Below are 112,491 nucleotides of genomic sequence, written 5' to 3' on the forward strand. Positions count from 1 at the left end.
AGGGGATGGGCGCGCGGCGGCTCACGCTGAGCGTCTACCGCACCGACGGGGAGGTACGGGATCTGTCGGTCGCGACCGCCGCGCCATCGCGGGATGCACCGCATCTGGAGCGACTCTGGGGGGACCAGCTGGAGCGGATCGATCCGGGCTTCGGCTTTGATCTGGTGACGCTGGGCGCCCCTTGGGTGGAACCCTTGGCCGAACGGCAAGGCCGTCTGTCGGGAGCATCGGGGGACGGCTTGGAACTGGCCCGGCTCGTCGATCGGCTGACCAACCGGCTGGGCGCCCGGGCGGTGACCGTGCCTGCGCCGAAGGACAGCCACATGCCGGAACGGCGCGAGGATTGGCATCCCGCCCTGGGCCAGCCGCCCGCCCCGGCCCCGCCCGATCCGTTGCGGGCGCCGCGGCCGCTCCGGCTGCTCGACACGCCGGAGGAGGTGCATGTGGTCTATGCAGTGCCGGAAGGGCCGCCCGCGCAGATCGTCTGGCGCAAGCAGCCCCTGAGGGTGGTGCGCTTTGCGGGGCCCGAACGGATCGCGCCCGAATGGTGGGCGGATCGGCCCTCGGCCCGGCTGAGGGATTACTATCGCGTGGAAATCCAGACCGGGCAGCGTTTCTGGCTCTTTCGCGAGGGGGTGCATGGAGAGGAAAGGCGCGATCCGCCGCGCTGGTGCATTCACGGGATCTTTGCATGAGGAAGATTTTTCTAGAAAAATCTTGGGAGCCAAAATCTTCTAGAAGATTTTGCCTTGGCAGAATTTTCTAGAAAATTCTGGTTAGGGCATGCCGCAGAACGATCATCAGGCGCCCAAGCGCACGCTCAGCCCGTCAGGCGAGATGGAGCCGAACCCGCCCGCGGCATTCGTGGAACTGGGGCTGGCCACCTGTTTTTCCTTCCTGCGTGGCGCGTCGGATGCGGTCGACCTGACACTGGCCGCCTGGACGCAAGGCTACGACCGGATCGGCGTGGCCGACTGGAACTCTTTGGCCGGGGTGGTGCGGATGCATCTGGAATGCCGCACGACCAAGATGCGGGCGCTGATTGGCGCCCGCATCGTTCTGACGACGGGAGAGGCGTTCCTCGCCTATCCGGAGGACCGCGACGCTTACGGGCGTCTTTCGGCGCTTCTGACCAAGGGGATGCGCTATGGGTTGCAGGGGGATTGGCAGGAGAAGGGGGTGTGCGATCTGAGCCTGGGGGATCTTGCGGACCATGCCGAGGGGCTTCAGCTGATCGCCCTGCCCGGCCCGGATCTGGAGGCGTTCGCGCGCGCCCTGCCCCGGCTGATCCGGCGGCTACCGACGCTCAGGCATGTGGCGGCGAGTTACCTCTATCGCGGGGATGATCGGGCACGGATCAACCGGCTGGACCGGATCGCGCGGGAGAACGGGCTGTCGATCCTGGCCACGAATGACGTGCTTTATCACGCGCCTGAGCGGCGGCCGTTGCAGGACGTGATGACCTGCATCCGCGAGAAGGTGAAGATCACGGAGGCCGGATCATTGCTGCACCCCAATGCCGAGCGGCATCTGAAGAGCCCGCAGGAGATGGTACGGCTGTTCGCGGACTGGCCGCACGCGATCGACGCGACGCTGGAGGTTGCCGATCGCTGCAAGTTCTCGCTCGACGAGTTGAAATACGAATACCCGCACGAGACCCAGCCGGAGGGGCGCACGCCGATCGAGCAGTTGCGTTATGACACGGCACAAGGTGCGGCGGAGCGGTATCCGGAGGGTGTACCCAAGAAAGTTCAGGCGGTGCTCGATAAAGAGCTGGACCTGATCGAAACAATGGATGTCGCGCGCTACATCCTCACGATCAAGAGCATCGTCGATTTCGCCCGCTACGAGGCCAAGCCGCCGATCCTGTGCCAGGGGCGCGGATCCGCCGCCAACTCTGCCGTCTGTTTCTGCCTTGGCATCACCGCCGTCGATCCCGACGAGCATGAAGTCCTGTTCGAGCGCTTCATCAGCGAGGAGCGCGACGAGCCCCCCGATATCGACGTCGATTTCGAGCACGAGCGGCGCGAGGAGGTGATCCAGCACATCTATGAGAAATATGGCCGCCACCGGGCGGGTTTGTGCGCCACGGTCATCCATTACCGCCCGCGGTCGGCCATCCGGGAGGTCGGCAAGGTGATGGGGCTGAGCGAGGACGTCACCAGTGCGCTCGCCAAGACGATCTGGGGATCCTGGGGCCGCGAGATCGGGGAGAAGAACGCACAAGAGGCGGGGATCGACCTGACCGAGCCGCTGATCTCGCGCACGATGAAGGTCGCGCAGATGATGATCGGGATGCCGCGCCATCTGGGCCAGCATGTGGGCGGCTTCATCCTGACGGAACGACCGTTGCACGAGACCGTGCCGATCGGCAACGGCGCCATGCCCGACCGGTCGTTCATCGAGTGGGACAAGGACGATATCGACGCGCTGGGCATCTTCAAGGTCGATGTGCTGGCGCTGGGGATGCTGACCTGCATCCGCAAGGCCTTTGACCTGATCGAGGCGCATTACGGGCTGCGATACGATCTGGCCACGATCCCGCAAGAGGACCCGGCAACCTACGACATGCTGTGCAAGGGGGACTCGCTGGGTGTTTTCCAGGTGGAGAGCCGGGCGCAGATGAACATGCTGCCGCGGCTGAAACCGCGGGAATTCTACGATCTGGTGATCGAGGTCGCGATCGTCCGGCCCGGGCCGATCCAGGGCGATATGGTCCACCCGTTTCTGAAGCGGCGGCGGGGTGAGGAAGAGGTCGAGTATCCGCAGCCGGGGCCGGAGCATGATCCCAACGAATTGAAGAACATCCTTGGCCGGACGCTGGGCGTGCCGATCTTTCAGGAGCAGGCGATGAAGATCGCGCTGGAGGCGGCGCGGTTCACGCCTGCTGAGGCGAACGAGCTGCGCCGGGCCATGGCGACCTTCCGGTCGCGCGGGACGATCGAGACCCTGCAGGAAAAGATGGTCGGGCGGATGATCGAGCGGGGCTATGACCCGGACTTTGCACAGCGCTGCTTTGACCAGATCAAGGGGTTCGGCGAATACGGCTTTCCGGAAAGCCACGCGGCGAGCTTTGCCAAGCTCGTCTATGTGTCCAGCTGGCTGAAATGCCATTACCCCGACATCTTCTGCGCCGCGCTGCTGAATTCACAGCCGATGGGCTTTTACGCCCCGGCCCAGATCGTGCGCGATGCAGCCAATCATTGCGTGACGATCCGGGACGTGGACGTGAACTTTTCCGACTGGGATTGCACGCTGGAGCCGGTGGCGAGCAAGACAACGCTCACTGGCCCGCCGGATGACCAGGGCACGGGCTATGCCGTTCGCCTGGGGATGCGGCAGGTTGGCGGGATGAGCGAAGAGGCGGCGAATGCCATCTCTGCCGGGCGCGAGGCGCCTTATCAGGACATGCCCGACCTGCGGGCACGGTCGGGCATACGGATCACGACGGTGCGCCAGCTGGCAGCGGCGGATGCGTTCCGATCGATGGGCCTGCCCCGCCGGCAGGCCCTGTGGGAGACGCGTGCGCTGAACGACACCCCTGCCCTGCCCCTGTTCGAGGCCGCCGAGACCCGGCCCGACGCGCCCGGCCCCGAGGTACAATTGCCCGCCATGCCGCAAAGCGAGGAGGTCGTGGCCGATTACCAGACCTTGCGCCTGTCGCTGAAGGCGCATCCCATGGCCTTCTTGCGGAAATCCATGGCGCGCCAGGGCTATCTGACCGCCGAAGGGTTGAAACACAGCAACAATTTCCAGCGGGTCAAGATGGCGGGGATCGTCCTGATCCGCCAACGGCCCGGCAGCGCCAAAGGCGTCTGCTTTATCACCATGGAAGACGAGACCGGGGTCGCCAACCTCGTCATCTGGCCCAAGGTGATGGAGGCATTCCGGCCCGTCATCATGACCTCGCGCCTGCTGAAGGTAGACGGCTACGTGCAGCGTGACAGCGAGCTGATCCACGTGGTCGCCCAGCATATGGAGGACCGGTCGGACGCGCTGCTGCGGCTGAGCGACATGATCGTGAAGCCCGACATGGCCCGCGCGGACCATGTCAAAAACCCGTTGCGTGCGCCGCCGCAACGGCACCCGCGCGATGTCCGGGTCATGCCAAATTCACGTGACTTCCACTGAGGGTTATTGCGTCCGCGCGTACCGTTCGATCAGCAGCCGGACATCTCCGCGACCGCCTGCAGCCGGAGAGATGGCCAGCGTATAGGTGCCGGGCATGACCCGGACGGCGATCAGGCTGTCGTAGGACTCTGGGCGGGCATCGTCGTTTTCGGCAAGGACGCGGCCCAGATCGTCGAACATGATGAGCTTGGGATCAGCCGCGCCGGCCCCCACGGCTTCGGCCAGGATCAGCCCGGGCGTGTCAACCTCAAGACTGTACCAGATCGCCTCCTCCTGGAGGGTCACCTCAAACACGCTGCGGCCCGGTGGCGTACCAAGCGCCGTCACGGGATAGCTGCCGTCAAGCGGAGGTGCCACCTCGCCACGGGCATACTGACCAAGCCGCACGGCTGCCGGATCATAGCTCGTCACGGCGACTGTGACCGGTACGTTTTCATCGCTCAGCGCTTCGAGCCCCAGGCAGTAGGAGCCGGGCTCGAGCCCATCGACCATGTCGATGCGGGAATTGAGGCTCGATTCGTCGTCGTCGTTTTCGGCAAGCACAGTTCCGTTGTAATCGTAGAGCGTCAGCACCGGATCGGCATCCTCGCCCACCGCGCTGAGGGTGACCGCCTGCGCTGTGTCGAGCGCGAAGCGGTAGAACATCGTCTCGGCGATCGGTGCCGTCTGCGAGACGCCTTCGGCGAGGCTCGCATCAATCGCCCCATCGGTCAGCGGCACGGCCTCGGTCTCTGGAATGCAGGTCCGATCACCGCCTGTGACGAGGCCCTCTGTCAGCGCCTCCTGCTCGGTCCGGCTGATGCGGATCTGGGTCATCATCATGGCGCCGTCGAAGCTGCCGGCAGCGAGGCAGTAGGTGCCGGGATCGAGCGACAGCTCGGCGCGGGCGGCGCGGTTGCCGCCGCTGTCGTCGTCCTGGGCGAGAACCGTGCCGGCGGCATCGCGCAGCTCGATCAGGGGGTCACCATCGCCTTGGGCTGCGGCTTCGACCCGTATCTCGGCGGGGGTCGTCAGAGTGAACTGGCTGACCGCCTGGCTGTTCAGGGGAACGAGGGTCAGCGTGTCAAAGGGGGCCTCGACGGTGGCGATATCGGATGCCTCTTCGGACCCGCCGGCCCATTGGCCGACCCCTTCAAGTCCGGGACAAACGGCGCCCTGCGCAGCGGCACTCGTGGTCAAGAACAGCCCTGCCAGGGCCGGGCGCAAAACGGTCATCGAGAAGTCCTTCCAGTCGGTCACACACATGTCGCGCGGACCCTAACCCGGTGCTGTCCCGTTCTGCCAGTGCTTTCCTGAGAGGGATTAAGGTCTGAGGAAGCGCACCCCATCCATCGTCGCGATCTCCTCGAGATCGGCCTCGTAGCGATGGGTTAGATCGCGCACGGTCGCCTCGGTCCAGCCGGGGACGTCGACCACTTCCTCAACCTCGGCGGTCAGGGCATGGTGTTCGAGCGTATCGGCGATGGCGGCCCGCCGTTCGGTCACCGCCTCTGCCGGAAGGCGCGCCAACTGCGCTTGCAGCGGCGGGATGGCTTCCGGCGGCAGAAGCCGCACGACCAGGTCGAGCGTACCGTCAAGCGCGTCCGTCGGGCGGAGGCCCGCCATGCCGCGCAGGATCTCCTCCCACAGATAAGGCGTGTCTTCGTTGCACCAGACCGTCAGGGTTGCCTTTGGCGCCGCCGCACGGATCTCGGCCACCACGTCCGACCAGAGGATATCCTGCGGATCGACCCCTTTCAGGAACTCGTCGAACGGCACCCTCTCGGCCGCGGCATAGATCGCCGGAATGAAGGTCGCCGGATTGCGCAGGGCGAAGAAGAGATGCAGCCGGTCCTCCGGAAAGAGCGCGGCGAGCCCGCTGACCTTCGGTGTCGCGAGACGGTAGAGGCCGCCGCGGACGAAGGCGAGGTTCGGCATGGAGATGAAGCGCCAGTTGCTCATCACCAGCCGCTCCACCCTGTCGGGTTCGGGCCGTTCGCCGAGGATCGCGTCAATCAGCACATCGCGCGTTCCCGGAGGGGCCGGCGCACCGGCCAGGTTCCGGATCGCTTCGCGGATCAGAGGCCTGTAGCGGCTCGGGCCGGGTACGACGACGCCACGGGCCAGAAGCGCCTCGTTATTCTTCAGGAGCGATTTCAGCAGCCGGTCTTCATCGGTGCAGCCTGCGCCGATATGATAGACGATATCCATGCTCTGCCCTGTTATCCCCATGCCTCTCTGTCCCGGTGGGGTACTCAGCCGTATCGCGACAGTCTAGCCGCATCTGTGAAAGCCGGGCTTGCACCGTGGCGCCGTGGCGCGTAAATCCGCTGTCGGAGCCCCTATAGCTCAGCTGGTAGAGCAACTGATTTGTAATCAGTAGGTCCGCGGTTCGAGTCCGTGTGGGGGCACCACCTTACTTTCCCCGAAGACCACCCAAGAACTCAGAAATTACAGATGCTCTTGGAGTTCGAAATCCTCTTTTTTGGCCATAACCCGAAGAGCTTTTTTATATATTCCAAGGACTTGACAGGAAGTCGCGCGGGAATCTGAAGATCTCACTCATGGAACGCGCTGGATGGGCGTCTTGAGCGAGTTTGTCACCTAGGCGCAGCATACCCTCTTCCAACGCGACAAACTTCGCTTCGGAAGCCAAGATAATCCTTGAGCCCCAGTCGCCCGGTGGATGGACGACCCGTTCATGTCAGCTCCTCGTGTCGTTAGACTGACCCTTTCACGAACGCTCAAACACCTCTAGGCATTACCATGCGGTTATTTTCGAGACTGGTTGACATCAATCTGAAGGAAATCAGGCGCCTAAGGCATACACTTGATGCGATGACCGGTTCGTCAGGGAGGCGTTCAATGCAAACGTGATCCCGCGCTGTCGAAGTGATACGTTCTCTGAGGTTCGAAGCCAAAGCGCAGGTCCTGGCCCTCCTCCAGAGCGTGCTGACCGAAGAGGCGCGCAGTAATCTGGTGATCGTTCAGATGGGCAATGACATTCGTATCGCCGCCAAGATTTTCGACGTGGCTGACCCGTGCGGCCAACGCGCCGTTGTCGTCGAGAAAGAGGTCCTCGGGGCGAATGCCCAGGATGCGATCGTCACCTTCCTGAACCAGCTCCGCCGGGAGGAAGTTCATCGACGGCGAGCCGAGGAAGCCGGCGACAAACTGATTGGCGGGGTCGTTGTACAGGTCCATCGGGCTGCCGATCTGTTCGACACGCCCCTCGCGAAGCACGACGATCTTGTCGGCGAGCGTCATCGCCTCGGTTTGATCGTGGGTGACGTAGACCATGGAAGCGCCGAGCTGGCGGTGTAGGTTCGCGATCTCGATCCGGGTATTCATGCGCAGCGCCGCATCGAGATTCGAGAGCGGTTCGTCGAAGAGAAACAGCTTGGGTTCCCTGACAATGGCCCTGCCGATGGCGACGCGCTGGCGCTGGCCACCCGACAGCTCGGACGGGAAACGGTCCAGATAGGGGTCGAGGTCCAGCATCTTTGACGCCTTCTGCACTCGTTCTTCGATGACCGGCTTCGACTGGCCCTCTTGTTTGAGTGCCAGCGTCATGTTGCCCCGCACACTCAGGTGAGGGTAAAGCGCATAGCTTTGAAACACCATGGCAATCCCGCGTTTGGACGGCGGCGTGAGATTGACGACATCCCCGCCGATCCTGACCTCGCCCGACGTCGCGTCCTCCAACCCCGCGATCACTCGTAGAAGGGTGGACTTGCCGCAGCCCGAAGGCCCGACGAAAACGACGAACTCACCGTCCTCGACGTCGAGGTTGATGTCTTTCAGGACATGCACCTCGCCAAAGGACTTGTTCACGTTTCTCAGGGACAACGCGGTCATTTCAGGGTCTCCTTGAGCGAGACGGACTGGCCGGTGCGGATGCTTTGATCGGCAGCCAGACAGATGGCGAGCGAACTGACGGCGTCGCTCATGTGGCGGGTGAGGTCGATATCCTCAGCGATCGCACGCAGCATATAGGCCTGTTCGGCGTCGCACAGTGCCTGGTGCCCCGGTTCATCGGGCATCTCAACGGTTCGGTCGCCGTCGGGGGTGTGCATGAGGATGCCACCGACCCGGGTGTGCCCGTCGATGTCGGAGGAGGCGCCTGTATTGCCTTCAGTGATCGATACAGATCCGTTGGGCGACACGATGTCTTTCACGAAAAAAGCCGTTTCGGACATCATCGGGCCCCAGCCCGCCTCGTACCAGCCGACGGATCCATCGGCAAAAAACACCTGAAACTGGCCGTAATTATACATATCGGCGGCGATTTCGTCAGACAGCCGCAGCCCCATCCCATGCACGCGCACCGGTGCGGCATCGGTAATCTGGCACATCACGTCGACATAGTGCACGCCGCAATCCACGATGGGCGAGGTGGTCTGCATGAGCGCCTTGTGCGTGTCCCATTCCGCGCCCTGTGACTGCTGGTTGAGGTTCAGCCGGAACACGTAGGGGCCGCCAAGCGCGCGTGCCTCTTGGATCAGCCGGACCCAGGACGGGTGATGCCGCAGGATGTAACCGATCACCAGCTTGCGCCTTGTCCGTGTCGCGGTGTCGACCACGCGCTTTGCATCGGCCACGGTCGTGGCCAGGGGTTTTTCGACAAACACGTGTGCGCCCGCCTCCATCGCCGCACAGGCCAGATTGGCATGGCTGTCGGAGTAGGTGGCGATCACCACCAGATCGGGGTCTTGCTCCATCCCTACCGAGAGGGTGTCGAACCGCGGATAGGCGGCCAGATCGGGGGGCAGCACGATCTCGGATCGGTTGACCAGTCCGACAATCTGCGAGTCCGGATGATGGTGATGCGCCAGCGCGTGGCTCATCCCCATGTTGCCCAGTCCGATGATCAGCACCCTGGTCATTTCACTGCTCCTGAAGTGATGCCGCGGATCAGTTGCCGGGAAAAGATGACATAGAGCACGAGCACTGGCAGGATCGCCATGGACAGGGCCGACAGGACCGCGTTCCAGTCTGTCACGAACTGGCCGATGAACACCTGGCTGCCCAGCGTCAGGGTCTTGGTTTCCTCGGCTGGAGCGAGGATCAGCGGGAACCATAAGTCGTTCCAGATCGGGATCATGTTGAACACCGCCACCGTCGCCATCGCGGGTCGCACGAGAGGCAGAACGAGCCGAAAGAAGATCGTGTATTCGCTCAGACCGTCGATCCGGCCCGCATTCTTGAGGTCGTCGGACACCTGGCGCATGAACTCGGACAGGATAAACACGGCTAGCGGCAGGCCTTGGGCCGTGTAGACCAGGATCAACGCCCAAAGCGTGTTGACGAGCCCGGTGGCCACCATCATCTCGAGGATTGCGACGGTGCCGATGCGGATCGGGATCATGATTCCAAGCGCCAGATAGAGCCCCATCAGCATGTTGCCGCGAAACCGGTACTCGGACAGCGCATAGGCGGCCATCGCCCCGAATAGCAGGATAAAGAAGAGCGAGCCCACCGTGACGATCATCGAGTTCTGGAAATAGCCGAAGAAATCCCCCTGCTGCATCACCGTCTCGTAGCCGATGGTGGAAAAACTGTCGGCGTTGGGCAGTGCGAGAGGTTCACGAAAGATCGACCGGCGCTCCTTGAAGCTATTGATGATGATAACGAAGACCGGGAAGAGCGCGATCAGCGTGTAAAGGATCAGCGCCCCGTGCATCATCACGGTGTTGACGGGGTTGGAGCGAGCCTGATTCATCGATCAACCCTCAGTGCTGGTAGCGGCGCATCCGGGTCTGGATGCCGAAAAGATAGATGCAGACCCCCACGAGGATGATCGCGAACATGGCCCCCGCGATGGCTGACCCCATGTGAGGATCACCCAGTTGCAGCTGAAAGCCGAAGAAGGTTCGATACATGAAGGTGCCGAGGATATCGGTCGAGAAATCCGGCCCCGCCAGCGCCCCTTGGGCCGCATAGATCAGATCGAAGGCGTTGAAATTGCCCACAAAGGTCAGGATCGAGATGATCCCGATCGAGGGCAAGATCAGCGGCAGCTTGATCTTCCAGAACGCCGCCATGCCGGTGATGCCATCCACCTCTCCGGCTTCGAGGATCTCTTCGGGGATCGTGAGAAGGGCGGCATAGATCAGCATCATCGGGATGCCGACGAATTGCCAGACCGACACCAGCGCCAACGTCGTCAGCGCGTATTCCTCCCTGCCGAGCCAGGGGGCGTACAGCGCCTTGAGGCCCACGAAGTCCAGCATCGAGGGCGCAATCCCCCAGATCGGCGACAGGATCAGTTTCCAGGCAAAGCCTACGATGACGAAGCTCAGGATCGTCGGGATGAAGATAGCCGAGCGATAGAGCGCCGCGAAGCGCAGGCGCGGGTGGCTCAGCAGCGCGGCGAGTGCGATGCCGATCGGGTTTTGGACCAACATGTGGATCAGGAAGAACCAGAAATTGTTGCCAAGTGCGTTCCAGAACTGATCGGCCCATATCGGATCGAAAAACAGGGTGCGGAAGTTCTCGAGCCCAACATAGATCCGTTCCTGATCCACCCGCGAATAGAGAGCCAGCCGCAACGTGTTGAAAAGGGGGAAGATCATCACGGCCGAATAGACGATGACGGCGGGCGCAAGAAAAACGGGAATGTGCCAGCGGATACGCGCGGGTTTCATGACTCTCTCCGGATTAGGATGGGAGGTCTTTGGGGCGGACCCGGGCGGGTGGTTGATCCCGCCCGGATGCGTCGTCAGTCATTCAGCAGCGGCATCTCACTGATGTGGCTCGTACCAGCTGGCCAGACCTTCCTGAAGCTTGGCGCCGAGCTCTTCAGGCGTTTCGGCTCCCTTGATGGCGGCGACCGATGCGCCCCAGGTTTCGTTTTCCAGGTTGGGCGTGCCGCGAGACAGGATCTGGTAGGTGGAGCGGATGGTGGATTCACACTCGCTGCGCCAGCTCACGAACTCGGCCGCAAGCGGGTCTTCGATCTCGACCGGCGCCGAGGACAGCGGGAAGAACCCCGGCAGCGCGTTGGCAAAGATTTCCGCGAATTCCGGGCTGGCGACCCAGGCCAGGAACGTGCGCGCCGCTTCGGGATTGTCGGTCGCAGCGTTCATGCCGATGCCGATGTCGGTGTGATCCGAGATGTAGCATGTGTCGCCCGCAGCCTGAACCGGTGGCTTGAACGCGCCCATCTCGAAATCAGCGAGGTTGTTGAAACCGGACACTTCCCAAGAGCCAGCGGGATAGATCGCCGCGCGGCCCAGGGTAAAGATGTTCTGGCTGTCGGGATAGGTCTGTGCCTCGTAGCCGTCGCCCAGATACGCGCCCCAACGGGCCAGTGTCGCATATGGTGCGGTCCAAGCCTCGTCAGTCAGCTTTTGTTCACCAGCGATCAGCGCCTGGCGCCCCTCTTCGCCCTTCCAGTAGTTCGGGCCGATATTGTTGTAGCCCATGGTGGCGGCTTCCCACTGGTCGTTGGTGCCCATCGCCATCGGGATATAGGTGCCGTCTTCCTTGATGGTCTCGAGCGCAGCGAAGAATTCTTCTTCGGTCTCGGGCACGTCGATGCCCAGTTCCGCAAAGGCGTCCCTGTTGTAAATGAAGCCATGGATGACCGATGCCATCGGCACGCAGAACGTCGCGCTGCCGTCATCGGTCTGCCAGGCCGACTTGGCCACGTCTGAGAAGTTGCTCATCGCATCGAGATCGCTGAGGTCCGTCAGATGACCCGCGTCGTAAAGCGCCAGAGATGCGTCGAAGGGGCGGCAGGTGATCAGATCGCCCGCCGACCCGGCGTCGAGCTTGGAGTTCAGCACGGCGTTGTATTCGGCGGGGGCTGATGGAGTGAATTCGACCTTGATGCCGGGATGTTCGGCTTCGAATGCGGGGATGATCTGGTCTTGCCACAGCCTGAGGTCGTCGTTGCGCCAGCTTTCAATGGTCAGAGTGGCGTCCTGAGCATAGGCGCCCGTCGCCACAAGCGCCGTGGTGGCGAGAGCGAGTTTCAGAGTGTTGCGTGTCATAACTGACCTCCCAGATTGAATTCAGTGTCAGGCGTGTTGCGCCAGAGCGGCGCGCAGATTTCCTCCGGTTTGCCGAAGCATCTCGCTGGCGCGGTCCTGCGACACCGCTTTGGCAGCGATCAGGATCGCGGGTTTGACCTCGTTTTGCGCGGCATCCAACGCGGCCGCCGCCACGCTCTGCTCGACCCGGGCGATCTGGCACACGATGGATAGGGCCCGCGCGCGTAATTTCATGTTGTCGGCCCGCAGGTTGACCATCATTCCGTCATGTACGTGGCCAAGCCGGACCGCCATCAGCGTGGAGAGCATGTTAAGAGCGATCTTTTGAGCCGTCCCCGCCCCCATACGCGTGGAACCCGATAGGACTTCGGGCGGAGTGGTCAGGCAAACCGGGTGATCGGCCACGGTCAAGAGCGGTGTTCCCGGGTTGTTCGCAATCGCGACAATCGTCGCGCCATATGCCTTGCCCCGCCTGGCGGCGGCGAGGGTGTAGGGTGTCGTTCCGCTGGCCGATACAGTGATCAGCGTGTCGCGGTTCGTCACCCCGGCAAGTGCGGCTTCGAGCCCTTCGACGTCGTCCTCGGTATCGCCGGACATCTCTACCCCGGTCGGCAACCCGCCTGCCATGTGGATGCGCAACTGGGTGGCTGGGATCGAAAACGTGCCGCCCAGTTCCTGAGCGTCCGCGGCAGCCATGAGCCCGGACGAGCCGGCGGCAACGTAGTGCAGCGTGCCGCCGTTCGAGATGCTGCGCGCCATCGCGGCGGCAGCTACAGCAATCTGGGCGGTGGCTGCGCGCACGGCAGTGGCCGCCGCAATCTGCCCTTCGACCAACACGCTTGCGATGTCGACCGGCGCATCCGCGTCCAACCCCTTGGCCGTATCGTGCAGCGCTTCGGTCTGTGGCGTGGTCACGTGATTCCTCCAGGCGTTCTGATAACAATACCTTTATAATACCTTTTGTCTAGCATCTTTTGATCGACCGTCTATTGCCCGATCTGTGGGCGCATCTCTCCAAATTGGCCTTACTTAGGTCTTTCTTTTGCAAGAAGGGTATTATAATGGTATTTTATGATGAGAGCAGACCACACCCTTGTCGTTGCGGTTGATGGCGGTGGAACACGCTGCCGTATCGCCGCGTCGGATGGAGATCGAATGTGGATGGTCGAAGCCGGATCCGCGAATGCCTCAACCGATTTCGAGGAGGCACTCCATGAGATCAACACAGGACTCGAAGGCCTTGCCGAGCAGATGGGTTGCCCGGTCTCAGCGCTGCATGCTGCTCGCGCCTTTGTCGGTCTTGCCGGGGTAACCGGCCCTGCCATCGAAGGCCGCCTGCGCAGCGCCCTTCCCTTTGAACACATGCGCGTCTCGGATGACCGAGAGGCTGCAGTCCGCGGCGTTCTGGGAACGCGCGATGGCGTTGTCGGCCATTGCGGCACAGGGTCGTTCTACGCCCGGCAGCTTGGCGGTGCCGTGACGCTTGCGGGCGGTTGGGGTCCAGTGCTGGGGGATGAAGCCTCTGCGCAATGGGCAGGGCGATACGCATTGCGCCTGACACTTGAGACGGTGGACGGACGCCTTCGGCCTTCACCGTTGTCGGCACGTCTGCTTGACGATTTCGAGGGCGCGGCGGGCATCGTTGGCTTTGCCGCCAAGGCGCGCCCATCGGATTTTGGCGAGCTGGCGCCCCTGGTCACTGAGTATGCCGCCCGACAGGATGCCATCGCCTGTCAGATTATGCAGCGCGGCGCAGACGAGATTTCACGCGCATTGCGTCATGTCGGCTGGCGCCCCGGGCTTGCCGTCTGCCTGACTGGCGGCATCGGGCCCCATTACGCCCCCTTCCTTGCGCGGGACTTGCGCACCGATCTGGCGCAGGCCGAGATGGAACCGCTGGACGGTGCCATCGCGCTGGCGCGGGACCTTGCGCAGGAGATCGCAAATGACCGCAATTGAGTTTCTTCGCCCCGATGCCTGGCTGTCCGACAATGGCGGACCGCGCTATGCCCAGCTGCGCCGTCGCCTCGAAGAAGGCATCACCTCGGGAATTCTGCCGCCGAATTCGTCGCTGCCGCCCGAGCGCGAACTGGCGGAGATCACGGATGTATCACGGGTGACCGTGCGCAAGGCGATCCAGGAATTGGTGCGTGACGGATTGATCGAACAGCGCCAGGGGTCAGGCACCTTCATACGCGAGCCCGTCGCACGGCTGGAGCAATCGCTTTCGCACCTGACCTCGTTCACTGAAGACATGGCGCAGCGCGGAATGGAGACGACCTCCAAATGGCTCGAACGCGGCGTGTTCGCCCCGACTGAGCAGGAGGCACAGGCCCTTGGCCTGAGCGAAACGGATGAGGTCGCTCGGATCTATCGCCTGCGTGAAACGGGCGGGCGGCCAATGGCGCTTGAGCGTGCCTCTCTGCCGCTGGATATCCTGCCCAATCCGCTTGAGGTCAAAACCTCACTTTACGAGGTGCTGTCACAGCGCGGCCTGCGTCCCGTTCGCGCCGTTCAGAAGATCTCCGCCATCAATATCGAGGCGCGCGAGGCCGATCTTCTGAGCGTCGTCGAAGGCGCGGCAGGGCTTAGCATTGAACGCACCTCGTATCTCGACAGTGGGCGGGTCGCCGAACTTACGCGCTCTCTTTATCGTGGTGACGCCTACGATTTCGTGGCTGAACTGCGCCTTTGACACGCAAAAGGCATTCCGACATGAGCACTGAAACCACAAAGATGCGCGTCGAGATCCTTGAGATACCCGACGCCATAAGTCGGCTGTTGACGAAAGGTGGTGACGCGATCGCCGCCGCCGCAAAAAGGGCGCGGGAGGCCGATCCGAGATACCTGATCTCTGTCGCGCGCGGGTCATCCGACCACGCCTGCACCTACCTCAAATATGCCAGCGAACTGATCCTTCGGCGGCCGATGGCCTCTGTAGGTCCCTCAGTCAATTCGATCTACGGGGTCGACTTGGACGCGCCCGACGCGCTTTGCCTTTCGGTGTCTCAATCGGGGCAAAGCCCGGACATCGTGCGCATGACCGAAAGCCTGCGGCGCAGCGGTGCCCTGACCGTGGCGATCACGAATAATGACGGCTCTCGACTTGCCAAGATCGCAGGCGCCACCCTTCCGATCCACGCCGGACCCGAGTTGAGCGTTGCGGCAACCAAGACCTTCGTGACATCCGTCGTGGCGGGGCTTTGGCTGATCGCGGAGATCAAGGGCGACGCAGACCTCGCCGCCGCGATCCGCGCCCTTCCCGAGAACCTGTCCGCCGCAACCCGGTGCGACTGGTCCGACGCGGCCGCTGCAATCGACGGCTCCTCCCTTTTCACACTGGGGCGCGGGCCGTCCTGGGCGATGTCGAACGAGGCCGCCCTGAAGTTCAAGGAAACCTGCATGATCCATGCAGAAAGCTATTCCTCGGCCGAGGTCCTGCACGGTCCCGTTTCCATCGTCGGGCAAAGCTTTCCGGTCATCGCCTTCGCCGCTGCCGATCCGGCAGAGGCTAGCGTGGCCGAGATCTCGGACGTGTTGGCACACAAGGGCGCGCGTGTCTTCACGACCGCCCGCGGCGCCAAAAAGGCCCATGAACTGCCCTGCATCCGCACTGGGCATTGGCTGACGGACCCGATCACCGCCATCGTGTCCTTCTACGGCATGGTAGAGGCAGTCGCGACCGGTCGCGGCATCAATCCCGATGCGCCCCGTCACCTCAAGAAAGTGACCGAAACGATATGACCCAGGCTGTAGCAGTCTATCGAAATGGTCTCATCTTCGATGGTCGTTGCCTGCGCGAAGGCCATGCGATCCGCTTTGAAAACGGCGTCCTCACCGCCTTCGGGCCGGCCGCGGACGTGCCGCAAGACGGCGAGGTGGTCGATCTTGCCGGTGATATCATCAGCGCGGGCTACGTCGACTTGCAGGTCAATGGTGGCGACGGCGTCATGTTCAATGAGGATCCGTCCCAAGGCGCGCTGCACCGGATCGCGGCGGCGCACCGTCAGCTTGGCGTCACCGTCCTCTTGCCGACACTCATCACGGACACCGCTGACAAGTCGCAGGCCGCGATCGCCGCAGCCATCGATGCGGTCCGCGCGGGCACGCCCGGCATTGCCGGTCTACACCTCGAGGGACCCCATCTGTCGATCTCACGGAAAGGCGCCCACGATCCGGCGCTCATTCGTCCAATGGAGAAGGAAGATCTCGATGCCTTGCTGGCTGCGGCCGAAGCGCTGCCGGTTCTCAAGGTCACGGTTGCCCCCGAGAATGTGACAGAAGCCCAAGTCGCCGCCCTCTCAAAAGCTGGCGTGCTGGTCTCCTTAGGCCACACGGACGCCGACTTTGGCACCTGCTGTCGTTACTTCGCCGCCGGCGCGCGCTGCGTGACCCACCTGTTCAACGCGATGAGCCAGCTTGGCAATCGCGAACCCGGGCTGGTTGGTGCAACCCTGGCAACGCGGGCGATTTCATCCGGTTTGATCGCCGATGGGGTGCATGTGCACCCCGAGAGCATGCGCACGGCTTGGGCCGCGAAGGCGGGGCCGGGTCGCATCTTCCTTGTCAGCGATGCAATGGCCGTTGCAGGAACGGATCGCACGACCTTTGAACTTGGAGGACGGGAGATTTCGCGCAAAAACGGGACGCTGACCCTCGCCGATGGCACGCTGGCCGGAGCGGACCTCGACCTGACGACGGCAATTCGTGTGTCGGTCGAGAAGGTAGGACTCCGATTGCACGATGCCCTTCAGGCAGCGACCAGCACCCCGGCAGACTTGATTGGCAGGCCAATTGTCGATCTTAGTCCGGGAGCAGCAGCGCTTTCAGACTTCATCCGTATCTCTCAAGACTTACGCGGAGTGTCAGTTTTGAGCTGAGTGTGACGCGGGAAGGCTGCTCTCACATGTGCCAGATGACAAGATAATTGAAGACTTCGAATGGTTGGACTCACGGCTGAAGCGAATTGTGCTTCAACAAGCTGAAAAAATCTGCCGTGCCGCCACAAGCTACGACATACTCGCAGAGAGCTTTCCGGCCCTCATCGACATCACATCAGCCCAGCTTCGGTTACGCCGTTTATCAATGAGGCTGAGGTACAGATAGCCACGCCAAAGACCTCAATGCGTACCAATACGGGTGTTGCTGGGTGGTAGACTTGTTTTGGGCGGGTATCTTTGGGGACGACCGTATCCCGGTGGAGCCCGCCAAGTAATCGTTGTCATTCCCTGCAAAAAGACCCACGCGGTGCGGTCTTCCTGTCATCCAATACAAGTAAGCGTCTGGAACGACCGCTACGCATATTTGGGCATATTCGAAGACCGACCTTTACAGCGCAGTGATGATCCAACGGATCGTCTGCTCCAGCACGTCGGCTGATGTCTGTTCGAAACCAGCGATGATGGCGGGGGTTGATGTATCGGGGATGGGGACGGAACTGGCGAAGGTTTGGGTTGCCAAGATCCGGGCGTCACGTTCACGGACCAGCCGGACCGTCAGGCGGATCTGGACCGAATTGGTGCCGGTTTCAGGGGCGATGCGTGTCTCGAAGCCGGTGAGATCACTGACGAGGGCGACGTCGCCGGACGGGCCGAGCGGACGGCGGCCGACGAAGCGGAACGCATTGGTGGCAAGGAGCGCCTCGACAAGCGCGGTCTGAAGCATGACCGGAGCCGGCTCGCTCCACCTTGCATCTGGAAGATAGGCGATCTGGCTGGGTGTGGGACGGATCAGGATCCGGTCGGTTCCGACGGCCCCGCTGGCGGTGGGGACTTCGATGATCAGTTGCGTCGACCGGGTGGCGCGGGCAACGGGGATGTCGTCGGGCGGGCGCAGTTCATAGACGTTTTGGGGTTCCGCTGCCCGGTCGAGGGCGGCGATGGCTGTGCAGCTGGCAAGACCGGCCAGCACAAGGCTGAGAAAGAGGGATCGGGCGAGCACGGTCATCTTCTGTAGGTAGGCTCCTGACGGCCAAGGAAGTAGCGCGCCGGGTCGCGTTCGATCCGGCGGACAAGGGTTTCGAGGTTCGCGACAAGCGTGCGCGTTTCAAGCGCCAGACGAGAGTATTGCGGCAGACCTTCGGCCGCGAAGGTCCGCAGGGGCGGCCCGAGCTGTGCGGTGGTGCTTTCCAGCTGGGCAAAGGCGGAGTTCGCGCGTTCGGTTGTCTGACGAAGTTCGCCGGTGATCGCGGGGATATCGTCACTGACGGAGCCGATGGCCTCTTCCAGACGCGCGAAGGTGGCCTGGAGGCTGGTCACCATCTCGCCGATCTCGTCGTTCAGGACGCGGTCGGCGGAGGTAAAGGCGCCTTCGGCCGCCGAGAGCGCTGCATCGCCCGTTTCGAGCGCGCTGTTGATCCGGCCAAGCGTGTCGTTCGCGTTCTCGAACGTGGTCGAGACCATCTGCAGGGTCGAGGAGAGGTTTTCCGTGATCTCATCCGCCCGTCCGGCCGCGGCGGAGAGATCTGTGCTGACCGTGTCGATTGCCTGCGCAGCTCGTTCTGTCGCGGAGCGGATATCGGTCAGGATCGCCGGCAGATCCTCCTCGGCGACGGTCGCTGCCGCGTCCACGACCCTACCGGCATTCGTGATGAGCTGGCGTGTCTCCTGAACGAGGGCGGTCCCGTCGCCTGCGATGAGCGTATCGATCTCGGTTGCTGCCGACAGCACAGCCGACGACGCCGCTGAGACGTCGGCAAGCATCTGATCGGTCGTCACGATCGTTTCTTCGATCTGCCTCAGGCGTTCGGTCGCGACCTGGCCGGTCTGGCGGAATTCGTTCAGGGTTGCACTTGCATCATCGCCGATCCGCGTCGTCTGCTCCCGCAGGGCAATCATGGTCTGATCAAAGTCCTCAACGGCACGGGAGAGATCTTCGTCGACAAACACAGCGACCCGATCAAGGGCCTGGCGCCCGCTTTCTAGGGCTGCATCGCCAACATCAAGCGTCGTTTCGGCACGCATTGCGAGATCTCCGATCTCGGCAAGCGTCCGGTCGGCCGCAGTCAAAGTGTCTGTCACCGTCTCTGAGATTGACGCGAGCCGGTCCGTAAAAACCCTGATGTCGCTTGTTGCTGTCGCGATCGTCTCGCTCACCGTCGAAAAGTCCTGCATCGCCTGTTCGAAACTGGCGGAGGACGCTTCGACATTGGCAAGGATCGCGGTCACCCGCTCCTGGTTTACGGGGCCGAAGACTTCGGACAGGCTGCGCGTGAGGTCGAGAACATCGTTGAGGATCTCGGGCGCGTCTTCGGTGAGGACCTGAATGGTCGAACGCCCCGCCTCGATCGTCGGGATCGGGTCATCCGAGGCATCGGCCAGAAGCGGGTCGCGTGGATCCCCCGACGAGATCCCGACAAAGGAAACGCCGGTCACACCAAGCGTTTCGATCGTGGCAATGCTGGAGGTGCGGACGGGTGTCGTCGCGTCGACCTCGAGCCGGACGAGGATGCCCCCGCTTTGCTCGGGGTCCAGAGTGACATCGACGACCTGACCGACGGGCAGACCGCTGAAGCGGATTTCTGACGCGTCAGAGAGACCCGAAACGGATGTGAAGAGGACGTCGTAATAGGCAAATTGCCGGTCCAGCTCGACCCGTGCAAACCAGAGGAAGAAGCCGAGAAGGCCCAGGAAGCCCGCCAGAGTGAAGATGCCGATCAGCAGATAGTTGGCACGGGTTTCCATGAATTAGCTGTCTTCCGCTGATTGATCCGGGGCCGGTTTGGTGCTGACGGCCCGCGCCCGAGGGCCATTAAAGTATTCCTGGATCCAAGGGTGCCCGATTTCGCGCATATCCTCCAGTGTGCCTGTCGCGTAGACATGCCGCTCGGCAAGAACAGCCACCCGATCGCAGACAGAATAGAGCGTATCGAGATCGTGGGTGACCAGAAATGTCGTGAGCCCAAGGGATCGAGAGAGGTCGAAGATCAGATCGTCGAAGGCAGCCGCACCAATGGGATCGAGACCAGCGGTCGGTTCGTCCAGAAAGACGATTTCGGGGTCGCGGGCGAGCGCGCGGGCAAGACCTGCCCGTTTGCGCATCCCGCCCGATAGAGAGGACGGATACTTGTCGCCTGCGTTCCAGGGCAGGCCGGAGAGCGAGACCTTCAGCCGGGCGAGCGCCTCTTTCGTCTCGGCCGTCAGCCCCTCGATGGCATGGAGGGGAACCTCGACATTTTCCACGACGGTGAGGGAGGAAAAAAGCGCGCCGTCCTGGAACATGACGCCGACGCGGTCGGAGAGTGCTTGTCGTTCGGCTTCGCTGGCGCTTTGCATATCGAGCCCGAGCATCCGCACGGACCCCGCCGCGGGGGTCAGGAGCCCCGCAATCGATCGCAGGAGGACGGACTTTCCAGTGCCGGAGCCGCCCACAACGCCAAGGATCTCGCCACGATAAACATCCAGATTGAGGTTCTCGTACACAACGTGGCTGCCGAATTGCGCCTTGAGGTCCCGCACCTCGATCACCGCTTCGCTCATGATCAGATCCCCATCTGCTGAAAGAAGATGGAGAAGAGCGCGTCGGCCAGGATCACCGCGAAAATGGCGGCGACGACGGCTGCTGACGTTTTGCGCCCGAGCGATTCCGTGGTGCCGCCCACGGCCAGCCCCGCCTCACATCCGATGACGCCGATCAGGATCGCAAACACTGGTGCTTTCACGACGCCAACGAAAACGTGGGAGATATCGGTTCCCTCGATCAGGCGGGTCGTGAACATGGCCGGGGATATTCCGAGCTCGATCCAGGACATGAGTGCGCCACCGAAGAGGCCCGCAGCGTTGGCCACGAGCGTCAGGATGGGCAGCATCAGGATGAGGGCGAGGATGCGCGGGACCACCAGCGCATGGGCCGGATCGATGCCAAGCGTCTGCATCGCGTCGATCTCTTCCCGCATCTTCATGGATCCGATTGCCGCCGTGAAGGATGAGGCGGTTCGTCCCGCGACAATGATCGCCGTGAGAAGAACCCCGAGCTCGCGCAAGACCGAGATTGCGATCAGGTCGACGACAAAAACCTCTGCCCCGAACTGGCGCAACTGGGACGAGCCCTGGAACGCGAGGACGACGCCGATCAGGAAGGCCATCAGAGCCACGATGGGAACAGCGCGGAGACCCACATCCTCGCAATGGTGCACGAGGGCTGTGAGACGGAAGTTCCGGGGCCGGATGACCGACTGCCCGAGCCGCGCAATAAAGAGGCCCAAAAGACCCAGGATCGAGGCAAGGGTTTCACCGCGCTGCGCGACCTTCTCGCCCAACCGCGTCAGGAACATGCGGAGCCCGTGGGGCTTCACCGGGCGTGGATCGGCCTGAGGGCGCCCCTTGCGGATCAGATCCAGCACTTGCGCGGTTTCCGGATTTGCGCCTGCGATGTCGATTTTATCCGGCAGTCGATGTTCCGTCTCGAGGATGGCCCAAGCGATACTCGTGTCGATGCGATCGGTTCGCGACAGGTCAAAGGTGACGGGGTCGTCGGCCGCGAGCGTGGCGAGGTGCGCCTGAACCTCAGGCAGTTGCTCGATGCCGAAACGGCCGATCAGTGCAGCCTGCGTCCTATCGCCCAGCGCGGTGATCTCGACGGTGCCCGCGCCGTGATTGGCGAGCCGATCCATCCCGATCCCTGTTGCATCGCTGCTGATCGCCTGTCCCCCCACTACCCTGCCGACGGCGCGGTCGCAGAACCCGTCTGTTCGGATTGAGCCAAAGCAGCACGAAAGCGCAATGGGGGAAAGAGCGGTAGGACTTCAAGACTTTCAAGTCCGGGTTTTCCCTGACCGGGATTCTCCCGACTTCCCGGTTTCCATGGAAAACGGTCTTCTTCCCGCTGCAGCGTCATCGGCCAAGGGGGGTTAGCGATGTCTGTAGACCTGATGTTGAATGATCAATCGCGGTGTCAGCCAGCCCTGCCCGGCAAGGCATCTGTGGCGAGCTTGCCTGCCCTCGATGCCCTGTTTGCAGCTGCTGCGTCTTTGAAGAGCCTTTGTGGGGGCGACACGCTCGCCCGACAAGGGGAAACCGCTCAATCACTCCACAAAGTGGTGCGGGGGTTGGTGCGGGTCTGCATCTACACGGAGGATGGAGATCGCAAGATCGTCCGTTTTGCCGCTCCCGGCGCGATCCTCGGCCTGACAGATCACGGAGAGTGGTCCTACACGCTTGAGGCGGTGGGACCTGCAGCAGTCAGTGTCTTAGCCCGGACGCGTTTCGAGCAGGAACTGCGCCGAAACTCCGCACTGCGAGAGGATGTTTGGGCCGGTCTGACAGAGGAGATCGCCGCCCGCGATGCGCTGCTCATTCTGGTGACATGCACTCATGCGGCTGAGCGTGTGCTGGCCTTCCTCCACTACTTTGCGGAAGGACGGGATGCAGCCGGTTTCGTCGAACTGCCGATGGGGCGTCACGATATCGCCGACTACCTCGGCCTGTCGATGGAGACCGTGAGCCGCGCTTTCTCCTCTCTTCGTGATTGCGGTGCGATCGAGCTGAAGGGGCCGTCTCTCTACAGGGTCTTGCACCATGCCGCCCGAACCGAGCAGCACGCGGCCTGAAGGCTGCAGACCCAGACCGATGGAGTTGTGACCAGGCGTTCTCTCGCGATCAGGTGCGGCGTGATGATGACCAGCTCAGGCATGGAAGAGACGACCGACACCGAATGCAATCAATGCCGCGCAGCCACCGATTAGAAGCGTCTCGATCGCGGTGCGCCACCATGGCCTGACCGACCAGCGGCTTCTGAGTGCGCCGATGGCGAAGAACACGGCAAACGTTGCGACGATCGATACCTGGAATGCGTTGGTCAGGCCAACGAGAAACGGCAGGAGCGGCACAAAACCGGCGAGGATGAAAGCGCCGAAGGTGGCGAGCGCAGCCTTCAGCGGTGCGGGCGGCGTTGGCGAGACGCCGTATTCGTCGACCAGCATCAGGTCGATCCAGGCTCGTCTGCGGCTGGCGATGGCGGAGGTTGCAAGCTGAAGGTTTTCGCCCGAGAGGCCCTTGGCCTCGAGGATCTGGCGAAGCTCTTCCCTCTCGCCGTCCGGGGCTTCCGCGATGTGGCGCTGTTCGATGGCGCGCAGACGCTCAACATCTTCGGCTTCGGCCTGGGTTCCTGTGAAGTTGCCGGCAGCCATCGAGAAGCCGTCGGCCAGGACGTTGGCGATACCAAGCGCGATGATGACGTTGGTGGAAAGGCCCGCCCCCTGAACTCCCGCGACGATGGCAAGCGTGGTGACGGCGCCATCAACACCGCCATAGATGACGTCACGAAGATGGCTTGGTGATTTGACGCTGGCCAAGCGTGCGGCGATCTCGTCTGGGCTGTGTCCGTGTTCTAGTTGTTTTGGCTGGCGTTTTGCTGACTCGGTCTTGGGCATCAGGGTGTGGTCCTCCTTTCTCGAGTTTGCTGTTGCAGAGTTTTGAATAGCTCCGGCCCAACAATGAGCGGCAGGGCGAGCAGTAGGATGGGCGCCCATTCGTTCCAGCCAAGCGGAACCGTCCTGAGAAGCGTCTGGAGCGGCGCCCAGTAGACTGCGAGCATCTGCAGCCCGAGGCTGATCGAGAAGGCCGCAATCAGGATCGGATTAGAAAGCCAGCCGATCGACCAGTTGGGCTGAGTCAGTGAGCGGAAAGCAAAGACGCTCACCTTCTCGAAAATGACCATGCCGGTGAAAGCGGCTGTGCGGGCGATATCGGTTCCGAGCGGCAGGAAGGTGTAGAAGATCCAGAGGCTCGCCGCGCCGGTGTAGAGGCCGAAACTGGCGATGAGGAACGCGCCTTTTCGGCCGAGGATCGGCTCTTCCGGCTTTCGTGGCGGACGCTGCATCTGGTCGCGTTCGGATTTCTCTAGCCCAAGCGCAACGGCGGTCACGCTATCGGTGATCAGGTTCATCCAGAGAATCTGGGTGGCGAGAAAGATAAGCGGGCCACCGAGGAGCAGGTTGGTTACGATTGCGATGACTTCCCCCGCGTTGGAGGACAAAAGGTAGCGGACGAATTTGCGCAGGTTGTCGAACTGACGTCGCCCCTCGGCGATGGCGTTGACGATAGTCGCGAAGTTGTCGTCGAGAAGGACGAGATCTGCTGCGTTCTTCGAGACATCGGTCCCGCGGATGCCCATCGCGATGCCGATATCAGCTCGCTTGAGCGCCGGTGCGTCGTTGACGCCGTCACCCGTCATCGCGACAATCTGATCATTTGCCTGAAGGGCCGAAACGATGCGCAGTTTGTGCTCGGGCCGGGTTCTGGCGAAGAGCACGTCGTCGAGAAGCCGCTCCTGAAGTTCGTCATCGCTGAGCGCGTCCAGGTCGGTGCCTTCGATCGCGTAGGGCGTGCCGAGGCCGATCTTGGCGGCGATTGCCTGGGCTGTGAGCTTGCTGTCGCCGGTGATCATGATGACCCGGATGCCTGCACCCTTGGCTCCGCGGATGGCCGCCGAGATTTCCGCCCGCGGGGGATCGATCATTCCGACGAGGCCGAGGAAAGTCAGGCGCCGCTCGTCCAGATCATCCGTTTTCGCGTCTCGGGCGGCCAGTGCCAGGACCCTCTGACCGCCAGCGGCCATGTCGGCATATGCCTTTTCGATGGCCGCCCTGCCCTCCTCGGTCAACGGCTGCGACCCGGTCTGCGTCGCAACCGCATCGCACCGTTCGAGCAGGACCTCGGGCGCCCCTTTGACATGAAGTCGAAGCCCCTCGTCCGATCGCGCCAGAACGCTCATCCGCTTGCGCTCGCTCGTGAATGGCTTTTCGCCAACGCGGCTTTCGGGCGGCGGTGCCTCGGTCCATCCCTTATAGGCGAGTGTGACAAGGGCCCCTTCCGTTGGGGCGCCGATCATCGTCCAGCGCGGTCCATCGCGGTCGAGTTTTGCGTGGGTACAGGTCAGGGCGGTGTCGAGGAGTTGCCCGAGGACGGGGTCGTCTGCCGCGCAGATATGGCGGCCCTCCCTTTCGATATGGCCAGCCGGATCATATCCGGTGCCTGTGACTGCATAATCCCCTTCAAGCGTCCAGATGCGTGTCACCGTCATCTGGTTTTCCGTGAGCGTTCCAGTCTTGTCCGAGCAGATCACGGATGCAGCGCCCAGCGTTTCAACCGCCTGAAGGCGGCGTGCGAGGGCCTTCTTTCGGGCCATTGCGGACGCCCCGAGCGCGAGGGTGATGGTGACCACGGCAGGCAGCCCTTCCGGAACCATCGCGACAGCAAGCGAAAGACCGGTCATGAACATCTCGAACAGGTCGCGTCCGACCAGAAGACCAATGGCGATGACCCCGCCTGCAATGATCAGCGCCGCGATCCCGAGTTGCCCTGCGAGCTGGCCCAGGCGCTTCTGGAGATTGGTCTTCTTCTCGCCGATGGCACCGGTCATTTCGGCGACCTTGCCAAAGCGGGTCGTTGTCGCGATCGCCGTCACCACGCCCTCAGCCCGGCCCGAAACGACGGGTGTACCGGCAAAAAGCGCTCCGTTCTCATCAGGCCCATCCGGTATCTTGTCGACGGGCACGGATTCCCCTGTCAGAACGCTCTCGTCCGCGGCAACATCGATCCCGACGACGAGCCTTAGATCTGCGGGAACGGTTTCGCCGGTGGACACGATGACGAGGTCACCAGGAACAAGCTCGCGCGCGGGGATCATCACCTCCTTGCCGTCGCGAACGGCAACGGCCTGGGGCGACAGCATCGACCGAAGCGCGTCGAGTGCCGTTTCGGCCCGCCATTCCTGGACGAAGCCCAAAATGGCGTTGAGGATCAGGACGAGCGCGATAGCAAGCGCATCGATCTCTTCTCCGAGTGCGAGGGCGATGACGGCGGCGGCAGCGAGAATGAGGACGAGCGCACCGCGGAACTGCCGCAGGATAATGATCACAGGCGATGGCGGTTTGACTCGCGGCAGCTCGTTCCAGCCGTGGACTTCGCGGGCCGCTGCGACCTCGGCTGCGGACAGGCCGACGGGGCGTTGGAGGTCTCGGTTATCCGCATCCATGTGGGTGATGTCCTGACCCGGCTTTGTGATCGGCTAACGGATCGAACCGCGTCTGTATTTGCCGTGGGTCAATACCGTCCGGGAAAGGTTACCCTATGATACCGTAAAATCACTGGAGGGAGGCGATAATGTCCACGAAGGAAGTGAAGGCTGCTCCGGCATCTGCCGCTGCGGCGCAGAGCGTTGGCGATCAGGGGACAGAAGATGCGGTGACGCTTCGGACGATGGGGTTTGGGGCCATGGCCGGCGTGGGAACAACCTGGGTCGAAGTGTTGAGCGACATGGGTAGCGAAGTGCTGTCTTTCGTCGCAGACCGCATCAAGGAGGATGTGAAGACGCAGCATGAGATCCTTCACTGCAAGGATGTCGGGGAGCTGCAGCGCATCCAAGCGGAGTTCATCCAGACCGCCATGGATCAATACGCGACCGAGACCGGCAAGCTGGTCGAGATGAGCCAGAAGCTGCTGCGTGCTCCTGCGACGGGCAAGGATGGATCCCAGTAGATCGGGATCCTAGCCGAAGACGTAGGTGCCCGGTGCGGCGGCGTATGATTTGGGCGGGTCGATTGCAACCGACCGCTTCGCGCCGCTGCTTTCCGTGAGCCATGCAGACCAGGCGGGCCACCAAGATCCGTCAATTTCTTCCGTCTCAGAGAGCCATCGCTCGGCACTTCGGTAAGGCTTCCCCTCTTTCTTCTCGCTCAGCCTGTAGTGACGCCTTGGATGTCCCGGTTCGGACAGGACACCGCCGTTATGTCCGCTTGCCGTGAGGCAGAAGGTGACATCCGTGTCGGTCAGGAGATTGATCTTGTAGACGGATTCCCAGGGCGAGACGTGGTCGGTTTCAGTGGCGAGTGAAAAGATCGGTGCACGGATATCGGTCAGCGCGACGGGGCCGTCAGCCACTTCGAACTGGCCGCGGGCGAGCCGGTTGTCGAGGAACATTTCCCGCAGGTACTCGGAATGCATCTGCGCGGGCATGCGGGTGGTGTCGGCGTTCCATGCCATGAGGTCGTTCATCGCCGTCCGCTCTCCGAGAAGGTAATGGCGGATCACGCGGCTCCAGATCAGGTCGTTGGAACGCAGCATCTGGAAGGCGCCGGACATCTGATCAGCGCGCAGATAACCCTGCATCGCCATGATATCCTCAAGGAAGGCGACCTGGCTTTCGTTGATGAAGAGCGACAGTTCACCGGCCTCGGTGAAATCGACCTGCGCGGCGAGGAGTGACAGCGTTTTGAGACGGGCATCGTCGTCGCGGGCCATGGCGGCAGCCCCGGCCGCAAGGAGCGTTCCACCGAGGCAGTAACCGACCGCATGCAGGCGGTCATCGGGCGTGGGTGCGATGGTATCGATTGCGGCGGCGAGCCCAAGATCGAGGTAGTCCTGAAGTCCAAGATCGGCATCTTCCCTGCCCGGGTTCTTCCAGGAAATGACGTAGACCTCGAACCCTTGATAGAGAAGGAACGCGACAAGGGAATTGTGGGGCGAGAGATCGAGGATGTAGTACTTCATGATCCAGGCCGGGACGAGGAGGATCGGTTCGGCGTGAACCGACGCCTTCGCCGGTTTGTAGCGGATCAACTCGATCAGGCGATTTCGGAAGACGACATCGCCTGGTGTGGTCGCGATGGTTTCGCCGACGCGATAGTCGGGATGCGGGCGATGGGCTCCGGCAACGACCTGGTTGACGTCATCCAGCCAGTGCCGAAGCCCGCGAATGAGGTTCTGCCCGCCTTCTGCCTGGGTCTGCCCGACGACGTCGGGGTTCGTCAGGGCCGTGTTTGAGGGTGACAGCATGTCGAGCGTCTGGCGTGCGGCAAAGGACACGATCCGCTGGTGGGCGGGATCAAGGCCGTCGATGGGTGCCGTGGCCTCCTCCCACCAGTCCTGCTGCAGGAGGAACCAGTTGCTGAGGAGGTTGTATGGCAGAGAGTTCCACCCCTCGCCATGGAACCGTTTGTCAGCGGCGCGTCTGCGGTTGCTTTCGGCGCTTTCGTATCCTGTCGCTGCCATCATGGCAGCATTCCAGGCCTCCCATGCGTTCTCCCAAGCGTGTTGGGCGAGCTTCATCCGCCGCTCGGGCGATCCCATCAGATGCAGGCTCCAATCGAGCGTCGCTGTCGTAAGGGCCGCCGGAGAAAGACCGCCTGTGAACCGGCCCATCGCCGCGTGGACGACGGTGTCGAGATGCGGCCTTTGGGCTTCTGCGAGCGGCTGGGCTTGCGTTTCGTCCTTCATTGGGGGGTCTCCGAAAAGGTCGTTCGCTCAAGGATCAATGCGCCATCCGTCAGTTCGTCGCTGGGATGCTCGACGACTCGGTCGCCCTCGGTCAACCCGGCAGTGACCGCGGCGAAGCGGGCATTGCGCCGCCCAAGCTCGACCCAGATGCGTTCGACGCGGTCATCGCTGGTACGGAAAACGGCCCAGTCGTCGCCCACGCGAAACGCCGCGCTGAGAGGTATGAGAAGTGCGTCCTCTTCCTCGTATTCGACGATGCGGAGGAAGACTGCGAAGTCATGCCCCAGCCCGGCCCTTTCGACCGCGGGCGAGGTGATCTCGAAGATGGCATCCACCCGCTGCTCTTCGATCCCGAGGGCCGAGACCTCGGTTCGTGCCGCGGGCTCGATCTTGGTCAGCCGAGCTTCCAGATGAGGGCCGCCCCAACGCTCGATCGACGCCCTCGCCTGATCGGGAAGGCGCACGGCATCCGAGGATAGAAGATCGGCCACTATCTCAAGCTTAGCTGGATCGCCCACGGTCAGAAGCCGGTTGCCCGCAGAAACAGGTCGCTCGCTGATCGTGTCGATGGCCAGAACAACGCCGTCTGACGGCGCGTATATAGGCGTGCAGCAGGCCGGATTCTGTCCAAGCTCTGATGTTTCAACCAGCGCTGCTTCTGCCCGTTCCAGGCTGCTGCGCGCCTGGGTAATCCGTGCCTCGGCCGCATCGAGGGCAGCATTCGCGACAGCAAGCCGTTGCTGGGCATCCTCAAGCTGGGTGAGAGAGGCAACGTTGCGATCCAAAAGCCTGCGGATACGATCATGCTGCGATTGCGCGTAGGCCCGGTCTTCCTCAGCACGCACCTTTTCAGTTTCGGCAACGTGAAGGCTCGCCTCGGCCTCGCGCACGGCGGCTTCGGATTGAAGGCGGGTTCGGGTATCCAACAAGCCGGGCGAGACGGGTTCGACACGCGCAACGACGGTCTCACCCGAGATCACGGGATCGCCAACCTCGACCGGCGAACGCTGCGCCACTCCGGTTATCGGCGCCGCGACCTCGAACATATCGACGACGCGCGTAACGCCATCGACATCGACCGTGACGACGAGCGGACCGCGGGAGACCTCGTGCAGATCGACCGGAACCGGTTCTGGCCGGACAGTGACATAGATCAGGCCGCCCGCAATTGCAGCAGCGAGCACCCCAAAGACTATGTTCCGACGGGTATGGGCCATCGCGTCACTCCCTAGTTTTCATGACCGAGACAAGGTTGATCTGATCCAGCCTGCGACGGACGATAAGAACGGATGCAAGTGCGGCAAGCAGGACAATGAGGCTTGCTGAAGAATAGGTTGATAGGTTCAGGACCAGCGGGATCGAATAGAGATCGCTGGTGAAACTGTCGCTCATAAGCTTGGCGACACGCCAGCCGATCCACCAGCCGACGGGCTGCGCAATGATGGCGAGCAGCATGATCTCCCCGACGAGGACGTAGCCGACCTCGCCCCGCGTGAAGCCGAGGATCCGCAGGCTGGCCAGTTCGCGGGCGCGTTCGGACAGCTGGATCCGTGCGCCGTTGTAGGAAACACCGACCGTGATGAGGATGCCGAGGATCGCGTAGATCGTCGTGGTGATCAGGATGCTCTGGCTGACCGTGTCCTGAAACCCCTGCCGGTTCTCATCCATCATCGCGTAGCCGGCAAGTAAGGGCAGATCCTTCAGGCGATCCTGAAAGGCGTCGCTTTCGCGGCCGTCGATCGTGACATTGATGACCGAGATCTGCGGCGCCTGCTGAAACAGGCGATCCGCCGCCTCCTGATCCATGTAGGCGCCGAGGCCGAAGTATTGCGTGACAAGGCCAGTGACCGGAAGCGAATAGGTGCCCTGGCGGTTGCCGAGGAATTCGACCTCAACCAGATCGCCGGGTCGTAACGCCAGTTGCGCGGCAAGACGTTCCGACAGCATGACGCCCTCCGGCGGGGCGTCGATGATACGGCCGTCTGCATCGACGATGCGGCTTAGGTCGTGACCGGGGCGGCGTGCCTCAATCGCGGTACGCTTTTCCCGATGTTCGTTGCGGAGCACGGCGGTCAGATACTGCTGCCCTTCCACCTGTAGCACACCGGGCAGGCGGCGCGCATCCTCAAGCACGTTCTCCGGCATGGAATCGTTGAAGAACAGGACTGCGTCCTGCCGATTGGATTGATGGAAAGCCGTGTCGATGATGACATCGAGCGAGTCCGGAAAGAAGTTCGACGCCACCAGGATCGACACCGCCAACGCCATGCCCAGAACGCTCATCGCCGCGCGGACGGGCCAGCGGATGAGGCTGCGCAGGATCATCATCGTGGGCTGGGTCAACCGGATCGAGGACAGGGTGCGGTCAAGCCAGTTGCGGTGGAACTTCGGCGGCGCGGGCGGCGACATCGCGACAGCGGGCGACAGGCGTGCCGCCCGCAAGGCCGCGCGGACCGCACCGGCCGACGCCGCGGCGACCCCGATGATCCCGGAGACCAGGTAGATGTTCCACGACACGTTGTAGACCAGATATGGGAAGTCGAAGAAGTTGGCATAAAGCTCAGACAGCCCGAAGCTAAGCCAGCTTCCGACGGCCCAGCCGATACCCACTCCGACCACAGCCACAAGACCCGCCAGCATGAGGTAATGAAGCGCGATCGTCACGTTGGTGTAGCCCAGCGCCTTGAGGAGGCCGATTTCAGTCCGCTCAAGCGTGACGATCCGTCCCATCACCATGTTTACAAGGAACACCGTGATCCCCAGAAAGATCGGCGGCAGGACATAGGCGATTGTCTGGAGCTGCGTGATCTCGCTATCGATGAACGAATTCGAGACCTGTTCGGACCGGTCGATCGCCCCCCACGTGCCGTAAGGTTTGAGGAGGATATCGATCTGGTCGATCACCGGTTCGGCCGGAAAGCCGGGGCGCAGCTTGATCGTGAGATTGTCGAAGGCGCCCGTCCGGTCGAGAGCCGCGGCGAGGGGCCGCTCAGGCATCCAGACAATCCCGAAATCCTCGCTGTCGGGGATCAGGCTTCCCGGCCCGATCGTGTAGATGAATTCGGGCGACAGCGCCCATCCCGTCACGGTGAACTCTCGCTCGGTCCCGTTCAGGTTGGCGGTGAAGGTGTCCCCCGGCCAGAGGTCATTCTCCTCGCCGAAAGGCTCGTTGATCATCACCTCATTCGTCGCTTGCGGATCGGGCCAGTTGCCGCGGCGCAGTAGCGGCACGTTGAGAAGCGGTTCACCGACTTCGGGCAGCGAGGTGATGTAGGCAACGGTCGCCGGGATCTTGCCAGGAATGTCGAGCGTCGCGTAGGTCGTCACGCGCGCTTCCGCGGCTGAGACGCCCTCGACGCCTCGGATCGCTTCCAGCAGGGACTTGGGCACGCTGCGCGCATCGGCGAAGACATCGGCGAAGCGGTTGCGTTCGTAGTAAGTGTCACGTGTCTCTTCCAAGGCCCGCGACATACCGAAGGACATCAGGAGGACCGCAACACCGGCCGCCATCACCAGAGCGATGGCCAGGAATTGCGGCCAGAGCCGTCCGAAATCGCGCAGGAGCTTTTTGTCGAGCGCGTCCATGGTCACCACGTGATGTCGGCGGGGGCCAGACGTTCCGAATTGACGTCGACGTGGTTGATGCTGCCATCCTGAAACCAGATGACGCGATGGGCCATCTTCCGAATCTCGGCGTTGTGGGTGATGACGACGGTGAGCGTGCCGAGGTCGTCATTCACCTGCCGCAACACCTCGAGCACCTGAATCCCCGTCTTGCTGTCGAGCGCGCCGGTCGGCTCATCACAGAGCAACACTTCGGGACGCTTCGCGACAGCCCGTGCGATGGCGACGCGTTGCTGTTCGCCGCCCGAGAGTTCCGCCGGGAAGTGATCGAGGCGGTGCGACAGCCCAACGAGATCAAGAGCCTCTGCCGCAGGCATCGGGTTGCGGGCCACGTCGGTGACGAGTTGCACATTTTCGCGGGCGGTTAGGCTGGGCACCAGGTTGTAGAACTGGAAAACGAACCCAACGTGATCGCGCCGGAACCGGGTGAGACCGCGATCGCGGAGCCCCGTCAGTTCCAGATCGCGGAACCACACGCGGCCCTCTGTCGCGTGATCAAGGCCGCCAAGGATGTTGAGGAGCGTCGACTTGCCGCTGCCGGAGGGGCCGAGAAGGACCGTCAATTCGCCCGCATAGAGTTCCAGATCGACGCCTGCCAATGCAAAGACCTTCACCTCGCCGGTATCGTAGACCTTGGTGAGATCCTTCGTGCGGAAAACAGTTTCACCATTGGCTTCCATCATCCGGTCGGGCCTGGCCGTGAGAGAAAGCTGCCACCGCGGGGCGAAAGACGGATGGCGGATCCCTGCATTGGCATAGGCGCCTCCCCTCCTCTTCTTTCTGTATTGAGCGTTCGGTCCTGCTTCGAAGTATCGCGGGAATGGCCGGCAGGATTTGAGACGTGTCAAATCCGACGTGCGCATCGCGTGGGATGAAGGGAAAAACCAATCAAAAACGGAGATCTCCCATGCTCGATGCCCTCCCGAAGACGATGAAAGCCGCTGTTGTACCATCGCTCGGCGCCCCGCTTGAGATCCGCGAGGTTCCGGTGCCGGAGATCGGACCGGGAGAGGTGCTTGTCCGGGTGCGGGCGTCGGGGGTCTGCCATACGGATCTCCATGCCGCCGAAGGCGACTGGCCGGTGAAGCCGGAGCCGCCTTTCATCCCCGGCCATGAAGGGGCCGGAGAGGTTGCCGCGCTTGGCAAGGGCGTGACGCATCTGAAGGAAGGCGATCGGGTCGGCGTGCCGTGGCTCTACACCGCTTGCGGCCGGTGCGAGCATTGCTCGGGCGGATGGGAGACGTTGTGCGAGAGCCAGCAGAATACCGGTTATTCGGTCGATGGCGGCTATGCCGAGTTTGTCCGCGCCGATGCCAATTTCGTCGGGCACCTGCCGGATAACCTGGAGTTCGGGACGGCCTCACCCGTCCTTTGTGCCGGTGTGACGGTCTACAAGGGCTTGAAGGAGACGGAGGTACGCCCTGGTCAATGGGTCGCGATCAGCGGGATCGGGGGGCTTGGCCACATGGCGGTTCAATATGCCAAGGCGATGGGGATGCATGTGGTGGCCGTGGATGTGGCTGACGACAAGCTCGACCTGGCCAGGGCATTGGGCGCGGACGTGACAATCAATGCGGCCAAGGTCGATCCTGCCAAAGAGGTCGCAGCCCATCTTGGCGGCGTTCACGGCGCCCTCGTGACCGCCGTCAGCACCACCGCCTTCGCCCAGGCGACCGGCATGCTGCGCCGGCATGGCACGATGAGCCTTGTCGGCCTGCCGCCCGGCACCTTCCCGCTGCCCATCTTCGACGTCGTACTGAAGCGCCTGACGATCAGAGGATCGATCGTGGGCACACGGCTCGACCTGACCGAAGCGTTGGCCATCGCCGGAGAAGGCATAGTTCAGACGCATTTCGACTGGGATGAACTCGAGAACATCAACGATATCTTCAGCCGAATGAAAGCGGGAGAGATCACCGGGCGGACCGTCCTGCGCATCTGAGTCGCAAGATCTGACTACAGAACATCGACACCACGCCATTCGGCGGGGTCAGGAGGCTGTTCCCTCCCCGTTAATCCATGACATACTGAGATCGAACCGCAATCCCGCGGACAACCCGGATCGCATTGACCAAGCACCAGATGAACGATCACGAAAACCCGGCAATCTCTGGGACATCCCTGCTTGAACTGATCATTCAAACAGCGCCCGATGCGATAGTAACCGCCGATGTTCACGGCAGAATCCTGAGTTTCAGCCCCGCCGCGGAACGCATCTTCGGCTATGACGAGACCGAGGTGACGGGCCAAAACCTGACCCGCCTCATGCCGGAGCCTTATCGCTCGCACCACGATGGCTACATGGCGCGGTATCTCGCAACCGGCGAGAAGAAGATCATCGGCATCGGACGCGAGGTCAGGGCTCAACGCAAGAGTGGTGACATCTTCCTGGCCGAATTGGCGGTCGGGGAGTTGAAGATAGGGACGTCGCACGTCTTTACGGGCTTCATCCGCGACGTCACCGACCGGGCGGAGGCAGAAAGCCACGCACGCGACCTGCAGCGCAGGCTTGACCGGGTTGCCCGAATCCAGATGCTGGGCGAGATGTCCTCTGCCCTCGCCCACGAGATAAACCAGCCGCTTACCGCGATCTCGAACTTCGCCAATGCCGCGCGGCGATCCCTTGACGGGAAGACGCCGGATCTGGAGCGCGTTGCGGATCAGGTCAAAACCATTGCCGAGCTTGCCGTTCACGCGGGTGAAGTCATCCGGCGGATGCGCCAGATGATCGACCGCGGCAAGGCGGAGATACGGCCCGAAAACATCAATGAGATCATTGAGGAAGCCGTTCGCGTCGGGCGGGTGACAAGCGCGTTTCACGAACCTGAGATCGAATTGGACCTGTCCTTCGATCTTCCCCCTGTGATGGCTGACCGAATCCAGATCCAGCAAGTGCTGATCAATCTGATGAACAACGCCTACGAGGCAGTGACGGGTGATGAGCAACCGCTACGCATCATCTCGGACCTGACGAAGACGAATGACCGGATCATCCTCAAGGCCGGGATCACCGCGTCGGAAGTGCAGGTTTCTGTCGTGGATACTGGCCCCGGAATCGATCCGGAAATCCTCGACTCGATCTTTGATCCGCTGGTGACAAACAAGTCTTCCGGCCTTGGCGTGGGCCTCGCGGTCTGCCGGTCGATCATCGACGCCCATGGCGGGCAGATCTGGGCCGTCAACGGTCCCACCGGCGCTGAGTTTCACTTTACGCTTCCGACCGTCGGCCATGGTCAGTGACCCAACCGAGATTCTGATCGTTGATGACGATCAGGCGGTGGCGGCCTCGCTCGAGGCGCTTCTGCAAAGCTGGGGATACCGAACTCGCATCTTCCAATCTGGCGAGGATCTGCTTGGATGCGCTGATCCGGGTGGAGAGTGTCTTTTGCTGGATGTGCGCCTGCCGGGTATCGATGGCCTGACAGTGCTGGAGGCGTTGCGGACGCGTGGGGACGTGATCCCGGTGATCCTGATGACCGGGCACGGGGATATCGATATGGCGGTCCGTGCGATGCGCGGTGGCGCGCAGGACTTCATCGAAAAACCCTTTCACGATAAGGATTTGATCGATCGAATTAAGACGGCCGTGGAGCTGGTTCAGCCCGAGGCAGAGTGCCGCGCCCGCCTGGCGAAGCTGACCCCGCGCGAGGCCGATGTGTTGCGGGAAGTCGTCGCCGGGCACCCCAACAAGATCATCGCCCACCGCCTTGGTATCAGCCCGAAAACGGTCGAACTGCATCGCGCGCGAGTGATGGACAAGACGATGGCGCGGAACCTGTCGCAGCTTATTCGGATCGCGCTTCGGGCGGGGGTTGAGGTGGAGGACGTGCCCTAGGGGCCCTCACTTCGCCTTGGGCCAGATTGCGCCCGAGACGATGTTCCACAGGGATGCGCGGCGGTATTTCTGGCCGCAAAACGGACAAACGATCGTTTCATGCGGCGGGACGAAGAGCGTCGTCTCGTCGTGGGGGCGGCGTTCGGTGCCCGAGCACCGGATCTCATCGCCCCGCACCTCCTTGACGAACGCGTCGTCCCGCATGGCCGGCTAACCGGCGGAGACGGCGATCTTCTGGGCCGCCTTGGTGAGTTCCGGCGGTTTGGGAAGCGTGACGGTCAGGACGCCGTCCTTGAAATCGGCCTTGACCTGCGACGGGTCGATCCCTGCCGGAACCCGGATCGCCCGTTCAAGCTTGCCGTAAGACCGTTCCACAACATGCCAGGTCTTGCCCTTGCTTTCCTCATCCTGATGCCTTTCAGCGCTGATCCGCAGGACATCGCTATCAAGAGTGACGTCGAGGTTTTCCTCAAGAACTCCAGGGAGTTCTGCGGTGATCTGAATGTCGGTCTCGGTCTCGCCGACATCGACCTTGAGCCCGATCGCCCCGAAGGTTCGGGCGAGGCCGGAGCGCCAGTTCATCTCGGGGTTCGAGAGGGACCGGAACATCCGGTCGATCTCATCCTGGAAGGCGCGGAATGCGGGGGGAGACCACGCGGTATCCCCCTCTGCCCGCGGGGTTTCGGCGGCTGCCACCTTGTCTTTTTTCGACACCTTGATCCTCCTTTCGATCCTGCGGTGATGCTGTTCTATCGTGTCGACAGCTTAGCGCTTTTCCGCCGTCCGGGCGTTGAGCTTCGTCAACCGGGGCCACGCCCCCCGCCACAGGTCTGAACGGATGCTGAAGGGTGCGGACGGCGGGTGATGCGGGTTTGGCAAGGTGCCAGGGCGAATCGGCTGTTAACTCTCGCTCAACAAGGCTGATCGGGGCGTGGGCGTCCCGTCGGACTCCTGTCAGCATTCTGTCGGACACTTTTTCCCCCAGGGTCCGGGTTAACGCTGCGAACGGTTGCGGATGGCGCAACGAACCGCGAGACAATCGCTGTTTCTTCTTCAGATTGTTTTTCGGGATCAGCCGGACCCGGCTTGGCAAATCAAGTTCGACCACGAGCCTCTCTGCCCGAGTGCGGCGCCGGTGGGCGTTTGGCGAGAGGCTTTGGTGATTGACGCGACCTGACGCCCGCATTCGCGGCCGACCCGCATTCAGATTCTCGAAAGACCTGCCTGCTACGACGTTGTCATGACCAGGACGCTTCGCCCTCGCGCCGCCCCCGCCGGGCCAGACATCTCATCGGATCTGGCCGTGTTTCAGCTGGCTGTGGACGTCATGGAGCAGGCGTTGCTCGTCCACGATGGATATACGATCCTTCTAAGCAATGCCCGCATCGGCGATCTTCTCGGCTACCCTCCCGAACTGTTCGAGGTCGGTGCATCCACGGACAGGTTTATCGAGTTCGGGGCAAGCCGCGGCGATTATGACGGCGGCGCCACCCTTGCCCTGCCGCAGATGCGCGAGAAGATGCATCGCTGCGAAGACTACGTGACGGAGCGCATTATCCCGCCGGACCGGATCGTCAGGGTCGATTGCCGGCATCGCGGCGGGCTGGCCGTGGTCACCTATACCGACGTGACGACAGCGCGTCAGGCTGAGGAGAGCGTGGCCGCCGCACAGGTCGCCGCGGCCCTGTCCCAGAGACGCCTGGAAGAGGCGATTGAGGCGCTGGACGATTGTTTTGGCCTTTACGACGGGGACGAGCGGCTTGTTCTTGCCAACAGTGCCTACCGTGCCCTGAGCCCGCTGGTCGCGCCGATCATGCGCCCGGGAACGCCCTATGAGGCCCTTTTGCGCCGGGCCGTCGAAACCGGGTTCTGGCCGGAGGATGTCCTCACGAAAGAGGAGTGGGTTCAAAAGCGCCTCGAAGTGTTCCGGGAGGGGGATGTCGATCACGTCTACAAGGTAGAGGATGGCCGGTGGCTCCTCTCGCGCGATCGCAAGCTGCCCGGCGGCGAGCGCGTGTCACTCAGGATCGACATCACGACTATCAAGGAGCGCGAGCACGAACTGGAGCGGTCCCGCAAGGAAATCGAGGAGCTGGCCCAGACCGATGCGCTGACCGGTTTGCGCAACCGGCGGGCCTTCGATGAGAACCTGATGGCGCGGACGGCCTCTGCCTCGAAGGCCAATCCTCTGGCGCTGATCCTTGTCGATCTCGACCGGTTCAAGCCCGTCAACGATACGCACGGGCATCCGATTGGCGACGCCCTTCTGCAGACCCTGGCGCGGCGGTTTCGGTTCACCTTGCGGGATGACGCGGTCGTCGCGCGGATCGGCGGCGACGAGTTTGCGATCCTGGCCGATGTGGTAGACCGTGCGGATGCCACGGCCCTGGCGGACCGGCTGCGGCACGCGGCGATGCAGGAAGTCTCCCTCGATACGGTGGCCGTATCCGTCGGGGCGTCGGTGGGTATTGCGATTGCCGAAGGCGAGAAATCGGGCTCCGACCTGCTGATCGCGGCCGACAAGGCGCTTTATGCTGCGAAGGCGAAGGGGCGGGACCGGTGCGAGATCTTCGACAGGGCGCTTGCCGATGAAAACGAACAGCTTCTCGCCCTTGAAGGCGAGCTTCGAGAGGCCCTCGCGGCTGACCAGTTCGTGCTTCACTACCAGCCGCTTCACGATCTGACGACCGAGGAGATCTGCGGCTATGAGGCCCTGATCCGCTGGCAGCACCCCAAGCGGGGTCTGCTGATGCCCGGTGCCTTCGTGCCGCAGGCCGAGGCGATTGGTCTGATCGATGCGATCGGGCGCTGGGTTCTGGAGCGGGCGGCCCGGGATTTTGTGAACGTGTCGGGCGGCTTGTCTGTCTCAGTCAATGTCTCGCCCCTGCATCTTGCGATGGGGGACCTCGTGGCGGATGTGACAGAGGCATTGCGCCTCTCGGGGCTGCCGCCGGACCGGTTGGAAATCGAATTCACGGAAAGCGCGCTGCTGAGCGAAAGCTGCAACGTGCATGCGGCCCTCGATGCCCTTCGGGAGCTGGGCGTCCGGCTGGTCGTGGACGATTTCGGGACCGGGTATTCCTCTCTCGCTTACCTCGTGAAATTCCCGTTCTCGAAGATCAAGATCGATCAGTCCTTCATCGAGGACATGACGGATGACCGGCGGGCCCATGATGTGATCCGATCGATTCTGAACCTGTCGCAGGCCCTTGGCGTGACGGTGATTGCCGAGGGCGTCGAGACCGAGGCGCAGCTTCGCCAGCTGGTCGACGACGATTGTAAGGCGGCGCAGGGGTACCTTCTGGGACGGCCGGAGCCCATCGCGCGGATCCGTCCCGATCAGGGGCAGCCGGGGTAGGCCACTGCCCCCGCCACCATCGGGCGGCTTTGGATCGGGTGATGCTCTCGTCCTTGCGGAGATCAACAAGACGTCGGAAGCCGTCGCGCGCCTGAATTGACTGCCGTCAACGACATGCCGGGGGGAGGCATGACAGTCTCTGCGGCAATTGTGTATGTGTGCAAGGGACCACGATATGGAAAACGTCGAACGCCTCCTCAAAGGGACTGTGGAAGAACTTGATCGGCTTCTAAACGCCAAGAATGTCCTTGGCGATCCGATTGAAAAGGGAAACGCGACCGTCATTCCGATCGTGAGCTACGGCTTCGGTTTCGGCGCGGGAGGTGGCACGAACGCGAAGACCGGGGATGGTGCGGGCACCGGCGCCGGCGGCGGCATCAAGCCGCTGGGCGCGATCATCATCGATGGTGACGGGGCGCGGGTGGAGTCGGTTCAGGGCGCGATGACGACCTTCGCGGAAGTCCTGGGCACGACCGCCAACAAGGCCATCGACACGGCAGCGGACAGAGCGAAGCCCGGGGGCGCAAAGACCTGAAGACCGGGGGATGTCGATTGCGGCGCTGATCGGTGTCGGCGTTCTTGCGGCGTCTTTTCTGGTTCTGGCTTTGGCTATGGTCATGCCGCTCCGCCTCGAGGTTTCGCTGCAGAAAGAGGTCGAGTGGCGCTATGACGCCTCGCTCAGGCCGTTTGGGCGGTACGGCCCGCGCATTGATCTGCGAAGCCGCACGAAGGCTGATCCCAAGAAATCTGAAAAGCCCGCGGCAAAACCTGAGAAAAGGACGTTCGGAGCGCAGCGGATTATCCCGGCTGGCCTGAGGTTCATCGAGGATCTTCTTCAGCACATCCGCATCCGCCGCGCCTCTCTCGACGCGCGGTTCAGCCTGGGCGATCCGGGCGAGACCGGCCAGGCGTTCGGTTTGCTCGCGCCGCTGATCTACGGGATGTCGGCATCGCCGATCGTCAGATTCGACATCGAGCCGGTCTTCGATGATCGCCCGGCGCTTTCGGGTCGGGCCGAGGTGGACCTTTCGGTCGTTCCGGCGTCTCTTGTCGGTCCGGCCGTTCGTTTCTGGTGGCACGCGTTCGGCAGGGCCGGATGAGCTGGGTGATCGACCCTCCGGTCATCCTCGGGCCCGTCGCCTTCGCCGCCATTTCGGAGGTGGAGACCTGTGTCCGCGGGGACGGCCGATACATCACGGGCGTCGGCCGGAAGCGGCCCGTCCTTTTTCTGCAATGCTCAGACGGGCGGATTGACGGGGTCGGTATTGACGGCAACAGCTATGACGAAGCCAAGATCGAGCTTCGCTATCCCGAAGCCATTGACCGGCTGAGAGCGCTTCTGGACGACACCTCATAAGCATGCAGGGCGTCCTGGAGTCCGGACTGCCACGGGCGCGGCCTATCCTGGATCAGGCAGTCACTCCTTGATGTAGGGCTTGCCGTCTGCTGCCGGCGCGCGGGCACGTCCGATCAGGCCGGCCACGACAACGATGGTCGCGATGTAGGGGAACATGGCCAGGAACTCGGACGGGATCGGCGTCTGCAGGAGCGCCAGCTTTTGCTGGAGCGAATCCGCGAACCCGAAGACCAGCGCGGCAAGGAGGGCACCCACCGGATGCCAGCGCCCGAAGATCATGGCGGCAAGGCCGATATAGCCGCGGCCGCCGGTCATGTTCTCGTCAAAGCGGCCGACCGAGCCCAGCGTGAACCATGCGCCGCCGAAGCCTGCCACCATGCCGCCCAGTGTCACGTGGATGTAGCGCGTGCGGTAGACGTTTATGCCGAGCGTATCGGCGGCGCGCGGATGCTCTCCCACCGCGCGGGCCCGCAGGCCGTTGCGGGTGTAGAAGAGGTAATAGGTCGCGATGGCGACGAGGATCAGCGCGCCGTAGACGAAGATGTTCTGGTTGAAGAGCATCGGTCCGATGACCGGGATATCGCTCAGGATGGGGATCTTGAAGGCGCGGAATACCGGCGCGTCGTTGAGGCTGCGGTACTCTGCGAAGACCTGCGAACTGACATAGCTGGTCAGGCCCAGTACGAAGAGGTTGATCACGACGCCCGCGATGATCTGGTCCATCCGGTAGGTGACGACGAGCGCGGCAAGCATGAAGCCGAAGGCGCCGCCGATGATCACCGCGGTCAGGAGCCCCATCCAGCCGCCCAGAAGCGATCCGACCAGAGCGCCCGTGAAGGCGCCTGCCAGCAGCATGCCCTCGATCGCGATGTTGACGACCCCGACCCGTTCGCAGAGCACGCCCGCCAACCCGCCAAGCGCGATGGGAACGGCCCGGACCATCGTCGCCTGCAGCATCCCGGTGAGGGAGAAAGACTTGCCGGCCGTGGCCCAGACAAGGAGCGCGACAACAGCGATAGCCAGACCGACGCCGAGGGCGATGCTGCTCCACCTTCCGCCGCCGCGGAGGAACTCGCGCGCGCCGAGAAAGGCGAGCAAGGCCGCGGCGATATAGGTGAACGGCGCGGCCGGGACGACGAGGTTGGGCAAGGCGAAGGGATCTTTCGGGCGCGACAGGCGGAAGGTGGCGTCGCCATCCACATCCGGCCCGAAGATGAACGCCACAAGCAGCGCCAGCCCGATGAGCACGATGCCGTAGATACGGGACCTGCGGCGCCAGGCCGTCGCAACGGCGGTCTGGGGCATCACGCTGACATCCGGGGAGGTGGTCATTTCTGCTCCCCCCGCCGGAAACCCCAGGGGAAGATCGCCCGGACAAGGATCGGGGCCGCGATGAAGACGATGATCAGCGCCTGGATGATCCCGATCAGGTCGATACTGACGCCGGCATCGACCTGCATCTGCCGCCCGCCAGCCTCGAGCGCGCCGAAGAGCAGGCCCGCGAAGAGGACGCCCACGGGGTGGGACCGGCCCAGAAGCGCCACGGCAATGGCATCAAAGCCGATGCCTGCCGAAAAGCCGGGGGACGTTCGGCCAAGCACACCAAGCACCTGGTTGGCGCCCGCGAGACCTGCCAGCGCCCCGGCGGTGGCCATGGCGATGACGATGATGAGCCCTGCCTTCATGCCGGCATAGCGCGCGGCATCGGGATTGGCCCCGCTCGCCCGGAACTCGAACCCGATCTTGGACCGGAAAAGTAGCCAATAGGCGAAGATGACCGCCGCGATGACGAGGAACACGCCCCCGTGCACCCGCAGGTTGGGGTCCAGCCAGTCCAGAAGCCGAGGTAACTCCGCATTGGGCGGCACGGATTTCGAGATCGGGTCGGCGCGCCCTTCCTTCTGGATGAAAGGCAGGCGCAGGAGGTAATCGACCAGCCGGTAGGAGATCAGGTTCAGCATGATTGTCGAGATCACCTCATGCGCACCGGTCGCCGCCTTCAGGATCCCGGCGATGGACGCGTAGGCCGCCCCGGCCAGCGCCCCGGCCAGCAGGCAAAGCGGCAGGAGGATCGGGAACGGCAGTCCCGCCAGGCTGAACCCGGTGATGACCGCCGCCATGCCTCCCATGAGGATCTGCCCTTCGGCCCCGATATTGAAGAGCCCCGCCCGGAAGCCCAGCGCGAGGCCAAGCCCCGCAAGCACCAGCGGCGCGGCGGCGGTCAAGGTCTCGGACAGCGCCGAAAGCGACCCGACCGACCCTTGCAGCAGCGCGACATAGGACCGGCCGATCGTGGCCAGATCGACATTCGTCGCCAGCATCGTCAGCGCCCCGAGCGCCAGCGCGACGGCCACCGCAAAGAGCGGAACCACGACGAGATCTTCGAATTCCGCCCGCCCAGGAGCAGCGCGCTCAAGCAGCTTGGCGGTGGCGGTGTCGAGGTTTTCATTCAGGGTCATGCTGCCATCCCCGCCATGGACAATCCGACCGCCGACTTGTCGGGCGGAGCCTCGCGCGCGTCGAACTCGGCGACGATCCGGCCCTTGAACATCACGAGGATGCGGTCGGAGAGCGCGAGGATCTCGTCAAGTTCGGAGGACATGATCAGGATGCCGTCGCCCTCGTCACGGGCGGCCAGCAGGCGACGGTGGATATACTCGATGGATCCGACATCAAGCCCGCGCGTGGGTTGCGCCGCCACGACCAGTTTGGTTTCCCGCGACAGTTCGCGGGCGACGATGAGTTTCTGCTGGTTGCCGCCGGACAGGTTGCCGGCTTTCAGGAAGACCGAGGGCGTGCGGATGTCGAATTCGCTCGCGGCTTTCGCGGCCCAACGCTCGGCCCGCGTCCAGACAACCTGGCCAGCCTGCGCGAACCTGTCGTCGTAATAGGTGTCGAGCACCATGTTCTCGGCAATCGTGAAATCGGCGATCAGTCCCGACCGCAGCCGATCCTCGGGGATATGGGCGATGCCCATCCGGTGGCGCTTGCGGACGGAGACGCCGGTGATGTCCTCGCCCAGATAGGTCACCGTCCCGCTTGCCGCTTGGCGCAGGCCGGTGATCGCCTCGATCAACGCCGATTGCCCGTTGCCCTGCACCCCGGCGAGGCCGACGATCTCGCCACTGTGTATCGACAGGCTGATGTTATCGACCGCCATCCGGTCATCATCCCGCAAGACGACGAGGTTGCGCACGTCCAGGATCGTCTCGCCCGGCGCCCGGGCGGTTTTGCCGAGGCTGAGGCTGACGGGGCGGCCAACCATCATCTCGGCCAGGGTTTCCTTCGTCAGATCCGCCGGATCGCCCTCCCCCACGATTTCGCCGTTGCGCAGGACGCTGATCCGATCTGCGATCTCGAGGATCTCGTTCAGCTTGTGAGTGATGAAGACGATTGCCTTGCCGTCGTCCCGCAGGGATCGGACGATTTCGAAGAACTCCTGCACCTCCTGCGGCGTCAGCACGGCCGTGGGTTCGTCGAGGATCAGGACGTCGGCAGACCGGAAGAGGACCTTGATGATCTCGACCCGTTGCTGGACGCCCACGGGCAAGCTCTCGATCAGGGCGTCGGGGTCGACTTCCAGGCCGTATTGACGGCCGATCTCGCGCACCTGTTCGCGCGCCTTGGCCAGATCCAGGAAGTCCAGGCGCTTGGTCGGTTCGATGCCCAGCACGACATTTTCCACCACCGAGAAGACCGGGACGAGCATGAAGTGCTGGTGCACCATGCCGATCCCGGCGGCGATCGCCTCGCCCGGACCCTTGAAGTGCACCGGCTGGCCGTCGATCAGGATCTCGCCCTCGTCCGGGGTGTAGAGGCCGCACAGCATGTTCATGAGGGTCGACTTGCCAGCGCCGTTTTCACCGAGCAGCCCAAGCACCTCCCCCGGCTTCAAGACCAGATCGACGGCCCGGTTGGCGACCACCGGGCCGAAGCGCTTGGTCAGGCCGCGCAGTTCGACCTGCATTACGAACCGTCGACGGGGATCGTGCCGTCGATGATGCCTTGCCGGATCTCGGCCAGCTCATCCTTCAGATCTTGCGGTACCAGCGCATCCATGTCGTGGAACGGCGCGATATCGACGCCGCCATTCTCAAGCTGGCCGACGATCACGCCACCCTCGAACGTGCCCTCCTGAGCGCGCCGGATCACTTCGAGCACGGTGGCATCCATCCGTTTTGTGATCGAGGTCAGGTAGACGTGGCCCTTTTCGGGATCAGTAAGAAAGAGATCGGCATCGACGCCGATGATCTTGAGCTGGTCGGTCCCCAGCTCGTCGGCCAGCGCAGCCGAGCCGAGGCCCACCGGGCCCGCGACGGGCAGCACGATGTCGGCGCCTTCGTCATAGAGGTTCTGCGCGAAGGCCCGCCCGTCATCGAGGGATTCAAAGTTGTTGGTGAAAAGCCCCTCGCCCACATCGGGATCCCAGCCCAGCACGGTGACATCTGTGCCTTTTTCGGCGTTGTGGTACGTCACGCCGCGATGAAAACCGTCCATGAAGATCGTCACGGGCGGGATGTTGATGCCGCCGAAGGTGCCGAGGATGCCGGTCTCCGTCATTCCAGCGGCGAGGTAGCCTGCCAGAAACGCCGCCTCGTCCGTGGCATAGACCTGACCCAGCACGTTCGGGATCGCCGGATCGTAGGAGAAGTCGACGATCGAGAACTTCTGATCGGGATTGGCCTGAGCCGCCTTCTGCGTGGCATCGCCGAGCAGGAAGCCCACGGTCACCATCAGGTCGCAGTCTCCGAGCAGCGAGTTGATGTTGGCCTCGTAATCGGTCTCGGCCTGGCTCTCCAGAAACCGGGCCTCAATGCCGAGTTCAGCCTCGGCGTCCTGAACGCCCTTCCAGGCCGTCTGGTTGAAGCTGTTGTCGTCAATCCCGCCTGTGTCGGTGACCTGGCAGGCGGTAAAGGCACCGGCTGCAGAGGCCGACGCGATTAGCGATGCGGCGGCCAGTCTTGTGATTAGCTTTACTGTCTGAAACGTCATCTTTCCCTCCCAGGAGTCCCGAACCGCAGAGCGGCGATAATCTCGGCCTTTCCAGAGTGGCGTATCAATTCTGCGAGGCCGGCTTGTTGACAGGCGTCAAATGGAGCCTGTCGGGAGAGGCGGCCCTATACGGGACGTCAATTTAACATGCTCTTCTGGAAGCTTGATGAACGCCCGTTATCGCGCCGAAGTCCGGCAGAGGATCCGATGTTGGTGCCCAATCTGCAGAGGCAAGCGTCCGTTTGACGGACGTCAAGATCCCCGGGGATGCGCGCGCTATGGTTCCCAACGGGAGGACAGGTCATGGGCTGGGCAGCGATCAGCAAGGATGCAGCCACGCGCGGAGCCGCAAACCTTACGGACGACGTCAGAGCAAGCTTCACCTGGGAGGACGCGCGCCAGATGCTGGAGGGTCTTCCTGGCGGAGGCCTCAACATCGCGCATGAGGCGCTTGATCGGCATGTGGCCGCGGGCCACGGGGATCAGGTGGCGCTTCGCTGGCTGGGCAAGACCGGCGACCGGCGCGATATCACCTACGCCGAACTGACCGGCATGGCCGCGCGGTTCGCCAATTTGCTGAAGGCACAAGGCCTGGGGCCCGGCACGCGGGTCTACGGATTGATGGGGCGTGTGCCCGAGCTTTATGCCGCAGCCCTTGGAACGCTGAAGGCGGGCATGACCTTCACCCCCCTCTTCGCCGCTTTTGGCCCCGAGCCCATCAAGGCGCGGCTTGAGATCGGGGAAGGCAACGTGCTGGTCACGACCGCCGGGCTGTACCGCAGGAAGGTTGCCGCCTGGCGCGACGAAGTTCCATCGCTGCGGCTTGTGCTGACCGTCGATCACGATGAGGCGCCCGAAGGTTGTGTCGCCCTCGGCCCGGAGCTTGAGAGGGCCGCCGACCAGTTCGAAACGGCGCCGACGATGCCCGACGACATGGCGCTGATCCACTTCACCTCCGGCACGACCGGAAGGCCCAAGGGTGCGGTTCATGTCCACGGCGCCGTCGTCGCCCATGCGGCGACCGGGCGCTTCGCGCTCGACCTGAAACCCGGCGACATCTACTGGTGCACCGCCGATCCGGGCTGGGTCACCGGCACCTCCTACGGCATCATCTCACCGCTCGTGAACCGGGTGACGATGATCGTCGACGAGGCCGAGTTCGACCTCGACCGCTGGTACTCCATCCTGCAGGACGAAGGCGTGCAGGTCTGGTACAGCGCGCCGACAGCGATCCGGATGCTGATGCGCGCAGGCAAGGAAGCGGCGCAAAGCTACGATTTCTCCAAGCTCCGGTTTCTCGCCAGCGTCGGCGAACCGCTCAACCCCGAGGCGGTCGTCTGGAGCAACGAGATTTTCGGCCGTCCGTTCCACGACAATTGGTGGCAGACCGAAACCGGCGGCATCATGATCGCCAACACGGCGGAAATGGACATCCAGCCGGGGTCGATGGGCAAGCCGCTGCCCGGGATCGAGGCGGGCATCGTTGCGCGCGACGATGGCGGCCTGCGAGACTGCAAGACAGGCGAGATCGGCGAACTGGCGCTGCGGCCGGGCTGGCCGTCGATGATGCGGGCCTACCTGCATGAGCAGGCGCGCTACGATAAGTGCTTTGTCGATGGCTGGTACCTCTCAGGCGATCTCGCGATGCGCGACAAGGACGGCTATTTCTGGTTTGTCGGGCGCGCCGACGACCTGATCAAGACGTCGGGGCACCTGATCGGCCCGTTCGAGGTCGAAAGCGCCCTGATCGAACATGATGCCGTCGCCGAGGCTGGCGTGATCGGCCTGCCGGACGAAACGGCGGGCGAGGTTGTCAGGGCCTATGTGACACTCAACCCCGGTTTTGAGCCGTCAGACACACTCGAACGCGAGGTGCGCGGGCATGCGCGCAAGGTGCTTGGGCCGGCGGTCGCGCCGCGGGAAGTCCTGTTCCGCACATCGCTGCCCAAGACCCGGTCGGGCAAGATCATGCGCCGGCTTCTGAAGGCGCGCGAACTGGGACTTCCCGAAGGCGACATTTCCACGCTGGAAAGTGATGAGACATGACCGTGACCCTCAAGCCAAAGCTCGACCGGACCCATGTGCTGGCGCTTTTGCGGGAGATGATCCGCATCCGCCGCTTCGAAGACAAATGCGCCGAGCTTTATACGCAGGAGAAGATCCGCGGCTTCCTGCACCTCTATGACGGGGAGGAAGCGGTGGCCGCCGGGGTTATCCCGGTGCTGGCCGATACGGACCGGGTCGTCGCCACCTACCGTGAACATGGTCATGCGCTGGCGCGCGGGGTGGGCATAGGCCCGATCCTGGCCGAGATGTACGGCAAGGCCGAAGGCTGCTCGGGCGGGCGCGGCGGGTCGATGCACCTGTTTGACGCGGCCACGAACTTCTACGGCGGCAACGCGATCGTCGGTGGTGGATTGCCGCTGGCGGGCGGGCTGGCACTTGCCGACCGGATGCTGGGGGAGACCAACGTCACCGCCTGCTTCTTCGGCGAGGGCGCCGTCGCGGAAGGCGAGTTCCACGAGACGATGAACCTCGCTGCGCTCTGGAAGCTCCCCGTGCTCTTCGTCTGCGAGAACAACGGCTACGCCATGGGCTCGGCCCTGGAGCGGACCGAATCCGAGATCGATGTTGCCGACAAGGCCAAGGCCTATCTGATCGAGGCCCAGAAGGTCGACGGGATGGATGTCGTCGCGGTCGAGGCGGCCGCGCGCAAGGCGATCGCCCGCATCCGCGAGACCGGCGCGCCGATGCTTCTGGAATGCATGACCTACCGCTTTCGGGCGCATTCCATGTTCGACGCCCAGCTTTACCGCGACAAGGCCGAGGTCGCGGAGTGGCGCGAGAAGGGCCCGATCCTCCGCTTTCAGGGCTGGCTTCTGGAGAACGGTCTGATCCACGACGAAGAGGTGGCCAAGATCGAGGCTGAGGTGGCCGCCGAGATTGCCGAGGCGGTCGCGTTTGCCGAGGCCGGCAGGTGGGAGCCGGTGGCGGATTTGACCACCCATGTGATGGGCGAGGCCCCTCCCCCGCCGGAGCCCGCCAAGCTGTCCGGCCAGACCGTCGAGATCACCTATCGCGAGGCGATGAAGCAGGCGATCCGCGAGGCGATGATCGGCGATGATCGCGTGTTCCTGATGGGTGAGGATGTCGGCGCCTATGGCGGTTGCTATGCCGTATCGAAGGGCCTGATGGAGGAATTCGGGGCTGACCGGATCCGCGACACGCCCCTTTCGGAATCGGGTTTCACCGGCGCCGGGATCGGCGCGGCGGCCGCGGGCATGCGGCCGATCGTCGAGTTGATGACGGTCAACTTCTCGCTTCTCGCGCTCGACCAGATCATGAATACCGCTGCCACGATCCGCCATATGTCGGGCGGACAGTTCGGCGTGCCGCTCGTGATCCGTATGGCGACCGGGGCAGGCAAGCAACTGGCCGCGCAGCACTCGCACAGCCTTGAAGGGTGGTACGCCCATATCCCGGGCCTCAAGGTGCTGGCCCCGGCGACGGTCGAGGATGCGCGCGGCATGCTCTGGACCGCGCTGCAGGATCCCGACCCGGTGCTGATCTTCGAGAACGTGATGCTCTACAACATGACCGGTCAGCTCGACGAGGTCGCAGGCCCTGTCGACATCGACAGGGCGGTCATTCGGCGCGAGGGGACCGACCTGACGCTCATTACTTATGGCGGTTCGCTCTGGAAGACGCTCGAGGCGGCGGAGGCGCTCGCCGCGGAGGGGATCGCGGCCGAGGTCATGGACCTCCGCACCCTCCGCCCGCTCGACGACGCGACGATCATGGCATCGGTCGCCAAAACCCGGCGCGCCGTCATCGTCGATGAGGGCTGGCGCACCGGATCGCTCTCGGCCGAGATCATGGCGCGGATCGTCGAGCAGGCGTTCTGGTCGCTCGACGCACCACTCGGCCGGGTCTGTTCGGCCGAGGTACCGATCCCCTACCCCAAACACCTTGAAGACGCCGCGATCCCGCAGGTGCCCGCCATCGTGGCGGCGGCCAAAGCGGCTCTGGGGCGCTAAGCGATGGGGCTCTTCGCCATGCCCTCGCTTGGTGCCGATATGGAGGCGGGGACGCTGGTCGAATGGCTGGTGCAACCGGGAGATACGGTGAAACGCGGCGACATCGTCGCGGTGGTTGAAACCCAGAAGGGCGCCATCGAGATCGAGTGCTTCGAGGAAGGCACGGTGAAAGAGCTGAAGGCAGAGCTCGGCCAGAAGCTCCCTGTCGGCGCGCCGCTTGCCTTGATTGGTGCAGAGGGCGAAGCCCCTCGGGAAGCAGCCCCGCCGCCTGTGGCTGAGCCTCCGGCCAGCCCGCCATCGGCCACGGCGGCGGAACCGCCACGGGCGCCCGGACGCACCATGCCGCCCGCGCCTGCAGTGGCACCGGTCACTCCGCCCGGGCAGGTCGCCGCCTCACCAGCCGCCCGCATCCGGGCGGAGGAACTTCAGCTCGACCTAGCAGAGGTCAAGGGAACAGGGCCGAACGGGGTCATCCTCCTTGGCGATATCGAGCGGGCCGCACCAGGTGCAAAGGGCGCCCCTAGACCCGCACAGGAGACGGCCCCGCCAAAGACCGGCAGCCAGATCGAGGAGATGCGCAAGGCGATCGCCGCCGCGATGACCCGGTCCAAGCAGACGATCCCGCACTTTTACCTCTCGCAAACAATCGACGTTCAGCCGGCGGTCGACTGGCTCGCCCGCCGAAACGCCGACCTGCCGCCTGACCAGCGCCTCCTCCTCGGTGCGCTCTTCGTGCGCGCCGCGACGCTGGCCGCGGCCCGGGTCGGCACCTCGAATGGTCATTTCACCGACGGCGTCTTCCGCCCCGCCGACACGGTCAATCCGGGCATCGCGATCGCGCTGCGCGGCGGCGGGCTCGTCGCGCCTGCGCTGATGGACGCGGCGGAGATGACACTTGATGAAACCATGGCCGCCATGCGCGATCTTGTCACCCGCGCCCGCGCGGGGCGTCTGCGCGGGTCGGAGATGACGGCGGGGACCATCACCGTTTCGAGCCTGGGCGAAACCGGGGCCGAGGGCATGGCCGGGGTCATTTTCCCGCCGCAGGTCGCCCTCGTCGGCCTCGGCGCGCCGCAGATCCGCCCCTGGGTTGTCGACGGCGCCGTCGAGCCGCGGACGGTCGTCACGCTCACCCTCTCGGTCGATCATCGCGTCAGCGACGCCCGGCAGGCCGCCCGCTACGTCGCCGAATTCGAAGACTACATCTCTGCACCGGAGTCCCTATGAAAGACGACGAGATCCGCGCGATCTTCCTCAATGAACTTGTCGGGGTCGCGCCCGATATCGATCCGAAGACCGTCTCTGACGACGACCATCTCCAGGACGATCTTGGGCTCGACTCCATGGATGTCCTCAATCTGGTCAGCGCACTTCACAAACGCCTCGACCTGAACATTCCCGAAGCGGATTACAGCCAGATCGCAACATTGAAGATGGCCGTGGGCTACATCTCCAAGCACGTTGGATAGCCGCGTCAGCGAGGATCATCTGTCAAGCAGGGATCAGGACAAAGAGGTCACGGTTCCGTCCAGATCCATGAGGATCAGTTCGACCTCCAGCCCGGGTTCGCGTGTGCGGACGTCGTCGGCAAGCGCCTCCATCACGCGCATATGAGTGACCAATTCGCCATCCGGATCGTCGGCGCAGTCGGGCCCGACGAACATCTTGCAGGCCCCGCAATCGCGGTGGTCGATCAGGATCAGCCGCTTGATCCCGTGCAGCTTGCGCGCCAGGGACAGATGCTGCCAGAACGTCCTGTCCCAGTCCGGGTGATCCTTCGCCATCACGCCCATCGCGCCGCCGGCAAGGATGATGTGGTCATAGCGCCCCGCAAGCCCGCGGGTGTCCATGTAGTCGGCCACCGCGCCGATCAGGCGGAAATCCATGCAACTGAGTACCAGCGCCTCGGCCTGATGGGCGGAGCTGTTGGTGTCAGCCGGTTGTGGATGTGCCAATCGCAGATTCACTCAAACCTCCCTCAGAGGCGGGCCGCCGGAAAGCAGCCCGCCCTGCCCTGTCAGAGCTGGTTGATCGGGATTTTCAGGTACGACACGCCGTTGTCTTCGGCCGGCGGCATCTCGCCCGCGCGGATATTCACCTGCACCGAGGGCAGGATGAGCGTCGGCATGTCGAGCGTCTTGTCGCGCGCCTCGCGCATGGCGACGAACTCATCCTCGGTCTTGCCCGCGCCGACATGGACGTTGCCCGCCTTTTCCTCGGCCACGGTGGTTTCCCACCGATATTCGTCGCGGCCGGGCGCCTTGTAGTCGTGGCACATGTAGAGCGTGGTCTTGTCGGGCAGCGCCAGGATCTTCTGGATCGAGCGGTACATCACCCGTGCGTCGCCGCCGGGGAAGTCGGCCCGCGCGGTGCCGTAATCGGGCATGAAGAGCGTGTCGCCGACAAAGGCGGCGTCGCCCACCACGTAGGTCATGCAGGCCGGGGTGTGGCCGGGGGTGTGCATCGCCTCGACCGTCATGCCGCCGATCTTGAACTTTTCGCCGTCCTTGAAGAGGCGTTCGAATTGGCTGCCATCGGTCTGGAAGCCCTTTTCGACGTTGAAGAGCTTGGCGAAGACGTCCTGCACGTCCTTGATATGCGCCCCGATGGCGGTAGTGCCGCCGAGCTGATCCTTGATGTAGGGCGCCGCACTCAGGTGGTCGGCATGGGCGTGGGTTTCGAGCAGCCATTCGACCTTGAGGTCGTTGTCTTTGACATGGGTGATGATTTCGTCGGCCGAGTCGGTGTTGGTCCGCCCCGACTTGGGGTCGAAGTCCAGCACGGAATCGATGATGGCGCAGCTTCTGCTGCCGGGATCCTTCACAACGTAGGAGACGGTAAAGGTCGCTTCGTCGAAGAAGGCTTTCACGTCAGGGGTCATGTCTTTTGTCCTCGCTTCGGTTGGCTCGGTCATAGCAGCCTGTCCGCCTTCCGCATTGATGCCCCGCAAGGCCCGGCCTTGATCGGGGTGCTAGGGAGGCATCGGGCCGCCTGTGCTCTTGACGAGATAGGAACATATTCTTATTTGCGCAAGTATGAATATGAAGTCTATGAACAATACGGCAGACGAGGTTTGCGAGATCATGACGCTGCTGTCGAACCGGAGCCGCCTGATGATCCTGTGCCTGCTGACCGAGGGGGAGAAATCCGTCGGCCAGCTGGCGGAGGCGATCGGCGCGCGGGATGCGGCCGTGTCGCAGCATCTGGCGGTTCTGCGCCGCGAGCGGATCGTCAAGGCCCGCCGCGAGGGGCAGACGATGTTCTACTGCGTCGTGCGCGAGGATGTCGGCCGTTTGCTGGGCTTTCTCTACGACACCTATTGCGGCAGCGCCGCATCCACCGAGGAGACGCGACCATGACCCTGAGAAAGATCGACGCCAAGACCGCCCATGCCTGGATGGAAGACGGCAAGGCCATCCTGATCGACGTGCGCGAGCCGGACGAATACATCAAGGAACACGTGCCCGAGGCCCATCTGGTGCCGCTGTCGGGCTTCAACCCAGAGGACTTTCCGAAGGATCACGACAAGATCGCCGTTTTCCATTGCCGCAGCGGCGGCCGGACGGAAGCCGCGGCCCCGCAGATCCTGCGCACCAGCTTTCGCGAGATCTATCAGCTGGAGGGCGGGATTCAGGGCTGGCGGAGCGCCGGGTTGCCGGTGAACGAGAACGCCAAAGCGCCGATCAGCATCATGCGCCAGGTTCAGATCACAGCGGGCAGCCTTGTTCTGCTGGGCGTCATCCTGGCCGTTTTGGTGAACCCCTGGTTCATGGCGCTCAGCGCCTTTGTCGGCGCGGGGCTGGCCCAGGCCGGGGTGACCGGCAATTGCGCCATGGCCTCGATGCTCAAGCACATGCCCTGGAACCGGGTGATCAAGAGCCAGCAGAGCCTGCCGAGCGCGGCCTGAGGAGGACGGGATGTCCGCGGCGCGGCTGGCACGGTTTCTGCCGATCCTCGATTGGCTTCCCGGCTATGACCGGCAGATGGCGGCGGGCGACGGGATCGCCGGCCTGATCGTCGCCATCATGCTGGTGCCGCAGGGCATGGCCTATGCGTTGCTGGCGGGGCTACCGCCGGAAGTGGGCCTTTACGCCAGTATCGTGCCGCTCGTCTTCTACGGCCTGCTCGGCAGCAGCCGGGCGCTGGCCGTCGGGCCGGTGGCCATCGTCTCGCTGATGGTGGCCACGACGCTGGGCGAGGTCGCGGAGACCGGCACGTCGGGTTATCTGGCGGGGGCCGTCCTGCTGGCCTTTCTGAGCGGCGCGATCCTGTTGGCGATGGGCCTTGCACGGCTGGGTTTCCTCGTCAATTTCCTGAGCCATCCGGTGATCTCCGGGTTCTCCAGCGCGGCGGCGCTGGTCATCGGCTTTTCCCAGCTGAAGCACCTCCTGGGCATCGACATTCCGCGCAGCCACCTGATCACCGAAACGATCGCCCACGCCGTCAGCCATATCGGTCAGGTCAATATCGCGACCTTTGCCCTCGCGATCACCTCATTCGCCATTCTTCTGATCTTCAAGGGACGGCTGGCCGCCTGGCTGAAGGCGATCGGCCTTGGCGAGGCCGTGGCGGGTGCCCTTGCGAAATCCGGCCCCCTCGTGGCCGTTCTGGCAACGACGCTCGCGGTCTGGTTGCTTGGCCTTAACGAGAGTGCGGGCGTTCGGATCGTCGCCGACATTCCCGCGGGCCTGCCACCCCTGACCCTGCCCGGTCTCGATATGGACCTTGTGCAGGCATTGCTGCCGTCGGCCGTTCTGATCGCGCTTGTGGGGTTCCTGGAAAGCGTCTCGGTCGCCAAGTCGCTGGCCAGTAAGCGCCGGCAGAAGATCGATGCCGATCAGGAGCTGATCGCGCTGGGCGCGGCGAATATCGGCGCCTCGTTGACCGGCGGCTATCCGGTGACCGGCGGGTTCAGCCGGTCGCTCGTCAACTTCACGGCTGGCGCCGTCACCCCGCTCGCCTCGATCATCACGGCCGGGCTGATCGCGCTGACGGTCGTCTTCTTCACGCCGCTGCTCTACTTCCTGCCGCAGGCGACGCTGGCCGCGATCATCATTGTGGCTGTCGCCAACCTGATCGATATCGATACCCTGCGCGAGGCCTGGGTCTACAACAAGGCCGATGCGGCCTCGCTGATCGCGACCTTCGGGGCCGTTCTGGCGCTGGGTATCGAAATCGGGATCGTGGCGGGAGCGGGTCTGTCGATCGCGCTTTACCTCTGGCGGACCAGCCGGCCGCATATGGCGGTCGTGGGCCGCGTCGGCGAGACCGAGCATTTCCGGAACGTCCTGCGCCACGAGGTGCGGACCCATCCCGAGATCCTGATCGTCCGGGTCGACGAGAGCCTCTATTTCGCAAACACGGCCTATCTGGAAGACGCCCTCCTCGCCCGGGTCGCGGATCACCCGCGGATCAAGCATCTGGTCCTGATCATGAGCGCCGTGAACTTCATCGATGCGAGCGCTCTCGAGACGCTCGAAACGTTGGCAGAGCGGCTGCGGGATGCGGGCGTGACCCTGCATCTGGCCGAGGTGAAAGGGCCGGTCATGGACCGCCTGAACCGCGTCGCCTTCGAAGAGACGCTAGGCGCCGGACGGGTCTATCTGAGCACCCACGAGGCGATGACCGATCTTGCGGGCCAGCTTTCGATCCGGGCGGCCTGAGAGATGCCAATGGTTTCAAACATATCGATGTATTGATATTATTTTCCCTTAGAACAGGGAGGGGATGATGGAACTCAGACGGCGCGATATCCTCAAGGGCGGCTTGCTGCTGACGACCCTTGGTCTTGCCGGTCGCGGATGGGCCGGTGGCCCGGAGCTGACGGTTCTGTCGGACGGTTTCCTGACGCTTCCGCCTGCTTTCCTCTATGGGCCTCTGTCGGAGGAAGAGGTTGCCGCGGCGATTGCCGAGAGCGGTTTCCCGGTGGATCCTCTGACGCCGCCCTGCAACGTCACCCTTCTGCGCGAAGCAGGCCGGACGGTTCTGTTCGATGCAGGCGCCGGGCCGGAATTCCTGCCGAGCACGGGTGATCTGCCCGGGGCGCTCGAGGCGGCCGGGATCGCACCGGACGAGGTCACCGATATCGTCCTGACCCATGCCCATCCCGACCACCTGTGGGGTGTTCTGGATGATTTTGGCGATCCGGCGTTTCCCGAGGCGGTGATCCATATCAGCGCCACTGAGCACGCCTATTGGAGCGATCCGGGCACCGTCGAGACGATCGGAGAGGCACGGCAAAGCTTTGCCGTCGGGGCCGCGCGGCGCCTGTCGGACGTGGCCGATCAGTTGCGGGTTTTCGAGGACGATGCTGAGGTTCTTCCCGGTATCACGGCCCTGCCAACGCCAGGCCACACGCCCGGGCACACGTCTTTCGCTGTTGGTGGGGGCGAGACGGTGATCGTCGGTGATGCCATTGCGAACGCGCATATCGCGATGGTGCGCCCCGGCGTGGAGACCGCAAACGATCAGGATCCGGCCCGTGCTGCGGCGACCCGCCCTGAATTCCTCGCCCGTCTGGCGCAGCCGACTACACGCGCCATCGGCTTTCACTGGCCGGCGGGCGGGATCGGCCGGGTCACGCAGGACGGTGACGGTTATCGCTTTCTGCCCGAGTAAAGGCGACTGTGCGGCCAGAGGCTGAGGGGCCTGCTGGCTCTGCATGATGCTCAGCCACTCTATCCCATCGGGCAATCGGCGAAAGGATCGCCGCCCCTCCCAAGAGGCGCAGGGGTCCCGATTAGAGAGTTCGACCGGCCGCGATCAGGCCTGAACGCCGAACATGTCGGCGGTGATCGAGGCGTACCAGCCCAAGGATTCCCTGTAGGTTTCGGCCCGCATGTCCGGGCTCTCATCCGTCTGGCTGATGAAGCCGTCCACCTTGGCGATTTTCTCGGGCGTCGCCTCATAGGTAGCGCCAACTTTTACCCCGTTCTCCCGGTCGATGAGCGACCAGCAGGTGTTCGAGAACCGGGCCGGGAAGACCCGGGCGTCGGTCAACGCGCCACGGATGGCATTGGCCGCGACCTTGGCCTGACTGTTGGCGGAAAACCCTGATTTCGGCATATCACCCTGACCCGCTGCATCACCCAGGATGTGCACGTTCGCATCCATGCGCGACGACAGGTCTTCGGCATTGACCGGCGCCCAGCCACCATCGGTCACACCGGCGTCATGGGCGATCTTGCCCGCCTGCATGGCCGGAATGACATTGCAGACATCGACCTTCTGTTCCTCCCCGTCGATCGAGATCGTCATGCCATCGGGGTTGACCTCGACATTCTCACCGCCGAAATCGGGGCCGATCCGCTCGATCATGCCGGGATAGGCAAGGTTCCAGCCTTGTTCGAACAAGCCCTGCTTAGAGAAAGTCTGTTTCGGATCGGCGATCAGGATCTTGGCCGTCGGGTTCGCCTCGCGCAGCATGTAGGCGATCATCGACACACGCTCGTAGGGGCCCGGCGGGCAGCGGTAGGGATTGGGCGGCGCGACCATAGCGAAGGTCCCCCCCTCGGGCATGTTCTGGATCTGCGCCTTCAAGAGCTCCGTCTGCGATCCGGCCTTGTAGGCGTGGGGCATCTTGTTCTGCGCCGTCACATCCCAGCCGGGGACCGCACCGTCGATGAAGTCGATGCCGGGTGACAGGACGAGCCGGTCGTAGGGGAAGGTATGTCCCATCGCTGTCGTCACCGTCCTGGTGGCGCGGTCAACGCCGACGGCCCAGTCATGCACGACGTTGACGCCGAATTCCGAGGCGAGCGCGCCGTAGGAATGGGCCAGATCTTCCATATCCCAGAACCCGCCCAAGGCGAGGTTCGAAAAGAAGCAGGTGTAGTACTTGCGCGTGGGTTCGATCAGCGTGACATCGATGGCACCCTCGCTGTCCTTGGCCAGATAGCGCGCGACGGTGGCGCCGCCCGCGCCGCCGCCGACAACCACGACGCGCGGTCTTCCGCTGCCTTGGGCCCAGACCGTGGGCGCGGCAAGCATGGCCGTTGCCGCTGCCGTCCCCATGAAGAGCCGTCTGTTGAGTTTCATGTCCGTCCTCCCTCTACGCGGCGCTCACTCCAGCGCGCCGAAATACGCGGCCAGCGCGGCGATCTCCTCGTCGCCAAGCCGGGCCGTTACCAGCTGCATGACCTGATGTTCGCGGGCCCCCGCACGATAGGCGTGCAGCTCCACCACGATGGTGTCGCGGTCCATGCCCGAGATGCGGGGAATGTCGCCCCCCGACGAGTGGCAGGCGGTGCATTCGCCGGCGAGATATTCACCATAGGCGGCGTCGCCCCTGATCGCGAGAGTCTCGGGCGCCACGTCGAAGCCGCTGGCCGCGTCGCGGGTGTCGGCCGCCATCAGAAAAGCGATCAGATCCGCACGGTCCTGTGCCTCCGTGATGCCGCGAAACGACATCCGCGTGCCGCGCACATAGCCGCGGGGATCGGCCAGAAAAGCGTCGAGTGTCTCGCTATTCCAGACAAGCCCCTCCTCCGCCAGGCGGCGCAAAGCCGTGGAATATCGAAATCCATCGGTGGCCGCTGCCGCCTTGCCCACGATCCCGTTCAGCGCTGGGCCCGACCGGTCCGCTGCCCCCGCGCCAATCTGGTGGCAGGCGGCACATCGCTCGAACAGCGCTTCGCCCCGCTTTGCATCCCCCTCGGCCGCGAGTGCCCCGGATGCGGCGGCGGTTGCCAAAGCCGCCAGGATTGCGGGGCTAAGCCTCATGGCGCGACGGTTTTGAGATAGGCGATGACCGCCGCGATCTCGCCGCCCGTGCCGTTGATGAGATAGGCCACCTGCTGCTGGCCGTAGCGTTCGGTTTCTTCGGCAAGGGCGGGGCTGGCCACGAGAGAGACCGGCATTGCGCAGAGCGCTTTCAGTCCGCGTGTCATTCTTCTGGTCCTCCCCTTCCCTCTTTTACTCGGCGACGGCTTCGGCGATGCGCGTCAGAAGATCGTTCACCGGGGCCATGCTTTCGGCCGCGTAGACTTTGTGGCCGACAACGACGTCATCGCCGATCTCGGCCACGAAGACCGCGTAGGGGCAGTGGCCGATATTCATCGGGTCGGCTTCCATCACCTCGCGGCTTATCGTGGCGGAGCAGAACAGGAATGCGCGGGCGCTGTCGCCGACCGGGGACGGCCCGAGGTCGAGATCGGCGCCGGTCCGGTCCATCATCTGGCCGATATAGCTGACGTAGTCGATGACGAGACCCTGCCCTTGGATCGCCGATTCGATGACGAAGGCCGCATCTTCTGCGGTGCCGTCGAACGGATAGGTGACGATTTCATCTGCCAGCGCCGGTCCGGCGGCAAGCAGCGCGGCAAAGGTCAGATTGCGCAGCATGGTGGCTCCTCCCCCCTATGGTCCGGGCGCCTTGCCCGGCAGATTTTGCAAGGGCCGGTCGCGGCTCCCACTATTCGCCGACGGAACGCAGGTATGCGATGACGGCATCGATCTCGTCGTCCGAGGCAAGTCCGCGGAAGGTCATCTTCGTCTTCGGCAGATATTCCTTCGGCGCGGCGAGGAAGGCGGCGAGTTCGTCCTCGGTCCAGACCAGCCCGCCTTCGGCGGCCTCGATCAGGGCCGGAGAGTAGCGGAACCCGTCGACGGCGCCGGCCGGATGGCCCAACACACGGTTGAGGGTCGGACCTGACCGGTTGCGCGCCCCGTCGCCGACCTGATGGCAGGCCGAGCATTTGCGGAACACACCCTCCCCTTCCGCGATCAGCTCTGGATCGGGACCTTCCGCGGCAGCCTCGTCGATGGCGGGCGCTTCGGCCACCGGCTCTTCCATCGCGGCATCCTCGGTCACCACGCCGGCGTCTGGCGTCACGTCGAGGACAGCTGCCCGCATGGTGATCTCGGCACTGTCCTTGCAGCTGTCCATGCAAGGCGCGGCACTGAACCGCGCCAGCTCGGTCTCGGCCCGGTCATCGAGGAAGAAGTTCTCCTGATTTGGGAGTTCGACCTCAGCGAAGTTTTCATGGCTCAGTTCGAAGTCGTCGTCGACGACGTCGTTAAGATAGAGCAGGTAGGCGGTGATCGCATAGACCTCGTCCGGGGTCAGCGACTGCGCCTCGCCGAAGGGCATGGCGCGATGAACATAGTCGAACACGGTCGAGAGGTAGGGCCAGTAGGACCCGATCGTCTTGACCGGCCGCTCGCTTTCAAGCGACCCCTGCCCCCCAGCAAGCACGGGCCAGCGCCCGACAGCCTCGCCGAAGTCGCCGTGGCAGGAGGCGCATTTGGCGACAAAGACCTCCTCCCCGGTCCAGACGTCGCCGGAGCCTTCGGGAAGGCCAGAACCATCGGGCCGAATGTCGATGTCCCAGGCCGCCACTTCTTCCGGCAGGGCAGCGCGGCCCAGGCCGTAGCCGCCCTCCGCCGCGGTGATGCGGCTTTCGGCGACCTGAACGATCTCTGGCTCGGCGGGCGCCTCCTGTGCGGTGGCGGGCGCCACCGCGATCGCCTCGCGCACCGGGGCGGGCATGTCGACCACGACCTGATCGGCGATCACATAGGCCAGTGCCAGGACGCTCGCGGCCCCGAACCCGGCCGGTGCAAAAATCTTAAGATACTTCGACATTTTCCGCGATCCCCTGTTCGCTGACTGCCCAGGTCTGGATGCCGTTATTGTGGTAGATCGAGTTTTCGCCGCGCAGCTCGCGCAGCATGTCCTTCGTTGGCTGGACGTAGCCTGTGGAATCGTGCGCCCGCGACTGCAGCAGGAGGGGCCGGCCATCCCAGTCGAACTCGTGGTAGAACCGGTGGAGCGACTTGGTCAGCGACGGCCCGGACATGCGCGCCTGGTGCCAGTTGACCCCGCCATCGAGGCTGACATCGACCCGCGGGATCGTACCGCGGCCCGACCAGGCAAGCCCGGTAACAACCGTGTGCCCCGGCCCGTGCGGGATTGGCGCCTGCGGGCTGGGCGAGGTGATGACCGACTTGGCATCCATCTCCCACGTGAAGCGCCGCGCGCGACCATCGGGAAGGAGGTCGGTGTATTTCGACGTCTCCTCGCGGTGGTGCCAGGGCTGATCGCCAACCTCGATCCGGCGCAGCCACTTGACCCACATGTTGCCTTCCCAGCCGGGCACGACAAGCCGCACCGGATAGCCCTGTTCGGGCCGCAGCGCCTCGCCATTCATCTTGAACGCCACGAGGCAGTCGTCCATCGCCTTCTCAAGCGGGATCGAACGCGTCATGGCAGAGGCATCGGCCCCTTCCGGCAGGACCCAGGCGGCCGAGCTTTTGACGCCCGCCTCTTCCAGGATCAGCCGCAGGGGCACACCGGTATACATGACGTTGTGGATCATCCCATGGGTGAACTGGCAGCCGTTGAGCTGCGCGCCGCGCCATTCCATCCCGGAATTTGCGGCACATTCGAGGAAGTAGACGTGGTTCTCGCGCGGGAAGCGGGCCAGATCCTCCATCGTGAAGACCAGCGGCGTGTCGACAAGGCCGTTGATCATCAGCCGGTGCTGGCTGGGATCGACTTCGGCGATGCCGGCATGGTGCCGCTCGAAGCAGAGTCCGTTGGGCGTGATGATCCCGTCAAGCTCGTGGATCGGTGTGAAGTTAACAGAGGAAACCGGATCGGCGGTCAGCCACTCGACGTTGCGCCGGACAACATGGGCCTCATGGGGCGAGGGCGTGCCGTAGGGATGGGCATCGACGCCCTCGCCGAGGTACTGCATCCAGGGCTGTTTCTCGACAATCGCGGGGTCCGGCCCCGTGGCGCCCACCCGCCCGGCGGCGGCGCCACCGGCTGCGGCGACGGCCATCCCCTTGAGAAATGAGCGTCGATTTGGCTTCGTACCCTTCACTCTGATCGGATCCTTCCTCATCCCGCTTCTCCTCAGCCGCCCGCGACGGCGACGCTTTCGTTGGGGGAAATCTCGACGACGCCTTCGGCGCGGATATGCGCCTCGACCACCTCCCAGATCGGGGGGCCTTCGGTGTCTTCGTTGACGCTGGCCCATCCTGCGACCACGTAGCTGCGTGCCGGATCGATCGCCTCCCCGGTCGACAGAAGCGTCATATCGGTGATCCGGCTGCCCTGGGGTTTGCCGATATCGATGCGGTAGCCGAGGCCGCCCACCCGCACCATGTCCCCGCCTTGCTGGTAATAGGGGTCGGGGTTGAACAGGTTGTCGGCGACATCTTCCAGAACGGTGTGCAGGAACTCCCCCGTCATCTCGGTCCGGTAGGCTTCGGGATAGGTCATGGCGGTGACGTTGAAGATATCCTCGCGCGTGATGTCTTGCCCCGGCAGGACGCTTGCCCCCCAACGGAAACCGGGGGAGAGGGCGATCTCGGCATCACGTTCCGAGATCAGCGCATTGCAGATCACATCGTCCCAGGTGCCGTTGAAATTGCCACGGCGGTAAAGGAGCGAGCCCGCGCTGCCCAGAACCTCGGCCATCTCGTCGGCGAACGGCGCGCGTTCGGCTTCGACCAAAGCGGCCATGTCGGAGTCCGGCGCGATCACGTCGGAGAAGATCGGGATCAGGCGATGGGTCAGGGCCTGCACACCGCCCTCGCGAACGTCGAGGTCGACGCGGCTGACGAACTTTCCATGCGAGCCGCTGGCGATCAGGTGGGTTTTTCCGACAACCACCGGTTCGGGCAGCGCGTCGTGGGTGTGGCCTGTCAGGATGACATCGATACCCTCGACCCGCGCGGCGAGCTTACGGTCGACGTCGAACCCGTTGTGGGAGAGCAGGACGACGGCGTCGGCGCCCTCCACCTCGCGCACTGTGGCTACGACCTCGGCCATGCGCTCCTCCCGGATGCCGAAGCTGAGTTCGGGGAACATCCAGCCAGGATTGGCGATCGGCATGTAAGGGAAGGCCTGCCCGATGACGGCGAAGCGGGCGCCGCCCCGATCGAACATGGTATAGGCGTCGAAGGCCGGCTCGTCCCATTCCGCGTCGAAGATGTTGGCGCCGAGGAAGGGGAAGGCCAGATGCTGTTCCACGATCTCGCGCACCCGGTCGATGCCCAGCGTGAATTCCCAGTGGGAGGTCATGGCGTCAGGCCCGAGAGCGGCCATCAGGTTGACCATATCCTGCCCGTCGGTGCGCAAGCACGGCAAGGACCCCTGCCAGGTATCGCCCCCGTCTAGGAGCAGGGCATCGGGCGCCTCGGCCCGGATCGCTTTGACCACCGTCGCGATCCGGTCGAGCCCGCCCATCCGGCCGTAGCTGCCTGCGAGCGCGGCGAAATCGTTATAGGTCAGCGCATAGTCGAGCGCCGAGCCCGCCTCGATCCCGTAAAGCTGACGGAAATCGGCCCCGGTCAGGTGCGGCGGCTTGCCGGTGACGTCGCCGACGCCAAGGTTGGTATCGGGTTCGCGGAACCAGACCGGCACTGTCTGCGCGTGGATATCCGTCAGGTGGATGAGCGTCACGTTGCCGGGCCCGCCGCTGCCGATCAGATCCTCCTGGCTGAGCCGCTGCTGGGCCGCCAGCCGCGACCAGTTCCCAAACCCGGAGGCACCGACCAAGGCGGATGCAGCCATGGCGGCCTGCAGGAAATGACGGCGAGGTATCATGCGATCTTCCGCTTCACATTGCGTTTCTTGAATATCTCTAGAGAGACGAAGGCCCGCCGTGGCAGTACCGTGGCGGGCCTCAGTAGTTCAGTTTCGGACGCTCGGACCTTCGACCGACAGGCCGTTCCCGCGCGAGGCAAGGTACAGCTCGAGCGCCACGAATTCGGGACTGCCCGGGGCAAATGTTTCGGCCCGCGTGTCGCGTACGCAGCCCTTGAACCGGGCATGCACCGCGTTCAGCTTGGCGTTCTTCAGCCGGTAGGTCGGGAAGCCGTTGATGTGGCCCTGGCTCAGATGGTCGGCGCGGATCATGTTCCCGTAATTCTGCTCGTGGCAGGACGCGCAGCTGAGTTCCAGCTGGCCGGTGCGGGTATAGTAGAGTTCCTCGCCCATCTCCCAGGTCGACTGGGCCGGCCCGTCGACGGCGACGTCGACCGGCATGCCGCGGCTGACCGACGAGATCAGCGCGACCATGTTCGTCATGTCGCCGCTCGTGTATCCAAGCGGATCGGCCCCCATTTGTTGGGTCAGGCATTCGTTGACCTGCATCTCGAGTGTCTGGACCTCGCCCGCCGCCTGATCCCATTTCGGGTAGACCGCCCGCACGCCGCGTAGCGCTTCGGGGTTTTCGTGGCACGAGGCGCAGGACTTGTCCTCGGATCCGATGACGGTGCCGAACATATCGCGGGCCTGATCGACGAAGATCATTCCGGGATTATCGAAGTCGTCCATCTGGAGCGCTTGCGTTTCGTCCGATCGGAACACCCAGCCCGAAATTACCTCTCGGATGCCATCGACATGGGGCGGCGCTTCGGCCCGCGTCACCATCTCAATCTCTCCATTGACCACCAGCTGGGCATCCTCATCTGCCGCCAGAGGCAGAACTGCCCCGACCGTCAGCGCAGCCCCCATAAGGGTCGTCGTCGCCTTTCTCATACTCTTCCTCCCTCGACCGGCGACGCTCAGGACACCTCGATGTCCTTGCTTTCGGTGTAAACCGAGCCGTCATCGTCGTACCAAGTGAACGTGAATGTCCCCGATTCCGGCACCACCGCTTCAAATTCGAAGAAGGGGTTGGTGCTGACTGCGGGCTCGATCGTGACGTCCATCACATTCTGGTCGTTGAAGTCGACCACGAAGCGATTGATGATCGACCGGGGAATGACGTTCCCGTCCTTGTCTTTCCGCTGGCCCGATTCCATCGGATGCGAGATCAGCGTCTTGATGGTCACCGCTTCGCCCGCCGAAGCGGTACCCGGCACACGGACGCGGGGTTTGACGTTCTCTGCCATGTTGGTATTTCCTCCCCTATCAGCCGCCACAGCCGCCGATGGTGACTTTCACTTCCTGCGACGCCTGCTGGAACGTGCCATCCGTCATCTTCGCGATGGCGATGACGTCCTGCGTCTCGGCCAGCCGAATGCGGGTCGACGCGAACTGAGATGCCGCGAGCGGACCGAAGTGGAAGGTTGCGACGTCCGGATTGGGGTTGCCAGCGGCAAGGATGATGATCGCCTCTGCGCCAGGAGCCACAACCTCGACAGGAACGGTGTTGCCGTTCTCGGCGATCTCGGGTGCGGTTAGCGTCACGCCACCTTCGCCGATCTCAGCGCCGCCGGTGAAAGCTGCGATCGCATCGTCAAGCGATGCGCTTGCCGCGAAGAGATCCCGCGGTAATGCGGCCAGAGCGGTCGCCGCGAGAGCCAGTGTCAGGGCTTGCCTGCGGTTCAGTTCCATATCGAAATCCTCATTCCTCCTTGAGGGTCACCAGGTAGGCGACCACGTCCTCGACCTCCTGCGCCGTCAGCAATGGTGGCAGCGGCTCGGCGCCTGCTTCGCCGGTGAAGGCATCGCCCGGGCGGATGTATCCGCTCGACTTGTAGAAGGCCGGCATCACCGTTTCCGGGAACACCCTCTTCGCGTTCGCGACGATCCCACGCAGATCGGCTTCCGTCCAACGGTCGGCCACTCCGTCGAGCGTCGGCCCGACCTCGCCATGGAAGGGGAACTCCTCCAGGTCGGTGATGGCATGGCAGGCGATGCAGTTGCCCTTGGCACGCGTCGCCATCAGAAGCCGGCCATTTTCCGAATCGCCCGGCGCACCCGTCAGAGAAGCAGCGACCGATCCGTAGTCATCGTAGTCAACCGCGGCGGGCAGTGTTTCCGCCCAGGCGGCCGGGGTCAACAAGAGCGCCGCAATAGCGGCAAATCGCAGTACCGTCATCTCTCCTCCCTCGAGCCTGACGTTCTCACATACCGTAGGACACCTCAGCATGATCAATCAAGACATATTCGACTATATGAATGTTTCTGCATCGCGGCGAAGTCGATCAGTCGAACGTTCCATCCGCCCGTTCCTGAATCCGGCGGGCATGGTAGCGCTGAAAGTCCTCTTCGGTCGTGTCGAGGTAACGCTCTTCATTGACCCAGGTCAGCAGATCGAGCGTCGTGCCCGCCCCGAAGGCCCCGGGCATCATGGCAACGGCAGCTTCGGACGCCGGAACCTCCGCCGCCTCCTGCGGCAGAAAGAGCAATGTCGGCGTAAACAGGACCCCCCACTTCTGCGCCATTGCCTTTTCCGACAGCACCTCTCCGTCGAGATCGGTAACCTCGAGATCCCCATGGAGATTGAGCTGCACGACGAAGTAGTTGTCGGTGATGTAGTCGGCGATTTCGGCCCGCGGGAACACATCCTCATGCATCTTTGTGCAGTAGATGCAGCCGCGCTGCTCGAAGATCACCAGCAGCCGCTTGCCCTCGGCATTCGCCTCCTCGAGATCCTCCTGCAGGTCCTTGAACGTATCGCGCATCCACGGCGTCTTGTGCAGGCCGTCATCGCCAAGCTCGACGGCAAAGGCGGGCACAGCAAGCGCGGCCGCAGCCACCCATCCCAGAAACATGCGTCTCAACATCTTGGTCTCTCCTCCTCCTAGATCCTCAGAAAAATCGGGAACGTCTCGAGCATCCAGGCCGCGATCTCGTTCACCGAATCGGTCGCGATGAGCACCGCGAAGGCCACCATGAGCACTCCCATCCCCTTCTCGACCCAGGGGAGCCAGCGCTTGAACCGGGCAACAAAGCGCAGGAACGGCCCGACGAAGAGCGCGGCGACCACGAAGGGCAGCGTCATAGCCACGCCGAAGACCAGCATTAGGGCGAGCCCGCGCGCCGCGGTCGCTTCCTGACTGGCTGTGAAGATCACCCCGGTCAGGACGCCACCGACGCAGGGCGTCCAGCCGGCGGCGAAGGCGAGCCCGACGAGGTAAGCGCCAGTCACCGACATCTTGCGCGTATCGCCCGCCTCGACCTGAAAGTTGCGGTTCAGAAAGGGGATCCGGATCAGCCCGAGAAAATGCAGCGCAATCAGGAAGACGATGGCCGCAGCGGCAAGTCGGAACTCTGTCTGGACCGATCGAAACGCCTGACTGAGGGAAAACGCAGCCGCCCCCAGAAGCACGAAGACCGTGATGATCCCGGCGGAAAACATCGTTGCGGCCGCGACGGCCCGTCGCCGTACGCCCGCTGCCAGGGTGCCGTCGGCGCGGATCTCCTCCATCCCGACACCCGCCATGTAGGACAAGTAGAACGGCACGATAGGCAGCACGCAGGGCGAGAAGAACACGATCAGCCCGCCGATCGCAGCACTGACAAATGAAACGTCGAGCATCTTGTTCCAGTCACCCATCGCAAGAAGTTTACAGACATATTCATATTATATGATATGAAAAGCAAATACATCCGAAGCCGGAGGCAGCATGACACGCCTTCTTGCCCTTCTTTTTCTTCTCGCCCTGCCGGCCGCCGCCGAGGACAAGCTGGCCCTCGTCATGGTCGAGCGGGAGGGCTGCGCCTATTGCGCCCGCTGGGATGCCGAGATCGCCCCGATCTGGCCGAAGACGGAGGTCGGCCAGGCGGCGCCACTTCGTCGCGTCGCCTTCGACGCCTTGCCAGGCGACCTGTCGCTTGAGGGCAAACCCCCCTTCACGCCGACCTTCATCCTGGTGCGGAACGGCGTCGAGCTGGATCGTCTCGAAGGCTATTCGGGGGAGCATTTCTTCTGGCCGCTCGTTGAGCGTATGGTGGCCGATGCGCAGCGGTCTGACGGGAATGATCCATGAAATACGGCCGTGCGGTTGAGAGGAGTGACTGATCGCACTAAGTGGCTTTGCCGGCTCGTATATGAATGTGAAGGAGTATCCGGTGTCTGCACTGCCCAGGATCGACAATACGCTCGATGATGCCGACATGGACCGGATGGTCGAAAACGCGACGGCTGCGGCGACCATGCTCAAGGCAATCGGTCACGAGGGTCGGCTGATGATCCTCTGCCATCTGGCGACCGGCGAAAAGAGCGTTACGGAGCTGGAGCGGCTTCTATCGGCCCGTCAGGCGGCGGTCAGCCAACAGCTCGCCCGTCTGCGCCTTGAAGGCCTCGTGACCCCACGCCGGGACGGCAAGACTATCTTCTACAGCCTCGCCGACGACCGGCCCCGCCGGATCATGGAGCTTGTCTACGAGCTCTTCTGCGAAAACGACGGCGGGTAACGCTACCGGACCTTGCGCGCCTGACCTCGCGGGCGCATCATCTTCGGCGCGCCTTGGAGGGAGGACCAGAGCGTGATTGAAGCGATTGGCGAAGGGCCGGCCGTCGTCCTGATTGGTGTGGCGAGCGGCATCTGCCTTGGACTGGCAGCGCGGCTTGGCCGTTTCTGCACGCTCGGCGCGATCGAGGATGTGGTCTATGCACGGGACGGCAAGCGAGCACGGATGTGGCTCGCGGCCCTAGGCACGGCCATCGCCCTGACATTTCTGCTGATGAGCGCGGGACGCCTCGACCCTGCGAGTGTCTTCTATCTGACAACGGCCTGGTCACCTGCGGCCTCCATCCTTGGCGGACTGACTTTTGGCTACGGCATGGCGCTGGCCGGCAATTGCGGCTTTGGTGCGCTTGCGCGACTGGGCGGCGGCGATCTGAGGTCGCTGGTCATCGTCCTTGTCATGGCAATCGCGACCTATGTGACGATCGCAGGGCCGCTTGCCCCTTTGCGTGTCATGCTCTTTCCGGAGGTGCAGACCGACCGGATCCAGGGGATCGCGCACGGACTTGGGGGGGCGACCGGCATCTCTCCCACCGCAATCGGCCTTACCGTTGCTTTCATCTGTCTTGCCGTCGCCGCCTATGGTGCTGGACGATGGACCGTCTTTGGGTGGGGTGCCCTTGCAGGTGTTGCTGTTGCCGGAGCTTGGGCAGGAACGGCTTGGGTCGCCGAGACCGGCTTCGAGGCGATCGCGCCGCAATCGCACAGCTTTGCGCGACCCTTGGGTGAAACGCTTCTCTGGCTGATGTCGTCGACCGGCCGGGAGGCCGGGTTCGGCGTCGGATCTGTCACCGGTGTGCTGATCGGCGCCCTCATGGGAAGCCTGATCAAGGGCCACTTCCGATGGGAGGCGTGCGATGATCCGCGCGAACTTCGCCGCCAGATGGCCGGAGCGGCCCTGATGGGCGTCGGCGCAGTTGTCGCGCTTGGCTGCAGTATAGGTCAGGGCCTATCGGCATTCTCGGTCCTCGCCATCTCTGCCCCCGTGACCGTGGTCAGCATTATCCTTGGGGCGAGCGTCGGTCTGCGGCAACTTGTAGAAGGCTTTGCGTTCATCCGCTGATGACCGGCGCACCTGCCCTTCAGACGATGCCTCTGACCACGGAACGCTTCTTGGCCCAGCGCGGCGGCCGAAGCTTGATCTACGTCAAGTAAAATTGACACTAGATATGTCATTTTTGACTTACACCTTACGGGAGACAAACATGCGTATTCTGTTCGTTCACCCGAATTACCGATCAGGCGGCGCTGAGATTGCGGGAACCTGGCCTCCGGCCTGGGTGGCCTATCTCACCGGGCATCTGCGTCAATCCGGTTTTGAGGACATCCACTTTATCGATGCGATGGCCGACAACCTGACGGATGCCGACCTAGCGCAAAGGATGCAGGCGCTTGCACCCGATGTAGTCGGGGTCACTGCAATCACGCCGTCGATCTACAGGGCTGAAGATGTTCTGAAGATCGCGCGCGACATCGTCCCGAACGCGGTCCGGGTCATGGGGGGCGTACATGCGACCTTCATGTACAAACAAGTGCTGACCGAGGCCCCTTGGGTGGATGTCATAGTGCGCGGCGAGGGCGAGGAAATCTGCACTGAGCTGATGCTGGCCATCGAAGACGGGCGTTTCCCGGCGGAGCGTCACAAGATAAGCGGCCTCGCCTTCACCGACGGCGACACGATCGTGGCCACGCAGGCCGCCTCCACCGTAAAGGACCTGAGCAAGATCAAGCCCGATTGGTCGGTGCTGGAGTGGTCGAAGTACAAATACATCCCCCTCGGCACACGTGTGGCAATCCCCAACCTGGCGCGCGGGTGCCCGTTCACCTGTTCCTTCTGCAGTCAGTGGAAGTTCTGGCGCGATTACCGCGTGCGCGACCCCAAGGATGTGGTTGATGAGATCGAGGACCTTGTCGACACACATGGCGTCGGCTTCTTTATCCTGGCGGATGAGGAACCCACGATTAACAAGAAGAAGTTCGTGGCCTTCTGTCAGGAGCTGATCGACCGCGGCCTGCCCAAGCGTGTCAAATGGGGGATCAATACCCGTGTGACGGACATCTACCGCGACAGGGACCTGCTGAAGTTCTACCGGAAGGCCGGTCTGGTGCATGTCAGCCTTGGGACGGAAGCCGCTGCGCAGATGAAGCTCGACCAGTTCAACAAGGAAACGAAAGTCGAAGAAAACAAGACGGCGATCCGGCTTCTGCGCGAGGCGGACATCCTGGTGGAAGCGCAGTTCATCGTGGGTCTCGACAACGAGACACCCGAGACGCTGGAAGAAACCTACCGGATGGCGTGGGATTGGCAGCCGGATCTGGCCAACTGGTCGATGTATACGCCCTGGCCTTTCACCACGCTCTTTCAAGAGTTGAAGGATCAGGTCGAGATCTACGACTTCTCGAAGTACAACTTCGTGACGCCCATCATGAAGCCCGCAGCAATGGAGCGGGGAGAGCTTCTGGATGGCGTCATGAACAATTACCGCCGGTTCTATTCGAAGAAGGCACTGTTTCACTATCCGTGGCGTGGCACCGGATTCCGCCGACGGTATCTGTTGGGCTGCCTCTATGCGTTTCTGAAGGCCGGGTTCCAGCGCACCTTCTACGACCTTGGCAAGGCGGGATACTGGGGACCGCAGACTAAGAAGTCGGTCGACTTCCATTTTGACGAAACCCGACAGATCGCCGAAGCCCAAATGGCAGATTGGGAGGCTTCCGCCGACAAGGCTGCCAAGGCCGCCGAACGCCGTGCGGCATTGCGCGCACAAGGCAAGGAACGGGCGGTCGAACGCAATCAGGCATTCAAGATGCCCAACGGCGCTGAAATCAAGGCCTGCGGCGGCGGCGATCAACAAATGGAGGATGTCTGAGGATGCCCAGCCCACATCCGGTCTGATCGGGCCGAATGCGGTTCTGCAGCTTCTGCCGGTTCTCGATCGCCTTGGCGGGCCTGATTGGCGGACGCAAATACTCGCAAAGGCGGGTATCGTCGAGGTCCCTGATGGCACGTGCATGATCCCGGAAACGGTTGCCGCCCGCCTTCACCATCAAGTGCGTCTGGAAGAGCCCGAGATGGCCCCCAGACTGGTGTCACTCGCCGGGTTTGAGACAGCCAACTACATCCTGAAGCAACGCATTCCATCGCGGGCCCAAAAGCTGCTCAAGGCGCTTCCAAGCTGGGCCGCGGCGCGTCTGTTGTCACGGGCGATCGCCCAACATGCCTGGACGTTCGTAGGGTCCGGGACGCTCCACGTCATCGATCCCTGGACATTCGAGATCGAAGACAATCCGCTGATCAAAGGCGAAGCGAGCGACACCTGCCTGTGCGATTGGCATGTCGGGGTCTTTGCACGGCTCTATCAATCGTTGGTCGCGCAGGACAGTATTTGCTCCGAAACACGGTGTGGCGCGCAACAGCCCGGTTACCGCTGCCGTTTCGAGTTGCATATCGGAGGATCACTCAGCGGGCATTCACCATAATACGACCAACTGCGATCCCATCTGTCTTTCCAATCCTGAAGGCCTCTCAAGCTCGGGGCATAGGCCACAGAGGAGGGTCGTGGTTACTTCAAGGTAAGATGGCGGAGCGGAAGGGATTCGAACCCTCGAGACGGTTTCCCGCCTACACACTTTCCAGGCGTGCGCCTTCGACCACTCGGCCACCGCTCCGCCGCGGGGTTTAGCAGGCTTTTGAAAGGTGGGGCAACCCGCTCTATGTGACAGGGAGGGGGATCGGGGGCCGGTCGCGGCAGCGCGATCCTTCCGCGGAAAAGACGGGCGTCCTGCCCGCCTCTCAGCCTATGGAGAGAGACCCATGCAGAGAAGACAGTTTCTTGCCGCTGCGGCGGCCACCCCGCTTGCCGGCGGGCTTTCGGTTGGTGCGGTGCAGGCCGCGTCCCACGAGGGGGCGGGCGTGTTGCCCGTGGCCCGGCGGTTTTCGGTCGGGGGTATTACGGTGACGGCGGTGTCGGACGGCTTTCTTCCGATCGATGCAAGTGTTCTGAACGGCATCGAGGAGGCCGAGTTTCAGGAGGCTCTGACGGCGGCCTATATCGACGGCGAGGTGCATCCGACCGGAGTGAACGCCTACGTCATCGAGACCGGCGACCGGCGGGTTCTGGTCGATGCGGGGACGGGCACGGCGATGGGGCCGGGGCTGGGTCAGCTTGGCGCCAATCTGGCGGCGACGGGGATCGAGCCGGGATCTGTCGATGCAATCGTCGCGACGCATCTGCATCCCGACCATGTGGGCGGCGCGGTCAACGAGAGTGGCGCGGTGTTTCCGAATGCGGAGCTGATCGTCTCGCAGGCCGATCTGGATTTCTGGACCGACGAGGCGATTTCCTCGGGTGCGCCGCAAGCGGTTCGGCCGTTCTTTGAGCTCGCCCAGGCGGCAGTAGATCTCTACAGCGACCGGCTGTCGGTTGTTTCGGGTGAGGCGGATCTGGGCGGCGGACTGACGGCGGTGCCGATGCCCGGGCATACGCCGGGCCATATAGGGGTGATGGTAGAGTCTGACGGCAAGCAGCTGCTGATCTGGGGCGATGTCATCCATGTGGGCGCGGTGCAGTTTGCGCGGCCCGAGGTGACGATCGCCTTCGACACCGATCAGGCACAGGCTGCGGAGACTCGAGCGCGGGTCTTTGACATGGCGGTCACCGACCGGCTGATGGTGGCCGGGATGCATGTGGACTTCCCCGGCATGGGGCATCTGGAGCAGGCCGGGGATGGGGTCCGCTGGATCGCTGCCGGATTTCCCTACGGCTGACGCTCAGACAAGGTGAAGGTTGATCCGGCGGTTCAGCCTTCCCTTCTTTTCGACCTTGCCGATGCGGAGCTCGCCGATCTCTCCGGTGGTGCGCACGTGGGTGCCGCCGCAGGGCTGCAGGTCGACGCTGTCGGGTTCCGGGCCGATGCGGACGAGCCGGACGCGGCCCGCGCCGGAGGGCGGTTTGACCGACATGGTCTTTACGAGGCCGGGATTGGCCTCAAGCTCCGCATCGGTGATCCATTCCTCGGTGACGGGCAGGTCGCGGGCGGCGAGTGCGTTCAGCTGATCCTCGAGTGCGGCCTTATCCTCGGGCGGGTTCTCCATGGCGAAGTCGAGGCGAGATTTCTCGGCACCGATGGCGCCGCCGGTGACCGGCAGGGGGACGATCACGGAGAGGAGGTGGAGCGCGGTGTGCATCCGCATGTGGCGGTGGCGCCTGTCCCAGTCGAGCCGCTGGGTTAGATCGGCACCTTCCGGCGGGAGCGTTGCGCTGTCGGCGGGCATCAGGACGACCGTGCCGCCCTCCCCTTTTCGCGCCGTTGCAATCGCGGTTTCGCCGCCCGCCCAGGCGAGCGTTCCGGCATCGCCGGGCTGGCCGCCGCCTTCGGCGTAGAAGATCGTCCGGTCGAGGATGATCCCGCCCTCGCGGGTGATCTGGGCGACGCGCCCGGGCGCCTCCTGCAAGTACGGATCGGTCATGAAGAGCTTTTCGGTCATGTGTCCCCTGCCCTGAGCGTTTCGGGATTGCGCAGCCAGATGTCGCGCTGGGCGAACGGGATCTCGATCCCTTCCTCAGCAAAGCGTTTCGCGATTTCGTGGCAGAGATCGGATTGGACAGACAGAACCCAGTTCACGTCGCGCAGGATCGCGCGGATCTCGAAATCGAGCGAGTCGCCGCCGAAGCCGCGCATCAGCACCGCGGGAGGCGGGTTGAGGAGGACCATCGGGTGCGCCTCTGCAATCTCGCGCAGAACCGCTTCGACCTTGCGGGTATCGGTGCCGTAGGCGACGCCCACAGGCACAATGACGCGGCCCACATTGTTGCCGTGGGTGTAATTCGTCACCGTGCCCGAGATGAGATCGGCATTAGGAACGATCACATCCGTGCGGTCGAAGGTCTCGATCCGGGTGGAGCGGACCGAGATGTTGCGGACATAGCCCATCTGGTCGCCGACCTTGATCCAATCGCCTTCGCGGATCGGACGCTCGATCAGCAGGATGATGCCCGAGATGAAGTTCGAGACGATGTTCTGCAGACCGAAACCAATACCCACGCCGAGCGCACCGGCGACGATGGCGAGGTTCGACAGGTCGATCCCTGCAGAGCTGATCGCGACGAGGGCGGCGACGAAGATACCGACATAGCCGGTGCCTGCGACGATCGCGTTGGTGCCGCCGATATCAAGCTTGGTGCGCGGCAGGATCGTCGTCTTGAGGGCGCTTTGCAACAGGCGGGTCAGGGTGTAGCCGATGGCGAAGACGACGACGAACCACAGGAAATCGGTGGGCCGGATGCGGGCGTCGCCGACCGCGAACCCCTCCTGGATCTGCGCCCAGAGCTCGGTCAGGTCGGTCCACCTGACGCCCCATATCAGGGCGAAGGGGATCAGCGAGAGCAGGACCACGAGGAAGGCGATGAGGACGGGGATTAGGGCATCGCGCGCGCCCGCCTCTGACCCCGAGATCAACGCATAGAGGTCATGGACGAAGCGGATCAGCACGATCAGGAGGCCGATCAGCGCGAGAGACACAACCGTTGGCGGCAGGATCGCATCGGCAGCGGCGCTGTAGCCGATCGCGGCGAGGATCGGCGCAAGGACGGCGACGACCATTGCGCCGCGGCCGATGGCCCGCACGAGCGTACGTTTGAGAGTGTTGTCCTCGCCTTCGCCGCCACCAGGTGCGAGGCGGAGGACGATCTGGCCGATGCGGAAGAGGATCAGCGCGATGAGCGCGAGAAACGGGAAACGCAGGACGGCGGTTTCGGCATCGCTGAAGCGGGCGGTCTGGCCCATCACGTCGACGAAGGCGATGCCCGCGATGAAGATACCAAGGATGTTGAGATAGCGCCGGATCTCCGCACCCAGACCGGGATCTAGGTTGAGGACGGGGATGTCATTGGTCTCGACCTCACGCCGGGGGAAGAGGACCCCGCCCAGCCAGTAGGCCATGATCGGGAAGAAGCCGATGCCGGGAAGGCTATCGACGATGGCCGTGCCGCGGGTGCCGAAGAGGCCGGTTTCGTCCAGCGCCGCGGCCACTGCGATCAGCCCGATCATTGGCAGGATGATCTGCCCCAGCGAGATGATGAAGCGCCAGACCCCGCGGCCACGGCTCGTGCGGGTGACGACGAGGCCCGCGATCCGCTCCATCCAGGCGCGGCCGCGGACGAGCAGCAAACCGGCCAGAACGAGGTAGAAGACGACGATGGGGATGCTGTCGCGGAAGCGCTGGTTTGTCGCAGGAGAGGCGTAGCTGGCGCGGACCTCGGCCGCGATGCCCGACAGGAAGGTGCCGACCGCCTCGGCCGCCTCCGGCCAGTGGGTGGGATTGAGCGGCGACGGCCCGAGTTCGAATAGGGCATCTGCCTGGCGTTCGCGGACGATGCGGTCAATCTCGCCGATCAGGCCGTCGGCGCGGATATAGGCCTCCTCCGCCTCGATCACCGGGGCACGGAGGCGGACGAGTTGCTGCTGAAGCTCCTGACGCCGCTGGGCGACCTCGTCGGGCTCGGTCTCGCCTTCGGCAGGTTCGGGGCCGAGGGCGCTGAGTTGTTCGCGGACGGTCTGGATACGGGCGTCGTTGACGTTCTGTGCCTCGAAGAACCGCTCCCGCTCGGTGGCGAGCTGGGCGCGCAGATCTTCCAGCGCCTCGGTCGAGGCTTCCGCGTTGGCAATGACGGTTTCGGCGCGGCTGGCCGTCTGATCCCATTCGGCAAGGCGGTCGGGGGTCAGTTGCTCCTGCGCTGTGGCGATCCCCGCGGCAAGCGACCAGCAGAGGATCAGGAGGCCGAGAAGGCGTTTCATGCGTCTTCGAAGACCTCTGGCAGGGCGGCCGGGCCGCGGTCGAGCCATTCGGGCACGGGCAGGTTCTTGCTACGCAGGAATTCGGGATTGAAGACCTTGGATTGGTAGCGGGTGCCGTAGTCACAAAGAATGGTCACGATGGTGTGGCCCGGCCCAAGTTCCTTCGCCATCCGGATCGCGCCCGCGATGTTGATGCCCGACGAACCGCCAAGGCAAAGCCCTTCGTCCTGGAGCAGGTCGAAGACGATCGGCAGTGCCTCGGCATCCGGGATCCGGTAGCTCATGTCGGGCGTGAACCCTTCGAGATTGGCGGTGATCCGGCCCTGGCCGATGCCCTCGGTGATGGAGGAGCCTTCGGAGGCAAGCGTGCCGGTCGTGTAATAGCTGTGGAGTGCCGCGCCTTCGGGATCGGCGAGTCCGACCTTCACGCCTTTGCCCTGCAGCGCCTCTGCCACGCCTGCAATCGTGCCACCCGAACCCACAGCGCAGATGAAGCCATCGACCTTGCCGTTCGTATCCGCCCAGATCTCGGGACCGGTCGTTTCGATATGGGCCTGGCGATTGGCGACGTTGTCGAACTGATTTGCCCAGATCGCCCCGTGTTCGGCGCTTTGCGCCAGCCGTTCGGCGAGGCGCCCGGAATAGCGGACGTAGTTGTTGGAGTTCTTGTAAGGTGCCGCGGGGACCTGGACGAGTTCGGCTCCGGCAAGGCGGATCATGTCCTTCTTTTCCTGGCTCTGGGTCTCGGGGATCACGATGACCGTCTTGAAGCCCATTGAGGCACCGACAAGGGCGAGGCCGATGCCGGTGTTCCCAGCGGTCCCTTCCACGATAGTGCCGCCCGGTTCGAGCAACCCGCGCTCGACCGCGTCACGGATGATGAAGAGCGCGGCGCGGTCCTTGACTGACTGGCCGGGGTTCATGAACTCCGCCTTGCCTAGGATCTCGCACCCCGTCGCCTCGGAGGGGCCCCGCAGGCGGATGAGCGGCGTATTTCCGACCGCGTCGGGCAGATCGCTGTGGACTGGCATTGGACACCTCCCGGGAGGCGGGTCGGGCCCGCCCTGTTCGCGTTGATTGGATGCCGGTGTAGGATCGTGCGCGGGCGAACTCAAGCAGTGCGGAGGCGCTCGCGGTTGCGCGCCAGCCAGTGGAGCATCATGGCAAGCGGGGCCACGTTGATGCGGCCGGTATCGACAAGTGCGATGGCATCGGCAAAGGACAGGCGGTGAGAGCGGATGTCCTCGCCCTCGTCCTTCTCCCCGCCGAGCCAGCTTTCGGCGGTATCGAGGGAACAGAAACCCAGATAGCAGTGGAAGAAGTCGGTAGCAGCGCCGGGGGAGGCGTAGGTGGCGGCGATGGGCTCCAGCCGATCGATGGTGAGGCCCGCCTCCTCCAGCGCTTCGCGCAGGGCGGTCTCGGACGGGTCTTCGCCGGGGTCGACCAGCCCGGCGATGGGCTCGTAGACCCAGGGAGCCGGATCGGACCGGGCGAAAGGGCCCATGCGGAACTGTTCGATCAACACGACCTCGTCGCGAACGGGATCATAGGGGAGGACGAGAGCGGCGTCGGAGCCGACGAAGACCTCGCGGGTGAGAAGACCGGACATGGAGCCATCGAACCGGCCGTGACGCAGGCGGTATTCGTCGAAGCGGAAGAAGCCTGCGTGTTTCCGGGTGTGTCCCTCGCTCTGGACCTCGCGGGTGGGGTTTGCGGTGGACAGATCACGTGTCCGGGCGAGGTGGCGCGACCAGGCGCGCGCCTCGATCATGCCGCGCATCCGAGGGAGGTTTTCGGCCCATGGGGTGCCGAGGTACGACATGACCTCCTTCGCGGCGCTTATCGCGAGCGGGGCATATCTATCAGTCCAATTGGCAAGGCTCCACTTTGCGGTCAGGGTAGGCGGGGTTCTGTCTGAGACGTAGGCCAGGTACGCTGTACCGGTTTCGCTGTATCCAATCTCTCGAGGCTTGTAGGAAAACGCTCTTTCGTAGTGGTCGAGGCGCTGACGATCCCTTTCGTCGACCCGAAGCAGCAGCCCCTCAGCCTGCATGGCTTCGTCCTCGGATAGGACTGGATAGGAAGCGCCGTCAGCTCGCGCTGCGTGCCAGCCGGCTATGCTGATAGGCTTTGCTTCTTGAGGGGTAACTGGTCGTCCGAGAACCGTCTGGAGGAGCTCCGGATGGCGCAGGGTTCCATACAGGAAGACTGTGTCAGGGATATCGTTGCCCGAACAATTCGGTGATGAGCCCCGCCGCGAGCGCGGCAATAACCGCTGCGATTACGTAGCTTTGTGTCAGCATGGGCTGGGCAAACTCCAGCATCAGGTCGAAGACGGCGACAACCGCTTCCATACCGCCATTATAGCTCACTTGAAGTGCGCGATCGATCATCTCGTTGAAAGCATGAACAAAGAGGCACCAAAAGATTACAGCGGCGGCTGTTGTCAGACCATAACCAATCGCAGATCGCGTGCCAGATCCGGCGCGCTTGCCTGCGATGACCCAGCCAACGAGCGCTCCAACGAGCGCGTTGATCTCGGACAAGCGGCCAGGATTTGCATCTTCCGGCATGAGCGGCTTGTAGAGTTCAGACAAGTAGAACGCCAAAGCGGCAAAGGCGATTGCGCCCATAAGGCGGCCGGCGGTAGGCATCGAAGAACGGCTCCTCTGCGACGGACCCGAACCCGATATCGCACGATTTTGGCGGAAATCTGGCGCGGTCAGGCGGGCCGTGTCACGGTGATCTGTGTTACGTCGCAGTTTCCGCTATGAAAGGTGGCCGCGCAAGAGCAGAGGTAGAAGTTCCACATCCTGCGGAAGCGATTGTCGAAACCGAGTGCGGCAATTTGGTCCCAGCTATCATTGAAGGTGTCGTACCAGCGGCGGAGCGTCTGGCTGTAGCTGTCGCCGAATTCGACGGAGTTGGCGATGCGCAGGCCCGCCTGCTCGATCTCTTCGCGCAGGACCCGCGGTGAGGGCAACATCCCGCCCGGGAAGATGTATTTCTGCACGAAATCGACGCCGCGGCGGTAGACCTCCCACCGCGCGTCCTGGACTGTGATGATCTGCAGCGTGGCCTTGGCGTCGGGCTTGAGGCAGCCATGCAGCGTGTCGAAATAGGTGGGCCAGTAGCGTTCGCCGACCGCTTCGAACATTTCGATCGACGCGATGCCGTCGTAACGGCCGCGTTCGTCGCGGTAATCCTGCATCCGGATCTCGACCTGATCTGAGAGGCCCGCGCGCTGGATGCGAGCGCGGGCGAAATCGTGCTGTTCGCGGCTGATCGTCAGCCCTGTGACCTTGAGGCCACGCTCACGGGCGGCATATTCGGCGAAACCGCCCCAGCCGCAGCCGATCTCGAGAATATGATCGCCGGGCTTCGCCCCCATCTCATCGACCATGGAGACGTATTTGGCGCGTTGCGCTGCCTCTAAGCTTTCCTGGCCAGTCTCGAACTTGGCGGAGGAATAGGTCATCGTGCGGTCGAGCCAGAGGCCGTAGAAGTCGTTTCCGAGATCGTAGTGGTGACTGATGTTTTTCTTCGCCTGCCGCTTGGTGTTCGATGCGAGCCAGAAGCGAAAGCGTTCGAGCGCGCGCGCGATCCCTTGGCCGGGGAAGCCGTCATAGACCCCCTGCCCCGCGACGTGGACGAGATCGAGGAAAGCCATCAGATCGGGCGTCGACCACCATTCATCGAGATAGGCTTCGCAAAAGCCGAGATCACCTTCGCGGATGGTCCGGGCGAAGAGCTCCTGATGGTGGACGGTGATTTCGGCGACGGGACCGGGCTCGCGCCCCTCGAGGCGAAAGCGGCGGCCATCTTCCAGCACGATGTCGAGACGCCCGCGCTCGAGGGTGCCGAGAACGGTGAATACCAGACCAAAATACCGCGGCAGATCCTTCTGCCCCGCTACACTCGTAAGAACTTCGCTCATTTAGGTCCCCGGATCGTCGTCGTTGCGGGGAAAGTAACCCGTTGTTCCGGATGAACAAGCGCGCGTTTACGCGCCGTCAGCACCGAAGTTGTGGAGCCGATCGCACCAGCGCCTGACCCCCGCCTCGCCAAGGCTGTCGACCCGGCCGATGAAAGTCTGGCGGATCGGCCCGACGCCCGAGACGCCAAGGATCGGACGGCGCAGGACCTTGGTGCCGGGTGCGCCGAAATAGGCGCGATAGAAAATTGCGGGCATACCCATGGTGACCACGATACGGCCCGTCTTGTGCTTGAGCATGCGCTTGTAGCCGTTTTCGGTCTTGGCCAGCGCGAAACCGTAGCGGAAGACCTGCTCGATCCACGCTTTCAATAAGGCGGGCATTGTTCCCATCCAGAGCGGAAAGAGAAAGACGAGATGATCGGCCCAGAGGATCGCCTCCTGCGCTTCTGTTGCATAGGCGGGCACGGTGCCACCCTCGAAATCAGCCTGGCTGCGGATGAAGGTGACCGGGGCGTCTGCGATGGCGATCTTGCGAACCTCGTGACCCGCGTCCCGGGCGCCGTCCGCGTAGGCGGTCGCGAGGGCATGGCCCAGATGCGTCTGGTTTGGGTCGGGATGGCCTTGTACGATCAGGATCTTCATCGGCACGCTCCACCAACAAATATCCCACAATTGTCTGTTAGGGCGCGCGCCGCGTTGACGGCACGCAAATCCCTGTCAGAAATCCCGGTTCTCGTAAGCGTTCAGCGCGCGTTTGCGCCCCTCATCCGCGGTCACGATCGGATCGAGATAAGGATCGTTCGGCGACATGTGCCAATGCTCGGGGATCGCCTGAAAATACTCCAGCGCCGTCTTTGACGGGCTGTCGTAGCCCTCAGCGATCCAAGCCGAAACATAGTCGCGGTTCTTGTCGAACTTGTCGAGCTGGGTGACCGGGTTGAAGACGCGGAAATAGGGCGTCGCGTCAGGACCCGATCCGGCCGACCATTGCCAGCCCAGCGCGTTCGACGCCGGATCCCAATCGATCAGATGCTCTTCGAACCAGTCGAGGCCAATTTTCCAGTGACAGAGCAGATGCTTTGTCAGGTAAGAGGCGACGATCATCCGGGCGCGGTTGTGCATGTGGCCCGTCACGTACATCTCGCGCATCGCGGCATCGACGAAGCGGATACCGGTGCGGCCCTGTTTCCACGCTTTCACCTCGGCCTTCCGCTCGTCCTCGTTCCAGGGGAAGGCATCCCAGTCCTCGCGCCAGTTGGCCGTGGTGATGCGCGGCGTATGGTAGACTAGGTGATAGGCGAATTCGCGCCAGACGAGCTCTTTCAGCCAGGTTTCGGCGCCGCCTTTGCCCTCTTCCCGGGCACGGATGCCAGAATGCCAGCAGGTGCGGGGGGAAATCTCGCCATAGGTCAGGTTTTCGCTGAGGTGCGACGTGCCTTCCTTCCATGGCAGATTGCGGGCCGTGTCGTAATCGGCGATGCCGTTCGCGATGAAGCTGCCGAGCCGGGAGGACGCCGCATCCTCGCCCACCGTGACGTAGCGGGCGACGATATCCGCCCCGCGGCGCATGTCCTTGGCAAGGTGCCAGTCGGCGAGATTGTCGCTGTCTGGCCAGGTGTCGGGCGCCGGGATCTTGCCGGGGCGTGAGAGCGGGGCGTCTATATCGGTGCCCTTCACCGCCTTCCACATGGGCGTATAGACCTTATAGAAGCCGCCGGTCTTGGTTTCGACCGTCCAGGGTTCGAACAACAGATGCCCCCGAAAGCTCTCGGCCTCGATCCCGTCCTCTTTCAGCGCTTCCTTGACCTTGGTGTCGCGATCTATCGCGTCGGGATCGTAGAGGCGCGACCAGTAGACCGCGCCCGCGCCCGTCTCCTCGATCAGCTTGCGGAGGGTCGGGAGGGCGTCGCCCCGGCGCAGGATCAGGCGCGAGCCCTTCTCCTCAAGGCTCTTGGCCAGACTTTCAACCGACAGGCCAAGCCGAAAGCGCGGGGCGGCCCCCTGCCCGTCCACCACCTCGTCATGAAGGAAAACCGGGATCACCGGCCCGCCGCGTTTGCAGGCGGCGGTCAGGGCAGGATTGTCGCCCAGCCGTAGGTCGCGGCGGAACCACATCAGAACGGGGCGGCGGTCACTCATTGTCACTCCTGTCGTCTTTGACAGGCTAACCTCGTGCGCGGCGCCGCAGAGGCAAGGGTCCTAACCGATCTTGACCACGACACGGCCCTTCACCTGCCCTTTGAGGATGTCAGCCCCGAGCTTGGGTAGATCGTCCAGCGTGGCAGGCTGAATCATCGCCTCGAGCTTGTCCATCGGCAGGTCTTTGGTGATCCGCTCCCACGCGCGGACACGGTTGTCGTAGGGCTGCATCACGCTGTCGATGCCGAGCAGGTTCACCCCGCGCAGAAGGAACGGGATGACCGTGGCCGGCAGCTGCGGGCCGCCGGCGAGGCCCACTGCCGCGACGCTGCCACCGTAGACAATCTGGGTCAGCACACGGGCCAGCATGGTGCCGCCCACCGCATCGATGCAGCCCGCCCAGGTTTCGCTGTCGAGCGGGCGTTTGGGCGCCTCGGCAAGGTCGTCGCGTGGGACGATCTGGGTCGCGCCGAGGTCTTCAAGATATCCCGCGTTGTCCGGCCGTCCGGTCACGGCGGCGACCTTGTAACCGAGATTGGCAAGGATCGCGGTCGCGACGGAGCCGACGCCGCCCGAGGCCCCCGTGACCAGCACCGGCTCCGGTTTGTCCGGTGACAGCCCGTGATCCTCCAGCGCCATGACCGCCAGCATCGCCGTGAAGCCCGCGGTACCGACCGCCATCGCCTGCCGGGTCGTCAGCCCCTCAGGCAGCGGGACAAGCCAGTCGGTTTTGACCCGCGCCTTTTCGGCGTAGCCGCCCCAATGCGCCTCGCCCACACGCCAGCCGGTCAGGATGACCTTGTCGCCGGGCTTGTAGCGGTCGTCATCGGACGCCTCGACGGTGCCCGCGAAGTCGATCCCTGGGACGTGGGGGTAATTACGGACGAGCCCGCCGCCGGAGCCGATGCAGAGGCCATCCTTGTAATTCACCGTGGAGTATTCGATCGCAACCATGACATCGGCATCGGGTAGGCGGCTTTCCTCGATATCCTGTACGGCGGCATGGGTCTTTCCGTCGTCGTCCTTTTCGACCAGCAGCGCTTTCATCTCGGTCCTCCCTCAGATCCAGAATTTGTCTTTGACGACGGCCTCGCGCTGGCCGTCCTGCGTTTCAACGGTCAGCCTGGTGTCCGGTTTCCAGTGGGTCATGCGGACCATACCGATGGCGACGCCGGTGCCGAAATCGGGCGATGTCGCCGCCGAGGTCACCTGACCCACACGCTCGTCGTCCGCCACAAGGGGCCAGATGCGGTCGCAGGGCGGAAGGGGCCCCATGATTTCGAGCGGGCGCACCTGCCGCACCGGCCCGTCCTTCGCGACCCTCAAAAGCGCATCGCGTCCGACACAGCCGATCGCCGTCTGGGTCGAGCAGAACCGGCCAAGGCCGCATTCATGCGGTGTATTCTCGCGCGTCATGTCGTTGCCGTAGCTGAGAAGCCCGCCTTCGATCCGCTCGATCAGGTTGGGGCACCCTGCCCTGACCTCCAGATCCCTGCCCGCCTCAAACAACGCGTTCCAGAGCGGCATCCCAAGGTCGGAGCCATTCAGATAGATCTCGAACCCGCCCTGTTTGGAGTAGCCCGACCGGGCCACCACCATCGACCGCCCTTCGAAATCAAACATGCCGAACCGAAAGAACCTGAGGTCCCGTACACTGTCGCCGAAAACCCGCGCCATCAGGTCGTCGGCCTTCGGGCCTTGCACGGCGAGCGGAGAAATATCGGGCTCGTCGATCAGAACATCCAGCCGGTAGCCGTAGGCGATCCCCTTGATCCAGAACAGCAAATCGCTGTCGGCGATCGACACCCAATAGCGGTCGTCGGCCAGCATCAGACCGACGGGATCGTTCAGCATCCCGCCGGTTTCGTCCACCATCGGCAGGTAGTAGCACATGCCGGGCAGCATCCCGCGCAGATCGCGGGGCGTGAGCATCTGCATCAGCTTACCCGCGTCGGGCCCGCGCAACTCCACCTGACGTTCGACGGCGACATCCCAGACCTGCACGGCGGACTTGAGGTGGCGGTAATCCTCTTCGGCGCTTTCGAAAACGGTGGGAAGGAGCATGTGGTTGTAGACAGTAAAGGCTTTGACGCCAGCCGCCTCGACACCGTCGGAGAACGGCGTGCGCCGCAACCGGCGCGAGGGAGAGAGGAGCGCCATGGTCAGTCGCCGTCAGGCGTGAAGGGCACGTCGGTGACATAGCCTTCTGCCCCGGCTGCGGTCAGCATCGCGTGGATCTGACCCCGATGGTGGGTCTGATGATTGAAAAGCTGAACAACGCAAAGAGCTTTGGTACGCGTGATCTCACGCCCGACCGAGCCGGAATACCACGTCAGATCCCCCTCGAGATCGTGATCCGATAGCTTTGCTGCCCATCCTGTAATGCGCTGATCCATCGCTTCCCGTGCCGGGCGCCAGTCTGACAGGTGCTCGGTCAGGCGTGGGCTGTCCGCAATGCTGCCGGAGGGGCGCTCGCCACCGTCAAATCGGGCAACCCAGACACCATCGGCCCACAGCAAATGATTGATCGTCGCAAAGATCGACCCAAAGAACGCTCCGCGGTCCCGGCCCAGCTCTCCCGGTGGCAGATCCTCAAGAGCGTCGATCAAGCTCTTGTTCTGCCACGCATTGTAGGCCGCCATCGTCCGGCAATATTCCGCCCCGATCACGGCTTCGGGCCTTGCCAGGAGATCGGGCAGACCTCGGCCGACATACCGCCAAAATCCCAGACCCGGCCATAGTCGCGCACCTTTGATTTCAGCCCCTTGGCCGCGAAGATGTCCGGCCCCATCCAGTATTTGGAGTTCGAGATCACCACGGGATGATCCGGGTCCTTTCCGTCGATCATCTCGATCTCGCCCTGGATCTTGCGACCGATATAGAGGCCGCGCTTGCGGCCATCGCGGACGATTTCAACCTTCTCGCGCTCGGCCCCGATGATCTCGGAAACGAGCATGGTGAAAAGGCCCGTCGTGCCCCCTGCGGCGCCCGAGAAGATCTTGAGGAGGCCGTTATAGGCTTTCTGGCTGGCGCGTTCGTCCACATAGGCCGCGACGCGCCAGTTCCCCTCGGCCATGCGGCCAGGGATATCGACCAGAAGACCGACATTCAGACCGGCGAGGCTTTCCCCCTCGAAATGGCCGTCATCGATGGCGATGGCCATCCAGGCGTGGCAGTGCCCTTCGGTCGGAGGGTGCGCACCCAGCGAGACGACACAAGGGCAGAAGATGGTGCAGGAGCAGTTGAGGAACAGCTCTCCCTCGATCTTCCAGTCGGTCGGCTGCAGCTTCCGGCGCTTGGGATTGTCCATCCGCTGGTCGATCCGCTGACTGATCGGCAGACGGTCGGCCGGTTTCGTCTTTGTCTTGGCCATCTTGCCCTCCCTAGACCAACGCGACGGCAACGCCGCCAGCGATAAGCGCCGCGCCGAGCGGCCTGAGTATCCTGTGCCCGATTTCGGGCAGTTTTTCGAGCACCATGAAGAACGTTGCGAGGCCCATCCAAAGAAAGCTCATCACCCCGCCAACGAACCCCAGCACCATGAAAGCCCAGCAGCAGCCCGCGCAGAATGCGCCGAGGGCGAGGCCCATCCGGAAGCCGCCCACTCCGCCAGGGCGCCAATGGCCGAGGAAGTAGATCGTCGGCGCATGGCAGACGCCATGGCAGATCTCCTTCGCACGGGTGAACTGAAAGAGGCCTCCAGCGATGAGCAACGCAGCCGCAAACCAGCGCGCGGTCGCACCGCCAAGATCATCGATCAGGCCCCAGCGAAGCAGCCCCGTCTGCAGAAGAGAGATCGCCGCGGCGACGCCGATCCAGACCGTCAGGTAGCCGCCGAGAAGCGCAAACCACCCGCCGCGAGAGCCATCGGCGCTGACCATCAGATCCTCGTAGGCGCGTAGGGTCGGCACCATGGTCGGCAGCATCATCGCGGCCATCATGATCGCCCACATCGGGAAGAGCGCACCAAAGGTTGTCATGGGCATCATGTTCATGCCGACGGGCCGCCCGAGCCAGTCGACGCCCGACATCTGAACCGACAGGAACATCACGGCCCAAGCGACCAGGATCGCTGCGAAAAACGCCAGCCACGCTGCCCCTCGCCACGATATCCGACCGCCTGCGATCATGCCGGCCGCCTCCTCCCTGTTTCGCGCCACCTGATCCGAACAGACGCGCCGGCGCAAGAGGAATGGAACACTGGCTTGCCCACATGTCTTGACGGCTTAGCTGTCAGAAAAGGCGGACGGAGCGGTCATGGACATCATCAACTACATTCTCGCAGCGCTCAGCATCGGGTTCGGAATGCTCGGCTGGCTTGCCACCGACTACACGCTCAAGGTCGTGGACTTGCAGGATGGCGGCTCGACCATGGGGCGGTCCGAGGTTCGCGCCGCCTCGGGGGCGCTGTTCGTGGGACTTGGCGTGGGGGCGCTGATCCTTGGGACGCCAGCGGCCTATATGATGATTGGTTTCGCTTGGGGCGGCGGCGCCGTCGGACGGCTGACATCGATCATAATCGATGGGCAAACCCCCAAGAAATGGGGCTTTTTCGCCTCGGAGGCTGCGGTCCTGATTATCGCCGTCTGGAACAATCTTTAGCGTTCTGCCCCTTTTCAGGCATGTTTTTGCAGCCTATATTCGGAATGTCCTTCGGGACTATGGACATAAACGCGCTCGTAATAAGCGGATCGGACCCGGGGGCGGTACCCGGCGGCTCCACCAACATCCTTCGTTTGGGGATCATGGGGCCGAAACAGGATCGACGAACGTCTAAAGGGGTTAGCTTTGTCCCGGTGAGTTACCACCGTTATCGGTACACCTAAGCTAGTTGCAAACGACAACAAAGCTCCGGTGGCCCTCGCAGCGTAAGCTGTGCGGAACATCGAAATCTAAGTCCTAGGGCTTTGCAGCTTTAGGCGGGGTTCGCAGGCACCTGGCAACAGAAGCCTGCATTTTCATTGTTTCCGGACGGTCTCTTGACGCTCGCGTTACGCTCTGCGACCCATCGCATGGGGTTCAGCGCGACGTCACCCCGTGAGGCGGATGCCCAAGGGTCGCATCCTTGATGCTATGAAGGATGCTTTGATGATGCCTCTCTCACCTTCCGGCCTTGCCGACCTTATCGCTTCGTCCGAGCCTATCACGGTGCTCGACCTCTGCCTGGCCGAGGATTTCGCGCTCGACCCCCGCCTGATCCCGACCGCGTCCCGCGTGGACTGGCAGGCGGTCGAGGGGGACGGGCGGGTGATCGTGGTTTGTAAGAAGGGGCTGAAGATCAGCCAGGGGGCGGCCGCGCTCCTCCGCACGCGGGGGGTAGAGGCAATGCATCTGGAAGGTGGTGCCGTGGCCTGGGCCGAGGCCGGTCACCCGATGGTGCCGGTGGCGGACCTGCCGGAAAGCGGCCTCTGGACGATGGCCGACGGGTTTGGCGCCGATGTCGCGGAATGGTTGCTATCGCGGTTCACAACCGGTCAGGTGATCCTGCGCGTGGCGCCTGAGAGCATGGCGGCGGTCGCCGACAGGTGGGCTGCACCCACGATTGAGGATCCCCGCGCCCTGGCCCGGCGCCTTGGCCTCGCCACGCCCGCCATCGAGGCGCTTCTGGATGCGGTGCTGGCCGCGGGAGACGCGCCCCTGAGCCTTCCCAGCCTGATCCGGCATAGCGCGCCGGGGGCCATCCTCGATGCCGCCTACCGCGCCCTTCGCGCACCGGGGGAGCTGTGATGGAGGCGCCCACCCTGCTCGACATAACGCGGGTCGGCCTTCGCATCGGCGTGCTGTCCTTCGGCGGCCCAACGGCGCAGATCGCGCTGATGCACAAGGAACTGGTCGAAGACCGGCCCTGGCTGACGGAGGAGCAATATCTGCGCGCCCTCTCCTTCTGCATGCTCCTGCCGGGACCCGAGGCAATGCAGCTCGCGACCTATGCGGGGTGGCGGCTCAGGGGCATTCCGGGTGGGCTGATCGCGGGGAGCCTCTTCGTCATTCCGGGGGCTGTCGTCATCATGGCGCTTGCGCTGCTCTATGCCCGCTTTGGCGAGGTGCCGCTGATCGAGGCGATGTTCCTTGGGATCAAGGCGGCGGTCGTGGTGATCGTCGCGCAGGCACTCGTCAAGATCGCCAGGCGGGCGCTGACGGGGACGGCGCAACGGCTGATGGCCGTGCTCGGCTTCATCGCGCTTTTCTTCTTTGACGTGCCGTTTCCCGCCGTGATCCTGATCGCCGGGATCGTCGGAGCATTCCTCGCCCGCGGCCAGACGCATGAGCCAACCGGTGCGGGTGTGTCGCCGGCGCGCACGCTCCGCGTCTTTCTGGTGGGCGGCGTGATCTGGGCCTTACCGCTGGTGCTTGCCCTTTCGCTGAACGCCGACCTGCTTGTGGCGGCCTGGACATTCTTCTCCAAACTCGCTGTCGTCACGTTCGGGGGAGCCTATGCTGTCCTCGCCTACATGACGCAGGAGGTGGTGCAGGACCTCGGCTGGCTCACAACGGAACAGATGATCGCGGCCCTTGGCCTGGCGGAGACCACGCCTGGCCCCCTGATCCTCGTGACCCAATTCGTCGCGGCGCTGACGGGCGTATCGCAGGGCGGGACCGGGCTGGCCTTCGCGATGGCAGGCATCACGCTCTGGGCGACCTTCGTGCCCTGCTTCATCTGGATCTTCGCAGGCGCACCCTACATCGACTGGCTCGCCGGGCGGCCAAAGCTGACAGGCGCGCTCACCATGATCACCGCGGCCGTTGTCGGGGTGATCGCGAACCTGTCGCTCTGGTTCGCGCTCCACGTCCTCTTCGCATCGAACGCGGTGGAAGAGGCCGGACCGCTGAGGGTCCTTGTCCCCGACCTCTCCAGCTTCAGCCCCACGGCGCTCGCGCTCACCGCGCTGGCCGCCCTTCTGCTGATGCGGTTCGGCTGGTCGATCCCGCTGGCGCTCGCCGTTCTGGCGGCGGCAGGCGGGGTTGCGGGCGCTCTCTGACCGCCCTCTTCCATCCCAATTCGAATCCCCTATGCTGAGACAACCAGCTGGGGAGCCGACATCGAATGTCACGCAGGATCGACTACGGCAATCTCATGCACCGCGCGATGCGCGGATTGATCCAGCAAGTCCTTGAGGACGTGCAGGAAAACGGCCTGCCTGGAAACCATCACTTTTTCATCACCTTCGACACGATGCACCCGGACGTGGAAATCGCCGACTGGCTGTCCGACCGCTATCCGGGCGAGATGACGGTGGTGATGCAGCATTGGTTCGAGAATCTCGATGTCACCGATGAAGGCTTCGCCGTGACGCTCAATTTCGGCGACCAGCCCGAGCCGCTTTACATTCCCTACGACGCGATCAAGACCTTTGTGGACCCGTCCGTCGAGTTTGGCCTGCGGTTCGAAACCCAGGAAGACGACGTACCCGAGATCGTCGAGGATACACCTGAGGATGAGGCCGCCGAGGAGGAAGAGCCTCACGACGCCGAGATTGTGAGCCTCGACAGCTTCCGGAAGTAGCCTCCCCGTTTTCGTCACAATCGGCCCCTAGGCTCCGCGCAATAGTGCGTAAAGGAGTATGCGATGGCCGAACCCGCTTATGTGACCTTGACACTACCGCTCAAGATCGGGCCGATCGAACGCGGTGATTTCTGGGAAGACCCTCTGTCGGAAAAGCTGGAAGAGCAGGGAATCGGTGCCGTGACCGGTGGCGGCACCATGATGTCTCAGGACGGCGGGATCGAGTTCGTGGATCTCGAGGTCGAGCTCGAGGCGATCGACGACGGGAAGCTCGACGCGCTTGTCGCCGCGATGGTGGCGATCGGGGCGCCGAAAGGCACAAAGATCGTCAATGATGACGGTGAGACGCTTCGTACCCTTGGTTCCATCTCTGTGGTCGGGATCGGTCTCGACGGCACGGGGCTGCCCGACAGCGCCTATGAAGGTTTCGACGCGGACGCGTTCAGTGACGAGATCGTGGCCCAGCTTGGCGAGGGATACAGTTATGGCGGGAGCCATGCCGGGGCGCGATACACGTTCTTCTATTATCACGGTGCAGATGCCGAACGCATAAAAGAGGGCCTAGGCAAGATCGCCGCCGAAAAGCCGATCGGCCAGGGCGCGAAGATCGAGCAGATCGCCTGACACCGGCGAGTTGCGCCCTCAATCTCCCCTCCCTATAGCTGCAGGCAACAGCGAGGGGAGACAGACCAGATGACGGAAACCCGCACCGAGACCGACAGCTTCGGCCCGCTCGAGGTACCAGTCGACCGCTACTGGGGCGCCCAGACCCAGCGGTCGCTGATGAACTTTCCCATCGGCTGGGAGAAGCAGCCCGTCGCGATCGTGCGTGCCCTTGGCGTCATCAAAAAGGCCTGTGCCCAGGCGAACAAGGCGCGCGGCAAGCTGGACGCGCGGCTGGCCGACGCGATTATCGAGGCGGCGGGGGAAGTCGTGGACGGCAAGCTCGACGATCACTTCCCGCTCGTTGTGTGGCAGACGGGATCCGGGACGCAATCGAACATGAACGCCAACGAGGTCATCGCGAACCGCGCGATTGAGATCCTCGGCGGAGAGATCGGGTCGAAGGATCCGGTGCATCCCAACGACCATTGCAACATGAGCCAGTCGTCGAACGACACCTTCCCCACCGCGATGCATATCGCAACGGCCATGACAGCCCGTGATGTCCTTCTCCCCGGCCTCAAGACACTCCACGAAGCCCTTGAAACCAAAGTCAAAGAGTTTGACGGCATCATCAAGATAGGCCGGACGCACACGATGGACGCGACCCCCCTTACGCTGGCGCAGGAGTTCTCAGGTTACGCACATCAGGTCGCAATGGGCATCAAGCGGATCGAAGCCGCCCTGCCCCGCATCTACGAGCTAGCGCAGGGCGGCACGGCAGTTGGCACCGGCCTGAATTCTCCCCAAGGCTGGGGAGAGGAGGTCGCTGCCAACATGGCTGAAATCGCAGGTCTGCCCTTCGTCACGGCGCCGAACAAGTTCGAGGCGCTCGCCGCCCATGACGCCATGGTCGAGATGTCCGGCGCCTTGAAAACCGTCGCCGCAAGCCTGTTCAAGATCGCCAACGACATCCGCCTTCTGGGTTCTGGCCCGCGTTGCGGGCTTGGGGAACTGATGCTGCCCGAGAACGAGCCCGGCTCTTCGATCATGCCCGGCAAGGTGAACCCGACCCAATGCGAGGCGCTGACGCAGGTCTGTGCCCATGTCTTCGGCAATGACGCCGCGGTGGGGTTTGCAGGCTCTCAAGGGCACTTCGAACTGAACGTTTACAAGCCAATGATGGCCTATAACGTGTTGCAATCCGTGCAGCTTTTGGGCGACGCGGCGGTTGCGTTCACCGATAATTGCGTCTCTGGCATCAAGGCGAATGAAGAACGGATCGACAAGCTGATGCGCGAAAGCCTGATGCTCGTCACCGCCCTGGCGCCAGAGATCGGCTACGATAACGCGACGACGGTCGCAAAGACGGCGCACAAGAACGGCACGACACTGCGGGAAGAGGCGATCGCTCTGGGCTTCGTCGATGAGGAGACCTTCGATCGGGTCGTCCGCCCCGAAGAGATGATCGGACCGAAGTGACCGGCAAGGTCATCAACCTGCGCCGGGCGCGCAAGGATCGCGCCCGCGCCGATAAGAAGGCGAAAGGGGATCAGTCCGCAGCCCTTCACGGCCGGGCGAAAGCCGAGCGGGACCTGACGCGGGCCGAGCGGGAAAAATCGGACGCCCATCTCGACGGTCACCGCCGCGACCTGGAATGAGTGGGCGGCCGGTCAAGCGCTCTCTCACCTTACGGGGGCATCGGACAAGCGTGTCGTTGGAAGATGCGTTCTGGACTGCTTTCAAAGAGATCGCGGAGCGTCAAGGAAAGACAATCAATGGCTTAGCTGCCGATATTGATGCGACCCGCGGCGATGTCGGCCTTGCCTCTGCGCTGCGGGTCTTTGTCCTTGACGAGGTTCGGAAGGTCGCACCCGATCAGCCGAGCGCGTAACCCGCCCCGCGCACCGTCCGCAGCGGGTCAGATCCGCCATGCTGCATCAGCGCTTTCCGCAAACGCCCCACATGGACGTCAACCGTCCGGGTATCGACATAGATGTCACGTCCCCAGACCCGGTCAAGCAGCAGATCCCGCGACCAGACACGACCGGGCTTTTCCATCAGCGTCGCCAGAAGGCGAAACTCGGTGGGCCCCAGCTTGATCTCAGACCCGTTACGACTGACGCGGTGGGTCTCGGAATCCAGCAGGATGTCCTCGAAACTCAGCACTTGGCCAACGGTTGCCGGGCGGACGCGGCGAAGCTGTGTCCGGACGCGCGCCATCAGTTCGACGACCGAATAGGGCTTCACGACGTAATCATCCGCGCCGGTTTCCAGCCCCCGCACCTTGTCAATCTCTTCCGACCGGGCCGACAGCATGATGATCGGGATCGACCGTGTCTCGGGCTTCTGCTTCATCCGGCGGCAAACCTCGATCCCCGACAGGTGCGGCAGCATCCAGTCCAGGACGATGACGTCAGGATGCTCTTCCTCGATCAGAAGCAAAGCCTCCTCGCCGTCCTCCGCCTTGCGGACGGCAAAGCCCTCGGCTTCGAGGTTGTAGGCCAGCACCTCCCGCTGTGCCGGCTCATCCTCGACGACAAGAACCTGGGGCTGGGGGCCGGTCATCAGACCCCTTCTTCCGTCACGAAGGGCGTGCGATCGCCCTTGGGACGGCCTTCCTCGGGATGCTCACCCGTGACCAGATAGATCACCTGTTCGGCAATATTGGTGACGTGGTCGCCCATCCGCTCCACGTTCTTGGCGATGAAATGAAGGTGCATGCAGGCGGTGATGTTGCGCGGATCCTCCATCATGAAGGTCAGGAACTCCCGGAACAGAGCGTTATACATCTGGTCGACATCAAGATCGCGGCTGCGCACATCCTCGGCCAATTGCACGTCGCGCCGGATGAAGGCGTCGAGGACGTCCTTCAGCATCTCCTGCACTTCCTTGGCCATGCGGCGCAGGCCGGCCTCCGACCCGTTCATGCGCGGCATCTCGGCCAGGACAGACGTCCGCTTGGCCATGTTCTTGGCGTAGTCGCCGACCCGCTCGAGGTTGGAGCTGATGCGCAGCACCGACAGGATGATGCGCAGATCGGTGGCCACCGGCGCGCGGCGCGCGATGATTGTCGTGGCCACATCGTTGATCTGCTCTTCCAGCGTGTCGATTCGCTTGTCGGCCTCGCGCACCTGTTCCGCCAATTCCAGATCGCGGGTTTCAAGCGATTTGGCTCCGTCGAGGATCGCCACCTCGACCAGCCCGCCCATTTTCACGATCAGCGCCGTGACCTGTTCGAGGTCGCGGTCGAAGGCCGAGGCAATGTGCTGCCCTTCTGTGGTGTTTGTCATGGCTAAACGCTCAGCCGATCTTACCGGAGATGTAGCTCTCGGTGCGGCTGTCCTTGGGATTGCTGAAGATAACGTCGGTGTCGTCGTATTCCACGAGATTGCCGAGGTGGAAGAAGGCCGTCTTCTGGCTGACCCGGGCCGCCTGCTGCATGGAGTGGGTGACGATCACGACAGAGTAGTTCTGGCGCAGATCATCGATCAGCTCCTCGACTTGTGCCGTCGCGATCGGGTCGAGCGCCGAACACGGCTCGTCCATCAGAAGCACCTCCGGCTCCGTGGCGACGGCGCGGGCAATGCAGAGGCGCTGCTGCTGACCGCCAGAAAGGCCGGTACCCGGCTCGTGCAGGCGATCCTTTGCCTCGTCCCAAAGGGCGCTGCGGCGCAGGGCCCGTTCCACGATGTCGTCCAGATCGGACTTGTTCTTGGCAAGCCCGTGGATCTTCGGCCCGTAGGCGACATTGTCGTAGATCGATTTGGGGAACGGGTTCGGTTTCTGGAATACCATCCCCACCTTGGCGCGAAGCTGCACGGGGTCGACGCGCCGGTCGTAGATATCCTCGTCATCGATCAGGATGTTGCCCTCGACCCGAGCAATGCTGATCGTGTCGTTCATGCGGTTGAAGCAGCGCAGGAATGTGGACTTCCCACAGCCGGACGGACCGATGAAGGCAGTGACCGTCCGATCGAGAATGTCGACGCTCACATCTTTGATCGCGTGGTTGTTGCCGTAATAGACCTGAACGTCTTTGGCCTTGATCTTGATGTCGTGCATGGTGTCGGTCGCCTGCGCAGTCACGTGCATGTCTTCCATTGGTCTGACCTCCTACCAGCGGCGTTCGAAGCGGCGGCGGAGGAAGATCGCCAGCGCATTCATCAGAAGAAGGAAAACAAGAAGGGTGATGATAGCGCCCGAGGCCCGTTCCACAAAGGCCGGATCGGCGCGCTGGGTAAAGTTATAGACCTGGACGGGAAGCGCGGTTGCCGGGTCCGTGAAGCCATCGAGACCGAGATCCGGATAATCCCGCACAAACGCAACCATCCCGATCAGCAGAAGCGGCGCAGTTTCGCCCAAAGCCTGGGCGAGGCCGATGATCGTGCCTGTCAGGATGCCCGGCGCTGCCAGCGGAAGAACATGGTGAAAGACCGTCTGCATCTTCGATGCGCCCACGCCAAGCGCCGCATCGCGGATCGAGGGTGGGACCGATTTCAGAGACGCCCGCGTCGCGATGATGATCGTCGGCAACGTCATCAGCGTCAGGACCAGCCCGCCGACCAGCGGCGAGGATTGCGGCAGGCCCGCGAAGTTGATGAAGATCGCGAGGCCGAGGATCCCGTAGACGATGGAAGGGACGGCCGCGAGGTTCGAGATATTAACCTCGATCAGATCGGTGAACCAGTTCTTCGGTGCAAACTCTTCAAGATAGATCGACGCCGCGACGCCAATCGGAAGGGCGAGGACCAGCACCACGATCATCATATAGAGCGAGCCGATGATAGCCACGCCAAGGCCCGCGGCCTCCGGCCGGTTCTCGGACGCGTCCGGGGCCGTGATAAAGCCCCAGTTGAACTGCTTGGCGACGACCCCCTGTTCGACCAGCGCGTCAGTGAGGCGCAGTTGATCAGGCGTCACATTCGCATCACGCTCTGCGCTTTCCATGGTGACCCGCTGAGGCTTCAGGAAACCGCCCTTGAGATACCCGTCGATCCGGCCGTTCGCGAGGATGCGGAACTCTGCGCTGTCGCCAATCCGGTCCGGGTTGTTTCGCACGAAGTCGAGGAACGTCGCTGGCGCCTCGCCCGAGATCATCGCGCCGATATCGCCATCCGACATGCCCTCCGGACGGACGCCAAGCTCATCGACCCGCGCAATGAACGCCTGTTCGAGCAGCGGTTTGATCGTGAAGGTCGTCACACGGTCAAGCTGCCCGTCTCCATCGCTGTCCAGCGTTTCGACCGGCAACGGCACGTCGATGGTGATGAAGGTCTGCTGGAAGGACGATAGGCCGTTGATCAGGATCGACGCAACGAGCGCCAGCAGTGCAGCAACGGCAATTCCGATGGCCGTCAGGCCGTAGATCTGGAACCGTCGCTCAGCCCGGTTACGGCGGCGGGTGCGCTGATCCTCACTAAGGAGGGATCCGGAAACGTCGGACGACGCCGGTGTCGCGGTCGCATCGGTCATTCGTACTGCTCCCGGTATCTGCGCACAATGTAGAGCGCGAAGACGTTCAGCCCCAGCGTCATGACGAAGAGCGTCAGGCCAAGCGCGAACGCCACAAGCGTCTCAGGCGAGTTGAAATCGGTGTCGCCAGTGAGCTGACTAACGATCTTGACCGTGACGGTTGTCATCGCCTCGAAGGGGTTTAGGAATTCCCCCGGCTCGGCGCCGAACTGCGCCGCGGCAGCCCCTGCGCCGAGGACCACGATCATCGTCTCGCCGATGGCCCGCGAGGCCGCCAGCAGGACCGCGCCGACGATGCCCGGAAGGGCCGCCGGGATGATGACCTGGCGGATGGTCTCGGAATGGGTCGCGCCGAGACCCAGCGAGCCATCCCGCATGGCCTGCGGCACGGCGTTGATGATGTCATCAGAGAGCGACGAGACGAACGGGATCAGCATGATCCCCATCACCAGCCCTGCCGTCATGACAGAGGAGGAGGAAGGTCCGAAATTGGGCCACCAGCCCGTAGCATCCTGAACTGTCAGAATTGCATCCCGGATCAAAGGCCCGACCGTGACGAGCGCGAAGAGCCCGTAGACGATGGTCGGAATCCCCGCGAGGATCTCGATCGCAGGCTTGGCCACCGACCGCAGTCGCGGGCCGGCATATTCCGAAAGATAGACCGCCGCGAAAAGCCCCACGGGCACGGCAACCAGAAGCGCGATCAGCGAGATGTAGAGCGTCCCCCAAAGGAGCGGCAGGACCCCAAGGTCTGAATTACCTCGGAAATTGGGTGCCCAACTGCCCGAGAGGAAGAAATCCTGCCACGGATAATCCCGGAAGAAATTCATCGTCTCGAAGAGAAGCGACAGAACGATCCCGATCGTGGTTAAAATCGCGATCGTTGAGGCAAGGATCAGAAGGATGCGAACGGTCGCCTCCACCGTATTTCGTGCCCGGAAATCCTTCTGAGACTGGGCATAAGACAGCGCCGCCCCACCAAGAGCCAGCGCGAGAACCAGCACCGTCATGACGGTGTCGTAGCGACTGCTCAGCGCGCGATACCGTTGGGCGGCGTTCAGGGTCGGACGATCGACGTTCGAGCCGAGCGCCACGCCCACCTCTGCCAACCTGTCGCGGACATTGGTGAACTCGCTGCGGATGTCCCGCGCCTCCGCCTCGGTCATCGCGCCCCGTTCGACCGCGACGTCCAGACCGTCGGCCACGCGGCGGACATCGCTCATCACCAGACTGCGGGTCGACCCGTCGCGGATCGCGTCGTCAGGCAGCGTGTTTGAAACCGCGCCGTTGATCAGGATCGGCTGAAGGATCAGCCAGAGGATCATCAGAAGAAGCGCCGGGACGGTCGCCAGGATGAAGGCGTTCGAGCCGTAATAGAACGGAAGGGAATGCAGGTTGCGCGCATCTCCCCCGGCCGAGGCCAGGGAGCGTCCGCGCGCAAGGAAGAACCCGACGACGCCCAAGGCAAGGACGATCAGAACGAGATAGAGCACAGGCATTCAGGCGCCTCGCGGATCGGAAGGACGTCAGGGAGGGACGGTCCGGCGCGCGCCTCTGCCGCGCCGGACCGGAAGCGATTACATCGCTTCGGACATGGTCACTTCGTTCTCGACCCGGTCCTGCGTCTCAGCAAGTTCGGGATCGGAGACGAGGCCGTACTGGGCCAGCGGACCGTTCGGGCCGGCGATCTCATTGGAGACGAAGAAGGATGCGAAGTCCTTCAGGCCCGGGATCACGCCGATATGCGCCTTCTTGATGTAGAAGTAGAGCGGGCGGGAGACCGGGTATTCGCCAGACGCGATCGTCTCGGTCGAGGGCGACACGCCGCCCATGGTGGCGACTTTCAGGGTGTCGGTGTTGTTCTCGTAGAATGCGAGGCCGAACACGCCGACACCGTTCGGGTTGCTGTCGATCCGGGCAAGCGTTTCGGTGTAGTCACCGTCGATATCGATCGAAGAGCCGTCGGTGCGGATCGCCATGCAGGCATCCTCGGCGGCATCTTCGTCCATGCCCATATCCATCATGGCCTGCATGGCGCCGGTGTCTTCACAGCCCTGAAGAACGACTTTCTCTTCAAAGACTTCGCGGGTGCCGTGCTTGGTGCCCGGAATAAAAGCCAGGATTTCAACATCCGGCAGGGAGCTGTCGACGTCTGACCAGGCGCTGTTCGGGTTGTCGACCATCTCGCCATCGACCGGGATTTGGGCCGCCATGGCCTGATACCACTGGGCCGGCTCGAACTCGGTGAATTCAGGGCCGTCGATCTGGCTGGCGAAGACGATGCCGTCATAGCCGATGCGCACTTCGATGATATCGGTCACGCCGGCTTCGGCGCAGGCCTGGATCTCGCTCTCGCGGATCGCGCGGGAGGCGTTCGCGATGTCGATCGTGTTCTCGCCGACACCCTCGCAGAAGCGCTTGAGGCCAGCCGAGGAGCCGCCCGATTCGACGACCGGCGTCGGGAAGTCGAAGTTCTCGCCGAAGGCTTCGGCGACGATCGAGGCATAGGGCAGAACCGTCGAGGACCCGGCGACCTGAACATTCTCGCGCGATTGGGCGAAAGCCGTCGTTGCACATGCTGCGATGGCCAGGGACGAAACGGTCAGTTTCGTGAAGGACATGTATCACTCCTGTCTGTCAGAACACGGCCGCGAGCAGGCAACCGTCTGGCGTCCGAATAGGGGCGCTCGGCTGCGCTTTTGTGACACTTATGTAAACCTTTTATGACAGCCAGCGATGACGTACCGTCAGAAGGTCAGCGGCAGGATGACGGAAAAGCGGCTGCCCTCGCCCTTTTCGCTCGAGATGCGCAGGCGCCCACGATGGCGATTGACGATGTGCTTGACGATCGCGAGGCCCAGCCCGGTCCCGCCCATCTCGCGCGACCGGTGGCTGTCGACACGATAGAAGCGCTCGGTCAGGCGGGCGATGTGGAAATGGTCGATCCCCTCGCCATCATCAATGACATCGACGCGCGCGCCCGGACCCCGCAACGAAGGATCGCGGTCCGAAGTCGTCAGCCGGACCGTGACGCAACCGCCGTCTTTGCCGTATTTGAGGCCGTTCTCGATCAGATTCACAAAGACCTGCCGCAATTGGTCCGCATCACCTGGTAAAAGCACCGGATCCTCAGGCAATTGAAGGTCAATCGTGCTGCCGACCTCCTCGCTGAACGGCTCCAACGCGCTGGCGGACCCCTCGATGATCGCCCGCAGATCCACCCGTTCGGTCGGGCGCACCCGTTCGTCCTGCTCGACCCGTGAGAGCGAAAGAAGATCCTGAACAAGCCGCGACATCCTCTCCGCCTCACGTCGCATGATGCCAAGGAACCGCGCCTGCGCCTCCGGATCGTTGCGGGCCGCGCCGGCCAGCGTTTCTATGAAACCGAGCAGCGCTGTCAGCGGCGTTCTCAACTCATGGCTTACATTCGCTACGAAGTCCCGACGCATCTGCCCGGCCTCTTCCTTGGCCGAGATATCCTCGAAGGTCAGAAACGTAACCGTTCCCTCCTCCAGGTCTACAGGCGCAACGGCGACGGACCACGTCGTTTCCCGTCCTGCCTCACTCGACAGGTAGCGGGCGGTGCGTTTTGATCGAGTTGTAATGGACTGCTCGATCGCGTCCAGCAGGCCAGGCTGGCGCAGGGCGGTGATATAATGCCGCCCGATCTCGGCCGATCCCAGCAAGGTGCGTGCGGGGCCGTTCAGCGTGACGATGCTCTCCGACGCGCCGATCACCACAATCGGGAGTGGAATTGCATCACACGCATTCTGCCAATCAGGCGTTGAGTTACGGTTCAAAATCGTTGTTTGCCCTGCAATTGTGACACATTGTAAGTCTATGAGACGTCAGCTATCGCGATCGTTAACGCATGGCTTCGGCTAGTCTTACGCCATAGCTCGGCAGCGCGCCGCAAGCGGGATAATTGAATGAGCTACGAAAGCAAGAGACGTGTCTGACAGGCCGGAAGGAGTGGACGAGCCAGTCATGCTTGTCGTTGGCGACCTTAAGGGCTGGCTCAAGGCCGGCCGTTCGCTCCCGGCCGGACCCGGTCTCCATTTCGTGGGATTTGACGACCTTGATGCCCGCCGTCTTGCCGAAGTTGCGCCGGACATTGTTCTTTCCGCCCTCCTCGCGCCGGATTTCGACGTGATCGACCTGGCGTTGCGGTTGGACGAACTTGATTTCACCGGACGCTACCGGGCGATCAGCGACGACATCCCCTCCCCCGGCGTCGTGGTGGCGGAGGTCCGGCAACACGCCCCGGGGGTCGATTTCGACGTCCTTCTGATCGGCACGATCGGGGCGACCGTGGATATCCACTAAGGCCTCGTTCCAACCAGCCTGCCTGCAATTCCGACCAGAATGTCCTCGAACGCTTCGGACATCGGGTGCGGAACGCCGCTGGGCGAGCGGAAGATGCCATAAGAAATCTCGGGCCCGTCGCCCCAGGACAGCAGGCACACGCGGCCGCCCAATTCCGGGTCCAGCGCCATCGCGTCAGCAAAGGTAAACCCAAGCCCTTCGGCGACCAGCCGGTACGCCGACGCACCGGTCGACACTTCATGGCGCTGGCGCAGAGTTATGCCTTGCTGGTGCAAGGTCGCCTCCACCCGGCGGCGCACCACGGTCGACCGGTCAAGGGCGATATAGTCCCGCGTCTCCAGATCACGCGTGTCTATCCGGGCCTGCGCCGCGAGCGGATCATCGGCTGGCAACAGGACCCCCAGCCGCACAGACGCGATTTTGCGCACATCGACATCAGGCGATGGCGCCGGAAGCGCCGAGACACAGATATCAAAGTGGTCCTGCAGCACCCTGCGCCCCAGATCCCGACGTGGCTGCACCTCCAGCTTGACGGGAACCGCCGGATGATCCCGCGAAAAGGCGGCAATGGCGGCCAAGACCAGCCCGTTGACGAGCCTCTGGTGGCAGATGATCCGCAAAGCTGGCGGCGCGTCCTCGCGAAGCTGCTCGAAAAAATCCGGCAGGGAATCGACCTGCGACAGCAGCCGGATCGCCTCGGGCAGGAACGCTTCGGCCTCGACAGTAGGCGTTAACGTCCGGCGGCTGCGCAAGAACAGCGCAACGCCGAACTCCTCCTCCAGCAAATGCAGCATTCGGCTTGCGGCAGACTGACTGGTATTCAACGCTTCCGCCGCCCGCGCCAGCGTGCCCAACTCCATGACCGAGACGAATATCCGAAGAGACCGAAGGTTCATATCTTCGACTTTCTGAAAGTGATATGCCAATAATTCTATTTTTTCGCATTGATGCAAGGCGCTAAGGTTCGCGAACAATAACGCACGCAAGCAACCTCGGCGTGCATCACGGGAGGTCACATGGATCGTAGAGCTTTTCTCTCTGCTTCGGCGGGGCTTTTGGTGGCCGGAACGGCCTTGCGGGCAGACTGGTCGCCACGGCGCCCGGTCAATGTCATTCTGCCCTACTCCGCGGGTGGCGGCACCGACGCTTTCGCACGCGCTGTCGCGGCGGCGGCTGACGGGATGCTGCCGGTTCCGATGGTGGTGAACAACGTCTCCGGCGCAGGCGGCATCACCGGCGCAATCGAAGCGTCGCGCTCACGACCCGATGGCAGCACGATCATGATCACGTCGGCCGGATCCTTCCTTCTGACGTCGATGCTGCGCGAGACAGAGGTTACCCCGTTGGACGACTTCGAAATCATCGCCCAGATCGGCGACCTCGACCCGGCAATCCTCGTCCCTGCCAGCAGCCCGTTCCAGACGCTGGCCGATCTTGTCGACTTCGCCCGGGCCAATCCGGGGCAGTTGCGCTGGGCGCATAATGGCCGGGGCGGCGCCCACCATGTAGCGGGGCAGAGCTTTCTCAACGCAAACGGGATCGAGGCAACGGATGTGCCCTTTAAAGGCGGCGGACCTACGCGGGCTGCGGTGATCGGCGCACAGGTCGATTTTGCCACCGTCGGCATCCAGCAGGCGGCCGGTTTCGAGAATGAGCTGCGGGTGCTGGCGCTGCTCGCGCCCGAACGGGACGGCATCGCCAGCGACGTCCCGACGGCAGTCGAGCAGGGCTTCGATTATGTCGAGGTCAGCTCTCCCATCATCGCCTTCGCACCACTTGGAACCGACCCCGAGATCGTTGCCAATATGCAAGACCTCTTCCGCAACGTCGCCGGGTCCGACGCCTTCCGCGACACGATGCGCGAACGTGGCAATATCCCTGAATTCCTCCCCGGAGATGAGGCGCGAGCGCGCCTGGAACGCCTGCGCGACGACACGACAGACGTCATCGCTGCCCTCCGCGCGGAGGGTTAGGCGGAATGCGTGCCCCGGTCTGGGGCGTCGGCGCGGTCGTTCTCTCCCTCGGCCTTGCCGCCGCCCTGTCAGCTTTGGCCATTCCTCTCGGTCCGGACGGGGACTGGGGCGCGCGTTTGTTTCCCTTACTCGCTGCGGCGGCCTTGATACTTGCCGGACTCAGCGAGTTTCGCTCTGACCAACGCGGAATGCCATCAGAAGGCGGGGACAGCCGAAAGGTCATCACGCTCGCCGCGCTCGGTGTTCTGTATATCTGGCTCATCTTCCAGGTCGGCTATCTCTTGGCCAGCCCGCCAGTAATCGCCGCCACCCTCTATCTCTTTGGCGTCCGAAAGCGGACGACGCTAATCGTGGCCGCCATCATCGTCCCGCTGGCGCTCCATCTCTTCTTCTTCCGTCTGTTGGGTGCCTTCCCGCCACTCGGCGACCGGTTCGATATACTCGACCACCTGACGTTTCTCTGATGGATATCTTCGCCGGGCTTCTGACGGTCGTGACGACCCCATCGCTCCTCGGTTGGGTGCTGCTGGCAGCCGTAACCGGCATGGTCGCGGGCGCGATCCCGGGGCTCACGGCCTCGGCCGCGATCGCGATGCTGCTGCCACTGACCTATTACATGGACCCGCTCGCCGCCCTCGCCTTTCTCTACGTGATCGGCAAATCCGGCCGCTACGGCGGCTCCATCGCGGCGATCCTCTTCAACACGCCGGGCACCGCCGCCAGCGCCGCGACCCAGCTCGACGGCTACCCCCTCGCCCGCAAGGGGTTGGCCGGGAAGGCGATGAAGACCGCGACGATCTCTTCGGTTATCGGGGATTTCACCGGCGATATCATGCTGATCCTCGGCGTCGGCTGGATTGCGATGCTCGCCCTAAGGCTCGGCCCGCCAGAGCTGTTCGGGATCTACTTCGCCGCCTTTATCGTGATCGGATCGGTGATCGGCAAGTCGGTCTCGCGCGGCCTTGCCTCCGCCGCCCTCGGAATGTTGGTCAGCATGGTCGGCTTCGACCCGATCACGGGGCTCGAGCGGTTTACCTATGGATCGTTCGATCTGACCAATGGCCTGCACCTCGTCCCCCTGATGATCGGCATCTTCGTGATGGGAGAGGTCTTTGCCCAGCTTGACCAAGGCCTGCAAAGCGCCCGCCCCTCCGGACATCCGCCCGACGACAAGGCCAAGAACCGCCTGACCTGGCAGGACTACCGCCATTGCCTGCCCCATGTGGCCCGATCCTCCGTGATCGGTGCCTTCATCGGCATGCTGCCCGGCCTCGGATCGGCCATCGCGGCCTTTGTCGCCTATGGCGAAGGCAAACGCCGCGCCCGCAATCCCGAGGAATGGGGCAAAGGCGCCCTCGAAGGCATCGCCGCACCAGAAGCGGCAAACAACGCGGTCAGCGGGCCGTCCATGGCGCCGCTGCTGACCCTCGGCATCCCGGGCTCCACCATCGGTGCCATCCTTATGGGCGTCTTCCTGATCCATGGCATCCAGATCGGCCCGACGCTGTTTCTGACTTCGCGCGATCTCATCTATTCGCTCTTCGCCTGCGGCCTGATAGGCATCGCGCTCTACGGCCTGATCGGCTATTTCGGCGCAGCGACGATCGGGCGGTACATCATCCGCATCCCGGCGCAGGTCCTCTACCCGGTCATCTTCATGATCTCGTTTCTCGCCGCCTTCACTGCGCGCGGAAATCTCTTCGATGTCTATGTGATGCTCGCCGCCGGCGTCCTCGGCTGGGCTATGCGCAAGTACAACTTCAACCCGGCCGCCTTCGTGATCGCCTTCGTTCTCGCCGGCGGCGCCGAAGAGGCGTTCCGCCAATCGCTCCGCCTCTCCGATGGCGGCATTATGATCTACCTCGAACGGCCCGCAGCCCTTCTCTTCATCGGCCTGGGCCTCGCCGCCCTCGCCTTTCGGGTCCGCAGCCTCAACCGGGCAGCCCGCAACGCCGCATTGGAGGATGCATGACCCGACCCTTCCACGGATTACGCGTCATCGACTTCACCCATGTCCTCGCCGGTCCGGCCTGCGCCTTCTATCTAGGCCTCCTCGGGGCCGAGGTCATCAAGGTCGAATCCCCCGGACGGGGCGATGCGATGCGCCACAGGGGCGGCACCGATCCCGATCGCGCGGCGGCAGGTATGAGCACCGCCTATCTGACGCAAGCAGCTGGCAAACACTCGGTCGCGCTCGACCTCGACGACAAGGACGACCGGCAGGCTTTCGACGACCTGCTGGCAACAGCCGATATCCTCGTCGAAAACCACCGTCCCAGCACGCTCAAGCGCCTCGGCCTGACATGGGACTTTCTGCACGCTCAGAACCCGCGCCTGATCCACTGCGCCATGACGGGCTACGGCCGCGGCGGCCCGCGCGAGGATGCGCCCGCCTATGATGTGAATATCCAGGCCGCGAGCGGCCTCATGACGCTCACCGGTACAGCCGAGACCGGCCCGATGCGCACCGGCGCGCCGATCATCGACTATTCCGTGGCCCTCGCCGCCGCCTTCGCAATCTCCACTGCGCTCTACGAGCGCGAGAGGACCGGCAAAGGCCAATTCATCGACGTCTCGATGCTCGACACGGCCCTGCTCCTTATGAGCTCGAACATCACCGACTACCGTCTCACCGGCCACGAACCCCGACCCCGCGGCAACGCCGCCAACAGCCGCAGCCCGTCTGCGGGAACCTTTCCCTGCAAGGACGGTCAGATCGTCCTCGGTGTCAACGAAGACCACCAGTTCCGCGCCCTCGCCCATGTGCTCGACCGCGCGGGTTGGCTCACCGATCCGCGCTTCGCAGACCCACAAAGCCGCGTGTCTCACGGCCAAGACCTGTCGGAAGCGCTGACCGAAGCACTCAGCACGCGCAGCGCCGGAGACTGGGAGGAGCTGCTGCTGGCCAACGACGTCCCAGCTGCCCGGATCCGAACCTTGCCAGAGGCGCTGGCCGATCCCCACCTGAACGCCCGTGGCTTCCTCAGAAGCGTCGAGGATCTTGGCCCGGCCACCGTCCCCGGCCTGCCTTTCCGCTACGGAGTCCGCTCGGATCACCAAGCCCTGCCGGCGGCAGAACAGCTTGGCGCGTCCCAGAGCAGGGCCAAGACACCAACGATCCTTCGAAAACAGAAGGCCTGATGGCGCACCCGAGAGGATTCGAACCTCTGGCCTCTGCCTTCGGAGCTGGTTTAAGGACCCATCCGAATTGCACGATAGGGTACGCCAGAGCACGCTAACATCCTGGAATATATTGCTTTTCAGAAACGAAGCTCCGAAGTCTCTATCCGAGAATACGCCTTGATTTCCTTCCGCGTGCTTACGTGGTGCTTACTCGAAATCGGGGCTTCCGAAGGACGGGAGCATGACCAAACTGACCAAACGGTTTGTAGAGGCAGTCGAGCCGCAGAGCAAAGGCCACGTTGTCTGGGACGACGAGCTGCCGGGTTTCGGTCTTCGTGTCTATCCCTCAGGGAAGCGTAGCTACCTCATCCAGTATAGAGCGAAAGGTCGCTCGCGGCGCTACACGATCGGCATCCATGGCGTCTGGACACCGGACACTGCGCGTCGGGAAGCGAAGGCACTGCTTGGCCAGATCGCTCAGGGAGAAGACCCCGCTGCCGAGCGTGAGGAGGAGCGCCGCGCAGTGACCGTTCGGGAGCTCTGCGAGCAGTACATCGCCGATATGGAGGCAGGCTTGGTTCTCGGAAAAGGAGGCCGCCCAAAGAAGGCGACCACCGTCGCGACCGATGTCGGTCGCATCCGCCGTCACATCATCCCCTTGCTCGGCACGCGGAGGATCAAGGACATCACCAAACCGGACATGAACAATTTGATGAAGGACATCATCGCCGGAAAGACGCGCGTCGTGATGAAGACGGAGAAGCTTCGTGGCAAAGCGATCGTGCGCGGCGGACGTGGCACGGCCATCCGCACCATGGGCCTCCTCGGCGGTATCTTCACCTACGCAATCGAAGCCGGGATCATCGACCAGAACCCGACCCACGGCCTGAAGAAGCCGCGATACAAGGTGCGGGACCGACGACTGAGTGAAGCGGAGTACCGGTCGCTGGGTCGCATTCTTAAGGACGTGCGGCATGACAGCCACTTCGGCATCCACGCCGAGATCCTCCGCCTCATCGCCCTGACCGGCTGTAGGCGTGGCGAGATCATTAGTCTGCGGTGGAGCGAGGTCGACATCGAAGGCAGCTGCCTACGTCTGAAGGACAGCAAAGAAGGCGCATCTGTCCGGCCGGTCGGCTTGCCGGTCATCGACTATCTTGAGGCCGCGCGCTTGAAACGGGATGGGACGTTTGTCTTCCCCGGTCAGGGTGAGGACAACGCCGTCGGGAACTTTCCGCAAAGCTGGAAGAAGCTCTTCGCGGACACGCCGCTCTGGGACGTGACACCCCACGTCCTGCGGCACAGCTTCGCCAGCATCGCCAATGACCTCGGCTTTACCGAGATTACTATAGCTGCGTTAATCGGACACGCCAAAGGATCCGTTACAAGCAAATACGTCCACACGCTTGACTCAACGCTGATCATGGCTGCGGATACGGTATCGGGCTACGTCACGGCTCTGCTCGAAGGGATCGAGTTCAGACGGAACACTTATACGCTGGACCGGCAATCCCGTCAGAACGCAATCAACCAGCTACTCGTCGATGCCCTTAAGTAGCTCGAGCGGCCTCCTGTTGGAAATTGAGGCCGCTGGTTACCGCACGCTTTCGGTTGATTGGCCTTCGGCGCGTTTTGATGTTGGCAAAAAGAGCTATTTCAGGCTAAATGGCGCAAACGGGGCATAACGGATTCAGCTATGAAAACCATGTCTGCGCGGGAAGCGAAAAATGCTTTCGGCTTGATGATCGATACCGCTCGCGCGGAGCCAGTATGCATTGAGAAGCATGGACGCGGTGTTGTGGTCGTTGTCTCGGTGGAAGAGTATGAGCGGCTTTGCGCGCAGGAGAAGCGTACCAACCAAACGACAACTGAGCTTGGGGGTGGTGGGAATGCAGGGGCTTAGTGAACGCGACATCTGCAGCAAGTTCATCACGCCCGCTCTAACCGCCGCAGGATGGAATCTGCACACTCAAATTCGCGAGGAAGTGAGCCTTACGGCAGGCCGCATCATCGTCCGCGGAAAGCTCACCTCGCGCGGAAAACAGAAGCGAGCCGACTACATCCTCTACCACAAACCGAACATTCCGGTCGCCGTTGTCGAGGCAAAAGATGCGACGCATTCCGTAGGTTCGGGTATGCAGCAAGCGCTCGAATATGCCGAGATGATCGATGTTCCCTTTGCGTTTTCGACAAACGGAAAAGGCCTCCTGATGCACGACAGATCGGCTTCAGGGGACACTGTTGAGCGCGAGATTTCATTCGCGGAAATGCCGTCGCCGGATCAGCTTTGGCAACGCTATGCGGCCTGGAAGGGCATCGCGTCCGCAGAAAACCCGGTCGTCAATCAGGACTACTTCGACGACGGTTCCGGCAAGGCGCCGCGCTACTATCAGACGCTTGCAGTCAACCGAGTGATCGAGGAAACGACGAAAGGCCGCGACCGCCTGCTGCTCGTCATGGCGACAGGAACGGGGAAGACCTACACCGCTTTCCAGATCATCTGGCGGCTTTGGAAGGCAGGTGCAAAGAAGCGCATCCTCTTCCTCGCCGACCGCAACATCCTCGTCGACCAGACCAAGACGAACGACTTCAAACCGTTCGGCGGCGCGATGACGAAGATTACCAACCGTCAAGCCGACAAGTCCTACGAGATTTATCTTTCGCTCTACCAGGCTGTGACCGGAACCGACGAAGCTGCAAACATCTACAAGCAGTTTTCACGCGACTTCTTCGATCTGGTCATCATTGATGAATGCCATCGGGGGAGTGCCGCAGCGGACTCAGCCTGGCGCGAAATCCTCGAGTACTTCTCCAGCGCTACGCAGATCGGCATGACCGCCACGCCGAAGGAAACGACAGACGTTTCCAATATCGATTACTTCGGTGAGCCGGTTTACACCTATTCGCTGCGGCAAGGCATCGAAGACGGCTTCCTGGCTCCCTACAAGGTCATCCGCTACGACCTTGATAAGGACCTGACCGGCTACCGGCCGGAAGCAGGAACGCGCGACCGATATGGCCATGAAGTAGAGGACCGCATCTATAATCAGCGCGATTTTGACCGATCGCTGGTCCTGGATAAACGCACAAAGCTAGTCGCGGCTAAGATCACAGAATTCCTGAAGGTCACAAACCGTTTCGACAAGACAATCGTGTTCTGCGAGGACACAGAGCACGCCGAACGCATGCGCCAAGCGCTCGCCAATGCGAACGCCGATCTCGTTGCTGAAAATCACCGATATGTCATGCGGATTACGGGCGATGATGCCCAAGGCAAGGCGGAACTCGACAACTTCATAGACCCGAAGGCACGCTACCCGGTCATCGCGACGACATCCAAGCTATTGACGACTGGCGTCGACGCAAAGACCTGCAAACTGATCGTGCTGGATCAGCGCATCCTGTCCATGACCGAGTTCAAGCAGATCATCGGGCGCGGTACGCGCATCGATGAAGAACACGGCAAGCAATATTTTACGATCATGGACTTCAAGCGGGCGACAGAGCTCTTCGCCGATCCGGACTTCGATGGCGAACCGGTGCAGATTTATGAGCCAGGTACTGATGATCCCCCACTGCCACCAGACGATGACAAGGAAACAGACACTTCAAGCGGCTTCGACGATGACGAGCTGGAGACCACCGACGGCGTCCTGGGTGATCCGTTTGGTGATGATCCGCTGCCGCGAAAATTCTATGTCGATGGCGTCGAGGTGAATGTGCTGTCCAAGCGCGTCCAGTATCTTGGACCAGATGGCAAGCTGATCACGGAGTCGCTGCGCTCCTATGCCAAAAAGACGCTGCAGAAGGATTACAAAACGCTAGATGAATTTCTACGCCGATGGACCGACGCTGCAAAGAAACAGGCGATCATCGAGGAGCTGGAAGCTCTCGGTGTATCGCTGGATGGCCTGCGCGACGAAGTAAAGAACGGTGAGGATTTCAGCGCTTTCGACCTCCTCTGCCATGTGGCCTATGGCCAACCGCCGCTGACGCGCAAGGAGCGTGCCGAACAGGTCAAAAAGCGCAACTACTTTACCAAGTTCGAAGGTAAGGCGCGAATCGTGCTGGAAGCGCTCCTCGACAAATACGCCGACGAGGATTTTGGGCCGCTGGAGAACGCCAAGGTTTTGCAGCTCAAACCCTTCGACGAGATCGGCACACCCGTGGAGATCGTGAGAGGCGTCTTTGGCGGCAAGTCTGCCTATGAAGCTGCGGTGATGGAACTGCAGCAAGAGTTGTATCGGGAGGGTGTGTAAGGCGTGTCGAATGTATCGGGAGTGATCAAGTCCATTCAGGACATCATGCGCAAGGATGCGGGTGTTGACGGCGACGCTCAGCGCATCGGCCAATTGGTCTGGATGTTCTTCCTTAAAATTCTGGACGATCAGGAAGAGTCGCTCTCGCTGCTCAGCGACGATTACAAGTCCCCAATTCCCGCTCATTTACGGTGGTCTGCTTGGGCGGCGAACCCGGAAGGAATTACCGGCGAAGCGCTACTCGACTTCATCAACAATCAGTTGTTCCCAAAGTTAAAGAACCTGCCAATCGAAGGCGATGAGCGAAGCCGGGCCATTGTCATCCGTGCCGCCTTTGAAGACGCCTACAACTACATGAAGAATGGCACGCTAATCCGGCAAGTCATCAACAAAATCAATGAGATCGATTTCAATAGCACGGGTGACAAGCACGCTTTTGGCGATGTCTACGAACAAATTCTGAAGGACCTTCAAAGCGCGGGCAACTCTGGCGAGTTCTACACCCCTCGCTCCGTCACTCAGTTTATGGTCGAAATGCTCGATCCTAAGTTGGACGAAATGGTGCTTGATCCAGCCTGCGGAACGGGCGGATTTTTGGCCCATGTGATGGACCACAAGTCGGATCATTACGTTCAATCGACCGATGATGCCGAAACGGTTCAGAAGACTATTTTTGGCGTCGAGAAGAAGGCCCTGCCGCACCTGCTCTGCGTCACCAACATGATGCTGCATGGTATCGAAGCACCGACCAACATTGCCCATGACAACACGCTATCTTCGCCACTCAAGGATCACCGATGGCGCGGCAAGGTCGATGTGATCGTCACGAACCCGCCCTTCGGCGGGATGGAGGAGGACGGTATCGAAAAGAACGTGCCGCAAGCCTTCCAGACCCGCGAAACAGCTGATCTGTTCTTGGTGCTGATCATCGAACTCTTGAAGGACGGCGGGCGCGCTGCGGTGGTGCTGCCAGATGGCACGCTGTTCGGTGAAGGCATCAAGACGCGCATCAAGGAAAAGCTGATGACGGAGTGCAACCTGCATACCATCGTCCGCCTGCCGAACGGCGTCTTCAACCCCTATACGGGCATTAAGACGAACCTGCTGTTCTTCGAAAAGGGTAAGCCGACCGAGGAGGTCTGGTTCTACGAGCATCCTTATCCCGAGGGCTACAAGAGCTATTCCAAAACCAAGCCCATGCGCATCGCGGAGTTCGAAGGCGAGGGCAGCGAGAAGGCCTGGTGGGGTGACCTGAAAACGCGGGAAGGTCGGAAGGAGAATGACCGCGCCTGGAAGGTCAGCGCGGAAGAGATCAAGGCCAACGGCTACAATCTCGACATCACCAACCCGCACCGCGAGGACGAAGGCCATAAGGACCCGGCGGAACTGATCATTGCATGGCAAGAGAACCGCAAAGCGCTGGCCGAAACGCAGGAAGAGCTCAAAGCCGTGCTCGCCGAGGCACTGACCAAGACGACAGCCGCCTGATGCACGCAGAGACCTTTCTCAGAGAGTTTGCACCGCTCGCCAACGGTCCCGGCGGGGTTCAGAAGTTGCGGGAACTGGTGCTGCAATTGGCAGTGCGGGGGAAGTTGGTGCCGCAGATCGCCGGGGATGGCGACGCTGAAGATTTGTTATCGAAACTCAAAAAGCGCTTTTTGCAAGAGAACAAGAAATCCAAATACCCAGAGGCAGAACCACTCTTCAGCACCCCGAGAACTTGGCGATGGACAACCATGTCTGGGGTTGGGCGCATTGTTGGTGGTGGCACGCCAAAGAGTAACTTTTCAGCCTACTTTGCAGAATCTGGCATTCCATGGCTAACACCTGCAGATCTCTACGGATTCCGCGAAAAATTCATCACTCGCGGCAAGCGATCGATCTCCGAACTGGGCCTAGCCGAAAGCTCCGCACGGTTGTTACCTGAAGGCTCTGTCCTGTTTTCCAGCCGCGCGCCTATTGGCTACACTGCCATCGCTGCAAATCCGCTGGCAACCAATCAAGGTTTCAAGTCATGCGTACCTTATGTGGATGGAATGTCTGAGTACATTCTCATCTATCTGCGCGCTTCAATCGCAGAATTTGAAGCAAGGGCATCCGGCACCACATTTATGGAAGTTTCCGGGAAAGTTGTTTCGGCAGTTCCCATCCCCCTACCACCCCTTGTCGAGCAGAAGCGGATTGTCGCCAAGGTCGATGAGCTAATGGCGCTGTGCGACGCATTGGAGGCACGGCAGGTTGAGGAAACCGGACTGAAGCGCGCCGTAGCCGCCTCCGCCTTGCACAACCTGACGGAAGCTAAAGGCCCACAGGAAATTGCCAACGGTTGGCCAGCAGTCGCTGAAAACTTTAGTCGGTTATTTGACGACGTTGAGAATATCAAAGAGCTGCGAAGTGCTGTTCTTGAGCAAGCCTATTTAGGTGCTTTCAACGATGAGAAACCGGCATACACACCACTAGAAGAAATCCTTGCTTTTGGACCGAGAAATGGTTTCTCCCCCAAACCGGCGAGAAGCGCAACAGATATACGATCAATAACTCTATCTGCCGTTACACGAGGCAAATTTGATCAGTCCAAGTTCAAGTATATTGATGAAGTAATAGGCGAAGACAGTCATTTGTGGCTCGCCGAGAATGACCTGCTAATTCAAAGAGCGAACTCTCTTGAACATGTTGGCTCTTCAACAGTCGTGCAAGGACTGTCGGGACGTTATATTTATCCTGACCTAATTATGAAAATGCAGTTGCTTGAAGGATTTGATCCGCAGTACATCCTTTATAGTCTTCAATCACCCTCACTTAGAACTCACTTTCGGAGAAATGCTACTGGAACGTCGGGGAGCATGCCGAAGATCAACCAAAAGGTTGTGAAGTCAGCGCTCATACCGATCGTTAGCAGCCAGGCACAATGCACAACAGTCAATCGTATAAGCAATTTGATGGCTCTATGTGACCGGCTGGAGGAACAGGTGCGTGAGGGCGAGCAGTTAAACGCTGAGCTGATGGCGTCGCTGATCCACGCCCTGACCGAGACCGACCCGGATGGTGGCGGCGCTACGAAAGCCATGGGTTTATTCGAGGGCGTGCCCGAAACCGCCCCACCAGAGCAAGGCGACAAGGGTACGGCCAAAACACCAGTGACCAAAGGTGTCTTGGTCCACTCAAACCCGGAGCCGGAAGTCGAAGGCGCCCCGGTTCGGCCACCGAACGTCGATACCAAGTTCCAAGAAGCCGTGCTGGTCGCGGCCATCGTCAACACCTTCTTCGAGACTGGCGGTGAACCCATCGGCAATTTCCGCCTGCAGAAGGCCGTCTACTTCGCCCGCCGCAAAATGGGCGAGCATGTGGGCGAGATGGCGTACCTCAAGAAAGCGGCCGGACCCTATAACCCGTCCATGAAGTACTCCGGCGGCATCGCCATCGCTAAGCGGAAGAGCTGGCTGCGTGAAGCACGTGGCCGCTTCGGCTTTGGCCATGTACCAGGAGCAGAGGTCACCGACGCGGCCGAGTGGATCGAAACCTATGGCTATGGCGAGCCTGCCCGCTGGGTGGCCGACCACTTCCGCTACAAGAAGAACGACGAATGGGAAACGCTGGCAACGGTCGACTATGCCGTGGAGCACCTGCGGTCGCTGGACATCGACCCCGACGCCGAACAAATCCTGCAATACATCA

At 62.9% G+C, this 112,491-nt stretch carries 107 protein-coding genes, 2 tRNA genes, 1 other RNA gene and 1 pseudogene (2 of these 111 cut by a window edge); 49 read left to right on the forward strand and 62 right to left on the reverse strand.

Translation table 11 applies throughout. From position 1 onward, the window contains the following. On the forward strand, positions 1-695 hold the 3' end of the coding sequence (locus AADZ90_RS10785; protein WP_367310003.1) for a Y-family DNA polymerase. Its footprint begins 889 nt before the window's first position; only the last 695 of its 1,584 coding nucleotides appear in the window; the start codon falls outside the window, past its left edge; its stop codon occupies positions 693-695. A gap of 88 nt (positions 696-783) precedes the next feature. Continuing rightward, entirely contained in the window at positions 784-4,131 is a 3,348-nt protein-coding gene (locus AADZ90_RS10790) for an error-prone DNA polymerase (protein WP_367310004.1), read from the forward strand. Between the two features lie 3 nt (positions 4,132-4,134). On the opposite strand, the gene AADZ90_RS10795 is transcribed toward AADZ90_RS10790, so the two are convergent. Both AADZ90_RS10795 and AADZ90_RS10800 read right to left on the reverse strand, forming a co-directional pair. Beyond that, positions 4,135-5,346, reverse strand: coding sequence for an ABC transporter substrate-binding protein (locus AADZ90_RS10795; RefSeq protein WP_367310005.1), 1,212 nt, complete (start codon positions 5,344-5,346; stop codon positions 4,135-4,137). 87 nt (positions 5,347-5,433) lie between these two features. Further along, a complete protein-coding gene (locus AADZ90_RS10800) occupies positions 5,434-6,321 on the reverse strand; it encodes a hypothetical protein (protein WP_367310006.1) in 888 nt (295 codons plus the stop codon). A 127-nt stretch (positions 6,322-6,448) separates the two neighbouring features. Between AADZ90_RS10800 and AADZ90_RS10805 the strand changes: the two genes are divergently transcribed. Beyond that, a tRNA-Thr gene (locus AADZ90_RS10805) sits at positions 6,449-6,524 on the forward strand. Positions 6,525-6,972: 448 nt separating this feature from the next. On the opposite strand, the gene AADZ90_RS10810 is transcribed toward AADZ90_RS10805, so the two are convergent. From AADZ90_RS10810 to AADZ90_RS10835, 6 genes are all read right to left on the reverse strand, one after another. Next, a complete protein-coding gene (locus AADZ90_RS10810; RefSeq protein WP_367310007.1) occupies positions 6,973-7,968 on the reverse strand; it encodes an ABC transporter ATP-binding protein in 996 nt (331 codons plus the stop codon). Further along, entirely contained in the window at positions 7,965-8,996 is a 1,032-nt protein-coding gene (locus AADZ90_RS10815) for a Gfo/Idh/MocA family protein (RefSeq protein WP_367310008.1), read from the reverse strand. The genes AADZ90_RS10810 and AADZ90_RS10815 overlap by 4 nt, the downstream gene beginning before the upstream one ends. Then, positions 8,993-9,832: a carbohydrate ABC transporter permease gene (locus tag AADZ90_RS10820; RefSeq protein WP_367310009.1), complete on the reverse strand. Its 840-nt coding sequence runs from the start codon at positions 9,830-9,832 to the stop codon at positions 8,993-8,995. The genes AADZ90_RS10815 and AADZ90_RS10820 overlap by 4 nt, the downstream gene beginning before the upstream one ends. A gap of 10 nt (positions 9,833-9,842) precedes the next feature. Beyond that, entirely contained in the window at positions 9,843-10,757 is a 915-nt protein-coding gene (locus tag AADZ90_RS10825; protein WP_367310010.1) for a carbohydrate ABC transporter permease, read from the reverse strand. Positions 10,758-10,853: 96 nt separating this feature from the next. Then, positions 10,854-12,107, reverse strand: a complete 1,254-nt coding sequence (locus tag AADZ90_RS10830) for an ABC transporter substrate-binding protein (protein ID WP_367310011.1) — start codon at positions 12,105-12,107, stop codon at positions 10,854-10,856. A 27-nt stretch (positions 12,108-12,134) separates the two neighbouring features. Next, the gene (locus AADZ90_RS10835; RefSeq protein ID WP_367310012.1) at positions 12,135-13,022 is read right to left on the reverse strand and encodes an N-acetylmuramic acid 6-phosphate etherase; all 888 of its coding nucleotides are present in this window, start codon (positions 13,020-13,022) and stop codon (positions 12,135-12,137) included. Positions 13,023-13,181: 159 nt separating this feature from the next. Here AADZ90_RS10835 and AADZ90_RS10840 point away from each other — a divergent pair, with 159 nt between their 5' ends. The 4 genes from AADZ90_RS10840 to nagA are packed head-to-tail and all read left to right on the forward strand — an operon-like array spanning position 13,182 to position 16,987. Then, the gene (locus AADZ90_RS10840) at positions 13,182-14,066 is read left to right on the forward strand and encodes a glucosamine kinase nucleotide-binding domain-containing protein (protein ID WP_367310013.1); all 885 of its coding nucleotides are present in this window, start codon (positions 13,182-13,184) and stop codon (positions 14,064-14,066) included. Beyond that, positions 14,053-14,802 carry a GntR family transcriptional regulator gene (locus AADZ90_RS10845; protein WP_367310014.1) on the forward strand — a complete coding sequence of 250 codons (750 nt, stop codon included), beginning with the start codon at positions 14,053-14,055 and terminating at the stop codon, positions 14,800-14,802. The genes AADZ90_RS10840 and AADZ90_RS10845 overlap by 14 nt, the downstream gene beginning before the upstream one ends. A 20-nt stretch (positions 14,803-14,822) precedes the next feature. Then, positions 14,823-15,851 (forward strand): SIS domain-containing protein, encoded by a 1,029-nt coding sequence (locus AADZ90_RS10850; RefSeq protein WP_367310015.1) that lies wholly within the window; start codon positions 14,823-14,825, stop codon positions 15,849-15,851. After that, on the forward strand, positions 15,848-16,987 hold the full coding sequence (gene nagA / locus AADZ90_RS10855) for an N-acetylglucosamine-6-phosphate deacetylase (RefSeq protein ID WP_367310016.1): 1,140 nt from the start codon (positions 15,848-15,850) through the stop codon (positions 16,985-16,987). The genes AADZ90_RS10850 and nagA overlap by 4 nt, the downstream gene beginning before the upstream one ends. Before the next feature lie 448 nt (positions 16,988-17,435). Here nagA and AADZ90_RS10860 read toward each other — a convergent pair whose 3' ends face one another. The 4 genes from AADZ90_RS10860 to AADZ90_RS10875 are packed head-to-tail and all read right to left on the reverse strand — an operon-like array spanning position 17,436 to position 21,717. Next, entirely contained in the window at positions 17,436-18,053 is a 618-nt protein-coding gene (locus tag AADZ90_RS10860) for an ABC-type transport auxiliary lipoprotein family protein (RefSeq protein ID WP_367310017.1), read from the reverse strand. Beyond that, positions 18,050-19,789, reverse strand: a complete 1,740-nt coding sequence (locus AADZ90_RS10865) for an MlaD family protein (protein WP_367310018.1) — start codon at positions 19,787-19,789, stop codon at positions 18,050-18,052. Before AADZ90_RS10865 ends, AADZ90_RS10860 begins: the two co-directional genes overlap by 4 nt. A gap of 3 nt (positions 19,790-19,792) precedes the next feature. Beyond that, positions 19,793-20,584 (reverse strand): ABC transporter ATP-binding protein, encoded by a 792-nt coding sequence (locus AADZ90_RS10870; RefSeq protein ID WP_367310019.1) that lies wholly within the window; start codon positions 20,582-20,584, stop codon positions 19,793-19,795. 2 nt (positions 20,585-20,586) lie between these two features. Further along, the gene (locus tag AADZ90_RS10875) at positions 20,587-21,717 is read right to left on the reverse strand and encodes an MlaE family lipid ABC transporter permease subunit (RefSeq protein WP_367310020.1); all 1,131 of its coding nucleotides are present in this window, start codon (positions 21,715-21,717) and stop codon (positions 20,587-20,589) included. Positions 21,718-21,960: 243 nt separating this feature from the next. Between AADZ90_RS10875 and AADZ90_RS10880 the strand changes: the two genes are divergently transcribed. After that, the gene (locus tag AADZ90_RS10880) at positions 21,961-22,653 is read left to right on the forward strand and encodes a Crp/Fnr family transcriptional regulator (RefSeq protein WP_367310021.1); all 693 of its coding nucleotides are present in this window, start codon (positions 21,961-21,963) and stop codon (positions 22,651-22,653) included. Positions 22,654-22,728: 75 nt separating this feature from the next. Here AADZ90_RS10880 and AADZ90_RS10885 read toward each other — a convergent pair whose 3' ends face one another. Both AADZ90_RS10885 and AADZ90_RS10890 read right to left on the reverse strand, forming a co-directional pair. Beyond that, positions 22,729-23,475: a VIT1/CCC1 transporter family protein gene (locus AADZ90_RS10885; RefSeq protein ID WP_367310022.1), complete on the reverse strand. Its 747-nt coding sequence runs from the start codon at positions 23,473-23,475 to the stop codon at positions 22,729-22,731. Beyond that, positions 23,475-26,081, reverse strand: a complete 2,607-nt coding sequence (locus AADZ90_RS10890) for a cation-translocating P-type ATPase (RefSeq protein WP_367310023.1) — start codon at positions 26,079-26,081, stop codon at positions 23,475-23,477. The genes AADZ90_RS10885 and AADZ90_RS10890 overlap by 1 nt, the downstream gene beginning before the upstream one ends. A gap of 128 nt (positions 26,082-26,209) precedes the next feature. Between AADZ90_RS10890 and AADZ90_RS10895 the strand changes: the two genes are divergently transcribed. Then, the gene (locus tag AADZ90_RS10895; RefSeq protein ID WP_367310024.1) at positions 26,210-26,584 is read left to right on the forward strand and encodes a phasin family protein; all 375 of its coding nucleotides are present in this window, start codon (positions 26,210-26,212) and stop codon (positions 26,582-26,584) included. A gap of 9 nt (positions 26,585-26,593) precedes the next feature. Here the strand turns inward: AADZ90_RS10895 and AADZ90_RS10900 are convergent, their stop codons facing one another. Genes AADZ90_RS10900 through AADZ90_RS10915 form a run of 4 tightly spaced genes read right to left on the reverse strand, consistent with a single transcriptional unit; the run spans position 26,594 to position 32,628 of the window. Beyond that, on the reverse strand, positions 26,594-28,321 hold the full coding sequence (locus tag AADZ90_RS10900; protein WP_367310025.1) for a PHA/PHB synthase family protein: 1,728 nt from the start codon (positions 28,319-28,321) through the stop codon (positions 26,594-26,596). Further along, positions 28,318-29,538 (reverse strand): efflux RND transporter periplasmic adaptor subunit, encoded by a 1,221-nt coding sequence (locus AADZ90_RS10905; protein WP_367310026.1) that lies wholly within the window; start codon positions 29,536-29,538, stop codon positions 28,318-28,320. The genes AADZ90_RS10900 and AADZ90_RS10905 overlap by 4 nt, the downstream gene beginning before the upstream one ends. Before the next feature lie 4 nt (positions 29,539-29,542). Further along, positions 29,543-31,906, reverse strand: a complete 2,364-nt coding sequence (locus AADZ90_RS10910; RefSeq protein ID WP_367310027.1) for an FtsX-like permease family protein — start codon at positions 31,904-31,906, stop codon at positions 29,543-29,545. A 2-nt stretch (positions 31,907-31,908) separates the two neighbouring features. Further along, positions 31,909-32,628 carry an ABC transporter ATP-binding protein gene (locus AADZ90_RS10915; RefSeq protein ID WP_367310028.1) on the reverse strand — a complete coding sequence of 240 codons (720 nt, stop codon included), beginning with the start codon at positions 32,626-32,628 and terminating at the stop codon, positions 31,909-31,911. Between the two features lie 224 nt (positions 32,629-32,852). On the opposite strand from AADZ90_RS10915, the gene adhP reads away from it, so the two are divergent. The 3 genes from adhP to AADZ90_RS10930 all read left to right on the forward strand — a co-directional run bounded on the left by adhP (position 32,853) and on the right by AADZ90_RS10930 (position 35,780). Further along, positions 32,853-33,887, forward strand: a complete 1,035-nt coding sequence (adhP, locus tag AADZ90_RS10920) for an alcohol dehydrogenase AdhP (protein WP_367310029.1) — start codon at positions 32,853-32,855, stop codon at positions 33,885-33,887. Positions 33,888-34,027: 140 nt separating this feature from the next. Beyond that, positions 34,028-35,185 carry a two-component system sensor histidine kinase NtrB gene (locus AADZ90_RS10925; protein ID WP_367310030.1) on the forward strand — a complete coding sequence of 386 codons (1,158 nt, stop codon included), beginning with the start codon at positions 34,028-34,030 and terminating at the stop codon, positions 35,183-35,185. Then, entirely contained in the window at positions 35,175-35,780 is a 606-nt protein-coding gene (locus tag AADZ90_RS10930) for a response regulator transcription factor (RefSeq protein WP_367310031.1), read from the forward strand. Before AADZ90_RS10925 ends, AADZ90_RS10930 begins: the two co-directional genes overlap by 11 nt. A gap of 6 nt (positions 35,781-35,786) precedes the next feature. Here AADZ90_RS10930 and AADZ90_RS10935 read toward each other — a convergent pair whose 3' ends face one another. Together AADZ90_RS10935 and AADZ90_RS10940 are read right to left on the reverse strand one after the other, a co-directional pair. Further along, the gene (locus AADZ90_RS10935; RefSeq protein WP_367310032.1) at positions 35,787-35,984 is read right to left on the reverse strand and encodes a hypothetical protein; all 198 of its coding nucleotides are present in this window, start codon (positions 35,982-35,984) and stop codon (positions 35,787-35,789) included. A 6-nt stretch (positions 35,985-35,990) separates the two neighbouring features. Then, positions 35,991-36,494, reverse strand: coding sequence for an Hsp20/alpha crystallin family protein (locus AADZ90_RS10940; protein WP_367310033.1), 504 nt, complete (start codon positions 36,492-36,494; stop codon positions 35,991-35,993). Positions 36,495-37,020: 526 nt separating this feature from the next. On the opposite strand from AADZ90_RS10940, the gene AADZ90_RS10945 reads away from it, so the two are divergent. The 4 genes from AADZ90_RS10945 (at position 37,021) to AADZ90_RS10960 (ending at position 40,495) form a co-directional block, all read left to right on the forward strand. Then, positions 37,021-39,138 carry a putative bifunctional diguanylate cyclase/phosphodiesterase gene (locus AADZ90_RS10945; RefSeq protein ID WP_367310034.1) on the forward strand — a complete coding sequence of 706 codons (2,118 nt, stop codon included), beginning with the start codon at positions 37,021-37,023 and terminating at the stop codon, positions 39,136-39,138. Between the two features lie 175 nt (positions 39,139-39,313). Further along, positions 39,314-39,673, forward strand: a complete 360-nt coding sequence (locus tag AADZ90_RS10950) for a GerW family sporulation protein (protein ID WP_367310035.1) — start codon at positions 39,314-39,316, stop codon at positions 39,671-39,673. A gap of 10 nt (positions 39,674-39,683) precedes the next feature. Further along, positions 39,684-40,238, forward strand: a complete 555-nt coding sequence (locus AADZ90_RS10955) for a hypothetical protein (protein WP_367310036.1) — start codon at positions 39,684-39,686, stop codon at positions 40,236-40,238. After that, entirely contained in the window at positions 40,235-40,495 is a 261-nt protein-coding gene (locus AADZ90_RS10960) for a hypothetical protein (RefSeq protein ID WP_367310037.1), read from the forward strand. The genes AADZ90_RS10955 and AADZ90_RS10960 overlap by 4 nt, the downstream gene beginning before the upstream one ends. A gap of 60 nt (positions 40,496-40,555) precedes the next feature. Here AADZ90_RS10960 and AADZ90_RS10965 read toward each other — a convergent pair whose 3' ends face one another. From AADZ90_RS10965 to AADZ90_RS10980, 4 genes are read right to left on the reverse strand one after another with little or no spacing between them, the layout of a single operon-like run. Then, positions 40,556-41,827 (reverse strand): ABC transporter permease, encoded by a 1,272-nt coding sequence (locus tag AADZ90_RS10965; protein ID WP_367310038.1) that lies wholly within the window; start codon positions 41,825-41,827, stop codon positions 40,556-40,558. Beyond that, positions 41,824-42,954 carry an ABC transporter permease gene (locus AADZ90_RS10970; protein ID WP_367310039.1) on the reverse strand — a complete coding sequence of 377 codons (1,131 nt, stop codon included), beginning with the start codon at positions 42,952-42,954 and terminating at the stop codon, positions 41,824-41,826. Before AADZ90_RS10970 ends, AADZ90_RS10965 begins: the two co-directional genes overlap by 4 nt. After that, complete coding sequence (locus AADZ90_RS10975) at positions 42,951-44,462, reverse strand: ABC transporter ATP-binding protein (protein WP_367310040.1); 1,512 nt, start codon at positions 44,460-44,462, stop codon at positions 42,951-42,953. The genes AADZ90_RS10970 and AADZ90_RS10975 overlap by 4 nt, the downstream gene beginning before the upstream one ends. Continuing rightward, a complete protein-coding gene (locus tag AADZ90_RS10980) occupies positions 44,462-45,487 on the reverse strand; it encodes a BMP family lipoprotein (RefSeq protein WP_367310041.1) in 1,026 nt (341 codons plus the stop codon). Before AADZ90_RS10980 ends, AADZ90_RS10975 begins: the two co-directional genes overlap by 1 nt. A gap of 303 nt (positions 45,488-45,790) precedes the next feature. On the opposite strand from AADZ90_RS10980, the gene acsA reads away from it, so the two are divergent. Genes acsA through AADZ90_RS11000 form a run of 4 tightly spaced genes read left to right on the forward strand, consistent with a single transcriptional unit; the run spans position 45,791 to position 50,993 of the window. Continuing rightward, a complete protein-coding gene (acsA, locus tag AADZ90_RS10985) occupies positions 45,791-47,533 on the forward strand; it encodes an acetate--CoA ligase (RefSeq protein ID WP_367310042.1) in 1,743 nt (580 codons plus the stop codon). Further along, complete coding sequence (gene pdhA, locus AADZ90_RS10990; RefSeq protein ID WP_367310043.1) at positions 47,530-49,524, forward strand: pyruvate dehydrogenase (acetyl-transferring) E1 component subunit alpha; 1,995 nt, start codon at positions 47,530-47,532, stop codon at positions 49,522-49,524. The genes acsA and pdhA overlap by 4 nt, the downstream gene beginning before the upstream one ends. A gap of 3 nt (positions 49,525-49,527) precedes the next feature. Next, a complete protein-coding gene (locus AADZ90_RS10995) occupies positions 49,528-50,751 on the forward strand; it encodes a dihydrolipoamide acetyltransferase family protein (RefSeq protein WP_367310044.1) in 1,224 nt (407 codons plus the stop codon). Further along, positions 50,748-50,993: an acyl carrier protein gene (locus AADZ90_RS11000; protein WP_367310045.1), complete on the forward strand. Its 246-nt coding sequence runs from the start codon at positions 50,748-50,750 to the stop codon at positions 50,991-50,993. Before AADZ90_RS10995 ends, AADZ90_RS11000 begins: the two co-directional genes overlap by 4 nt. A 33-nt stretch (positions 50,994-51,026) precedes the next feature. Here AADZ90_RS11000 and AADZ90_RS11005 read toward each other — a convergent pair whose 3' ends face one another. Continuing rightward, positions 51,027-51,491, reverse strand: coding sequence for a carbonic anhydrase (locus AADZ90_RS11005; RefSeq protein ID WP_367310046.1), 465 nt, complete (start codon positions 51,489-51,491; stop codon positions 51,027-51,029). Between the two features lie 50 nt (positions 51,492-51,541). Further along, on the reverse strand, positions 51,542-52,405 hold the full coding sequence (locus AADZ90_RS11010; RefSeq protein WP_367310047.1) for an MBL fold metallo-hydrolase: 864 nt from the start codon (positions 52,403-52,405) through the stop codon (positions 51,542-51,544). Between the two features lie 169 nt (positions 52,406-52,574). Here AADZ90_RS11010 and AADZ90_RS11015 point away from each other — a divergent pair, with 169 nt between their 5' ends. The 4 genes from AADZ90_RS11015 to AADZ90_RS11030 all read left to right on the forward strand — a co-directional run bounded on the left by AADZ90_RS11015 (position 52,575) and on the right by AADZ90_RS11030 (position 56,142). After that, positions 52,575-52,883 (forward strand): ArsR/SmtB family transcription factor, encoded by a 309-nt coding sequence (locus AADZ90_RS11015; RefSeq protein WP_411997000.1) that lies wholly within the window; start codon positions 52,575-52,577, stop codon positions 52,881-52,883. Next, entirely contained in the window at positions 52,880-53,431 is a 552-nt protein-coding gene (locus tag AADZ90_RS11020; protein ID WP_367310049.1) for a rhodanese-like domain-containing protein, read from the forward strand. The genes AADZ90_RS11015 and AADZ90_RS11020 overlap by 4 nt, the downstream gene beginning before the upstream one ends. A 10-nt stretch (positions 53,432-53,441) precedes the next feature. Beyond that, entirely contained in the window at positions 53,442-55,187 is a 1,746-nt protein-coding gene (locus AADZ90_RS11025; protein WP_367310050.1) for a SulP family inorganic anion transporter, read from the forward strand. Positions 55,188-55,254: 67 nt separating this feature from the next. Then, a complete protein-coding gene (locus tag AADZ90_RS11030; RefSeq protein WP_367310051.1) occupies positions 55,255-56,142 on the forward strand; it encodes an MBL fold metallo-hydrolase in 888 nt (295 codons plus the stop codon). A gap of 144 nt (positions 56,143-56,286) precedes the next feature. Here AADZ90_RS11030 and AADZ90_RS11035 read toward each other — a convergent pair whose 3' ends face one another. The 13 genes from AADZ90_RS11035 to AADZ90_RS11095 form a co-directional block, all read right to left on the reverse strand. Next, positions 56,287-57,561 (reverse strand): FCSD flavin-binding domain-containing protein, encoded by a 1,275-nt coding sequence (locus AADZ90_RS11035; RefSeq protein ID WP_367310052.1) that lies wholly within the window; start codon positions 57,559-57,561, stop codon positions 56,287-56,289. Positions 57,562-57,585: 24 nt separating this feature from the next. Further along, positions 57,586-58,245: a c-type cytochrome gene (locus tag AADZ90_RS11040; RefSeq protein ID WP_367310053.1), complete on the reverse strand. Its 660-nt coding sequence runs from the start codon at positions 58,243-58,245 to the stop codon at positions 57,586-57,588. After that, positions 58,242-58,412, reverse strand: a complete 171-nt coding sequence (locus AADZ90_RS11045; protein WP_367310054.1) for a hypothetical protein — start codon at positions 58,410-58,412, stop codon at positions 58,242-58,244. The genes AADZ90_RS11040 and AADZ90_RS11045 overlap by 4 nt, the downstream gene beginning before the upstream one ends. 25 nt (positions 58,413-58,437) lie before the next feature. Beyond that, entirely contained in the window at positions 58,438-58,866 is a 429-nt protein-coding gene (locus AADZ90_RS11050) for a DUF302 domain-containing protein (protein ID WP_367310055.1), read from the reverse strand. A 70-nt stretch (positions 58,867-58,936) separates the two neighbouring features. Then, positions 58,937-60,109: a c-type cytochrome gene (locus AADZ90_RS11055; RefSeq protein WP_367310056.1), complete on the reverse strand. Its 1,173-nt coding sequence runs from the start codon at positions 60,107-60,109 to the stop codon at positions 58,937-58,939. Then, the gene (gene soxC, locus AADZ90_RS11060) at positions 60,093-61,373 is read right to left on the reverse strand and encodes a sulfite dehydrogenase (protein ID WP_367310057.1); all 1,281 of its coding nucleotides are present in this window, start codon (positions 61,371-61,373) and stop codon (positions 60,093-60,095) included. The genes AADZ90_RS11055 and soxC overlap by 17 nt, the downstream gene beginning before the upstream one ends. Before the next feature lie 11 nt (positions 61,374-61,384). Next, positions 61,385-63,082, reverse strand: coding sequence for a thiosulfohydrolase SoxB (gene soxB / locus AADZ90_RS11065; protein ID WP_367310058.1), 1,698 nt, complete (start codon positions 63,080-63,082; stop codon positions 61,385-61,387). An 87-nt stretch (positions 63,083-63,169) separates the two neighbouring features. Next, on the reverse strand, positions 63,170-63,994 hold the full coding sequence (soxA, locus tag AADZ90_RS11070) for a sulfur oxidation c-type cytochrome SoxA (protein ID WP_367310222.1): 825 nt from the start codon (positions 63,992-63,994) through the stop codon (positions 63,170-63,172). Between the two features lie 50 nt (positions 63,995-64,044). Continuing rightward, positions 64,045-64,374, reverse strand: coding sequence for a thiosulfate oxidation carrier complex protein SoxZ (soxZ, locus tag AADZ90_RS11075; RefSeq protein ID WP_367310059.1), 330 nt, complete (start codon positions 64,372-64,374; stop codon positions 64,045-64,047). 19 nt (positions 64,375-64,393) lie between these two features. Continuing rightward, the gene (gene soxY, locus AADZ90_RS11080) at positions 64,394-64,819 is read right to left on the reverse strand and encodes a thiosulfate oxidation carrier protein SoxY (protein WP_367310060.1); all 426 of its coding nucleotides are present in this window, start codon (positions 64,817-64,819) and stop codon (positions 64,394-64,396) included. A gap of 10 nt (positions 64,820-64,829) precedes the next feature. Next, positions 64,830-65,306 (reverse strand): sulfur oxidation c-type cytochrome SoxX, encoded by a 477-nt coding sequence (soxX, locus tag AADZ90_RS11085; RefSeq protein ID WP_367310061.1) that lies wholly within the window; start codon positions 65,304-65,306, stop codon positions 64,830-64,832. A 106-nt stretch (positions 65,307-65,412) separates the two neighbouring features. Next, on the reverse strand, positions 65,413-65,994 hold the full coding sequence (locus AADZ90_RS11090) for a thioredoxin family protein (protein WP_411997001.1): 582 nt from the start codon (positions 65,992-65,994) through the stop codon (positions 65,413-65,415). Between the two features lie 17 nt (positions 65,995-66,011). After that, on the reverse strand, positions 66,012-66,749 hold the full coding sequence (locus tag AADZ90_RS11095) for a cytochrome c biogenesis CcdA family protein (protein ID WP_367310224.1): 738 nt from the start codon (positions 66,747-66,749) through the stop codon (positions 66,012-66,014). Positions 66,750-66,837: 88 nt separating this feature from the next. Between AADZ90_RS11095 and AADZ90_RS11100 the strand changes: the two genes are divergently transcribed. The 5 genes from AADZ90_RS11100 (at position 66,838) to bchJ (ending at position 71,160) form a co-directional block, all read left to right on the forward strand. Next, complete coding sequence (locus tag AADZ90_RS11100; protein ID WP_367310062.1) at positions 66,838-67,200, forward strand: hypothetical protein; 363 nt, start codon at positions 66,838-66,840, stop codon at positions 67,198-67,200. Between the two features lie 127 nt (positions 67,201-67,327). Next, entirely contained in the window at positions 67,328-67,627 is a 300-nt protein-coding gene (locus tag AADZ90_RS11105) for an ArsR/SmtB family transcription factor (RefSeq protein ID WP_367310225.1), read from the forward strand. Positions 67,628-67,699: 72 nt separating this feature from the next. Continuing rightward, entirely contained in the window at positions 67,700-68,743 is a 1,044-nt protein-coding gene (locus AADZ90_RS11110) for a YeeE/YedE family protein (protein WP_367310063.1), read from the forward strand. A gap of 142 nt (positions 68,744-68,885) precedes the next feature. Further along, complete coding sequence (gene bchE / locus AADZ90_RS11115; protein WP_367310064.1) at positions 68,886-70,550, forward strand: magnesium-protoporphyrin IX monomethyl ester anaerobic oxidative cyclase; 1,665 nt, start codon at positions 68,886-68,888, stop codon at positions 70,548-70,550. Then, on the forward strand, positions 70,543-71,160 hold the full coding sequence (bchJ, locus tag AADZ90_RS11120; RefSeq protein ID WP_367310065.1) for a bacteriochlorophyll 4-vinyl reductase: 618 nt from the start codon (positions 70,543-70,545) through the stop codon (positions 71,158-71,160). The genes bchE and bchJ overlap by 8 nt, the downstream gene beginning before the upstream one ends. A 99-nt stretch (positions 71,161-71,259) precedes the next feature. On the opposite strand, the gene AADZ90_RS11125 is transcribed toward bchJ, so the two are convergent. Continuing rightward, positions 71,260-71,349: transfer RNA gene (locus AADZ90_RS11125), tRNA-Ser, on the reverse strand. A gap of 145 nt (positions 71,350-71,494) precedes the next feature. Here AADZ90_RS11125 and AADZ90_RS11130 point away from each other — a divergent pair. After that, the gene (locus AADZ90_RS11130) at positions 71,495-72,448 is read left to right on the forward strand and encodes an MBL fold metallo-hydrolase (protein ID WP_367310066.1); all 954 of its coding nucleotides are present in this window, start codon (positions 71,495-71,497) and stop codon (positions 72,446-72,448) included. Between the two features lie 3 nt (positions 72,449-72,451). On the opposite strand, the gene AADZ90_RS11135 is transcribed toward AADZ90_RS11130, so the two are convergent. From AADZ90_RS11135 to AADZ90_RS11200, 14 genes and pseudogenes are all read right to left on the reverse strand, one after another. Next, positions 72,452-73,168, reverse strand: a complete 717-nt coding sequence (locus AADZ90_RS11135; protein ID WP_367310067.1) for an alanyl-tRNA editing protein — start codon at positions 73,166-73,168, stop codon at positions 72,452-72,454. Beyond that, entirely contained in the window at positions 73,165-75,477 is a 2,313-nt protein-coding gene (locus AADZ90_RS11140; protein WP_367310068.1) for a DUF3772 domain-containing protein, read from the reverse strand. Before AADZ90_RS11140 ends, AADZ90_RS11135 begins: the two co-directional genes overlap by 4 nt. Beyond that, positions 75,474-76,508, reverse strand: coding sequence for a cysteine synthase A (locus AADZ90_RS11145; RefSeq protein WP_367310069.1), 1,035 nt, complete (start codon positions 76,506-76,508; stop codon positions 75,474-75,476). The genes AADZ90_RS11140 and AADZ90_RS11145 overlap by 4 nt, the downstream gene beginning before the upstream one ends. An 80-nt stretch (positions 76,509-76,588) precedes the next feature. Further along, on the reverse strand, positions 76,589-77,299 hold the full coding sequence (locus AADZ90_RS11150; RefSeq protein ID WP_367310226.1) for an NUDIX domain-containing protein: 711 nt from the start codon (positions 77,297-77,299) through the stop codon (positions 76,589-76,591). Positions 77,300-77,398: 99 nt separating this feature from the next. Continuing rightward, a pseudogene (locus AADZ90_RS11155) lies at positions 77,399-77,746 on the reverse strand (gamma-glutamylcyclotransferase family protein); the annotation flags it as partial. Beyond that, on the reverse strand, positions 77,691-78,131 hold the full coding sequence (locus AADZ90_RS11160; RefSeq protein ID WP_367310070.1) for a TrgA family protein: 441 nt from the start codon (positions 78,129-78,131) through the stop codon (positions 77,691-77,693). The pseudogene AADZ90_RS11155 and the gene AADZ90_RS11160, both read right to left, overlap by 56 nt. 68 nt (positions 78,132-78,199) lie before the next feature. Next, positions 78,200-79,414: a class I SAM-dependent methyltransferase gene (locus AADZ90_RS11165; protein ID WP_367310071.1), complete on the reverse strand. Its 1,215-nt coding sequence runs from the start codon at positions 79,412-79,414 to the stop codon at positions 78,200-78,202. A 66-nt stretch (positions 79,415-79,480) separates the two neighbouring features. Further along, positions 79,481-80,056 carry an NAD(P)H-dependent oxidoreductase gene (locus AADZ90_RS11170; protein WP_367310072.1) on the reverse strand — a complete coding sequence of 192 codons (576 nt, stop codon included), beginning with the start codon at positions 80,054-80,056 and terminating at the stop codon, positions 79,481-79,483. Between the two features lie 75 nt (positions 80,057-80,131). After that, the gene (locus tag AADZ90_RS11175) at positions 80,132-81,553 is read right to left on the reverse strand and encodes a cryptochrome/photolyase family protein (protein WP_367310073.1); all 1,422 of its coding nucleotides are present in this window, start codon (positions 81,551-81,553) and stop codon (positions 80,132-80,134) included. A gap of 60 nt (positions 81,554-81,613) precedes the next feature. After that, positions 81,614-82,600, reverse strand: a complete 987-nt coding sequence (locus AADZ90_RS11180; RefSeq protein WP_367310074.1) for an MDR family oxidoreductase — start codon at positions 82,598-82,600, stop codon at positions 81,614-81,616. A 12-nt stretch (positions 82,601-82,612) separates the two neighbouring features. Further along, a complete protein-coding gene (locus AADZ90_RS11185) occupies positions 82,613-83,713 on the reverse strand; it encodes a dimethylsulfoniopropionate demethylase (protein ID WP_367310075.1) in 1,101 nt (366 codons plus the stop codon). A 2-nt stretch (positions 83,714-83,715) separates the two neighbouring features. Beyond that, a complete protein-coding gene (locus AADZ90_RS11190) occupies positions 83,716-84,222 on the reverse strand; it encodes a DinB family protein (protein WP_367310076.1) in 507 nt (168 codons plus the stop codon). Continuing rightward, a complete protein-coding gene (locus tag AADZ90_RS11195) occupies positions 84,219-84,926 on the reverse strand; it encodes a DUF1326 domain-containing protein (RefSeq protein WP_367310077.1) in 708 nt (235 codons plus the stop codon). Before AADZ90_RS11195 ends, AADZ90_RS11190 begins: the two co-directional genes overlap by 4 nt. 10 nt (positions 84,927-84,936) lie before the next feature. Then, entirely contained in the window at positions 84,937-85,683 is a 747-nt protein-coding gene (locus AADZ90_RS11200) for a DUF2182 domain-containing protein (protein WP_367310078.1), read from the reverse strand. A 127-nt stretch (positions 85,684-85,810) separates the two neighbouring features. On the opposite strand from AADZ90_RS11200, the gene AADZ90_RS11205 reads away from it, so the two are divergent. The 9 genes from AADZ90_RS11205 to AADZ90_RS11245 all read left to right on the forward strand — a co-directional run bounded on the left by AADZ90_RS11205 (position 85,811) and on the right by AADZ90_RS11245 (position 91,554). Further along, on the forward strand, positions 85,811-86,155 hold the full coding sequence (locus tag AADZ90_RS11205; protein WP_367310079.1) for a DUF4345 family protein: 345 nt from the start codon (positions 85,811-85,813) through the stop codon (positions 86,153-86,155). A gap of 7 nt (positions 86,156-86,162) precedes the next feature. Beyond that, positions 86,163-86,510, forward strand: a transfer-messenger RNA (tmRNA) gene (gene ssrA / locus AADZ90_RS11210). A gap of 131 nt (positions 86,511-86,641) precedes the next feature. Further along, a complete protein-coding gene (locus AADZ90_RS11215; RefSeq protein WP_411997002.1) occupies positions 86,642-87,280 on the forward strand; it encodes a rhodanese-like domain-containing protein in 639 nt (212 codons plus the stop codon). After that, complete coding sequence (gene chrA / locus AADZ90_RS11220; RefSeq protein WP_367310081.1) at positions 87,280-88,533, forward strand: chromate efflux transporter; 1,254 nt, start codon at positions 87,280-87,282, stop codon at positions 88,531-88,533. Before AADZ90_RS11215 ends, chrA begins: the two co-directional genes overlap by 1 nt. A gap of 65 nt (positions 88,534-88,598) precedes the next feature. Further along, positions 88,599-89,057 carry an SspB family protein gene (locus AADZ90_RS11225; RefSeq protein WP_367310082.1) on the forward strand — a complete coding sequence of 153 codons (459 nt, stop codon included), beginning with the start codon at positions 88,599-88,601 and terminating at the stop codon, positions 89,055-89,057. A 63-nt stretch (positions 89,058-89,120) separates the two neighbouring features. Then, on the forward strand, positions 89,121-89,681 hold the full coding sequence (locus tag AADZ90_RS11230) for a hypothetical protein (protein WP_367310083.1): 561 nt from the start codon (positions 89,121-89,123) through the stop codon (positions 89,679-89,681). Between the two features lie 69 nt (positions 89,682-89,750). After that, entirely contained in the window at positions 89,751-91,142 is a 1,392-nt protein-coding gene (fumC, locus tag AADZ90_RS11235; protein ID WP_367310084.1) for a class II fumarate hydratase, read from the forward strand. Continuing rightward, entirely contained in the window at positions 91,139-91,321 is a 183-nt protein-coding gene (locus tag AADZ90_RS11240; RefSeq protein ID WP_367310085.1) for a DUF4169 family protein, read from the forward strand. Before fumC ends, AADZ90_RS11240 begins: the two co-directional genes overlap by 4 nt. Beyond that, positions 91,318-91,554: a ribbon-helix-helix domain-containing protein gene (locus tag AADZ90_RS11245; protein WP_367310086.1), complete on the forward strand. Its 237-nt coding sequence runs from the start codon at positions 91,318-91,320 to the stop codon at positions 91,552-91,554. The genes AADZ90_RS11240 and AADZ90_RS11245 overlap by 4 nt, the downstream gene beginning before the upstream one ends. Here AADZ90_RS11245 and phoB read toward each other — a convergent pair. The 7 genes from phoB to AADZ90_RS11280 all read right to left on the reverse strand — a co-directional run bounded on the left by phoB (position 91,539) and on the right by AADZ90_RS11280 (position 98,872). Then, complete coding sequence (gene phoB, locus AADZ90_RS11250) at positions 91,539-92,228, reverse strand: phosphate regulon transcriptional regulator PhoB (protein WP_367310087.1); 690 nt, start codon at positions 92,226-92,228, stop codon at positions 91,539-91,541. The two genes, AADZ90_RS11245 and phoB, sit on opposite strands and share 16 nt — an antisense overlap. After that, the gene (phoU, locus tag AADZ90_RS11255) at positions 92,228-92,953 is read right to left on the reverse strand and encodes a phosphate signaling complex protein PhoU (RefSeq protein WP_367310088.1); all 726 of its coding nucleotides are present in this window, start codon (positions 92,951-92,953) and stop codon (positions 92,228-92,230) included. The genes phoB and phoU overlap by 1 nt, the downstream gene beginning before the upstream one ends. Before the next feature lie 10 nt (positions 92,954-92,963). Further along, positions 92,964-93,764 carry a phosphate ABC transporter ATP-binding protein PstB gene (gene pstB, locus AADZ90_RS11260; protein WP_411997003.1) on the reverse strand — a complete coding sequence of 267 codons (801 nt, stop codon included), beginning with the start codon at positions 93,762-93,764 and terminating at the stop codon, positions 92,964-92,966. A gap of 12 nt (positions 93,765-93,776) precedes the next feature. Continuing rightward, positions 93,777-95,135, reverse strand: coding sequence for a phosphate ABC transporter permease PstA (pstA, locus tag AADZ90_RS11265; protein WP_367310089.1), 1,359 nt, complete (start codon positions 95,133-95,135; stop codon positions 93,777-93,779). Then, complete coding sequence (gene pstC, locus AADZ90_RS11270; protein ID WP_367310090.1) at positions 95,132-96,634, reverse strand: phosphate ABC transporter permease subunit PstC; 1,503 nt, start codon at positions 96,632-96,634, stop codon at positions 95,132-95,134. The genes pstA and pstC overlap by 4 nt, the downstream gene beginning before the upstream one ends. Positions 96,635-96,712: 78 nt before the next feature. After that, entirely contained in the window at positions 96,713-97,756 is a 1,044-nt protein-coding gene (locus AADZ90_RS11275) for a substrate-binding domain-containing protein (RefSeq protein WP_367310091.1), read from the reverse strand. Between the two features lie 126 nt (positions 97,757-97,882). Then, on the reverse strand, positions 97,883-98,872 hold the full coding sequence (locus AADZ90_RS11280) for an ATP-binding protein (RefSeq protein WP_411997004.1): 990 nt from the start codon (positions 98,870-98,872) through the stop codon (positions 97,883-97,885). Positions 98,873-99,122: 250 nt separating this feature from the next. Between AADZ90_RS11280 and AADZ90_RS11285 the strand changes: the two genes are divergently transcribed. Continuing rightward, positions 99,123-99,461, forward strand: a complete 339-nt coding sequence (locus AADZ90_RS11285) for a hypothetical protein (RefSeq protein ID WP_411997005.1) — start codon at positions 99,123-99,125, stop codon at positions 99,459-99,461. On the opposite strand, the gene AADZ90_RS11290 is transcribed toward AADZ90_RS11285, so the two are convergent. Then, positions 99,458-100,477: a LysR family transcriptional regulator gene (locus AADZ90_RS11290; RefSeq protein WP_411997006.1), complete on the reverse strand. Its 1,020-nt coding sequence runs from the start codon at positions 100,475-100,477 to the stop codon at positions 99,458-99,460. The genes AADZ90_RS11285 and AADZ90_RS11290 overlap by 4 nt on opposite strands. Here AADZ90_RS11290 and AADZ90_RS11295 point away from each other — a divergent pair, their 5' ends adjacent. The 9 genes from AADZ90_RS11295 to AADZ90_RS11335 all read left to right on the forward strand — a co-directional run. Then, a complete protein-coding gene (locus AADZ90_RS11295) occupies positions 100,478-101,434 on the forward strand; it encodes a Bug family tripartite tricarboxylate transporter substrate binding protein (protein WP_367310095.1) in 957 nt (318 codons plus the stop codon). Positions 101,435-101,439: 5 nt separating this feature from the next. After that, a complete protein-coding gene (locus AADZ90_RS11300) occupies positions 101,440-101,898 on the forward strand; it encodes a tripartite tricarboxylate transporter TctB family protein (RefSeq protein ID WP_367310096.1) in 459 nt (152 codons plus the stop codon). Beyond that, a complete protein-coding gene (locus AADZ90_RS11305; RefSeq protein WP_367310097.1) occupies positions 101,898-103,406 on the forward strand; it encodes a tripartite tricarboxylate transporter permease in 1,509 nt (502 codons plus the stop codon). Before AADZ90_RS11300 ends, AADZ90_RS11305 begins: the two co-directional genes overlap by 1 nt. Further along, a complete protein-coding gene (locus tag AADZ90_RS11310) occupies positions 103,403-104,575 on the forward strand; it encodes a CaiB/BaiF CoA transferase family protein (RefSeq protein ID WP_367310098.1) in 1,173 nt (390 codons plus the stop codon). Before AADZ90_RS11305 ends, AADZ90_RS11310 begins: the two co-directional genes overlap by 4 nt. Before the next feature lie 223 nt (positions 104,576-104,798). After that, a complete protein-coding gene (locus AADZ90_RS11315) occupies positions 104,799-106,115 on the forward strand; it encodes a tyrosine-type recombinase/integrase (RefSeq protein WP_367310099.1) in 1,317 nt (438 codons plus the stop codon). A 183-nt stretch (positions 106,116-106,298) separates the two neighbouring features. Then, the gene (locus AADZ90_RS11320; RefSeq protein ID WP_367310228.1) at positions 106,299-106,460 is read left to right on the forward strand and encodes a type II toxin-antitoxin system prevent-host-death family antitoxin; all 162 of its coding nucleotides are present in this window, start codon (positions 106,299-106,301) and stop codon (positions 106,458-106,460) included. Beyond that, entirely contained in the window at positions 106,447-108,816 is a 2,370-nt protein-coding gene (hsdR, locus tag AADZ90_RS11325) for an EcoAI/FtnUII family type I restriction enzme subunit R (protein ID WP_367310100.1), read from the forward strand. The genes AADZ90_RS11320 and hsdR overlap by 14 nt, the downstream gene beginning before the upstream one ends. A gap of 21 nt (positions 108,817-108,837) precedes the next feature. Further along, positions 108,838-110,304: an N-6 DNA methylase gene (locus tag AADZ90_RS11330; RefSeq protein ID WP_411997007.1), complete on the forward strand. Its 1,467-nt coding sequence runs from the start codon at positions 108,838-108,840 to the stop codon at positions 110,302-110,304. Further along, on the forward strand, positions 110,304-112,491 hold the 5' portion of the coding sequence (locus AADZ90_RS11335; RefSeq protein WP_367310102.1) for a restriction endonuclease subunit S. It continues 122 nt past the right edge of the window; the window shows 2,188 of its 2,310 coding nt (coding positions 1-2,188); the start codon lies at positions 110,304-110,306; its stop codon lies off the right edge, out of view. The genes AADZ90_RS11330 and AADZ90_RS11335 overlap by 1 nt, the downstream gene beginning before the upstream one ends.

Origin of the sequence: Aestuariibius violaceus, from assembly GCF_040779325.2 — a bacterium.
GTDB classification, from domain to species: Bacteria; Pseudomonadota; Alphaproteobacteria; order Rhodobacterales; family Rhodobacteraceae; genus Aestuariibius; species Aestuariibius violaceus.

Excerpts from the sequence above, each read along its gene's own strand:
- AADZ90_RS10790 (WP_367310004.1), top strand. The coding sequence starts at position 784 with ATGCCGCAGAACGATCATCAGGCGCCCAAGCGCACGCTCAGCCCGTCA.
- AADZ90_RS10795 (WP_367310005.1), bottom strand. The coding sequence starts at position 5,346 with ATGACCGTTTTGCGCCCGGCCCTGGCAGGGCTGTTCTTGACCACGAGT.
- AADZ90_RS10800 (WP_367310006.1), bottom strand. The coding sequence starts at position 6,321 with ATGGATATCGTCTATCATATCGGCGCAGGCTGCACCGATGAAGACCGG.
- AADZ90_RS10810 (WP_367310007.1), bottom strand. The coding sequence starts at position 7,968 with ATGACCGCGTTGTCCCTGAGAAACGTGAACAAGTCCTTTGGCGAGGTG.
- AADZ90_RS10815 (WP_367310008.1), bottom strand. The coding sequence starts at position 8,996 with ATGACCAGGGTGCTGATCATCGGACTGGGCAACATGGGGATGAGCCAC.
- AADZ90_RS10820 (WP_367310009.1), bottom strand. The coding sequence starts at position 9,832 with ATGAATCAGGCTCGCTCCAACCCCGTCAACACCGTGATGATGCACGGG.
- AADZ90_RS10825 (WP_367310010.1), bottom strand. The coding sequence starts at position 10,757 with ATGAAACCCGCGCGTATCCGCTGGCACATTCCCGTTTTTCTTGCGCCC.
- AADZ90_RS10830 (WP_367310011.1), bottom strand. The coding sequence starts at position 12,107 with ATGACACGCAACACTCTGAAACTCGCTCTCGCCACCACGGCGCTTGTG.
- AADZ90_RS10840 (WP_367310013.1), top strand. The coding sequence starts at position 13,182 with ATGAGAGCAGACCACACCCTTGTCGTTGCGGTTGATGGCGGTGGAACA.
- AADZ90_RS10845 (WP_367310014.1), top strand. The coding sequence starts at position 14,053 with ATGACCGCAATTGAGTTTCTTCGCCCCGATGCCTGGCTGTCCGACAAT.
- AADZ90_RS10850 (WP_367310015.1), top strand. The coding sequence starts at position 14,823 with ATGAGCACTGAAACCACAAAGATGCGCGTCGAGATCCTTGAGATACCC.
- nagA (WP_367310016.1), top strand. The coding sequence starts at position 15,848 with ATGACCCAGGCTGTAGCAGTCTATCGAAATGGTCTCATCTTCGATGGT.
- AADZ90_RS10860 (WP_367310017.1), bottom strand. The coding sequence starts at position 18,053 with ATGACCGTGCTCGCCCGATCCCTCTTTCTCAGCCTTGTGCTGGCCGGT.
- AADZ90_RS10865 (WP_367310018.1), bottom strand. The coding sequence starts at position 19,789 with ATGGAAACCCGTGCCAACTATCTGCTGATCGGCATCTTCACTCTGGCG.
- AADZ90_RS10870 (WP_367310019.1), bottom strand. The coding sequence starts at position 20,584 with ATGAGCGAAGCGGTGATCGAGGTGCGGGACCTCAAGGCGCAATTCGGC.
- AADZ90_RS10875 (WP_367310020.1), bottom strand. The coding sequence starts at position 21,717 with ATGGATCGGCTCGCCAATCACGGCGCGGGCACCGTCGAGATCACCGCG.
- AADZ90_RS10880 (WP_367310021.1), top strand. The coding sequence starts at position 21,961 with ATGTCTGTAGACCTGATGTTGAATGATCAATCGCGGTGTCAGCCAGCC.
- AADZ90_RS10885 (WP_367310022.1), bottom strand. The coding sequence starts at position 23,475 with ATGCCCAAGACCGAGTCAGCAAAACGCCAGCCAAAACAACTAGAACAC.
- AADZ90_RS10890 (WP_367310023.1), bottom strand. The coding sequence starts at position 26,081 with ATGGATGCGGATAACCGAGACCTCCAACGCCCCGTCGGCCTGTCCGCA.
- AADZ90_RS10895 (WP_367310024.1), top strand. The coding sequence starts at position 26,210 with ATGTCCACGAAGGAAGTGAAGGCTGCTCCGGCATCTGCCGCTGCGGCG.
- AADZ90_RS10900 (WP_367310025.1), bottom strand. The coding sequence starts at position 28,321 with ATGAAGGACGAAACGCAAGCCCAGCCGCTCGCAGAAGCCCAAAGGCCG.
- AADZ90_RS10905 (WP_367310026.1), bottom strand. The coding sequence starts at position 29,538 with ATGGCCCATACCCGTCGGAACATAGTCTTTGGGGTGCTCGCTGCTGCA.
- AADZ90_RS10910 (WP_367310027.1), bottom strand. The coding sequence starts at position 31,906 with ATGGACGCGCTCGACAAAAAGCTCCTGCGCGATTTCGGACGGCTCTGG.
- AADZ90_RS10915 (WP_367310028.1), bottom strand. The coding sequence starts at position 32,628 with ATGATGGAAGCCAATGGTGAAACTGTTTTCCGCACGAAGGATCTCACC.
- adhP (WP_367310029.1), top strand. The coding sequence starts at position 32,853 with ATGCTCGATGCCCTCCCGAAGACGATGAAAGCCGCTGTTGTACCATCG.
- AADZ90_RS10925 (WP_367310030.1), top strand. The coding sequence starts at position 34,028 with ATGAACGATCACGAAAACCCGGCAATCTCTGGGACATCCCTGCTTGAA.
- AADZ90_RS10930 (WP_367310031.1), top strand. The coding sequence starts at position 35,175 with ATGGTCAGTGACCCAACCGAGATTCTGATCGTTGATGACGATCAGGCG.
- AADZ90_RS10935 (WP_367310032.1), bottom strand. The coding sequence starts at position 35,984 with ATGCGGGACGACGCGTTCGTCAAGGAGGTGCGGGGCGATGAGATCCGG.
- AADZ90_RS10945 (WP_367310034.1), top strand. The coding sequence starts at position 37,021 with ATGACCAGGACGCTTCGCCCTCGCGCCGCCCCCGCCGGGCCAGACATC.
- AADZ90_RS10950 (WP_367310035.1), top strand. The coding sequence starts at position 39,314 with ATGGAAAACGTCGAACGCCTCCTCAAAGGGACTGTGGAAGAACTTGAT.
- AADZ90_RS10955 (WP_367310036.1), top strand. The coding sequence starts at position 39,684 with ATGTCGATTGCGGCGCTGATCGGTGTCGGCGTTCTTGCGGCGTCTTTT.
- AADZ90_RS10960 (WP_367310037.1), top strand. The coding sequence starts at position 40,235 with ATGAGCTGGGTGATCGACCCTCCGGTCATCCTCGGGCCCGTCGCCTTC.
- AADZ90_RS10965 (WP_367310038.1), bottom strand. The coding sequence starts at position 41,827 with ATGACCACCTCCCCGGATGTCAGCGTGATGCCCCAGACCGCCGTTGCG.
- AADZ90_RS10970 (WP_367310039.1), bottom strand. The coding sequence starts at position 42,954 with ATGACCCTGAATGAAAACCTCGACACCGCCACCGCCAAGCTGCTTGAG.
- AADZ90_RS10975 (WP_367310040.1), bottom strand. The coding sequence starts at position 44,462 with ATGCAGGTCGAACTGCGCGGCCTGACCAAGCGCTTCGGCCCGGTGGTC.
- AADZ90_RS10980 (WP_367310041.1), bottom strand. The coding sequence starts at position 45,487 with ATGACGTTTCAGACAGTAAAGCTAATCACAAGACTGGCCGCCGCATCG.
- acsA (WP_367310042.1), top strand. The coding sequence starts at position 45,791 with ATGGGCTGGGCAGCGATCAGCAAGGATGCAGCCACGCGCGGAGCCGCA.
- pdhA (WP_367310043.1), top strand. The coding sequence starts at position 47,530 with ATGACCGTGACCCTCAAGCCAAAGCTCGACCGGACCCATGTGCTGGCG.
- AADZ90_RS10995 (WP_367310044.1), top strand. The coding sequence starts at position 49,528 with ATGGGGCTCTTCGCCATGCCCTCGCTTGGTGCCGATATGGAGGCGGGG.
- AADZ90_RS11000 (WP_367310045.1), top strand. The coding sequence starts at position 50,748 with ATGAAAGACGACGAGATCCGCGCGATCTTCCTCAATGAACTTGTCGGG.
- AADZ90_RS11010 (WP_367310047.1), bottom strand. The coding sequence starts at position 52,405 with ATGACCCCTGACGTGAAAGCCTTCTTCGACGAAGCGACCTTTACCGTC.
- AADZ90_RS11015 (WP_411997000.1), top strand. The coding sequence starts at position 52,575 with ATGAACAATACGGCAGACGAGGTTTGCGAGATCATGACGCTGCTGTCG.
- AADZ90_RS11020 (WP_367310049.1), top strand. The coding sequence starts at position 52,880 with ATGACCCTGAGAAAGATCGACGCCAAGACCGCCCATGCCTGGATGGAA.
- AADZ90_RS11025 (WP_367310050.1), top strand. The coding sequence starts at position 53,442 with ATGTCCGCGGCGCGGCTGGCACGGTTTCTGCCGATCCTCGATTGGCTT.
- AADZ90_RS11030 (WP_367310051.1), top strand. The coding sequence starts at position 55,255 with ATGGAACTCAGACGGCGCGATATCCTCAAGGGCGGCTTGCTGCTGACG.
- AADZ90_RS11035 (WP_367310052.1), bottom strand. The coding sequence starts at position 57,561 with ATGAAACTCAACAGACGGCTCTTCATGGGGACGGCAGCGGCAACGGCC.
- AADZ90_RS11040 (WP_367310053.1), bottom strand. The coding sequence starts at position 58,245 with ATGAGGCTTAGCCCCGCAATCCTGGCGGCTTTGGCAACCGCCGCCGCA.
- AADZ90_RS11045 (WP_367310054.1), bottom strand. The coding sequence starts at position 58,412 with ATGACACGCGGACTGAAAGCGCTCTGCGCAATGCCGGTCTCTCTCGTG.
- AADZ90_RS11050 (WP_367310055.1), bottom strand. The coding sequence starts at position 58,866 with ATGCTGCGCAATCTGACCTTTGCCGCGCTGCTTGCCGCCGGACCGGCG.
- AADZ90_RS11055 (WP_367310056.1), bottom strand. The coding sequence starts at position 60,109 with ATGTCGAAGTATCTTAAGATTTTTGCACCGGCCGGGTTCGGGGCCGCG.
- soxC (WP_367310057.1), bottom strand. The coding sequence starts at position 61,373 with ATGAGGAAGGATCCGATCAGAGTGAAGGGTACGAAGCCAAATCGACGC.
- soxB (WP_367310058.1), bottom strand. The coding sequence starts at position 63,082 with ATGATACCTCGCCGTCATTTCCTGCAGGCCGCCATGGCTGCATCCGCC.
- soxA (WP_367310222.1), bottom strand. The coding sequence starts at position 63,994 with ATGGGGGCTGCGCTGACGGTCGGGGCAGTTCTGCCTCTGGCGGCAGAT.
- soxZ (WP_367310059.1), bottom strand. The coding sequence starts at position 64,374 with ATGGCAGAGAACGTCAAACCCCGCGTCCGTGTGCCGGGTACCGCTTCG.
- soxY (WP_367310060.1), bottom strand. The coding sequence starts at position 64,819 with ATGGAACTGAACCGCAGGCAAGCCCTGACACTGGCTCTCGCGGCGACC.
- soxX (WP_367310061.1), bottom strand. The coding sequence starts at position 65,306 with ATGACGGTACTGCGATTTGCCGCTATTGCGGCGCTCTTGTTGACCCCG.
- AADZ90_RS11090 (WP_411997001.1), bottom strand. The coding sequence starts at position 65,994 with ATGTTGAGACGCATGTTTCTGGGATGGGTGGCTGCGGCCGCGCTTGCT.
- AADZ90_RS11095 (WP_367310224.1), bottom strand. The coding sequence starts at position 66,749 with ATGCTCGACGTTTCATTTGTCAGTGCTGCGATCGGCGGGCTGATCGTG.
- AADZ90_RS11100 (WP_367310062.1), top strand. The coding sequence starts at position 66,838 with ATGACACGCCTTCTTGCCCTTCTTTTTCTTCTCGCCCTGCCGGCCGCC.
- AADZ90_RS11105 (WP_367310225.1), top strand. The coding sequence starts at position 67,328 with ATGGACCGGATGGTCGAAAACGCGACGGCTGCGGCGACCATGCTCAAG.
- bchE (WP_367310064.1), top strand. The coding sequence starts at position 68,886 with ATGCGTATTCTGTTCGTTCACCCGAATTACCGATCAGGCGGCGCTGAG.
- bchJ (WP_367310065.1), top strand. The coding sequence starts at position 70,543 with ATGTCTGAGGATGCCCAGCCCACATCCGGTCTGATCGGGCCGAATGCG.
- AADZ90_RS11130 (WP_367310066.1), top strand. The coding sequence starts at position 71,495 with ATGCAGAGAAGACAGTTTCTTGCCGCTGCGGCGGCCACCCCGCTTGCC.
- AADZ90_RS11135 (WP_367310067.1), bottom strand. The coding sequence starts at position 73,168 with ATGACCGAAAAGCTCTTCATGACCGATCCGTACTTGCAGGAGGCGCCC.
- AADZ90_RS11140 (WP_367310068.1), bottom strand. The coding sequence starts at position 75,477 with ATGAAACGCCTTCTCGGCCTCCTGATCCTCTGCTGGTCGCTTGCCGCG.
- AADZ90_RS11145 (WP_367310069.1), bottom strand. The coding sequence starts at position 76,508 with ATGCCAGTCCACAGCGATCTGCCCGACGCGGTCGGAAATACGCCGCTC.
- AADZ90_RS11150 (WP_367310226.1), bottom strand. The coding sequence starts at position 77,299 with ATGTCGTACCTCGGCACCCCATGGGCCGAAAACCTCCCTCGGATGCGC.
- AADZ90_RS11160 (WP_367310070.1), bottom strand. The coding sequence starts at position 78,131 with ATGCCTACCGCCGGCCGCCTTATGGGCGCAATCGCCTTTGCCGCTTTG.
- AADZ90_RS11165 (WP_367310071.1), bottom strand. The coding sequence starts at position 79,414 with ATGAGCGAAGTTCTTACGAGTGTAGCGGGGCAGAAGGATCTGCCGCGG.
- AADZ90_RS11170 (WP_367310072.1), bottom strand. The coding sequence starts at position 80,056 with ATGAAGATCCTGATCGTACAAGGCCATCCCGACCCAAACCAGACGCAT.
- AADZ90_RS11175 (WP_367310073.1), bottom strand. The coding sequence starts at position 81,553 with ATGAGTGACCGCCGCCCCGTTCTGATGTGGTTCCGCCGCGACCTACGG.
- AADZ90_RS11180 (WP_367310074.1), bottom strand. The coding sequence starts at position 82,600 with ATGAAAGCGCTGCTGGTCGAAAAGGACGACGACGGAAAGACCCATGCC.
- AADZ90_RS11185 (WP_367310075.1), bottom strand. The coding sequence starts at position 83,713 with ATGGCGCTCCTCTCTCCCTCGCGCCGGTTGCGGCGCACGCCGTTCTCC.
- AADZ90_RS11195 (WP_367310077.1), bottom strand. The coding sequence starts at position 84,926 with ATGGCCAAGACAAAGACGAAACCGGCCGACCGTCTGCCGATCAGTCAG.
- AADZ90_RS11200 (WP_367310078.1), bottom strand. The coding sequence starts at position 85,683 with ATGATCGCAGGCGGTCGGATATCGTGGCGAGGGGCAGCGTGGCTGGCG.
- AADZ90_RS11205 (WP_367310079.1), top strand. The coding sequence starts at position 85,811 with ATGGACATCATCAACTACATTCTCGCAGCGCTCAGCATCGGGTTCGGA.
- AADZ90_RS11215 (WP_411997002.1), top strand. The coding sequence starts at position 86,642 with ATGATGCCTCTCTCACCTTCCGGCCTTGCCGACCTTATCGCTTCGTCC.
- chrA (WP_367310081.1), top strand. The coding sequence starts at position 87,280 with ATGGAGGCGCCCACCCTGCTCGACATAACGCGGGTCGGCCTTCGCATC.
- AADZ90_RS11225 (WP_367310082.1), top strand. The coding sequence starts at position 88,599 with ATGTCACGCAGGATCGACTACGGCAATCTCATGCACCGCGCGATGCGC.
- AADZ90_RS11230 (WP_367310083.1), top strand. The coding sequence starts at position 89,121 with ATGGCCGAACCCGCTTATGTGACCTTGACACTACCGCTCAAGATCGGG.
- fumC (WP_367310084.1), top strand. The coding sequence starts at position 89,751 with ATGACGGAAACCCGCACCGAGACCGACAGCTTCGGCCCGCTCGAGGTA.
- AADZ90_RS11245 (WP_367310086.1), top strand. The coding sequence starts at position 91,318 with ATGAGTGGGCGGCCGGTCAAGCGCTCTCTCACCTTACGGGGGCATCGG.
- phoB (WP_367310087.1), bottom strand. The coding sequence starts at position 92,228 with ATGACCGGCCCCCAGCCCCAGGTTCTTGTCGTCGAGGATGAGCCGGCA.
- phoU (WP_367310088.1), bottom strand. The coding sequence starts at position 92,953 with ATGACAAACACCACAGAAGGGCAGCACATTGCCTCGGCCTTCGACCGC.
- pstB (WP_411997003.1), bottom strand. The coding sequence starts at position 93,764 with ATGGAAGACATGCACGTGACTGCGCAGGCGACCGACACCATGCACGAC.
- pstA (WP_367310089.1), bottom strand. The coding sequence starts at position 95,135 with ATGACCGATGCGACCGCGACACCGGCGTCGTCCGACGTTTCCGGATCC.
- pstC (WP_367310090.1), bottom strand. The coding sequence starts at position 96,634 with ATGCCTGTGCTCTATCTCGTTCTGATCGTCCTTGCCTTGGGCGTCGTC.
- AADZ90_RS11275 (WP_367310091.1), bottom strand. The coding sequence starts at position 97,756 with ATGTCCTTCACGAAACTGACCGTTTCGTCCCTGGCCATCGCAGCATGT.
- AADZ90_RS11285 (WP_411997005.1), top strand. The coding sequence starts at position 99,123 with ATGCTTGTCGTTGGCGACCTTAAGGGCTGGCTCAAGGCCGGCCGTTCG.
- AADZ90_RS11295 (WP_367310095.1), top strand. The coding sequence starts at position 100,478 with ATGGATCGTAGAGCTTTTCTCTCTGCTTCGGCGGGGCTTTTGGTGGCC.
- AADZ90_RS11300 (WP_367310096.1), top strand. The coding sequence starts at position 101,440 with ATGCGTGCCCCGGTCTGGGGCGTCGGCGCGGTCGTTCTCTCCCTCGGC.
- AADZ90_RS11305 (WP_367310097.1), top strand. The coding sequence starts at position 101,898 with ATGGATATCTTCGCCGGGCTTCTGACGGTCGTGACGACCCCATCGCTC.
- AADZ90_RS11310 (WP_367310098.1), top strand. The coding sequence starts at position 103,403 with ATGACCCGACCCTTCCACGGATTACGCGTCATCGACTTCACCCATGTC.
- AADZ90_RS11315 (WP_367310099.1), top strand. The coding sequence starts at position 104,799 with ATGACCAAACTGACCAAACGGTTTGTAGAGGCAGTCGAGCCGCAGAGC.
- AADZ90_RS11320 (WP_367310228.1), top strand. The coding sequence starts at position 106,299 with ATGATCGATACCGCTCGCGCGGAGCCAGTATGCATTGAGAAGCATGGA.
- hsdR (WP_367310100.1), top strand. The coding sequence starts at position 106,447 with ATGCAGGGGCTTAGTGAACGCGACATCTGCAGCAAGTTCATCACGCCC.